At 40.2% G+C, this 93,939-nt stretch carries 60 protein-coding genes and 4 tRNA genes; 33 read left to right on the forward strand and 31 right to left on the reverse strand.

Features of this window, described 5'->3' with window-relative positions; genetic code table 11:
* Nucleotides 1-353 precede the first annotated feature (353 nt).
* The 5 genes from BIZ38_RS12000 to BIZ38_RS12020 all read left to right on the forward strand — a co-directional run bounded on the left by BIZ38_RS12000 (nucleotide 354) and on the right by BIZ38_RS12020 (nucleotide 6,841).
* Nucleotides 354-1,301, forward strand: coding sequence for an HlyD family secretion protein (locus BIZ38_RS12000; protein WP_187490352.1), 948 nt, complete (start codon nucleotides 354-356; stop codon nucleotides 1,299-1,301).
* Nucleotides 1,298-2,224 carry an ABC transporter ATP-binding protein gene (locus BIZ38_RS12005; RefSeq protein WP_062567026.1) on the forward strand — a complete coding sequence of 309 codons (927 nt, stop codon included), beginning with the start codon at nucleotides 1,298-1,300 and terminating at the stop codon, nucleotides 2,222-2,224. The genes BIZ38_RS12000 and BIZ38_RS12005 overlap by 4 nt, the downstream gene beginning before the upstream one ends.
* Nucleotides 2,225-2,226: 2 nt before the next feature.
* Nucleotides 2,227-3,375, forward strand: coding sequence for an ABC transporter permease (locus BIZ38_RS12010; protein WP_130166761.1), 1,149 nt, complete (start codon nucleotides 2,227-2,229; stop codon nucleotides 3,373-3,375).
* A gap of 101 nt (nucleotides 3,376-3,476) precedes the next feature.
* Nucleotides 3,477-4,607 (forward strand): extracellular solute-binding protein, encoded by a 1,131-nt coding sequence (locus tag BIZ38_RS12015; RefSeq protein ID WP_187490354.1) that lies wholly within the window; start codon nucleotides 3,477-3,479, stop codon nucleotides 4,605-4,607.
* Complete coding sequence (locus tag BIZ38_RS12020) at nucleotides 4,604-6,841, forward strand: ATP-binding protein (RefSeq protein WP_187490355.1); 2,238 nt, start codon at nucleotides 4,604-4,606, stop codon at nucleotides 6,839-6,841. Before BIZ38_RS12015 ends, BIZ38_RS12020 begins: the two co-directional genes overlap by 4 nt.
* 10 nt (nucleotides 6,842-6,851) lie before the next feature.
* On the opposite strand, the gene gloA is transcribed toward BIZ38_RS12020, so the two are convergent.
* Together gloA and BIZ38_RS12030 are read right to left on the reverse strand one after the other, a co-directional pair.
* Nucleotides 6,852-7,250, reverse strand: a complete 399-nt coding sequence (gene gloA, locus BIZ38_RS12025) for a lactoylglutathione lyase (protein WP_054553771.1) — start codon at nucleotides 7,248-7,250, stop codon at nucleotides 6,852-6,854.
* Between the two features lie 219 nt (nucleotides 7,251-7,469).
* Nucleotides 7,470-9,377, reverse strand: coding sequence for an aminotransferase class V-fold PLP-dependent enzyme (locus BIZ38_RS12030; protein WP_187490356.1), 1,908 nt, complete (start codon nucleotides 9,375-9,377; stop codon nucleotides 7,470-7,472).
* A gap of 253 nt (nucleotides 9,378-9,630) precedes the next feature.
* On the opposite strand from BIZ38_RS12030, the gene BIZ38_RS12035 reads away from it, so the two are divergent.
* The 3 genes from BIZ38_RS12035 to BIZ38_RS12045 all read left to right on the forward strand — a co-directional run bounded on the left by BIZ38_RS12035 (nucleotide 9,631) and on the right by BIZ38_RS12045 (nucleotide 11,880).
* On the forward strand, nucleotides 9,631-11,166 hold the full coding sequence (locus BIZ38_RS12035; RefSeq protein WP_187490357.1) for a S10 family peptidase: 1,536 nt from the start codon (nucleotides 9,631-9,633) through the stop codon (nucleotides 11,164-11,166).
* A gap of 187 nt (nucleotides 11,167-11,353) precedes the next feature.
* Nucleotides 11,354-11,578: a type II toxin-antitoxin system ParD family antitoxin gene (locus tag BIZ38_RS12040; RefSeq protein ID WP_054553697.1), complete on the forward strand. Its 225-nt coding sequence runs from the start codon at nucleotides 11,354-11,356 to the stop codon at nucleotides 11,576-11,578.
* 5 nt (nucleotides 11,579-11,583) lie between these two features.
* Nucleotides 11,584-11,880, forward strand: a complete 297-nt coding sequence (locus BIZ38_RS12045) for a type II toxin-antitoxin system RelE/ParE family toxin (protein ID WP_138602595.1) — start codon at nucleotides 11,584-11,586, stop codon at nucleotides 11,878-11,880.
* Between the two features lie 23 nt (nucleotides 11,881-11,903).
* Here BIZ38_RS12045 and nth read toward each other — a convergent pair whose 3' ends face one another.
* From nth to BIZ38_RS12105, 12 genes are all read right to left on the reverse strand, one after another.
* Nucleotides 11,904-12,536, reverse strand: a complete 633-nt coding sequence (nth, locus tag BIZ38_RS12050) for an endonuclease III (protein WP_054553695.1) — start codon at nucleotides 12,534-12,536, stop codon at nucleotides 11,904-11,906.
* A 38-nt stretch (nucleotides 12,537-12,574) separates the two neighbouring features.
* Entirely contained in the window at nucleotides 12,575-13,273 is a 699-nt protein-coding gene (locus BIZ38_RS12055) for an electron transport complex subunit E (RefSeq protein WP_187490358.1), read from the reverse strand.
* On the reverse strand, nucleotides 13,273-13,908 hold the full coding sequence (gene rsxG, locus BIZ38_RS12060; protein WP_187490359.1) for an electron transport complex subunit RsxG: 636 nt from the start codon (nucleotides 13,906-13,908) through the stop codon (nucleotides 13,273-13,275). Before rsxG ends, BIZ38_RS12055 begins: the two co-directional genes overlap by 1 nt.
* Complete coding sequence (gene rsxD, locus BIZ38_RS12065) at nucleotides 13,908-14,963, reverse strand: electron transport complex subunit RsxD (RefSeq protein ID WP_187490360.1); 1,056 nt, start codon at nucleotides 14,961-14,963, stop codon at nucleotides 13,908-13,910. Before rsxD ends, rsxG begins: the two co-directional genes overlap by 1 nt.
* On the reverse strand, nucleotides 14,960-17,584 hold the full coding sequence (gene rsxC, locus BIZ38_RS12070) for an electron transport complex subunit RsxC (protein WP_187490361.1): 2,625 nt from the start codon (nucleotides 17,582-17,584) through the stop codon (nucleotides 14,960-14,962). Before rsxC ends, rsxD begins: the two co-directional genes overlap by 4 nt.
* Before the next feature lie 8 nt (nucleotides 17,585-17,592).
* Nucleotides 17,593-18,147 carry an electron transport complex subunit RsxB gene (gene rsxB, locus BIZ38_RS12075; protein WP_054563643.1) on the reverse strand — a complete coding sequence of 185 codons (555 nt, stop codon included), beginning with the start codon at nucleotides 18,145-18,147 and terminating at the stop codon, nucleotides 17,593-17,595.
* Between the two features lies 1 nt (nucleotide 18,148).
* Nucleotides 18,149-18,730, reverse strand: coding sequence for an electron transport complex subunit RsxA (gene rsxA, locus BIZ38_RS12080; RefSeq protein WP_054553689.1), 582 nt, complete (start codon nucleotides 18,728-18,730; stop codon nucleotides 18,149-18,151).
* A 175-nt stretch (nucleotides 18,731-18,905) separates the two neighbouring features.
* On the reverse strand, nucleotides 18,906-20,849 hold the full coding sequence (locus tag BIZ38_RS12085; RefSeq protein WP_054553688.1) for an EAL domain-containing protein: 1,944 nt from the start codon (nucleotides 20,847-20,849) through the stop codon (nucleotides 18,906-18,908).
* A 185-nt stretch (nucleotides 20,850-21,034) separates the two neighbouring features.
* A tRNA-Asn gene (locus tag BIZ38_RS12090) sits at nucleotides 21,035-21,111 on the reverse strand.
* 29 nt (nucleotides 21,112-21,140) lie between these two features.
* Nucleotides 21,141-21,217, reverse strand: a tRNA-Asn gene (locus tag BIZ38_RS12095).
* A gap of 19 nt (nucleotides 21,218-21,236) precedes the next feature.
* Nucleotides 21,237-21,313 (reverse strand) — tRNA-Asn (locus BIZ38_RS12100).
* A 21-nt stretch (nucleotides 21,314-21,334) separates the two neighbouring features.
* Nucleotides 21,335-21,411, reverse strand: a tRNA-Asn gene (locus BIZ38_RS12105).
* Nucleotides 21,412-22,475: 1,064 nt separating this feature from the next.
* On the opposite strand from BIZ38_RS12105, the gene BIZ38_RS12110 reads away from it, so the two are divergent.
* Genes BIZ38_RS12110 through BIZ38_RS12125 form a run of 4 tightly spaced genes read left to right on the forward strand, consistent with a single transcriptional unit; the run spans nucleotide 22,476 to nucleotide 27,437 of the window.
* Nucleotides 22,476-23,855, forward strand: a complete 1,380-nt coding sequence (locus tag BIZ38_RS12110) for an MATE family efflux transporter (RefSeq protein WP_054553687.1) — start codon at nucleotides 22,476-22,478, stop codon at nucleotides 23,853-23,855.
* Nucleotides 23,852-25,846, forward strand: coding sequence for an excinuclease ABC subunit UvrB (gene uvrB / locus BIZ38_RS12115; protein ID WP_054553686.1), 1,995 nt, complete (start codon nucleotides 23,852-23,854; stop codon nucleotides 25,844-25,846). Before BIZ38_RS12110 ends, uvrB begins: the two co-directional genes overlap by 4 nt.
* Nucleotides 25,847-25,851: 5 nt before the next feature.
* Nucleotides 25,852-26,781, forward strand: a complete 930-nt coding sequence (locus BIZ38_RS12120; protein ID WP_138619522.1) for a class I SAM-dependent methyltransferase — start codon at nucleotides 25,852-25,854, stop codon at nucleotides 26,779-26,781.
* Nucleotides 26,781-27,437 carry a tRNA (adenine(22)-N(1))-methyltransferase gene (locus tag BIZ38_RS12125; RefSeq protein ID WP_138619516.1) on the forward strand — a complete coding sequence of 219 codons (657 nt, stop codon included), beginning with the start codon at nucleotides 26,781-26,783 and terminating at the stop codon, nucleotides 27,435-27,437. Before BIZ38_RS12120 ends, BIZ38_RS12125 begins: the two co-directional genes overlap by 1 nt.
* A gap of 15 nt (nucleotides 27,438-27,452) precedes the next feature.
* Here the strand turns inward: BIZ38_RS12125 and BIZ38_RS12130 are convergent, their stop codons facing one another.
* The 9 genes from BIZ38_RS12130 to BIZ38_RS12170 all read right to left on the reverse strand — a co-directional run bounded on the left by BIZ38_RS12130 (nucleotide 27,453) and on the right by BIZ38_RS12170 (nucleotide 35,351).
* Nucleotides 27,453-27,695, reverse strand: a complete 243-nt coding sequence (locus BIZ38_RS12130) for a hypothetical protein (protein ID WP_054553683.1) — start codon at nucleotides 27,693-27,695, stop codon at nucleotides 27,453-27,455.
* A 71-nt stretch (nucleotides 27,696-27,766) separates the two neighbouring features.
* Nucleotides 27,767-28,654 (reverse strand): DMT family transporter, encoded by an 888-nt coding sequence (locus BIZ38_RS12135; RefSeq protein ID WP_054553682.1) that lies wholly within the window; start codon nucleotides 28,652-28,654, stop codon nucleotides 27,767-27,769.
* Nucleotides 28,655-28,726: 72 nt separating this feature from the next.
* Nucleotides 28,727-28,885 carry a YbaM family protein gene (locus tag BIZ38_RS12140; RefSeq protein ID WP_082389283.1) on the reverse strand — a complete coding sequence of 53 codons (159 nt, stop codon included), beginning with the start codon at nucleotides 28,883-28,885 and terminating at the stop codon, nucleotides 28,727-28,729.
* Nucleotides 28,882-29,154 (reverse strand): late competence development ComFB family protein, encoded by a 273-nt coding sequence (locus BIZ38_RS12145; protein ID WP_138602087.1) that lies wholly within the window; start codon nucleotides 29,152-29,154, stop codon nucleotides 28,882-28,884. Before BIZ38_RS12145 ends, BIZ38_RS12140 begins: the two co-directional genes overlap by 4 nt.
* Before the next feature lie 46 nt (nucleotides 29,155-29,200).
* Complete coding sequence (locus BIZ38_RS12150) at nucleotides 29,201-30,094, reverse strand: histone deacetylase (RefSeq protein ID WP_171043860.1); 894 nt, start codon at nucleotides 30,092-30,094, stop codon at nucleotides 29,201-29,203.
* The gene (locus tag BIZ38_RS12155) at nucleotides 30,091-30,699 is read right to left on the reverse strand and encodes a primosomal replication protein (protein ID WP_054553679.1); all 609 of its coding nucleotides are present in this window, start codon (nucleotides 30,697-30,699) and stop codon (nucleotides 30,091-30,093) included. Before BIZ38_RS12155 ends, BIZ38_RS12150 begins: the two co-directional genes overlap by 4 nt.
* Entirely contained in the window at nucleotides 30,700-31,476 is a 777-nt protein-coding gene (locus BIZ38_RS12160; protein WP_054553678.1) for a TSUP family transporter, read from the reverse strand.
* Nucleotides 31,476-33,551: an ATP-dependent DNA helicase DinG gene (dinG, locus tag BIZ38_RS12165; protein ID WP_054553677.1), complete on the reverse strand. Its 2,076-nt coding sequence runs from the start codon at nucleotides 33,549-33,551 to the stop codon at nucleotides 31,476-31,478. Before dinG ends, BIZ38_RS12160 begins: the two co-directional genes overlap by 1 nt.
* An 84-nt stretch (nucleotides 33,552-33,635) precedes the next feature.
* Nucleotides 33,636-35,351 carry a sulfotransferase family protein gene (locus tag BIZ38_RS12170; RefSeq protein ID WP_187490362.1) on the reverse strand — a complete coding sequence of 572 codons (1,716 nt, stop codon included), beginning with the start codon at nucleotides 35,349-35,351 and terminating at the stop codon, nucleotides 33,636-33,638.
* A gap of 68 nt (nucleotides 35,352-35,419) precedes the next feature.
* Between BIZ38_RS12170 and BIZ38_RS12175 the strand changes: the two genes are divergently transcribed.
* The 3 genes from BIZ38_RS12175 to BIZ38_RS12185 all read left to right on the forward strand — a co-directional run bounded on the left by BIZ38_RS12175 (nucleotide 35,420) and on the right by BIZ38_RS12185 (nucleotide 42,605).
* The gene (locus tag BIZ38_RS12175; protein WP_187490363.1) at nucleotides 35,420-37,768 is read left to right on the forward strand and encodes a DNA polymerase II; all 2,349 of its coding nucleotides are present in this window, start codon (nucleotides 35,420-35,422) and stop codon (nucleotides 37,766-37,768) included.
* 255 nt (nucleotides 37,769-38,023) lie between these two features.
* Nucleotides 38,024-40,882, forward strand: a complete 2,859-nt coding sequence (locus BIZ38_RS12180; protein WP_166339706.1) for a TonB-dependent receptor domain-containing protein — start codon at nucleotides 38,024-38,026, stop codon at nucleotides 40,880-40,882.
* Nucleotides 40,883-40,958: 76 nt separating this feature from the next.
* A complete protein-coding gene (locus BIZ38_RS12185; RefSeq protein ID WP_187490364.1) occupies nucleotides 40,959-42,605 on the forward strand; it encodes a tetratricopeptide repeat-containing sulfotransferase family protein in 1,647 nt (548 codons plus the stop codon).
* A 40-nt stretch (nucleotides 42,606-42,645) separates the two neighbouring features.
* On the opposite strand, the gene BIZ38_RS12190 is transcribed toward BIZ38_RS12185, so the two are convergent.
* Entirely contained in the window at nucleotides 42,646-44,436 is a 1,791-nt protein-coding gene (locus tag BIZ38_RS12190) for a putative 2OG-Fe(II) oxygenase (RefSeq protein WP_187490365.1), read from the reverse strand.
* A gap of 249 nt (nucleotides 44,437-44,685) precedes the next feature.
* Complete coding sequence (locus tag BIZ38_RS12195) at nucleotides 44,686-45,861, reverse strand: DUF547 domain-containing protein (protein WP_166339712.1); 1,176 nt, start codon at nucleotides 45,859-45,861, stop codon at nucleotides 44,686-44,688.
* A 636-nt stretch (nucleotides 45,862-46,497) separates the two neighbouring features.
* On the opposite strand from BIZ38_RS12195, the gene BIZ38_RS12200 reads away from it, so the two are divergent.
* The 5 genes from BIZ38_RS12200 to BIZ38_RS12220 all read left to right on the forward strand — a co-directional run bounded on the left by BIZ38_RS12200 (nucleotide 46,498) and on the right by BIZ38_RS12220 (nucleotide 60,454).
* Complete coding sequence (locus BIZ38_RS12200) at nucleotides 46,498-49,134, forward strand: TonB-dependent receptor (RefSeq protein WP_166339714.1); 2,637 nt, start codon at nucleotides 46,498-46,500, stop codon at nucleotides 49,132-49,134.
* A gap of 1,788 nt (nucleotides 49,135-50,922) precedes the next feature.
* A complete protein-coding gene (locus BIZ38_RS12205) occupies nucleotides 50,923-53,745 on the forward strand; it encodes a TonB-dependent receptor domain-containing protein (RefSeq protein WP_054553672.1) in 2,823 nt (940 codons plus the stop codon).
* Between the two features lie 278 nt (nucleotides 53,746-54,023).
* Nucleotides 54,024-58,223, forward strand: coding sequence for an ATP-binding protein (locus BIZ38_RS12210; protein ID WP_187490366.1), 4,200 nt, complete (start codon nucleotides 54,024-54,026; stop codon nucleotides 58,221-58,223).
* 110 nt (nucleotides 58,224-58,333) lie between these two features.
* Complete coding sequence (locus BIZ38_RS12215; protein ID WP_054553670.1) at nucleotides 58,334-58,639, forward strand: H-NS family nucleoid-associated regulatory protein; 306 nt, start codon at nucleotides 58,334-58,336, stop codon at nucleotides 58,637-58,639.
* A gap of 69 nt (nucleotides 58,640-58,708) precedes the next feature.
* Entirely contained in the window at nucleotides 58,709-60,454 is a 1,746-nt protein-coding gene (locus BIZ38_RS12220) for a DEAD/DEAH box helicase (RefSeq protein ID WP_187490367.1), read from the forward strand.
* A 25-nt stretch (nucleotides 60,455-60,479) separates the two neighbouring features.
* Here the strand turns inward: BIZ38_RS12220 and BIZ38_RS12225 are convergent, their stop codons facing one another.
* Nucleotides 60,480-60,812 (reverse strand): ribonuclease E inhibitor RraB, encoded by a 333-nt coding sequence (locus BIZ38_RS12225; RefSeq protein WP_054553668.1) that lies wholly within the window; start codon nucleotides 60,810-60,812, stop codon nucleotides 60,480-60,482.
* A gap of 171 nt (nucleotides 60,813-60,983) precedes the next feature.
* Between BIZ38_RS12225 and BIZ38_RS12230 the strand changes: the two genes are divergently transcribed.
* The 6 genes from BIZ38_RS12230 to BIZ38_RS12255 all read left to right on the forward strand — a co-directional run bounded on the left by BIZ38_RS12230 (nucleotide 60,984) and on the right by BIZ38_RS12255 (nucleotide 72,118).
* Nucleotides 60,984-62,711, forward strand: coding sequence for an autotransporter assembly complex protein TamA (locus BIZ38_RS12230; RefSeq protein WP_187490368.1), 1,728 nt, complete (start codon nucleotides 60,984-60,986; stop codon nucleotides 62,709-62,711).
* Complete coding sequence (locus BIZ38_RS12235) at nucleotides 62,711-66,397, forward strand: translocation/assembly module TamB domain-containing protein (protein ID WP_187490369.1); 3,687 nt, start codon at nucleotides 62,711-62,713, stop codon at nucleotides 66,395-66,397. Before BIZ38_RS12230 ends, BIZ38_RS12235 begins: the two co-directional genes overlap by 1 nt.
* Nucleotides 66,398-66,488: 91 nt before the next feature.
* A complete protein-coding gene (locus tag BIZ38_RS12240; protein WP_138602109.1) occupies nucleotides 66,489-67,367 on the forward strand; it encodes a peptidylprolyl isomerase in 879 nt (292 codons plus the stop codon).
* Nucleotides 67,368-67,436: 69 nt separating this feature from the next.
* Nucleotides 67,437-71,327, forward strand: a complete 3,891-nt coding sequence (gene hrpA, locus BIZ38_RS12245) for an ATP-dependent RNA helicase HrpA (protein WP_187490370.1) — start codon at nucleotides 67,437-67,439, stop codon at nucleotides 71,325-71,327.
* Nucleotides 71,328-71,399: 72 nt separating this feature from the next.
* On the forward strand, nucleotides 71,400-71,813 hold the full coding sequence (locus BIZ38_RS12250; protein WP_316247579.1) for a PleD family two-component system response regulator: 414 nt from the start codon (nucleotides 71,400-71,402) through the stop codon (nucleotides 71,811-71,813).
* An 8-nt stretch (nucleotides 71,814-71,821) separates the two neighbouring features.
* Nucleotides 71,822-72,118 (forward strand): PilZ domain-containing protein, encoded by a 297-nt coding sequence (locus tag BIZ38_RS12255; protein WP_054553663.1) that lies wholly within the window; start codon nucleotides 71,822-71,824, stop codon nucleotides 72,116-72,118.
* Here the strand turns inward: BIZ38_RS12255 and BIZ38_RS12260 are convergent.
* A complete protein-coding gene (locus BIZ38_RS12260) occupies nucleotides 72,115-73,305 on the reverse strand; it encodes a class I SAM-dependent methyltransferase (protein WP_187490371.1) in 1,191 nt (396 codons plus the stop codon). The two genes, BIZ38_RS12255 and BIZ38_RS12260, sit on opposite strands and share 4 nt — an antisense overlap.
* A 135-nt stretch (nucleotides 73,306-73,440) precedes the next feature.
* Here BIZ38_RS12260 and BIZ38_RS12265 point away from each other — a divergent pair, with 135 nt between their 5' ends.
* From BIZ38_RS12265 to BIZ38_RS12275, 3 genes are all read left to right on the forward strand, one after another.
* Nucleotides 73,441-74,088: an HD domain-containing protein gene (locus BIZ38_RS12265; RefSeq protein ID WP_054553661.1), complete on the forward strand. Its 648-nt coding sequence runs from the start codon at nucleotides 73,441-73,443 to the stop codon at nucleotides 74,086-74,088.
* A 1-nt stretch (nucleotide 74,089) separates the two neighbouring features.
* Nucleotides 74,090-74,482 carry a VOC family protein gene (locus BIZ38_RS12270; RefSeq protein WP_222938043.1) on the forward strand — a complete coding sequence of 131 codons (393 nt, stop codon included), beginning with the start codon at nucleotides 74,090-74,092 and terminating at the stop codon, nucleotides 74,480-74,482.
* Between the two features lie 301 nt (nucleotides 74,483-74,783).
* The gene (locus tag BIZ38_RS12275; RefSeq protein ID WP_187490373.1) at nucleotides 74,784-76,778 is read left to right on the forward strand and encodes a DUF3472 domain-containing protein; all 1,995 of its coding nucleotides are present in this window, start codon (nucleotides 74,784-74,786) and stop codon (nucleotides 76,776-76,778) included.
* 49 nt (nucleotides 76,779-76,827) lie between these two features.
* On the opposite strand, the gene BIZ38_RS12280 is transcribed toward BIZ38_RS12275, so the two are convergent.
* Nucleotides 76,828-79,926 (reverse strand): glycoside hydrolase family 2 TIM barrel-domain containing protein, encoded by a 3,099-nt coding sequence (locus BIZ38_RS12280; RefSeq protein ID WP_187490374.1) that lies wholly within the window; start codon nucleotides 79,924-79,926, stop codon nucleotides 76,828-76,830.
* Between the two features lie 461 nt (nucleotides 79,927-80,387).
* Between BIZ38_RS12280 and BIZ38_RS12285 the strand changes: the two genes are divergently transcribed.
* From BIZ38_RS12285 to BIZ38_RS12295, 3 genes are all read left to right on the forward strand, one after another.
* Nucleotides 80,388-83,234 carry a TonB-dependent receptor gene (locus BIZ38_RS12285; protein ID WP_138602118.1) on the forward strand — a complete coding sequence of 949 codons (2,847 nt, stop codon included), beginning with the start codon at nucleotides 80,388-80,390 and terminating at the stop codon, nucleotides 83,232-83,234.
* Nucleotides 83,235-83,306: 72 nt separating this feature from the next.
* The gene (locus tag BIZ38_RS12290; RefSeq protein WP_187490375.1) at nucleotides 83,307-86,183 is read left to right on the forward strand and encodes a discoidin domain-containing protein; all 2,877 of its coding nucleotides are present in this window, start codon (nucleotides 83,307-83,309) and stop codon (nucleotides 86,181-86,183) included.
* A gap of 59 nt (nucleotides 86,184-86,242) precedes the next feature.
* Complete coding sequence (locus tag BIZ38_RS12295) at nucleotides 86,243-87,556, forward strand: DUF3472 domain-containing protein (RefSeq protein WP_187490376.1); 1,314 nt, start codon at nucleotides 86,243-86,245, stop codon at nucleotides 87,554-87,556.
* 32 nt (nucleotides 87,557-87,588) lie between these two features.
* Here the strand turns inward: BIZ38_RS12295 and BIZ38_RS12300 are convergent, their stop codons facing one another.
* The 3 genes from BIZ38_RS12300 to BIZ38_RS12310 form a co-directional block, all read right to left on the reverse strand.
* Complete coding sequence (locus BIZ38_RS12300) at nucleotides 87,589-88,578, reverse strand: two-component system response regulator (protein ID WP_054553654.1); 990 nt, start codon at nucleotides 88,576-88,578, stop codon at nucleotides 87,589-87,591.
* Nucleotides 88,575-91,901 (reverse strand): MHYT domain-containing protein, encoded by a 3,327-nt coding sequence (locus BIZ38_RS12305; RefSeq protein WP_187490377.1) that lies wholly within the window; start codon nucleotides 91,899-91,901, stop codon nucleotides 88,575-88,577. The genes BIZ38_RS12300 and BIZ38_RS12305 overlap by 4 nt, the downstream gene beginning before the upstream one ends.
* 161 nt (nucleotides 91,902-92,062) lie before the next feature.
* On the reverse strand, nucleotides 92,063-93,043 hold the full coding sequence (locus tag BIZ38_RS12310; protein ID WP_054553653.1) for an ion channel: 981 nt from the start codon (nucleotides 93,041-93,043) through the stop codon (nucleotides 92,063-92,065).
* 104 nt (nucleotides 93,044-93,147) lie between these two features.
* Between BIZ38_RS12310 and BIZ38_RS12315 the strand changes: the two genes are divergently transcribed.
* Complete coding sequence (locus tag BIZ38_RS12315; protein ID WP_054553652.1) at nucleotides 93,148-93,828, forward strand: M48 family metallopeptidase; 681 nt, start codon at nucleotides 93,148-93,150, stop codon at nucleotides 93,826-93,828.
* The last annotated feature ends 111 nt before the right edge of the window (nucleotides 93,829-93,939 follow it).

Genomic DNA, 93,939 nt, shown 5'->3' on the forward strand with positions numbered 1-93,939 from the left:
CTTTCACGGCGGTAACAGGGGTTCGAATCCCCTTGGGGACGCCACTTATTCAAGTAGGTTATGTGTAGTGGGGCGGTGAACACCGCGCAATCTATGCACAACGTTATCAAGAGTACGAATCTCTTGGGGACGCCACTTACTTTAAGTAAGTAATGTATTGGAAAGACTATCTTTTAAATATCATTTCAAATATAACTAAGATTTTTCAATTTAAGATTCCTTATTCCCCATATATCTTTACGATATAGACTCCATATATTTCTAAAACTTTAATTCCTATAGATCACTTTTACAGATCATTTTAATACTTTATAGTATCTAGCAACTCATCAGCTAACCATAAGGAAATTAAAATGTTAGCTAAACGTGTTGTACTCATACTAATTTCTTTAGTCATTACTGCTTGCTCAGACTCAAATGAGGGAGTAGCGCTAGGAACGCTTGAGCGTGAGCGTGTGATCCATCCTGCAACGACTAACGAAATACTGATCGATTTACCCGTTTCAGCAAGCCAGTTGGTCGAAAAAGGGCAGGTGATTGCAAAGTTTGATGCCGAACTACAACAAGCGATTGTTGCTAAAGCACAAGCTCAATTAGCTCAAGCCACTGCATTTCTTGAAAAAACCTTGAATGGTGCTCGCCCCGAAGAAGTTGCTGCCGCATCAGCCAAAGTAGCAGCAGCCAATGCTGCATATACGCAAAGCGAAGCTAATTTTCGCCGTGCAAAAACCTTAGTTAAAGATAAACTCGCAAGCCAAGAAACCTTAGACAGTGCAACCGCTGCACGCGATGAGACTTTCGCTAATTTAGAATCAGCAAAGCAGAACTTAAATGAATTAACAAATGGTTCTCGCGTTGAAGATATTAATAGTGCGAAAGCGCAAGTTCAGGCGGCAGAAGCAGAACTAAAAGTACAGCAAAAATACCTCTCAGATCTGACAATTAAAGCGATGCGTGCTGGCAGGGTCGATAATTTACCTTGGCACGTAGGTGAGCGAGTTACTAAAGGCAGCCCTGTCGTTATTATTCAAGCAAACAGCGCACCTTATGCGCGCGTATATATCCCTGAACCATATCGTGCCAAGCTCAATCAGGGGATGACACTTACGGTTCGTGTCGATGGCATAGATAAAGATATTCAGGGTAAACTGACCTGGATTGCCTCAGAGCCTGCGTTCACGCCTTTTTATGCCCTTAATCAGGAAGAACGTGCGCGATTAATGTATCTTGCTGAGGTAACACTACCCACAAGTGAAAATAATTTACCGACAGGCGTACCTGCTCAAGTGATTATGCCATGACTGAATCGGTGATCCATGCCAAAGGTTTGGTAAAACAATTTGGCGATTTAAAAGCGATTGATAACCTTGATCTAGACGTTGAGCAAGGGCAAATTTATGGCTTTTTGGGCCCTAATGGCTGTGGTAAAACGACTGCAATCCGTATGCTTACAGGGTTATTGAAGCCAACCTCTGGTGATATCAATGTGCTTGGCTTGAGTCTGCCAAAAGATGCTGAAAAGCTCAGAACGCAACTTGGTTATATGACGCAAAAGTTTTCACTTTATAGTGACTTGACCGTACTTGAAAACCTAAAGTTCATGGCGGCGCTTTACCCGTTTAAAAAGCAGCAAAAGCAACAAAGAATTGACGAATTGCTCCATACCTATGGTCTTGATCAAAGAGTCGATCAAATGGCCGGAAGTATGAGTGGGGGCCAACGGCAGCGCTTAGCATTAGCTGCTGCAGTGATTAATAAACCGAAAATTTTATTTCTTGATGAACCAACATCGGCAGTCGATCCACAAAATCGCCGTGATTTTTGGGAAACACTGTTTGATTTAAGTAATGCCGGTACCACGATATTAGTTACCACTCATTACATGGATGAAGCTGAGCGTTGTCATCGTTTAGCCATTTTAGAATCTGGTATTAAACGCGCGGATGGCTCTCCAAAGCAATTAATGACAGACATGCACGCTCATGTTGTAGAAATCGCAGGGGCGCAAACCAGAGAATTAAAAAAACAACTCGCAACAATCGACCATGTTATTTCAGCCACTCAGCTAGGTGCACAGTTGCGAGTATTAGTAAAAAAAGATGTTCAAGACCCTGTTGAGTTCATAAAACAGCAATCATTTTGTCAGGATACGTGGCAAGTAAATAGTGTGCGTCCAAGCCTTGAAGACGTGTTTGTTACCTGCACAGGGCAGGGCCGACAATGAATATTGTGACTTCATTAAGCCGCATAAAAGCAATTGTAAGCAAAGAATTATTACAATTACGTCGCGATAGAATGACCTTTGCGATGGTGGTGATGATCCCCCTTATCCAACTGATTCTATTTGGTTACGCTATTAACACCAACGTTAAAGATATCCCTGTTGCAGTGGTCGATCATAGTCAAACTGCGCTCAGTCGCATTTTAGTACAAACAGTATCGGCGACAAATGTGGTTAAAGTGACGGATTATTACGACAGTATTGAACAGGCACAAACAGCAATCGCGAGCGCGAAAGTGCGGGCTGTGCTGTTTATACCCCACGATGTGGCAAACCGACTTGCCCAGCACCCAACAGTGGGTTTTGGTTTGCCTGATGGCAGTAATGAGTCGTTAGTCAGGCCAATTGCGCATTGGTTAGTTGACGGCTCAGATACAATGGTCGCGTCGAGCATAAAATCGCTGCGCAATATGCCGCTTGCAGAGCTTCTCGATAAGCCTGCGAATCGAACGTATCCGACCTTTGAGACGACCTTATTTTATAACCCAGAGCAACGCTCTGCAGTGAATATTGTGCCAGGTTTAGCTGCTGTTATTTTAACCATGACGATGATTATGTTTACCTCTGCAGCCATTGTTAAAGAGCAAGAGCGAGGTAATATGGAGCTCTTAATCACTTTACCGTTAAGCTCACTTGAATTAATGATTGGTAAAGTGGTGCCTTATATCTTCATTGGTTTTATTCAGTTATTTATTATACTAGGTATGGGTAAGCTCTTGTTTCATATTCCTTTTGGAGGTGGTTTAGTCGCATTGGTTGTCGCAACCTTTGCGTTTATATGTGCCAGTTTAGTGCTTGGCTTAGTCCTTTCAACCATCGCTAAAAATCAGCTTCAAGCAATGCAAATGACAATTTTCATTCTGTTACCCTCGATATTATTATCAGGTTTTGTATTTCCTTATGAAGGCATGCCAAAGGCAGCGCAATGGCTTGCTGAGTGCCTACCCGCAACGCATTACCTGAGGTTAATACGTGGAATCGTGCTAAAAGATGTCAATCTAATAAGCATGAGCAGTGATTTACTTTGGCTGTTAGCCTTTACAATTTTGGGCTTGGCTGTGGCTGCATTTAGGTTTAAGAAAACCCTTGATTAGGCTAGGCAATTTAAGGCATATGTGCTTAACTAAAGAGTAATTTCAATTCTTTTTGAGTAGATGTAAGCGTGTGGCGAGTATTTTGGGTGGCGTTGCTACTAGTGACGTTTGATTGCTATGCAGCAACGATAAACCTAGCCCATACCATGAAGCATGAGCACTTTAATGAGCTGTTAAGTGCACTTGCTGAGCAAAGTGGCTTGACGGTTAATTCTGTATTGGTTGACCAAAAGGCGCTAAAAGTCAGGCTGGTGCAAAATACCAGTACCAGCACCTCTACAGACGTTGTTATTGTACCTGCTGATCATTTAGGGCTTGATAAATATGCCAACTACAGCGTTATCCCAGACTCACTCATAGCTGATACCACAGACAAGCGAACCTTAGAAACAGCAAAGCTAAACAACACGCTCTTAGGTATACCCATCATTCAAGGCAATCACCTGTTACTTTTTTATAATAAGCAGTTTGTTAAAGAGCCAATAGAAAATTGGCAGGATATATACCGAATTCAATCATCATTGCCTGAAAAAGTGAAACTCGTTACATGGAGTTTTATGGAAATGTATTGGTTTATCCCGTTCTTATCGGCTTTTAATGGCGACCTAATTGTAGATAACCATGTTCAGCTTAATACACCAGCAATGCAATCGGCTCTCAAATTTGTTTGGGATTTAAATAAACAAAATCTGGTTGATAGACAGTGCGATTACACTTGCTCAAATAATGCATTTAAAGCGCAGCAAGCTGCCTTCACCATCGATGGAGCTTGGGCATTAAAAACGTATGAGCAAGCGCTTGGTGATAATTTAGCTGTGCAGCAATTGCCGAAACTTAATGGTGAGTATATGCAGCCTTATTACTCTACCTTTGTGTTGGCATTTCCAAATGATGGCTTAAATGGCGTTAATAAAGACAATTTGATCAAATTTGCTAAATTGGTTCAAGCAGAAAAATTTCAAACAATGATTTGGCAAAAGCTTCAAGATATCCCCGTTAATACTGAGGTGTTAAATAGTTTAAAATCACAACAAGGCACAGAGTTAGCAACCTTAATTGAAGCGATGCAATTTACAAAACCTATGCCTTCAACCGCATCGATGATCATCGTATGGGAAGTATTAAATAAAGGATTTATTCGCTATGGCAGTGGTGCCTTAACTGCTGAGCAAGCGGGGCTTTTTATGCAAGGGTTGGCAGAGCGTTCGATTGCCAATGAAGGGGATGAATGAGTAGTCCACGCTTTAGCCGCGCCTTATTTATCAGTGTATTACTACTGGTTATTATTCCCCTACTGATCCTTGCAGGTTTGATGATTGGGCGTTTCTATTTAAGCTCAATTGACCAAGCAAATACGAGTTTGCAATGGCAAGCTAGAAATAATGCAGCCAGTCTTGAACAACTCTTATTTAAGCTTGAGAAAAATAGCCAATTACTAAGTAGCACTAAAGCGATAACTGAGCTGCCAAATAAAGTGGTGTACTCACAGTTCGCGCTTGTGCAGTTACAAGAGTTTGTTGCGCAAAACCCACAGATAGAAGCATCAATTGTTATTGATAATCAGGGGTTTATAGTTGAAGGGTATCCGATTACTTCTTTAAATTTGAACTATAAACTCACTAAAAGCATTCTCGACACTGCTCAAACATCAACAGAGCAAAACACAATTCAAATTATCGATAACCCACAAGTCACTGAGCTACTCGCACCTTTGCAGGCAAAACAAAGTGCTTTACTGGCAATTACATCTAAGCTTTTACATGAGCAAGATTCTCTCAGTGAGCCAATAATTAAAACGGGCGTGTTAGTGTCTTTTGTGCCTTTATCAGAGGCGTTAAAGTGGCTTGCAATACATAATGAGCAACCGGTTTATCAAGCCGGTAAGCAGGTACAAATTACTGCACAAGATAACATTTTATATAGCGTGGGCAATGCTGGCGATCACGGCAAATTAATGGGGCAGGCCTCAATAAGTAATGTTTATTTTGCAGGTAAACCAACCAGTTTACAGTTCCAAATTAATGAAGCAAAAACCACCTACACCAGCGCTGTAAAGCAAACGGCCATATTGGCAGGGTTGTTAATTGTCGGACTCTCTATTGTTTCATTTATCTTAGTGCGTTGGTTGACAGCGCGGCTCCATAACCCGCTAAATCGCATTACTGCTCTTAGCCGAGAATATGCATTGGGTAATTACAAACAAGATACCGACGATTTTCATTATCAAGAGTTTAAAGATATTGCAGATTCGCTCAGCAGCATGGCTGATACCATTGATATACAAATTACTTCATTGCAATTAGAAAAACTTCGCGCTGAGCGCTCTGAGCAAGTTAAAAGCCAATTCTTAGCCAATATGAGCCATGAGATACGCACTCCGATGAATGGTATTGTGGGCTTTTTGCAGCTACTCAATAAAAGCACGCTAACACGAGAGCAAGCAGAGTTTGTAAGGCAAATTAATAACTGTAGTGATGTGTTATTAACCGTGATTAACGATATTCTCGACTTTTCAAAAATAGAGGCCAATAAAATAGAGCTCGAGTCGCGACAATGTGATTTAGTCGCGCTTTGCCATGATCTTATCTTACTATTCAAACCGAGTTGTGATGCCAAAGGCGTTGGCTGCCGGCTTGACGTCTCCCCATTACAATCGCTGAATGTTGAATGTGATGAAATACGTGTTAAACAAGTGCTGATTAACTTGCTCTCAAACGCCGTTAAGTTCACCCATCAAGGAGAGATCGTTCTTTCGCTTATTCTGCAAAGCCGAGATGAACACCTGACAGCCGTCGTGGTATCGGTAAAAGATACAGGCATAGGTATCGCTGAAGATAAAATAACGGCCCTGTTTAATCCCTTTGTCCAAGCGCAAAGTAGCACCACTCGTGAATATGGAGGGACCGGTCTTGGGCTTGCCATCAGTAAGGGGATGATTGATTTGATGGGAGGTACTATTGCTATCGACAGTGAGCTTGGCAAAGGCACCGATTTTACCATTAATGTTAATTTTAAATCACTAAACCCACAGGACGCTAGTGCAAAAGAACACCAATCAGATGAAGATACTCAGTTCGATTTTAAATCAGTCGACAAGCCAATATTAATTGCCGAAGATAACCCGATTAACCAAATTGTTATCACTAAGTATTTAACTCAATTAGGTCTGAGTTATGAATTGGCAGAAAATGGACAAATTGCCTGTGAGAAAACCCTAACACAAGATTACGCACTGATTTTAATGGATATTCAAATGCCGGTGATGGATGGATTAACTGCCAGCGAAAACTTACTTGCAAGGCCAGATTTTGATACGCCTATTATTGCCGTCAGTGCTAATGCGATGAAAGACGACATCGAAACAAGCGCAAAAATTGGTATCAGTGACCATATCGCAAAGCCAATTAATTTTGCTGAACTTGAAAAAGCACTCGCAAAGTGGCTATCTCAGCAATCGCTGAAATAGCCGGTATGAATCAAAAAGTGTTGTTATCTTTTTTCTGAATTAACTCAATTGCATAACCATCTGGGTCTTTAACAAATGCAATTTCAGTTGTGCCACCTTTGACAGGACCTGGCTCACGACTCACATTACCGCCTGCAGCTTTAATGTCTTCGCAGGCTTTATAAATATCATCAAACTCGATAGCAATATGACCGTATGCATTACCTAAATCATAGCTGTCTGTATCCCAGTTATAAGTAAGCTCAAGCACCGTCGAATCTTTTTCGTCACCATAACCGACAAAAGCAAGGGTGTAGCGGTACTCTTCGTTGTCTGCACGGCGCAGCTCTTTCATACCTAATACCTGCGTATAAAATTCAATTGATTTATCTAAATCAGCAACGCGAAGCATTGTGTGTAATAAGCGCATTTTAAGCATCCTCTTTTTTGTCTTTAAATTCGCACAATTTCAATAACGAAGCATGGTACAACGCTGCGCATTAAAATTATTAAAAATGGATTATAAGTTATTTCGATTGCATGCACAGTAGCATTGAGACAAAGCGTTTGATATGAAAAGAGTGATGTTATGCAGCAATGAATAAGGACTGCTGCATAACAATGAGGTTTTTGCGGTATAAGCGAAAGCTTAGCTTTTCACTTTACCTTTAAGTACATAAATTTCGCCATCAAAGCTCCCTTGAATTGTCAGACCTTGTCCCGCCAACTCTTTAAGATATTCGATATGCTCATTAGTGATATGTTGCCCCGGCACTAACAGAGGGATACCAGGAGGATAAGGCGTCACTAATCCTGCACAAATTCGGTTGTTACTTTTGCTAATTGGCACAGATTCACGTTCGCCATAGAATGCCTCACTAGGAATACAGGCTAAGTCTATAGCAGGTAGATTCTCTGGTAGGCGTGTGCGCCTCATTGAAGTGGCAAGTTTTACTTTACCGCTATCAAGTTTCTTCAGCGCATTGTAAAGACGAATGATCTTTGAGCGTGTGCCACCAAGAGTTAGCAAAACCAAGATGGTGCTGTGTGTGTATTTTTCGATTTCAAGGCCAATTTCATCTAATAGAAATTTATGAATATCCTTTAATGAATACGGTAACTCACTAATATCGATAAGGATCTTCAGCGGGTCGTGACCCATGTTATCGCCACTAAAATGTGGGAATATATCCATGAAATCTTGTTTGTCGAGCACTTTAATATGTTTCAGTGATGCCATTTGCTGCTTAAACTCAGCAACGTGATTCAGCAGGGCATTTAGTAATTTATAACCTTCCATTTCTAATTGCTTTTGGCATACATCCAGCGAGGCAATGAGCTGATATTTTGGTGAGGTACTGGCGTAAATACTGTAGATCTCACGGAAGAAATCGGCATCGAAATCAGGGTCATTAACATGAATATAAGACGCCTGAGAGAACGCTGAAACCACTTTATGTGCCGAATGGGTAACATAGTCTGCGCCAGCATTAATAGCTGAGTAGTGGCGTAAACTTGGATGGAAAAGCGAGTAAGCAAACCACGCTTCGTCGATAAACACTTTAATACCGTGCTGGTGTGCAAATTCAACCACTTGTTTTAAATCGCTAAGCAGACCATCGTAAGTACAGCCGGTTAAAACCAGTAATTTAGCATCGCTATTTTGCTCAATCGCTTGCTTAATGTCAGCCAATGAAGGGGGCGCGAAGATACCATATTTAGGATTTAAAATACTCGATAAATAAATAGGTAAACTAGCCGATTGCAAAATGCCGTAATGTACTGATTTATGGCAGTTTCGGTCGATGATCACCTTATCGCCTTTACGTAGTAAAGTTTGCAAAATAATCTTATTTGAAGTGGATGACCCATTGGTAACAAAGTAGGTATGTTTTACTTCAAATGTCGCCGCCGCTGATTCTTGAGAGCGGCCTATGGTGTTGGTGCTGTCTGATAATGAACCAAGCGAGTCGACAGAAACCGACAGGTCGCCAACAAATACGTTACGGCCATAAAACTGATAAAAGTCTTTAATATACGGAGAATTTCTAAAGCTAGCACCGCCACTGTGACCAGGTGTGTGCCATGAATCGTTCGATTCACCCACATAACGACGGTAGGCGGTCCAAAATGGCGTTTCTGAACGATCATCAAAGTCATTGATCATATAGCCCAAGATTGCTTCGGGGTCTGAAATGACCTCATCTTTAAAAAAGAAAGATTCAATTTCTTCTGACTCGTTAACTATCTCCAAGCCTTTCGTATCGTCACCAATAACATAAACAGGCAGTTCTAGGCGTATGCCTTTTAATTGCTCGATAAAACGGCTATAGGTGCGCTCGCCATTGTTCAGTACATCCCAACTAAGTACTACAGCTTGAATATCGCCATCTTCCTCTACATATTTCAACGCCTGCTTGAGCTCTATGCACTCGATAATGTCGATATCAACATCACTTCGTTCAAAATTAGGGATTGTTTTTTCTAGGTTCGTTGAAAGCTCTTTTAAGGTGGCAGGATCTTGTTCAATTAACAAGATACGAAGTAAAGGTAACATAGCAACTCATATAAAAAATTTCACATTACTCAACAGCATAACGAAAGGATGGAAGCTTGTGAAATGATTACGCTGATATTTTTTGTTCCGATACTGATTATACTTTTTTCGTGTTAATCGCAGATAGTTGAAATTACATGTTCTTACTGTAAAAGTAATGCTTAAGTAAAAGGTTAATTGAGCACTCTGCGATAAAAGCTCTCAAGCCAGATACAGATAAAAATAAAGATAAACATGCTAGGGAGAATAAAACATGGCGTATGTTGCCAATTTCAAAACTGTAGTCATCTCTACATTGTTTGCGTTTTGTACGAGCGCAGTTAATGCAGATGAAGTCTCAGATTCAAACAATAAAAAGTCGATACCCGAAGCCTCTAAATTTGTGACCCAGCATAAAGGCACCTTTAATGGTACAAAGCTGAAATACGAAGCTGTAGCCGGTGAAACTTATTTGTTAAACAAAAACGAAGAGCCTAAAGCTGCTATCTTTTCGTTTGATTACCTAGCTGCAGATGACAACAAGAACAGACCCGTAACATTTATCTGGAATGGTGGCCCGGGCTCATCGTCTAATTGGTTACATATGGGCGCTTATGGTCCGAAACGAGTCGTGGTACCAAGCGATGCAACGGCTCCTGGATTGGCTCCTTACGAATTAAAAGATGCGCCTGAGACGATACTTGATGTGACTGATATGGTGTTTGTGGACCCTGTTGGTACAGGTTACTCGCGCGCCTTAGGTGACACTGACAGCAAAGCCTTTTGGGGCTTGAATCAGGATGCATCTGCTATTGCTGATTTTATTGCCCAGTGGCTAACAAAAGAAAACCGCTGGAATGCGCCAATATTTTTATTGGGAGAGAGCTATGGTACAACTCGAGCAGCAGCGGTTTCTAAAGTACTGATGGATAAACACCTGATTAATGTAAATGGCATTATTTTTGTGTCACAAGCTTTAGACTATCAAGGTTCAAGCCCTTATGTTGATGACAACATCATTTCTTATATCACTTACATACCCACACTTGCTGCAACCGCTTGGTATCATAAAAAAGTAGACACATCTGGAGATTTTGAAGCGTTTATTGATGCAAGCCGACAATTTGCAGTTGATAAATTACTACCAGCCTTATTTAAGGGGAATGCCCTTAGTAAAGCTGACCGAAAGCAAATTGTTGACGGCCTTCACCGTTATACTGGCCTTAGCAAACAATATATTGAGCAGGTTGATTTACGCATTAACGCCTTTAGATTCGCTAAAGAGTTATTGCGTGATGAGGGCGTCGCAGTAGGCTTTCTTGATGGACGTTATAAGCTTGATGAACGAGACGATTTAACAGCAGCTCCTAAGCAAGATGCGTCAAAAGTGATAGGGCCGGCTTATAAAGCGGCATTGATGAAATACATGCGTACAGATTTAAACGTACAGTGGAAAAGAAAATACTTAAACCCTGGCGATCCTGAGTTATCAGATAACTGGCGCTGGCGCACAGCTCCTGATGGACAAGGCTGGGAGCCAAGATACGTCAATACAGCGCCAGATTTATCTTATGTGCTTCGCAGCAATCCACAAATGAAAGTGATGGTCGCCTCTGGTTATTACGATATTGTCACGCCATTTTTTGATGCTGAATACACCTTAAATAGGCACGGTATATACGCTGATAAAATTGACTATCACTATTATCACGGCGGTCACATGATGTATGTTCACGAACCAGCAAGAGTGGCGCTATTAAGAGATACGCGAGAATTTATTAAAAAGCAGGTGAGCCAAAACCCACGATAATGACTAGGAACATTGTGCCAAACCCTGTGTTTGGCACAATGCGCAAAGAGTGTGATAGAAAAGGTTAAGAACGTTACACATATAGTGCCTATCAAGGATTAACCATTGGTGCATATCGACCATATTTGTTGCCAATGTTTGCCAATATCTGCCATAATCAAAGACTGTAAATATATAGGAATTAACTATGGCAACTTTAAATATCTCTATTCCAGATGAAATGCGCTCATGGATTGATGCCCAAGTTGAGTCAGGTCGATTCTCAAATGCAAGTGATTATATCCGCGATTTGATCCGCCATAATCAGAGTGAAAAAGATGCTATTAGAATGGCATTAGTAGAGGGTGAGCTAAGTGGTGAGAGTGAGTTAACGGTTTTAGATATTATATCCAAATCCAAAAACAAAACTTAAAGCGAATGGCTAAATATATTCTCTCTAATAAAGCTCAGTATGACTTGGAGCGAATTTTTCAGTACACCGAAATTGAATTCGGTGTTTCTCAAGCAGAAAACTATTTAATTGGAATTCATGAAACGCTAATGGCTTTGTCTACTGAGCCGAGCCTTGCTCAAGATGTTAGCGATATCAAGCCAGGATATTCTCGGTATATATTTAGAAAGCACTACATCTTTTTTAAAAAAAGAGCCAACGATATTTTCATTGTGAGAATTCTGCATCAACAAATGAAGGTTCAACTACATCTAACAAGCTAATGCAGGTCAGCAATAATACTTAATTACTCTGTCTTTTCTTTAAACTCACACAAATCTTCGATAATACAGCTGCCGCATTTAGGTTTACGAGCAGTACACACATAGCGGCCATGCAGGATTAACCAGTGGTGTACATCGACCTTAAATTCTTTAGGTACCACTTTTTCTAGTTTTTGTTCTACAGCCACCACATCTTTACCCATGGCAAACTTAGTGCGGTTTGAAACGCGAAAGATATGGGTGTCTACAGCGATAGTCGGCCAGCCAAAGGCACAGTTTAAAACAACATTCGCGGTCTTTCTGCCAACCCCCGGTAATGCTTCGAGCGCTTCACGATTCTCTGGTACTTCTGAGTTATGTTTATTGACCAGAATCTCACACATTTTATAGACATTATTGGCTTTAGAATTAAACAAACCAATGGTCTTGATGTAATCACGAAGGCCTTCAAGGCCTAAATCAAGAATCGCTTGAGGCGTGTTAGCAACAGGGAATAGCTTACGGGTTGCTTTATTAACACCCACATCTGTAGCTTGTGCTGATAAGGTAACCGCAACTAATAACTCAAACGGGCTTGAATATTCAAGCTCTGTTTCTGGGTGCGGGTTTTGCTCACGTAGACGAGATAAGATCTCATAGCGTTTTTCTTTATTCATGGTGGCGTAAAGCACGCAGTGACGGTGCGTGCTCTCCTTTAAGTTAAACTTGTTACTCGGGCTCTAGGGCCTTTTTCTGCTTCTGGAGTAACAACTTGCTTAGATTTTATTTGTGTATCAATGACATTTTTTGCAGCAATCAATAAACCAAGCCCTAAAAAGGCACCCGGTGGTAAAATTGCTAATAAAAATTGGTTATCAAAACTGAATACTTCAATTCGAAGTGCAGCAGCCCATGGGCCTAATAATAAATCGGCGCCATCAAATAGCGTACCTTGACCAATAAGCTCTCGCATTGCCCCTAGCACCACTAAAACTAACATAAAGCCAAGTCCCATCATCAGTCCGTCAAAGGCTGAAAGTGGCACTGTATTTTTAGAGGCGAATGCTTCTGCGCGACCGATAATGGCACAGTTGGTAACAATAAGCGGAATAAAAATCCCCAATGATTGATAAAGCCCAAATGTATAGGCATTCATCATCAGCTGCACGATGGTCACAAAGCCTGCGATGATCATCACAAAAACAGGAATACGAATATCTTTTGGTACCCAGTTACGCACAATCGATACGGTGACATTAGAACCAACCAGTACCAATAAAGTCGCTAAACCAAGGCCTAATGCATTGGTAACCGTTGAAGTAACAGCAAGTAGCGGGCACAAGCCTAATAACTGCACAAGGGCAGGGTTATTAGCCCACATACCATCTTTAAATAAGGTTTTAACTTGGCTCATTACTTGGCTCCTTGACAGATGTTTGGTGCAGCAAACAGATTATCAAATTCAGCTTGGGCAAACAGCACAGCTTGTTTTACTGAGCCGACAACGGCACGCGGTGTAATGGTTGCGCCAGTAAATTGATCAAATTGGCCACCATCTTTTTTAACAGCCCAGCGGCTATCATCTTCACTCAGTACATTTTGCCCTTTGAAAAGAGTGATCCAGTCTGATTTTTTGACCTCAACTTTATCGCCAAGGCCCGGTGTTTCTTCGTGCTTAGTTACACGAACACCCGCTATTTCACCATTGGCAAACACCGCCGTTAATAAGTTGATATCGCCACTATAACCACTTGGTGTTACATGGCGCATCACTAAAGCATACGGTTTAGTGTCTTTGTAGGCGCGGTAAATAACTTGCTCTGGACGTGGCCCTAAGCGCTCATCGGTGATCACGACACAATCTTTGTATAGTTGATTGTCATAATGATGGGCATCAAGTACTTGCTGTAGCTGCTCTGCAAGTTGTTGCTTTTCTTGCTCTTCAATACGCTCAGCAGTCAGGTTATGAGTCAGGGCTACAGTGCCTGTGGTAATAAGTGCAAATGCAGTAAGAATAGTGCCGTTTTTAGTCATTGAGGAAAGGATCATTATTTCACCCCATGGCCGTAAGTTCGTGGTTGCGTATAGTAATCAATTAAAGGCACCGCCATATTTAACAGCAATACACTAAATGCCACTGCATCAGGGTAACCACCGAAAGTACGAATTAAGTAAACAAGTAGACCAATTAACGCGCCGTAAATTAAACGACCTCTATTCGTTGTTGATGCAGAAACTGGATCGGTAGCAATAAAAAATGCCCCTAACATGGTCGCACCACTGAATAAGTGAAATACCACGCCCGGCTCTGTGCCCGGGGCTGCAATATAACCAATACCACTGCACACGGCTAATGAGGCTAAAAAGCTAACAGGGATATGCCAATTAATGATTTTAGCTTTTAATAAATAAAGACCACCTACTAAAAAGCCGAAGTTAACCCAGCCCCAACCAAGACCAAACCAGTCATTAAAAAGAGGCTTACTCATACTCTCAGCCACCGTTAGGTGATGGGCGACATCTGTTTTAACGGTATCAAGTGGTGTTGCCATGGTTGTGCCATCAATCGCTACACGTAACTGATCGACACTAAATCCAGCGCTGGTAAAACCATTGAAAATAACAGACAGCTGTTGTGAGAAGCTGATCGGAGATGCAAGTAAATCACTCACAGGTAACCAGCTGGTCATTTGCACCGGAAACGATACAAGTAGTAATACATAAGCTGCCATAGCAGGGTTAAATAAATTAAAGCCAAGGCCACCATAAAGCTGCTTTACAATAACAATGGCAAAGAGACAGCCAATTACGATAATCCACCAAGGTGCTAAAGGCGGAATACTCAACGCCAGTAATACGCCTGTTAACCACGCACTGCCATCACTGAGTGTTGGCCAAACTTTGCGTTTTCGAAGCAGTAATACAGCAGCTTCACAGGCACTAACAGTAATCAGCGCGAGAACAAGCTGAATTAACACAGCGCTACCAAAGAAGAAAACTTGCGCGATTAAGCCTGGAATACACGCAGCAATCACTGTCATCATTAATCGGCTTAATGATTTATGGCTATGATTATGCGGCGAACTCGCCATGGTTAGTTTCATGACTTATCGTTTCCTTCTTGTTGTAACTTTTTCGCTTTAGCTCTTGCAATGGCACGAGCGACCGCTGCTTTTTTCTTATCTTCGCTAGACTCAGGTTCATCAACCTGCGGCTTGGCATCTGCCTCAGCACTTGAATCATTAGTTTGCTGTGAAGAGTCGTCACTCTGCGCTTGCTCTTTAGCGACTTTTTTCGCTTTGGCGCGAGCGATAGCGGCAGCAACGGCGGCTTTTTTCTTATCTACGCTTGATTCAGGAGCATCAGACTGCGGCTTAGCATCTGCCTCATCATTTGAATCATTTATTTGCTCTGAAGAATCGTCACTCTGTGCTTGCTCTTTAGCGGCTTTTTTGGCTTTAGCACGGGCGATAGCGGCTGAAACAGCGGCTTTTTTGTCATCAACTGGTGCGCTATCTTCTTCAGCTTCAGTTTGATTCTCAGCAGCTTGTGCTGCTTTTTTCGCTTTAGCACGGGCGATAGCAGCGGCAACAGCTGCTTTTTTGTCATCAACTGGCGCGCTATCTTCTTCAGCTTCAGCTTGATTTTCAGCAGCTTGCGCGGCTTTTTTCGCTTTAGCACGAGCGATTGCAGCAGCAACAGCGGCTTTTTTGTCATCAACAGGTGCGCTATCAGCTTCAGCTTGATTTTCAGCAGCTTGCGCTGCTTTTTTCGCTTTAGCACGAGCGATAGCAGCTGCAACAGCAGCTTTTTTGTCATCTTTTGGCGCAGCGTCAGTTTCAGCAGAAGCGTTTTCTTCTGTAGCTTGTGCGGCTTTTTTCGCTTTAGCGCGGGCAATAGCGGCAGCAACAGCAGCTTTTTTGTCATCTTTTGGTGCTGAGTCTGCTTCTACGTTATCTTCTGCAGCTTGCGCCGCTTTTTTCGCTTTAGCACGGGCAATAGCGGCAGCAACAGCAGACTTTTTATCGTCTTTATCGACGCCTTCTTCACCTTGCTCTAGTGCTTTTTGCTCTTTGTATTTACGTGCTTGTTCTTTACGTGCTGCACGCTCTTTAGCCACTTCAGAGTTATCAGGCTCAATCTCTGCACCTTGCTTTTTCGCTTTCGCACGGGCAATAGCTGCAGCGACAGCTGACTTACTGTCTTTATCATCAGATTTAGCTTTAACTCGGGCGAGTGCATCAGCCACTTTTTGTTTTTCGCCATCTGACTTAGCAGCCGGCTTGCGTTTGTGGCGGTTTTGACGCTCTTCTTGTTCGCGCTCTAAGCGCTCTTTACGTGCTTCAAAACGCTCTTTTGCTCGCTCAGCTTTGATTTGCTCTGCTTGCTGCTCTTTGATTTCAGCTTTAGCAACACGATAGTACTGCACCAAGGGTATTTCGCTTGGGCAAACATAAGCACAGGCGCCACATTCAATACAATCAAATAAATTGTGCTCGTTGAGTTTGTCGTATTCTTTAGACTTGGCAAACCATTGCAATTGCTGAGGTAACAATGATGCAGGGCAGGCGTCAGCACAGGCACTACAACGAATACAGGCTTTTTCATCACCCGGCTCAGCAAGTTCTTGGTGATCTGGCGCTAAAATACAGTTTGTCGTTTTAACGACACCAATACGCACGGTTGGCAGGGTAAAGCCCATCATTGGACCGCCCATAACCACACGTTGCTGTGGAACCGGAGAAAAGCCTTGGCAGTCTAATAAATGTTTAATTTCAGTGCCTAGTAAAGCCCACACATTACCTTGTTTATGAATGGTGTTACCGGTTACCGTTACTACACGCTCTATAAGAGGCTTACCTTCATGTACGGCTTGATTTACCGCAAACAAAGTACCGACATTTTGCACCAACATACCAATATCGGCAGGAATACTACCACTTGGGACTTCTTTGCCCGTTAGCAGTTTAATTAGCTGTTTTTCACCGCCAGAAGGGTAAACCGTTGGCACTGTTTGCACTATGATGCTGTCGTTATGCTGTGCTGCGAGTTTCATGGCAGCAATAGCATCTGGCTTATTATCTTCAATACCAATAATTGTCAGCTGTGGACTTAACAGCTGCTGCATTAATTCAATACCGGCAATTATACCATCGGCATGTTCGCGCATTAGCATGTCATCAGCGGTGATATAAGGTTCACACTCAACGGCATTAACAATTAAAAACTCGATGGCTTTACGGGTATCTGCTTTTACATAGGTTGGGAAACCTGCGCCGCCCATACCTGCGATACCACTTTGATGAATAATATCAACAAGCTCATCATGGGAAAGAGTTTTGGCATCAGTTACAGGATTAAGCTCGCACCAGTTATCATCACCATCAGGTTCAATAATAACGCTAAGTTCAGGCAACGCCGACGGGTGAGCAGAGGGCATTGGGCAAATATCGCTGATCAACCCTGATGTTGGCGCGTGCACAGGCACAGACCAATTGCCGCTTGGTTTAGTTAATGCTTGGCCTTTTAAAACCTGCTGGCCTTTTTCAACAATAAGTTTGCCGTTAGCACCAATGTGTTGTTTTAGAGATACAACGAGCTTGTCTGGTAGTGGCAGCCTTGCAATGGCTTGTGTTGTTGATTGCAGCTTTTGACCCGGTGGGTGAATGCCCCCAGGTATAGACCACACTTTGCCTTGTTTAATTTGATCTATTAACTTTTCCATCTGTGCTCCTAATCTACCTGAGTCACAGGGATTGCGTTTAATTGCCATTTCCAGGTTTGTTTGGTTTCTTTTACAGGCAGCATATCAATACAGTCTACAGGGCATGGTTCAACACATAAGTCACAACCGGTACATTCATCGATTAATACAGTGTGCATTTGGCGAGTTGCGCCAACGATGGCATCAACAGGGCAGGCTTGAATACATTTGGTACAGCCAATACATTCATCTTCACGGATATAGGCAACTGTTTTAACAGGATCTGCTTGCTCACCGCCTGCCAGCGGTTTTGCTTCTACACCCATTAAATCAGCGAGTTTTTTTACCGTGGCTTCGCCGCCTGGCGGGCACTTATTGATTTCGTCACCATTGGCAATTGCTTCTGCATAGGGACGACAGCCAGGGTAGCCACATTGGCCACACTGTGTTTGCGGTAAAATGGTATCAATTTGGTCAACAATAGGGTTACTCTCAACGCGAAAACGCACGGCGGCAAAACCTAAAATTAAACCAAATATTAGCGCTAATGAACCTAACGCTATCAAAGCATAAAACAAGGTCATATTAAAACTTCACTAATCCTGTAAAACCCATAAAGGCCATCGACATAAGGCCTGCGGTGATCATCGCAATTGAAGCGCCCTTAAAAGGAGCAGGGACATCAGCCGCAGCTAAACGCTCACGTAATGCTGCAAACAGTATTAACACCATAGAGAAACCCACTGCGGCACCAAAGCCATACACGGCCGATTGTAAGAATGAGTGGTCTTCTTTGATATTAAGTAGGGCAACACCTAAAACAGCACAGTTAGTGGTAATAAGCGGTAAGAAAATCCCTAATAAGCGATAAAGTGTCGGGCTGGTTTTTCTCACCACCATTTCGGTAAATTGCACGACAACAGCGATAACCAAAATAAAGCTCATGGTACGCAAAAATTCGATATCCAGCGGGATCAAAATATAATGATTCACCAGATAGCTGGTCACGGAGGCAAGTGTAAGTACAAAGGTTGTGGCTAAAGACATACCAATCGCGGTATCTAACTTACCCGATACACCCATAAACGGGCATAAACCTAAGAATTGAACTAAAACGAAGTTGTTGACTAGCACAGTGCCAATCAATAACAAGACATACTCTGTCATGCGTGCCTCACGAGAATAAAAACGGCTCTATTATCCTTTTTTATGGGGGCCGACACAACACATGAGGGACGAATAGCTAAAATTAACAAAGCTGTTTACGATTAAAGTGTTAAAGCAAAGTTAATAGATGGAATAGGCCCAAAAATAGTAAGGTTTTTTGGGCCTTAAAGAGGGGTTAGATATCTTTTGGCTTTTCGATGTAATAGCCTTGCACACCATCTAAACACAGTGTTTCGATGATGTGTTTTTCTTCTTGGCTTTCGACGCCTTCAGCAAATACACTCACACCAATACGGTGAGCTAGATCCACCATTAAACGCATAAAGTATTGGTTGTTTTTATCTTCTTCAAGGCCGCGGGTGTAGCTTGCGTCCATTTTGATAAAGTCTGGTTTTAAGTCTCTAAAGAATTTAAATGACGTTAAACCCACACCAAAACGCTCTACGGTAATACGTGCACCCACGCGGTGTACCATATCGATAAAGCGTTTACTTGCTTTAATGTTTTGTTGTAATCCAAACTCGCTGACTTCAAATATAAGCTTAGAGGCGATATTGCTGTCTTTAAGTAATCGGCGCTCTAACCAGATCACAAATTGATCATTGTGAGCGCTTGATGCAGTAACATTAATACCAAAGAATTTTTCAGAGAAATTACGCGTTTTAACCTTCTCTAAAGTGGTATCGATAATTAAACGGTCAATTTCCATTGCCATTTCTAGCTTTTCTGCCATTGCAAGAAAAGAGGCCGTTGGCAGCATTTGGTTTTCTGCAGTTTTGAAACGAACTTGGATCTCAGCATAGGCTTTAACACTTTTACCTATTGGCATAATGTTCTGCATAACCAAGTGCACACGTTTCGATTCGATCACTTCGGTAATGACTTTACGCCAGTTTTGGTTACCAAAACCTGCGCTGGCGTTATTAACTAAATCAGTTTCACGCTGTACATGCCATGCATTTGCTTGTTTTGATTGCGCCATGCTCATTGCATTATCAACAATTGATAATAACTCACCAAGCGGCTTACCTTTTTCGTAGCCAACTATACCTGTGTTAGCAACTGAGCTTAATTCTTGGTTTTGCTGATACTGAGTAAAACGCGATTGTAAGTTATCGCCAAAGCGTTCAGCTTCTTTAAGTGGGGTATTAGGCAGTACCACAGCAAAATCAGAACTGTTTAAACGAAAAACCTGACTGCCTGTATAGGTGCCGCTAATATGTTTAATAATATCGGCCACACCTTTTACGTATTCATCACCTTTTTGGTAACCACGTGTTTGGTTTATTGTTTGTAGCTCACTACAACGCACCATAGCAAGTGAACCAAAGGTGCTTTTTTCTGCATTCTCAATATTTTTTTCGTAATACTCTACAAACATATTACGATTGCCAAGGTTAGTGACTACATCTTTATAGGCTTCTTTTTTAATACTTAGCGCATTATTTTGAATATCATCGTGTTTAGTTTGTAAAAAGTGTGACAGACGATTGAACGAAGGAATTAAATCTTTGCTTAGCTTCTTTAATCTTGAAGTGTCCATAGCTTGTTCAATATCGTCGCTTACTTGATTCTGATTTATGTATATATCGACAATATCAGCAACTGTTGTGCTTATTTTTCTGTTTAAGCGACGGAACATACTGTTCATATAAATAATTGGTAATAATGCAATCAATCCAGATATCAAAATGACAATAAACATCGCTTGTTGCAGCAGAGTTGCTAGGTTATGAGCATTGATCGTAAATTCAATTTTTATGTCAGATGTCTGGTTCACTGCAAATTGAGGCCGGATAGAGTTAAATGAATTATTAACTAATTCAGCAAACAAGGGGAGGGGCTGACTAGACTCTATCATTGTAACAACTTTGCCAGTTTGATCGCGGATTACAAATTTAGAAAAAGTACTGCCATCAGAAAGTGCTTGCCTAAGTTTCTCTGGTGCCAGCTGTTCAATAGTTTGTGAGTTTATATAGGCATTAACTACACGCTGTGCTTTTTGCTGGGCATCACTTACTGCACTGTCAAAACTAATTGCAATAAAATATCCGCCTAATAATGCGAATAGTAGCCAAGAAATAAGTTGTACGAATATGAGTTTTTTAAAACCAGCCATGTTTCTTATCTTTTAAAAGCCTAAAAGGAAGGAATCAATTCCTTGATTGATCGGTTTAATAATAGTGAATTCTATTTTATATCAAAGCATATAAATAACTTACACTAGAGTAGTGTATAAGCGCTGGAAAGTCTAATACAATCGGTGAGGCAAAAAAGAGATAAAATTTAATATATTCGTAGAGTTGGCTCCCCCTCCCCGACTCGAACGGGGGACCTGCGGATTAACAGTCCGTCGCTCTAACCAACTGAGCTAAGGGGGAACTAAATAGAGTAGTGCGGTGCTATGATTTGGCTCCCCCTCCCCGACTCGAACGGGGGACCTGCGGATTAACAGTCCGTCGCTCTAACCAACTGAGCTAAGGGGGAACAATCATATTCATAAACTTGGCTCCCCCTCCCCGACTCGAACGGGGGACCTGCGGATTAACAGTCCGTCGCTCTAACCAACTGAGCTAAGGGGGAATCGTTTATGATTGAAAAACTTGGCTCCCCCTCCCCGACTCGAACGGGGGACCTGCGGATTAACAGTCCGTCGCTCTAACCAACTGAGCTAAGGGGGAAGCGTCATGCCTTTCAACGGGGCGAAATATTAATGACAGCATTGCAAAGTGTCAACATAAAAACTTCATAAATTCAAAAAAGAAGCTTATTCGATGTTTTTATGTTCGATCTGAGCAAAATGTAGCTGAAAAGCGCAGCGTTTTTTGTTTTTTAGAAGACTAGCTATGTCGAAAAGATGACTTTTTTGCATTCTTTTTGAGCAGTAGTACCAAATTGAAAATATAAAAAACCATTCTTTGTTCAGATATTCTCTATTAAAGTGAGGAAATCATCACTTATGCAATAATTTCTTGTGATTGAGAAAATCAAACCTAAGAGTTTTTATTAGGCCATCCTTAGGTGTTATTTTTTTCTTGTATTTTTTTACTACAGATGGCGAATATTCCATCTTTTTTTATGAAGCACATCGACATCATTGTTTGTCGAGGATGACTAAATTTATTTTTAGGTATACATATCAGTTAGTTACTGAATAGTGTGTTGTCGTGTTTTATGTTTCATGCTGGCTTTCCATTAAGGGGAGAGCATTTTTTACACACTCTTTTCTAGAAGCTTACAAAAGGGTCAAAACGGGATACTTCACTATTATTCGTTTTATCAGTTTCAAGCTAGTCTTCAAAGCCTTTATATTTGCGGCTTCTAGAGAGTTATCCACGGTTTCTGTGGATAACTCTGTTTATTAAACTTTAAGAACAGCTATAGTACTAGGATTTTAGGGCGCTCCAGCAATTTCAAGTGTTTAATTAAGTTTTTTTAATTCATTTTAAATCAATGTGTTAGTGTTTTTATCTGAAGCGATGCTGAATTGATAAGTAAATTTATTCGTGACGATGAAATGATGCTATTTATTGTGTAAAAAAACAGCGAATAGTGCCATTTAATTGTAATAAAGCTATTAAATTTGTTTTTATATTGTTTTTTATAAGGGTTAGTGGTTATTTTTATGTCAAAGCGTCAAAAGTTATAGTTTTGTACATCGATTTTGATTCTGCGAATAAAGCATAGCTTGCAAGTGAAGGATGCTTTAAACTTATAGGCTCATATAAAGAGGCCAAGAATTCTTATGAGCGTGAAACCGCAGAGCAAAACTAAACCTGATCTTTTAAACTCCCCAATTCTGCCGACCTTAAAAAAAATGACCATTCCTATGATTTTCGGAATGATCACTCTTATGATGTTTAATTTAGTCGATACCTTCTTCATCAGTTTGTTAGGCACTGAGCCATTAGCCGCAGTAAGTTTTACTTTTCCAGTTACCTTTACTGTAATTAGTTTAGCAATCGGCTTAGGGATAGGTACCTCCGCAGTTATTGCTAAAGCACTCGGAAGTGATAATTTAGATGAAGCTCGTTTTGATGCCAGTATGTCATTATTGGTGTCGGTTGTAATGGTGTTTTGCCTTTCTGCCTTAGGTTATTTGTATATTGAGCCTATCTTTAAATTATTAGGCGCAGGTGAGCAAGTCTTGCCACTTATTCATGACTACATGAGCGTGTGGTTCATCGGCAGTGTATTTTTAATTACCCCTATGGTTGGCAATTCAGTGCTTAGAGCCAGCGGCGACACCAAAACGCCAAGTATTGTTATGGGTGGAGCGGGGCTGATAAATGCTATTTTAGATCCGGTACTAATTTTTGGTTTTGGGCCAATTCCAGCCTTAGGTATACAAGGGGCTGCTATTGCGAGTGTTATTGCTTGGGCGGTTGCAGTAATTATTATTTTATATATTCTGGCAATTAAGAACGGTTTGTTGAGCCTGCATGCTGGTCAGCAAACAGCAGTTAGTTCAGTTCGTAAAATTCTTAAAATAGGTTTACCGGCGGCAGGCGCAAATATGTTGACGCCAATAGCGATGGCGGTCATGACGGCATTAGTAGCTAAGCATGGCCCTGAGGCGGTTGCTGCGTTTGGTGTAGGCAGTCGCATTGAATCTATCGCAAGCCTTGTGGTGCTTGCTTTATCAATGACCTTACCACCATTTGTAAGTCAAAACTTTGGGGCAGGTAAGTTTGAACGTGTTAAAGAAGCTTACTCAAAAACCTTGAAATTCGTGATGATTTGGCAGTTCGCTATTTATATTTTACTGCTGTTAACCTCTGGCTTTATCGCGGATGTATTTGGTAAAGAGCAAGCGGTAATGGATGTGATTAAGTTATTCATTTATATCTTACCACTGAGTTATGGCCTGCAAGGGGTGATTATTTTATCTAACTCTTCATTTAATGCCTTGCATAAACCAATGAATGCCCTGATTTTAAGTGTGGTACGTCTGTTTGTTTTTTATGTACCTTTTGCTTATATAGGCAGCGAAATTGCAGGTTTAACTGGTTTATTTATTGGTGCCGCGATTGGTAACTTATTTACTGCAATGGTTGCCTATAAATGGTTTATCAAAGAAGTTGATGGGTTAAGTGAGTCATATATGAAGGAGTGTCATTCATGAGCGACCATTTCCAACTAGTTTCTAAGTTTCAGCCAAGTGGTGACCAACCAACGGCCATTGCACAGTTAAAAGATGGCCTAGAGGCTGGGCTTGCACATCAAACATTATTAGGGGCTACAGGAACGGGTAAAACCTTCACCATGGCCAATATCATTAATGATTTGAATCGGCCAACCATTATTATGGCACACAACAAAACACTCGCTGCACAGCTTTACGGTGAAATGAAAGAGTTTTTCCCTCATAATGCGGTTGAGTATTTTGTATCTTATTATGATTATTACCAGCCAGAAGCCTACGTTGTTGCCAGCGATACCTTTATTGAAAAAGACGCGTCTATTAATGAGCACATTGAACAAATGCGTTTAAGTGCCACCAAAGCGCTGCTTGAACGACGTGATACCATTATTGTGGCTTCGGTGTCTGCTATTTATGGTTTGGGCGACCCTGACTCATACATGAAGATGATGCTTTTACTAAAAGTAGGTGAAACCGTCGATCAGCGCGATATGCTGCGTCGGCTTGCTGAATTGCAATATACACGCAATGATATTGAATTTAGCCGCGGTACTTATCGCGTACGTGGCGAAGTGGTCGATATATTTCCTGCTGAATCGGATACTTACGCTGTGCGTGTGGAGATGTTTGACGATGAAATTGAGCGCTTAAGTATTTTTGACCCGCTTACAGGAGCAGTTGAAAAGCATATTGTACGTGCGACTATTTATCCAAAAACCCACTATGTAACACCCCGTGAAAAAATTCTTGATGCCATTGATAAAATTAAAGATGAGCTTAAAGACCGCCGAGCTCAGTTACTCAGTGCCAACAAACTTGTGGAAGAGCAACGTATTGCTCAGCGCACCCAGTACGATATTGAAATGATGACCGAGCTTGGTTATTGCTCAGGCATCGAAAACTACTCGCGATACTTATCTGGCAGAACACCGGGCGATCCACCGCCGACATTATTAGATTACTTACCTGATGATGCATTGATGATTATTGATGAATCACACGTTACTGTGTCGCAAATTGGTGCTATGTATAAAGGCGATAGAAGCCGTAAAGAAAATCTTGTTGAGTATGGCTTTCGCTTGCCATCGGCGTTAGATAACCGCCCATTACGCTTTGAAGAATTTGAAGCCATTGCGCCGCAAACTATTTATGTGTCGGCAACCCCTGGTGACTTTGAGCTTGAGCGCTCATCAGGGGAGGTTGCAGAGCAGGTCATTCGTCCGACCGGGCTTATTGATCCAGAAATTGAAGTACGCCCTGTGGGCACCCAGGTTGATGACTTACTCTCAGAAATCTATAAACGAGTAGAAGTGAATGAGCGGGTGCTTGTAACCACGTTAACTAAGCGTATGGCAGAAGATTTAACTGACTATCTCAACGACCATGACGTAAAAGTGCGCTATTTGCACTCAGACATCGACACTGTTGAACGGGTTGAAATTATCCGTGATTTACGTGCTGGCGTATTTGATGTGTTAGTGGGCATTAACTTATTGCGAGAAGGTCTCGACATGCCAGAAGTTTCACTGGTGGCGATACTTGATGCCGATAAAGAAGGTTTCTTACGTTCGACTCGTTCACTTATTCAAACCATAGGGCGTGCTGCGCGTCACTTAAATGGTAAAGCAATTCTGTATGGCGACCGCATCACTAATTCAATGCGACAAGCCATTGATGAAACAGACCGCCGCCGTGAAAAACAACAAGCTTATAACCTTGAACATGGTATTGAGCCACAAGCACTGGTTAAAAGTATTACCGACATTATGGATGTGGGCGAAGAAGCAAGCCCGAAAGACAACCTTAAGTTAGTGCGTAAAGAGTCTAAACAAGTGCTCAGCGCGAAAGATATTGCCAGCCAAATCAAAGCTCTTGAAGCGAAAATGCATGCTTATGCTAGCGATCTTGAGTTTGAAAAAGCGGCGTCTGTGCGTGATGAAATTCACGAATTACAACAACAGTTAATTAACTAAAGATGATGACAAACGATTTTTCTGCCATTTTAAATGCTTTAGCAGAGGCGCCACTTGCTGCTAATGAATTATGTCGTGTATTCCATGGCCGTGGTCACTCAGTCGCTGAGCTGAGCCACATAAACTTAGACTTTTATCCGCCAGCACTCTTTTTAGTTTCATATCAAGAAATAGATGAACAAGTACTTGCGCAATTAACTGATACCCTGTGGCAATGGGCGCAAGAGAATGCGCCAGCGCTTGTCAGTGCATTGGTTTACCAACAACGTAGCGGCATTAACACCCGCAACGCGCTTATGCATGGTGAATTACCCCAAGAGCACCATGTCAGTGAAAATGGTATTAAGTTTAAAGTCGATTTATTGAGTCGCCAAAATACTGGGATTTTCCCTGATATGCGCCGTGGCCGGGAGTTTGTTCAAGCTAATAGTAAAAATGCAAAAGTGCTCAACTTATTTTCATACACGTGTGGCTTCTCTGTTGCAGCAATGCAGGGGGGGGCAGACCAAGTTATTAATATGGACATGAATAAAGGGGTGCTGCGAACAGGTAAACAAAATCATCAGCTAAATGGTTTTGATCAAGGTGTTAGTTATTTTCCGCACGATATTCTAAAATCATTCGGTAAGCTTAAAAAATCAGCACCGTATGAATTGATCATCGTAGACCCGCCGAGTTTTCAAAAAGGCAGTTTTATATTGACCAAGGATTATCAAAAAATCCTACGTCGTTTACCTGAGCTGCTAAATGAAAACACCCAGTTGTTACTGTGTGCAAATAGCCCTGAGCTATCTGAGCAGGCGTTTAAAGATCTCATTAGCGATCATACACAAGGAGCAATTAGTTTTGTTGAGCGACTAGCTCCTACTGATGGCTTTATTGAGGTTGACAGTGATCGCAGCTTAAAAGCGTTAGTCTATAAAACAGCAAACTAATGGCACTGAGTAAACGACTTTCAGCCATTGTTGATGTAGTTGATTCTGGGTATGACGAAATCTGGGATTGTTGCTGCGATCACGGTTTGTTAGGGATTGAGCTATTACAGCAAAATAAAGCCCAGTTTATACATTTCGTTGATATTGTGCCTGAGCTGATGCAGGTACTAAGTGATAAACTCGAACGTTTTGCCACAAGTGAGCAACGCGGCCGTTGGCAGGTACATTGCCAAGATGTGGCAATGATTTCACCAGATCCTAAAAAGCGTCACCTTGTTATTATTGCGGGGGTGGGAGGTGAGTTATTAGTGCGATTTTTAGCGCAGATTGTTAGTCAACAGCCAAATACGCATATCGACTTTATTGTTTGCCCTGTACATCACAGTTATCAAGTTCGCAGCTATTTGCAGACACTGCCATTGGGGCTCGTATCTGAGCAGTTGGTGTGTGAAAACAAACGATTTTATGAAGTTATTGCCATGAGTGCGTCTTCTTCGCAGTCGATCACTCGAGTTGGCCAGCAAATGTGGCAGCTAACAAGTAAAGAGCACCAAGCTTATCTAAAGCAGTTATGTGCTCATTACCAACGTATGTTAAATCAAGACGCCGATTACTATCAGCCTGTGCTTGAACAATACAGTGCATTATTAACTTAATAAGAGCTAACTTAATTAGAGTTTATTAATTTCTTGTTTTACGCTGTAGCTTGAATCAGTAACGATGGCTTCGAGCGTTTGCACACGCTCTTTTAGCTCTACAAGCTCTTTTGTTACTGCAGCGACATGTTCGTTCGCTTCTTTGCTGTCTTTTAATGTTCGAGATTTAAACTCTAAATGTTTTTTATACATATCATAAATCACACCTGAACCCACAGAAATCAAGACAATCAATACCACCATGGTTGTCCCTGACATAGCACTCTCCTTATTATTTAAAAATTATGTATAGATTATAGCCTGATTTTTTAATTGCAAAGGTGATTCTGTTACAAGGTGTTTCGTTTTAAAAATGGCTTGATACGAATAAAGCCGGTGACCAGCATGGTACCCGCGATAACACACAATGCGCCAACCAAGGTATTAGGTCCAATTTGCTCATCTAAAATTAAATTGCCCCAAACAATGCCAAATAATGGAATTAAAAAAGTAACAGTCAGCGCTGAGGTTGGGCCAATGTCATCAATCAAACGGAAGAACAAGATATATGCCACCGCAGTACATAGCACACCGAGTGCCACCACACCAAGCATCACCTCATTACTTGGAATTTCTCTGGCAGGAATAACAAAAATAAGTGGTAGAACCATAATACTTGCCGCCCACATACTGCCATGGGCATTATCAAAAGCAGATAACTTAGGTGCATGTTTTGTGTAATGAGATGCAATGGCATAGCTGAGCGAGGCACACAATGCAGCTACAATTGCTGTGATTGCTTGCGTGTCGATAATCAGGCTATTTTGCCCTACTAAAATGGCTACGCCAGTTAAACCTAATAGCAAGCCAAGTAACATACTTTTGGTGGGTTTCGTTTTACTCCATACAATACCAACGATGGCACCCCAAATAGGGGTCGTTGAATTTAATATGGATAAGGTTGAGGCATTAATTGTTTGCGCTGCATAGGCAAACAATAAAAAGGGAAGGGCGGAATTAAGTGCGCCAATAATGAAAAAATGCTTTTTGTGGGTCGTGAAAGCGAGTTGCTTTCGTAAGTACATCGCAAAAATAAACAGTGTAATTGCAGCAAAGCCAACTCTTAACTCAATTAATACTGCAGGGCCTAAGCTATTCGCTGCCATGCGCATAAATAAGAAGGAAGCGCCCCAAATAGCAGCAAGGATGAATAAGCGTAATAAACTTGGCAATGACATGGTTTTACATTCTTGAATTATAAAACCTGAGCATAACAAATTTCTGCTCTAATACTCGCCATTTTCGGACTATTAATCGGTTGATTTTGGAAGTTTCTTTTCGAAATCAGACTTAACGATTTCTAAAGCTGCTAATACATCTTCGGCGGGGACATCGTTTTGCTCTAATAGCATAATAAGGTCAACAGCAATTTTAATATAGTTAGGCGCACCTTCTAACTCACTGCTCATTTTTGCAATTCCTTTTTCTTAGCGACTTGGCTGATCGCTACATCAATAGCTGTTTGCACTTGTTGCTCCATTCTAATACGTTCTTTTTGCGGTAAATAAAATTCCATATCGACATCGTAGCGAATGTAACGAGCAGGCAGTTGATTTAATACTGTGCAGCATAAATCTGCCATAACATCATCACTATAGGTCGCTTCTAAGTTTCGTTTTGAGATGTCTTCGACAACCAATTTTTCATAGTAATTATGAATGTCGTCATGCAATTTCATACAAAGTTAGCCTTATTTAAAAGTCACTTTTAGTGTATACCAAGCTTTAAAATAAATCGACAGCTGCCCTATAAAGCTGGCTATGAACTTCAACCAAACGGCTTACATTTCGTTGGTAGCCACCGCCCATGGCTGAAAACACTGGGATTTTTGCTTCCTTGGCTTGGTTTAATACAAAATGGTCACGCTGATACACGCCTTCTAAACTCACTTGAAAGTGTCCTAATTCGTCATCTGTTGCGATGTCTGCGCCGGCGTTATACAAAATGATATCTGGCTGGTGGAGTCTAATTGTTAAGGCTAAAGCTTGTTTTACTGTTTCAAGGTATTCAGTATCTGAAGTGCCATGCTCTAACGCAAAATCGTAGTTTGATTGCTGTTTAATACGCGGGAAGTTTTGCTGACAATGAATTGAGCAGCTAATGATTTGAGGATGTGCTTGTGTAACTTCGGCTGTGCCATCCCCTTGGTGGACGTCACAGTCAAAAATTAATACGGTGTCGGCTTGCTCGGTATTAATTAAGTGTGCTGCGGCTATCGCTAAGTCATTAAAAATACAAAAACCACTACCATAGCTCGTAAAAGCATGATGATAACCACCACTTAGGTTAAAAGCAGCACCCTGTTGCAAAGCAAACTCAGCGCCTTGAATACTTGCGCCAACAGAGTAAAGTGTTCGCTCAACCAACTCAGTGGACCAAGGAAAGCCCATTTTTTTAATTGCTTTGCTATCAAGGCTACCAGTTAAAAAAGCGTCGATATACTCGGGGTTATGGCACAGAGCAAGCTGCGCTCTAGTGGCTTGTTGTGGGGTAATAAAATGCTGCTCATCAATAAAGTTGCTAACAAGCTGTTTTAACATGCGGTATTTATCAATGGGAAAGCGGTGACGCTCGGGTAAAGTTAACGCTGAATAATTTGGATGATAGTAAAACATTATCTCAGCTGTTGCTTTTCGACTTGCTGAATTTTGTCTTCAGTGGCTGAAATAGCCTTTCGACAACGGCCAAGTCTTGCATGTAAAGCTAATATTTCTTTATTAATTTCGGTTGCTTGCTGTGCATTTGCAGCGTCGAGCTTAAGTTTTCGCTCTTCGATCATCAAAACTAAGCGGCGTTCAAACTCATGGGTTTGTTTTAGTTCGTCATACAGTTCATGGGATGACTGCATGATTTTTTTTACTGCTTGCTTATAAACTTGTGGCTTAGCTTTCGGCTTAAAGCTGTATTTATTTTCTTTAGCCCATACTGGGGTTGATTTGATTACATTGAATACCGCTTCGACTTGAATGGCAATACGCTCAAGCGCATATTGATAAGCATGGCGATGCTCAGCTGGCGGCAGGCTGTTAAGCTCATCTTCGATTTCGGTTACATAGTCAGCCAGCATCATACTTTTCGTACTAAACACGGCTTTATCAAACAAACTTGGCTGGGCTTGCATATAGCGATTTTTAGCAAATAAATTACCCTTATCAAATTGTGTGGCTAATTGTTTGAGCCTTTCAATTTGTGAACGTAGTTTATCAAAAGCAGTCGATTGCATTTATAAATAAGCCTCATAGATTAACTTTAATGCTAACACTATAACCACAGTGTTAAACACTGGGCGGATCATTTTACTACCAAACTTTATTGCAGAATGTGCTCCTAACCATGCTCCAAGCATCAAGAAAAAACCCATTGTGATACCAAGTAGAAAGTTTACATGGCCAAGTGCAACGAAAGTGATCAATGAAATAAAGTTTGAAACAAAATTCATTGAGCGGGCAAGACCACAGTTAAGCAATAAGCTCATTTTATATAAAAGGCTATTTGATGCGGTCCAAAATGTGCCAGTGCCGGGGCCTGCTAAACCATCAAAAAACCCAAGTCCAAGCCCTTGCAGCCACTGTTTAACTTTAGTTTTACTATCAAGCTCTGGTAACTCGTTATGCTCAGTTGTACTTAAACTGCCAAATAAGCTGTAACAAGCGACTAAAATAATCACCACCGGTAGTAATTTATTTAAAAATTCAATACTTAAGTAATCTACCACTAAAGTACCTACGAGCGCCCCAATGGCTGTTGCTAAAATGGACGCAGCCCAAAACCGTGGGTTGAACAACTTTTTACGAAAATACGTTACGCTGGCTGTCAATGAACCAAAACTTGCTGCAAGTTTATTGGTACCTAATGTGAGGTGAGGCGGCAAACCTGCGGTTAATAGTGCAGGTACCGTTAACATGCCACCGCCGCCTGCAATTGCGTCAATAAAGCCGGCTGCTAGTGCAACTGCACATAATAGTGCCCAGGTTGTTGGGTCTAAAGCTAATTCAAACATTAATAATCAATTTGTCTTTTAAAAGGTGGCAAGGTATCGAGCATGGCTTTGCCATATCGCTTGGTCACTAGTCGGCGATCAAGGATAGTAATGCGACCCTGATCATTTTCTTTGCGCAGCAGTCTACCACAGCTTTGTACTAATTTCTTTGCCGCATCAGGTACGGTTATCGAAAGAAACGGGTTGCCACCTTTACTTTGCACAAACTCGGCCTGCGCTTCTTCTATTGGTGAGGTAGGCACCGCAAATGGAATTTTTGTAATTACTAGGTTTTCTAAGTATTTACCTGGTAAATCAAGACCCTCAGATAAACTTTGAGTGCCAAATAAATAGCTAGCACGGCCTAAATCCACATTGGCTTTATGTTTTTTAAGCAGGGCTTCACGAGACATTTCTCCTTGCACTAAGACCTCAATTCCTTTGCTACGTAATGCTTTAACAACATGATCCATCTGCCAATAAGAGGCAAATAACACTAAATTTGCTTTTTTATCATCAAGGAATTTGGGCAATTGCTCAGCTAAGTGATCACTAAACGCTTTATCGGTTGGCTCAATATGACTTGCAGGAATATGCAGCGTCGCTTGTTTAGGGTAATCAAATGGAGAAGGGACTTTTATGTATTTTACGCCTTCTTCTTTGGCAAGACCGCATTCATAAGCAAAGTGATCAAATGAACCCAATGCAGTTAAGGTGGCTGAACAAAGCACGGCACCCGCACATTGATTCCATAATTTATCTTTAAGGTAATAGCCAACTTCAATAGGGCAATCACTAAGTAAATGGTCGTGATGGTTCTTATATTCTAAGCGTTTGATCCAGCGCGCATGGGGAATACCTTCGCCTTTTGTGGCGTAACTAAACCACAGCTTGTTTAATAACTCTAGACGATTAATGTACTGACCACTTTCAGCCAAGATTGGATCGGCCACATAAGGTTTTACATCGCCATCACTTACGTCTTGCACTAAGGTATCGTGCATCTTGTTGAGTGCTCTTAGGGCATCAAGGGTGGCATCGCTAATATCTTTTGCTTTGGCATGTAAAGATGCTGGGATTTCACCATGTTCAAAACGATAGGTGTCATCACTGTTATAATTAAAGTCTGCGTTATCAAGAATATCACGCACTACTTTTAAATTTTTACCGGCATCATTGATACTGTCACTGAGCTTAAAATTTTGCCCAATCGCTTTTTGACCTACGAGCACATTGGCCATTTTGCCGGCAAATTTAACCAGCTTGTCGAGCCAGTCTATGGTGCCTTTAATGGTTGCTGCGGCAGAAGAGAAGTCGCGGGTGATGTGCGCTAAATGGTGTGCTTCATCGATAACATAAATCGTATCGTCAGGTTCAGGTAGAATCTTACCGCCACCCAAATCAAGATCAGCCAGTAATAGAGAATGGTTGATCACTAGCACATCCATTTGCATCAGACGCTGACGTGCCATATGAAAAGGGCAGAGCTGATGAGCGCGCATTTGTCGTTGGCATGAATGCTTATCACAAGCAATTAAATTCCACACTTTATCAGGAATTGTATCAGCCCAGCTATCGCGGTCGCCTTGCCATTGCTTTTTTGAATAAGCATCATAAAGTTGCTTTAAGCATTTGGTTTCCATATCTGAAAGGGGCGATGATAGGGTCGGCATAAACTCCATTTGCGTTTGACTGTCGCCATTGACGGCGGCACTCAGTTTTTGTGCACAGATATAACGCTGTCGACCTTTCACTAAATCAAACTTGATGTCGAGGCCAGAGTGCTCTTTAAAAAAAGGCAGCTCCTTACTAATTAACTGTTCTTGTAGAGCAACGGTTGCCGTCGAAATCACTAATTTCTTTTTCTTGGCCATCGCTAAAGGCAATGCCCCTAGACAATACGCTAGCGACTTACCGGTCCCGGTGCCTGCTTCAATAACACAAATTCGTTGGCTCTTGTGATATTCGCCAGCCAATGTTTTTGCTATCTCGGCAACTAAATAGTTTTGACTGCTTCGAGGGCGGTAATCGGTGAGGTTATCAGCAACATGCTTATGAATTTGCCGAATTGTTTTTTTTAAAGAGTCAGAAAGCATGCCCAGAAAACCTAAAGTATGTATATAATTACAGTAATGAATTTTAGAGATTTAACTGGGCAACTACAAGCGACTTGTTGATTATTATTTTAATAGCTTTAACAGGGGCTCGAGGTGAACCTTGTAGTTTGACCACTGAGTCAGAGCATCTTTGTAAATCGGTTGCCTTACTTGTTCAGAACTTGGCGTCATTATTGGACGTTGGTGATTATAAAAATTAATACAGTTTTCATGCATCTCTAAATTGCAATGACGTAGTAATTCAGCCACCGTATTGGAAAAATCATTAACTAGGTTTTGATAATCGACTGTATAAATTTCGCCAGCATATAGCGTGTCCCAGTGTGACATTAAGTCTGTATAATCATTTATGTATTGTGCAAGGGATGTGAAATCGTAGCTATAGGCGTGGCCCTCTGAAAAAGAGTGTTTGTATAAACTCCATGCTGTTGCGGCTTTATCTCGCGTAACTTCGAGTATTTTAGCGTTCGGGAATAGGGTTTTTATCAATGCAATATGATGGAAGTTTGTGGGTTGTTTATCGATAAATATCTTATTTCCCCCACGTAATGGCGCAATAAAATTCAAATACCTTGCGGCATAATGAGCCTTATCTTGTTCTGAAAGATTATCAAGGCCATAAGGTACATCTGAGAGTTTTTTACTCTCAAGCTCTCGCGCAATTGCGTTAATTTCTGTTAATTCATAACTTGCATCAACATCAGGGTGACTTGCTAAAATTTGCTCAACCAAGGTAGAGCCACTGCGGGGTAAGCTGACGATAAAAATCAGCTGTAACGACTCATCCAATGCATTATGAGCCATTGGCTTTTGAGTTAAATGTTGCGTACAACGAGAAGTGAAATTACTCGGCTTGTAGGGAGTTAGTGACTTTTGAATATTGTTTGCTTTTTCTAACATCGCAAATGATAAGCTGAAGTTACCTTGTTGTTCATATGCCTTTGCGAGCGCAAAATAGAATTGGGCACTATTTAGGTGTGGTTTAGCAGTTTGTGTGAGCTGCTCGAGGTTATTGATATTTTCGCTGTCAAAAACGTATGTCTTTAAATTTGCCAAATTCCAATAGGCTTCGCCTAGTTTACTATCTAGTTGTAGTGCTTGTTTGTAATGATCAATAGCAAGCCCAGTATTACCTTTTATTTTTTCTATGTTGCCAAGGCGAAGGTGGCATTGGGCTGGGTAATAATTTGCATCGAGTAACTTGTTATAGAGGGCTGTTGCTTCATCAAATTGCATTAGTTTTACATGAGCGATCGCTAATAAGCTCTCTATGTATAATGTCGGTGAAGATATCGACGAGTGGTAAAAAGAGATTAACTCATCAAATTGCTTGGTATTGAGTAAGGCTTTACAGTAGCTTTCTTTAACAGTTTGTTTTTGTGCGTTGTTTTCAAGGTTAAGTTTTGATATTGCAAAGTAAGCTTTGCTATCACCCACTTTAAATGCGATCTCAGCCAGCGTATCAAGTGCTCTATATTCATTTGGTACTAATTTTAATAATTGCTGAATGGTTTGCTGTGCTTGCAGAGGGGTTTGATTGGTTAATTGTTGCTTCGCAGTGTCTAATTGTTTATTAAACCAATAAATCATTTCATATTGTTTGAGTGCACTATGCTGTTGTTCATGCTCTTGCAGTCGTTTGTGAGTATCAGCAAGTAAAGCCCAGCCATCGTGATATTCTGGATGTTCATTGAGTACTTCTAACAACATAACTTTAGCTTTATGTGGTTCAGTAGCAACGAGTGTCTTTGCGTTATTAATCGCATCAATTGGGCTCATAATTGGCTCTTATAATTTTATGTAGTTAGGGTGTACTATACCCCTTCCGTAATAGATTTTTGAAGTAAATGGTTACAGATACAGGTTTTATCCTTTCTAAAGAAGCGTTTGATAGTTCATCAGGGGTTAGTTTTGTGTTTTGGCTCTGGTGTGAAAATGGCCCATTAAAAGTACAGGTTGAGCACCAAGAGGTGTTATTTTTCATTCCTGAAAACCAAGTAACTGCTGCAAAGCGACTATTACAAAATCAAAACATTCATGCTCGTTTTGCTGATGCCAAACTAAAAAATTTCCAAAATCAGTCGGTGATATGCTGTTATTTTAAATCGTTAAAAGATTACTACAGCGCCATTAAGGTTTTAAAAAGTTCACAACTAATCACTTTTGAAGATGATGTTAGGCCAATTGACAGATTTTTGATGGAGCGTTTCATTAAAGGCTCTGTATGGGTAAAAGGTGAAATTCAAACACGAAGTGGTTTTCGACTGTTAAAGAACGCAAGATTAAAACCAAACAATGAATTTAGACCTTTCTTCAAACATGTTTCTATTGATATCGAGTGTAATGGCGAAGGCGTACTATTTTCTATTGGTTTAGTCGGAAACGGTATTGATAAAGTCTTAATGATAGGGCGCCCAGAGCCAACGACTCATCTAGATTATCAAATCAACTGGTGTGAAGATGAAATAGATCTTCTTACTCAGTTTGAAAATGAAATTCAGCGAATTGACCCTGATGTATTGATTGGTTGGAATGTTATTGAGTTTGACTTCAGTGTGCTTCACGCAAGAGCCGAGGCGTTAGGTATATCTCTAAAGCTTGGTCGCAACAAAGAAAAAATGCGCGTGCGCTCGGGAAATATTACTCGCATAACAATGCCTGGTCGTGTAGTTATTGATGGAATTGATACCTTAAAAAACGCTACTTATCATTACGATAGTTTTAGTCTTGCAAATGTAGCGAGTATTGAGCTTGGCGAAGAGAAGCTAATAAATACAGATAATCGTCTTGAAGAAATTATTCGCCAGTTTAATGAAGACAAACTGTCTCTTGCTAATTACAACAGGCAAGATTGCATTTTAGTGATGCGGATTTTTGAGAAACTTAAGTTACTTGATTTTGCAGTTGTAAGAAGCCAGCTTACAGGGCTTGAATTAGAACGAATGGGCGGCTCAGTTGCAGCCTTCAGTAATCTTTATCTGCCGTTACTGCATAGAAGTGGCTATGTAGCCCCTAACTTAGGCGATCATGGCTTAAGTTTTGATAGCCCTGGTGGTTATGTCATGTCATCGCAGCCAGGTTTATACAAAAATATCCTAGTGCTTGATTACAAAAGCCTCTATCCATCAATAATGCGTACATTTTGTATAGACCCTCTCGGCCTTATTGAGGGATTAAAAAAATCAAATGATACAATCGAAGGCTTTAACCAAGCACTGTTTTCACGCACTGAGCATCATCTGCCAGAACTTATTAGAGGACTGGCTGCGACAAGGCAAATAGCCAAAGATAAAAACCAAACCATGCTCTCTCAGGCAATTAAAATCATCATGAACAGTTTATATGGTGTACTTGGCTCGAAAGGCTGCCGCTTTTATGACCCTCGATTATCTAGTTCTATCACTTTGCGCGGTCATGAAATTATGCAAACAACCAAGCGTTGGATTGAAGAGTGGGGCTATGATGTCATTTATGGTGATACAGATTCGACCTTTGTTAAGCTTGATGATGATCTAAATCCACTAGACTGTAATGAAATCGGTACGAAACTGGCAGAAAAAATAAACAAATGCTGGCAGCGTGTATTGCAGGAAGATTATAAAATAGACAGCTTTTTAGAAATAGAGTACGAAACCCACTTCAGTCCATTTTTTATGCCAACAATTAGAGGTAAAACAATGGGCTCTAAAAAGCGTTATGTAGGAAAAGTCGAAAAAAAAGGCGTTTCAAAATTAGTCTTTAAAGGGATGGAAACAGTTAGAAGTGATTGGACAGAGCTCGCCCACAAGTTTCAAACAGAATTATTTGAGATTTTATTTTCTGAAAATTACACCCAAGAATTTATTTTTCAAGCGTTTGATAACTATGTTAAAAAACTATATGAAGGTGAATTTGATTCAAAGCTAATTTATCGTAAGCGACTGGGTCAGCATTTGACTGATTACCAAAAAAACATCCCTCCCCATGTAAAAGCAGCGAAACAGTATTTAGCTGACAATCCCAACTTAACGTTTCAACGTGGTCAAATAATTGAATATGTTTACACCGCTAACGGCGCTGAGTACTACACTGGTGACCATAATTATGATTATGGCACTTATGTAAATAAGCAATTGTTGCCAATAGCTGAAATGATAGTTGTTGATTTGGGTACTAAAGTTTCGTCACTAAGTGACCGTCAGATACGGCTTTTTTAAGATTTTTAACATTTTTTTGACTCTTTATTGCGATGAATGATCAATAAGCTCAGTTTAAATGCTTATTTGTTTATTTTTTGCTCTTAAAACTGGTAAAAGTAAACTTTTTGCTGTCTCATTAAAAATTTGTAAATAAAGAGCTGGATATTTTGTTTTATTTGTTTATTATTTGTTTGTCGCAGTCCTGATGCGATACAAATAATAAACAAGCTTATGCTAAATATAGCCACAATATAGTGGTCCAGGGAGAATCAAATGTTAAATAATAAAGTTTCAAAAGCAGTTCGCTTAGCGCTTGCTTTTGGTACAGCTTCTACAGCTGCGTTTTCTGTAAACTCTTATGCTGCTGAAGAAGAAGCAGCAGAAAAAGTTGAACGTATTGAAGTTACAGGTTCACGTATCAAACGTACTGATATTGAAACTGCAAGCCCAGTACAAGTTACAACAGCTGAAGAAATCGCTGTAGCTGGTTTTACACGTGTTGAAGACATGATGAACAGCTTGCCACAACTTGAAGCTTCAAACACAGCGTTCCAATCAAATGGTGCTTCTGGTACAGCTACTCTTGACTTACGTGGCATGGGTTCACAGCGTACATTAGTACTTATCAACGGTCGTCGTATGCAAGCGGGTGGTATCTACACTCAATCTGCTGATATTAACCAAATCCCGGCAGCACTTATTAAACGTGTTGACGTAATGACTGGTGGTGGTTCTTCAACTTACGGTGCTGATGCGGTAGCGGGTGTTGTAAACTTTGTAATGAATGATGAGTTCGAAGGCTTTGAAGTAAGCCTAGGTTCAACTGCATATCAACACGACAATGATAATGAATACATCCAAGGTTTAATGGATGAACGTGACTTTGACTACCCAGAAGGTAGCTCAGGTTTTGATGGTTCTTCTTTTGACTTCTCAGCTACATTAGGTGGCTCTTTCGATAGCGGTAAAGGCCACGCTGTTGGTTATTTCACTTACCAAAAGCAAAATGAACTTCGCCAAGGTGCTCGTGACTATTCTTCATGTGCTTTAAATGCTGCAGGTACAGCGTGTGGTGGTTCTGGTAACGCAGTTATTCCTAACTTCTATATCTCTGCGCCTACAGACAGCGGTGCATTCGATTGGGATGATTACGATTATTGGACACTTGGCTCTGATAGCAGCTTCATTCCTTCAAGTGGTAACGTATATAACTACGCTCCAATTAACCACTTCATGCGTCCTAATGAGCGTCACACGTTAGGTTTATTCTCTAAATACGAAATTAATGATCACTTCCAACCGTTCATGGAAGCGATGTACATGCGTGACCGTACTACAGCGCAAATCGCTGAGTCTGGTACGTTCTTCAACGAAAACTACGTTATTGATTATGATAGCCCGCTTCTTACAGATGCGCAGCGTCAAAACTTAACTGACCGTTTCGGTTTAACTTCAGGTGACCAATTTGCAACTTACATCGGTAAACGTAACGTTGAAGGTGGCCCACGTGCAGATAGCCTTGAACATAACTCATTCCGTTTAGTACTTGGTAGCCGAGGTGAGCTAAGCGACCTTTGGTCATACGAAGCATTCGTACAGTATGGTTCAACGTCTTCATCTTCTGCATACGAAAATGACTTCTTCGGTCCACGTATCAGCACTGCGCTTTCTGCAAATGGTGAAGACTGTTCAGCAACTTCTGGTTGTATCCCTTACGAAGTATTCACGTACCAAGGCGTTACTCCTGAGTCAGCTGGTGCATTAACTGGTACTGCGATTCTTAACGGTGTTACAGAGCAGTTTATCGTGAATGGTTTCGTTACTGGTGAATTTGAATGGGGTCTACCTTCTTCAGATTACCCAATTGCGGCAGTATTTGGTGCTGAATACCGTGAAGAAACGTTCAGCCGTACTGCGGATGAAGTTTACGCGCAAGGCTTATTACTAGGTCAAGGTGGTACAACTAAGAGTTTAAACGGTGAATATGACGTAACTGAAGTATTCGGTGAGTTAAGCTTACCTATCGTTGAAGGTATCACAGGTGTTGAAAGCTTATTAGTTGAATTAGGCTATCGTTGGTCTGATTACAGCACATCAGGTTCAGAGCCTACTTATAAAGTAGCAATGAACTGGGACGTAACTGAAAACTGGAAAATCCGTTCAAGCTATAACCGTGCAGTACGTGCAGCGAACAACGGTGAGCTATTCGCACAACAAAGCACAGGTTTATGGCCAGGTACCGATCCTTGTGCAGGTGCAACACCATCTCTTAGCCAAGCAGAGTGTGCTAATACAGGTGTTCCTGCATCTCAATATGGTAGCGTAGGTAAGAGCCCTGCTGACCAATACAATGGTTTCTTTGGTGGTAACCCTGAGCTTCGTCCTGAAATTGCTGATACAATCACTCTTGGTGTTGTTGGTAACCCATTTGAAGATTTTAACTTCTCAATCGATTATTGGGATATCGAACTTGAAGATGCAATTGGCGCAATTGATCCTGAACTAATTGTTGAGCAATGTGGTAAAACTGGCCAAGCAGTTTTCTGTGATAACGTACAACGTACACCGGGAAGTGCTAGTCTTTGGATTGGTTCAGGCCAAGTTGTAGCGACAAATACTAATTTAGGTAAAATTCACTATGAAGGTATCGACTTAAGTGCTAACTACGACATCGAAGTAGGCGGTGGTACACTTTCTACAAGCCTAATCGGTACTTACATGATGACTAAGGAATTTGATAATATTCCTGGTGTAAGTGAAGTATATGATTGTGTAGATACACTAAATAATGGCTGTTTCCCACAACCTGAATGGCGTCATGTTCTTAGCGCAAGCTATGACACAGGCAGCTGGTGGAGAGCGACAGCTAAATGGCGTTACTTCAGTGCAGTTAACGAGTACGATGGTGCTGATACACTTGTACAAGATGGTATTGGTTCACAAAGCTACCTTGACCTTAAAGGCACGTTTACGGTGAATGATTACACTTCAGTACTTATTGGTGTAAATAACATTCTTGATAAAGAGCCGCCAATGGTAGGTGGTTCACTTTCAACAAACGCAAATGCTATTGCTGGTTACTATGACACTTTAGGTCGTTACTTCCATGCAAGCGTGACGTTAAAATTCTAATTTGAATTAATTAATGTATGATAAAGCGAGCTTCGGCTCGCTTTTTTTATGGGGAAGCATTTATTATGGGGAAACAATGACATCAGAACAACACGCGTTTACCCAAGCTGTTGCTTTACTTCAACAAGGTAAAGTTAGCCAAGGGATAGAGTTATTAAAACCGTTATCAAATAACACTGAGTTTGCTGAAAAAGCGTTACAGATCCTTTTCAAAGTTGCTATGCAGCAACAAGACACTGAAACAGCCATTGCATATTGCCAACAACTGGTATCAACTGCTCCTACAAAGTTTGATTATGCACTGACCTTAGTACAATTAAGTTTAAGTTGTGGTGAGTTCGAAATTGCGAAAAATGCGCTGTTACCTTTATACACAGCAAATCCGCAGCAAGCTGATATTTGCTTTCAGCTAGGAAAAATAGAAAGAAAGCTTGATAACCATGATGCAGCGATGCGCTTCTTTGAACAAGCTCTAACATTATCTGAGCAGTTCAAAGCACCCGCTTTAATAGAAATTGCTTTTATGCATAATGAGCAATTACATCAACCCGATGATGCCGTACGTTACTTACAACAAGCGATTAGTCATGATGCAAATAATCTTCAAGCTCACTTTTCATTGGCAAATATTTACGAACAGCTTGGTGATAAAGAGAAAGCGAAAAAAGGCTTTCAACAGGTTTTAAAAATAGATGCATTTAATGCGATGGCTCAAGCAAGATTGGCCGATATTGAAACCTTCACTGAGCGTGATGCAATTGACTATGAACAAGCAAGCTTAGCCATTTTAAAGCGAGAGTCAGATGATATAGCGTATGCTGATGTTTATTATGCACTTGGTAAAGTATTTAATGATTGTAAAAACTATCAGAAAGCTTGGCATTATTATGTAAAGGCTAATCAATACAATAAAAAGTATTTACCAGCCTATGATCGCCAATCTGCTGAGAAGATTACTGACTACACCTTAGCGCGTAATATTGCTCTGCAAGAAGCGAATAGTTCAATAACACCCATTATAATTTGTGGTATGTTTCGTTCTGGCTCAACACTAATTGAACAAATCATCAGCTCTAACGAGCAAATAGCGGCAGGTGGTGAAATTGCCTATTTACATTCATCGTTATTCAATTTGATTGGCGATGAAAAGGCACTTGTTAATAAGGCTAAAGAGCCTGAATTTATTGATGGTTATAAAGAACAATTAACTTTAAGAGCTGAAGGTGCGCTTTATGTAACAGATAAACGCCCTGAAAATTACCTCTACTTAGACATTATCAAGCAGCTCTATCCAAAAGCTAAGATTATCTGGACAGAGCGAGATATTAAAGACAATAGCTTGTCAGCTTTTTTCCAGCATTTGGGTCCGAGCTTAAACTATGCTGTATCCCTAGGTGATACTCTACATCACTATGAGCAGCAGCAACGTATTAAGTCACATTGGCAGTCGTGTTTCAGTAATGATATTTTTACCCTGAATTACGATCAGCTCGTTTGCTCACCCGAGCAGATTTTAGAACAGCTGTTTAGCTTTCTAGGACTTGAATATACTGATGAAGCACAGCGATTTCATAATAAATCTGGCACTGTAAGTACAGCGAGTGTATGGCAGGTTAGAAAGCCACTTTATAAGTCATCCTCAGGACGATTCGCACATTACCTTGAACACATACAGGCCGATGAAAAATCCTACCAAGATGCCAAAGCGCTGTTAAATAAGTAATTGGTAATAAAAAAGACCATCATTTAGATGGTCTTGTTTATTATTTTAAGGGCATGATATCACATGGAATAGTTAGCCGAGGGCTAGTGCTTTTTAGTTGGTATGTACCATGCCAAATATAGCTTGGAAATATAATAATTTGACCTTCCTCAGGGCATATTTCACGAGCTATAGACTCACGTTCACCTAAGTTAAGACTGGTTTCTCCTAGCTTAAGCCAGCCATTTTTAGTTTCATCATCTTTACTCATCTCATTAGGAATAGAAATATAGCTCGGCGCTGATAACCAACCTTGAGGGTGAATATGATTAGCATGAAAACCGCCTTCTTCTAGTTTCACCGACCAACTACCTCTGGCAACAAAGCGTTTATGATTACGCGCTAATAGAGGGTGGTTAGCATCCTCTGGTAGCTGCATCAGGTATTGATTAATGCATTCATTCATAGATGACTTAAATAAATCAATAAGTTGGTTTGAACGGTGTAACAAGTGACCTTGTGTTTGGCTGCCACTGCGCACACTTTGATCTAATGGTTGTAGTTTATTTGTGTGAAGGCTGATCATTAGCTCCTGCAACTGCTTATTAAAATCAGCAAAGGTCTTAAAACCAGGCGGAGCAGGTAGCTCCATCACTTTAACGAATTTATCTAGGTCAGTTAACCAGTGATATTTATCATCATTTGATAAGCGCCAAGCAATACTTAAATATGCCCAAAGCTCTTGGTTATTAGGATTAAATTTTACAGCAGTTTCTAAGTGAAAGATCGCTGAGCTGTAATCGCCTTGTTGTATGTAAAAGTTTGCTAAATCAATACAGTAACGAGCATTTTGTGGAGCTGCTTTAACGAGCTGTTGAAGGAGTGAAAATGCTTTTTCTTCGTCACCTGTTCTATCAAGAATAATACTGTGGGCATGATGTAAATCTAAATTTTGTGGGTTGTTTTGTGTAGCATTACTACTTACTAATAATGCTTCTTCTAGTTTACCTAGTTGTAGTAGTTGACAAATTTGCGAGTGGATCAGAACAGGGTTTGCATCAAAGTGTTTAAAAGTGTCTGCATATGAACTCATTAACTGGCTCTGAGAGTGCTCCCAGTAGAGTTTATTAAGGCTTTCATGTGCAGGTACATAGTTAGGAGCAAGCTCTAGGCATGCCTTAAGATGAGCTTGTGCTTGTTCATATTGCTGTAAATCATAGTATGTACAACCAACTATGTAATGCAATTCGGCGCTTGGTTGCTGTTTTAAAAGCATTTGCAAAAGCGCTAATGCCTCGGGAAATTGACCTAAATTTCGATAATTACAGGCATGTTTATAAACGAAATGAAATTGCCCTTTTAATTGTTTTGGCAATTTTGTTTGAAAATAGTTTTCGATTTTTTGTAAGTCACCCAGTCGCTCGAAAAGTTCTAAAGTGAGCCAATGGTAACGGACTAATGCGTTCTGAGAGGGCGATGTTTTGCTTAATAAAAGTTCGGCTTTTAATAATTCATCTTGATTAATTAGACTTTCAATGTAATTGAGGCGTGGTTTTTCAAGAGACAAAGAAACTGTGTTGTATTCACAAAAATGAATACAGTCTGCATACTTTTTTTGTTTACATAGTAGATTAGTGTAGTTGTCTAAAAGGCCAACATGATTACTAAATTGGCTAAGGCCTTTTAAATAACACTGCTCTGCATCAGTTGTTTTGTTTACAGCTGATAAACATAAGCTATTCAATGTATACCAATCAGCGGTTTTATTTGTATGTAAAGAAAGGAGTTGTAATGCCTGCACATATTGTTGTTGATTGAATGCGTGCAAAGCTCTTTGTAATGAATTATTCACTCGTAAACCCTGTTTTTGCTTTATGTTAACAGGGTGTACAGTAAAGTAAAATATTACTCTTGATTTACATCAAGGTCTTTGATTTATTCAGTGTGTTTATGGTGAAGGGTAATAAACAGCCCTGAAAGTTAACTTAGTTTAGGTTTTTGCTGTAAGGCCTGACCTGGTTTTAAAAAGCTGACTTAGCAATAAAGTTTCTATTCGAAAAAGACCGCATGCCGCTGATTACTGACATGCGGTGTTTAGCGATTAATTATTTGAATCAATATCTTTGATCTCAACAGTACCGCTATTGTCTTGGCGTTTTAAGTTAAGCTTTTTAATTTTTTCTAACATTTCAGGTGAAAAGCGACCAAAATCCATTGTACGCATCATGATAGAGTCGTTAATAAAGTTAACATTAACGGCCCCCATACCTGAGCTACTGCCATCTTCAGATACTGGTACATCAGAATTACTCACCACAGCGTTTAACATTGCTGCTGGGTTAGTTGATGCAGTTGCACCAAAACTACGCTCTGTACCAAATAAGTCGGTTATATTCCAATCTTCAATGTCAATTTTAAAACGTTTTGCGTATTTAACATCGCTTTTCATTTGCCCTTCAGCGTAGTCTTCTAAATGCTCACGTAAGTCAGTTTCGAAGTCAGTAAATAATGATTCAGTTTGCTCATAATATTTAGATACATAAAGGCGGCTTTTACGCTTAATTTGCATGCCTCGATTAGAGTTTACAAATTCTTCACCATTTTCAACTAGTTGATGGTAAACCTTATTACCTTTATAAGCTTCATTGCGCAGGTTTGGGCTACCTATGTTACCTTGATAAAAGCCATACATGACGATTGGTTTCTTTTTACCGAATTTTTCAAAAACAATTTTATGTTGGATATCATTGAGTGAAAGCTTATAACCGGCAACGGTTAAAAACTCTTCATCTAAAATTGAATCATCATCAAAAAGAAGATCTTCTGTATCGCGAATAGGGTAGTGCTCGATTAACTTTTCAACTATCGCTGTATTGTAAAGGTTAAGCCAGTATGCCAATTGCTCATCGAGGCTTAGTTCGTTAAGAGAAATTTCGTCAGGTACTTTTTCTAGGCTTATACGAATTTTGTGAAAGCCATCTTTTATTTCTGATTTAGATACTGCCTCAAATAAAAAACGATTAGCCTCCAAAGCTGTATCATTATTTTTATGTGATTTCATGCGCGTGCCAATGGATGATTGGGATTTACGTGAGCTTCTATCAGACCTGCCCATATCTAGCACTGTTATTTCAAGTAGGTTATCAAGATCCTCGTATGAAATTCTTATATCTCTATTAAGGCTAAAATCTGAGAATTCTTCTGGTAGTTCATTGATTTTTGCGTACGAAGAAAGTGAGCAAAAAGTAAATGCAATTAGTAATAATTGTTTAATCATGGTTTTTCCTTGTTGTTTTAACAATCTAACTATTGCCGATTGTTACATTTTTTTCAAGTTGGAATGTACCGAATTTATTACTACTTAGCGTCTTGGGCTTAGTAAATAAGGAGGGTGAGCTTTTTTCTAGAGTCGACCAATGGGTTTAGTTAATAGAATGTTCATTCTATTAACTTTTGCATGGTTAATCTTAAAAAACACTTCTAACTGTCATCTTGTCTAAGTAATTTGTGGTTTCGTCTATATCTATTGGGTTTAAGTTTTCAAATTCTAAATTTAAGTGAAAAAAAAATCCAAAATACAAATCGCCTGTTTGTTGTGTTTACTGCAATAATTTAGCGCTATTCTGGTGTGTACCTTTATCGGTACTAAATAATGAAATTCTTCTTTCCCTTTGTAACTCATTGTTAATGATGCTGTACCCTTTGTGGTTTAAGGGTTTTTCGTGTGTTAAATTTGTTTTTAACTCTGTGGTGTTTTTATATTTATTGTTAAAAGTTGAACTTTTGCGTTAGTGAAGTGTTGACCTTTGAGAGTGGCGAGTATTATTATCAAAGCTCGAAATGACTGCGGAATATGCATTTATTTTGAATAACTATAAATATTCCATGAATAACATGGTCCAGGGAGAATCAAATGTTAAATAATAAAGTTTCAAAAGCTGTTCGCTTAGCGGTTGCTTTTGGTGCAGCTTCGACAGCTGCATTTTCTGCTAGTACATTTGCTGCAGATGAAGAAAACGCAGGGAAAGTTGAACGCATCGAAGTAACAGGTTCACGTATCAAGCAAGTTGATATGGAAACTGCCTCACCAGTGACAGTTATTACTGCAGCTGATATCCAGTTATCTGGTGAAGCGACAGTTGCAGATGTATTAAATAACTCGTCTGTAAACAGTTTCGGTTCTTGGCGTGGTATGTCAGGTTATGGTTCAGGTGCCGCCGCAACTTCAAATGTTAATATGCGTGGCCTTGGTGCAAACTATACACTTGTATTATTAGACGGCCGTCGTATGCCAGGTACTAGTTCTTCTTCTGGTGCTGCAGCTGATACGTCACGAATTCCAATGGCAATCGTTGAACGTATTGAAATTCTTCGTGAAGGTGCATCTGCGGTATATGGCTCTGATGCGGTTGCTGGTGTAATCAACATCATCACTAAAAAAGATTTTAATGGTTTAAACTTCACATATGACACAGAGTTACCTTCAGTTGAAGGTGGTGATACTAACCGTTTCTCAGTGACAGGTGGTTATGCATCTGATAAAGGTAATATCACATTAACTTACGAACACTACAAAGCAGATGCAGTTTATGACCGTGATATCTGGGAATTAGATTCTGAATTATACGGTGCATTTTCGTCTTACAGCTCTGTTCCAAATGGTCAAGGCAAAGACTCTAAAAACTGGTACTCAGCAGACTTATGTGATGTTGCAGATAATACAGTACCAAGTAGCGACGGCCGTTGTTTATATAGTTATGGCGCTGTGACTAAGCTTTTCGCTGACGCAGAACAAGACTCAATCCTTTCAAACTTTAAGTATGAGTTAACAGACGACTTATATTTCCGTGGCCGTGCAAGTGCTTCAATGTCTAAGACTGATGCTCGTTATGCTGGTACACCTGTATCAACTACAAAACCGACTATGTATGCTGATAACCCTATGAACCCATATGGTGAAGATATTTCACTAAGCATGCGTTCAGCTAACTTGGGTAACCGTGATACTCGCGTTGAAATTGCTAACATTGATTTTGTTGGTGGCTTAGTAGGTTATACTGATATTGGTAACGGATTTGACTGGGAAATCAATGCGCAGCGTAGCCGCTCTACGACTGAATCATTCAACCGTAATCTAATTAATGATCCACTTGTACAATCTCTAATCGATACAGGTGAATACGATATCTTCAATACTACAGGTATGGATTTTGCTTCATGGGATGCACAAATGGCAGAGCTTTATGCTGGTGCAGCTCACATGGGTACCTATAAAGCAGAGTTCGAAAGCACTCAATTTGACGGTTTAGTTTCTACAACGCTTGTTGATAATGAATCATTTACCTTAGCGGGTGTAGTAGGTGCTGAGTTTGAAACGATCGACTTCACTCAGTATTCAGACCCTCTATCTGCTTCAGGTAATGTGTCAGGTGGTTCAGGTGGTGATGATGTATTTGCAACACGTGACCGTACTTCTAGCTACTTAGAGCTACAAGCTGCTTTCCCATTCGGTTTAGATTTAAATGCTGCAGTTCGTTACGATAAATATGAGCAAGAAGGTGACGTAGGTGCATCTGTTGTTGCAGGTGAATTCGATAACGTAACTAGTCAACTTGGTGCTGCTTGGCGTATCACAGATGACTTATTAGTACGTGCAAGCTGGGGTGAGTCTTTCCGTGCTCCAAACATGGGTGAGATGTTCTCTAGTCAATCTTTAAGCTTCGAAACTAACTACGATACACTTTGGTGTGATAACCAAGGTAACGCTGCAAGCGATACTGTTTACTGTGCGCCAAGTGGTACACAACACAAAACGTGGTTTGGTGGTAACCCAGATTTAGAGCCAGAAGAAGGTGAGTCTCTAACTGTTGGTACAGTTTGGAATGTGACAGATACACTTTCAATGGAAGTTTCATACTACAAAGTAAAAATTGATAACCGTATTGCTGCAATCAGTACAGATCGCTTACTTTCAGATGAAATTGAAAATGGCTCTAACCCAGCTGTTGTGCGTGATGCAGAAGGTAAAATTGATGTAATGTACAGCTTCGATCAAAATATGGCTTCTTTAGAGACGTCTGGTTTTGACTTTAAAGCGAACTACACTCATGAAACTAATATCGGTGATTTCTCATTACGTGGTGAAGCAAGTTACGTTGAAGAGTTTGTAGAAATCACAGAAGCAGGTGCTGATCCTTTCGATTACTCTGGTCTTCAAGATTACCCAGAGTGGCGTGCAAATATGACGCTTGATTGGAAATATGATAACTTTGGGGCTGCTTGGTCTACTTACTACATTGGTAAACAAGAATCAGGGGCAGAAGAATTTAACAATCCTTCTTTAGCGCCAGTTGCGAGCTACTTCAAGCATAATGCACAAGTATCTTATACACATGATTGGAACGGTAAAGTAACATTTGGTGTGAATAACATCTTCGACCGTGAAGCACCTAAATGGTACGACGGTTTCTACGACTACCGTGATGCTTCTACAGCACTATATGATGTGCTTGGCAGAACAATTTTCTTAAAAGTAGAACAAACGTTCTAATTTTAAAGAATGCATAAGCTTCAAAAACCTCGCCTAATTGCGAGGTTTTTTTTAAATAACAATAAATCTATAGGGTTATTTATATTGAAATACTTACCTATGTAATGCTACTCAACTGGGTGTTTTCTTGGTATGTGATAGCAAGCCAGCAACACACTGATAACTATAACTTGAAGACTTCTAGAAATCGCCAAATTTCCAATTTATCACTGACTTTAAATTATTTTCTCCAATAAAAAAGCGTAAAATATAATAAATATTGAAACCGAAGGGTTATAAATTATAAAAGTAATTCTCCAGTTTGAAGAGCATGATATGAATACCGTATCGTGACCAAAGAGTAAGGAGGCTGTTTTTATATTAAATAACAATGCAAAAGAAAATTTTAGTATTTATAAAACTAAAACTGACTCTAAAGCGTGCGATTTGTTGGCGCTCATGAAGGCACATCAGGCATATGCTCAGCGTTTTCTATAGTACAAATGCTGACAACAAATCCCGAGCATATTTTCATTAGCTTTAACGGTTGAAACTTAAAGGTTCCGGAACTTTATAAACTACCACTAATAGCCGTAGGAATGAGCTAAAAAAGGCGTATTCGTAAAATAGATATGATGACAAAAAGTTTAGGTAATGTTAGAGCTTAGCCACTTGATCATGATGGTACAGTTCGTGGAACTGCAAAAATTGATAATTTTTAAGGGTTTTCTCTATAAAGGTAAAGCCGTACAAGACTTCAAGGTGCTTAAACTGCTTAATGTTGTAGTTAAGGATATAAATTTGTAGATGTTATAAGTATTCGATTTGTAATAAAAATTGTTTTTTATAAAGCGATACTTACCCTGAACACTACATTTATTCGACGAAGCAAAACAGAGCTAAAGTTTCCATCAGCACCTATGTGTTGGAAATATAGCTTGGTGCTATGCCTTTTCTGAAATCGATCAAACTTAAGAGCCGAAATAAGCTTATATTTTATGGTTATCAAAAAGTTCTTTAGGAAAAAATTCCCCACTAATTGTTAATCCCTATCGTCGTTCTTTTAGTATTCGAGGTTATAAGGGGTTAACTCTGCGCTTCAGTGTTATGCAACCTTAGATTATGTAACTGCAGCAGGCCGAGCTTATTTCAAAATTTGAGTAGTGTTATTGATTATAGATATCAGTGAGCCATTACCTAAACATTGGAAACCTCACCGTGAGCCTTTTAGAAAATCAGATTGGCGGTATAGTAAATAAATCTTTGATGATAAAAATGTCACCTTACGTTACACAGATAAAATTAAAGCGTCGGTTATGGTTGTTCAAGGAATTGAAGGCTTAAGTGTAGTTATGTAGCACAAGACCGATTTACATGAAGCACAGACAAAACAGTAGGAAATTTTGTCTGATGTTGAATGGATCATGAAATAAATTTAAGAACGAGCCTTTTAATAGCAAGAAAATAAAGTTGAGCTTTATACAAAAATGAAAAAGCTTTTAGAAAAAAATACGAAATAATAGGTTATCTAATAAATATAAAAATCCCGAATTTAAGCTGGTTATCTTGGTTTTAGTTTTTTATTATTTCGAATATATGAATTAATGTGAAATATATGTGACGTTACTTTTCTTCAAATACTTATATGTATGAAACTTAAAATTCACATTTAAAATCAATGGTTAAAAAGCTGTTGACCAAATGTTGTTCCTGATATTAGTATTTAATTCCCTTAAAGGGTACTAGTACCTTTTATGGGTTTAAATAAATTAATAGAGTCATAACATGGATATGACCAGGGAGATTCAAATGTTAAATAATAAAGTTTCAAAAGCAGTGCGTTTAGCAATTGCTTTTGGCGCAGCATCAACGTCAGCATTTTCAGTTTCTGCAGTGGCTGCAGATGAAGGTGCAGAAAAAGTAGAGCGTATCGAAGTAACGGGGTCACGTATTCGCTCTACTGACCTTGAAACAGCACAACCAATCCAAACAATAAGTCGTGAAGATATTGCTAATCAAGGTTTCACATCTGTTATTGATTTGATTGAAAATATGTCTGCAGCTGGTTCACCGCCAATCAGTCGTTCTGAGCCATTAGTGTCTGGTGAGAATGTGGGTGGTAACTACGTCAACCTTCGTAACTTAGGCGCCAGCCGTACTTTAGTTTTAATCAATGGTAAGCGTTTGGGTATTACTACCTCTGGTTATCAAGATATCTCGGCTATTCCAATGGGAATGGTTGAACGTATTGATGTGTTAAAAGATGGCGCGTCTGCAATGTACGGTTCAGATGCAATGGCTGGTGTTGTTAATATTATCACTCGTAAAAACTATGAAGGTCTTGAGTTCACAGTATACGGCGGTGGCTATGACGATGGTGATGGTGAGAAGAAAAACATTAGTATGGTCACTGGCTTTTCGGGAGAAAAGGGTTCAATTACTTTAGGTGCTGAGTGGCGTGATGAAAGTGATGTATGGGCGAGAGACCGTTCTTTCTCAGAAGTATCATATCCAGGTTATGATATTCCAAATAACCGTACTTTAGTGGGTCAATATGGTCGTTTTTATTATAATGATCAATGGTGGGTTGCTAAGCGCCCAGGCAATGCTTCATCTTTTGACGATTTTGAACCGCAAACTTATGAAAATGGTTCAAGTAATTCAATTGACCAAATGCATTTAGAAACGCCTTTAAGTGCACGCTCTCTTTATATCAGCTCTAACTACGATATTACTGATAGTGTTAGTTTTACAAGTGATATCGGATATAGTGAACGTGAAGCGTTACGTCAGGTAGCAGGTTATCCATATCAATCAGCGTCAGATGGCTTTGTGTTAAGTGGTGATAGCTATTTTAACCCAGTTGGCGAAGATGTTTCATTTACTCGTCGTGGTTGGGAAGTTCCACGTACAACTGAAAGTAATCAAGATACTTTGCGTTTTACTGCCGCATTAGAAGGCTCTTTCGAGTTAGCTAATCGTTATTTTGACTGGGATGTTGGTGGTGTTTACAGCAAGAGCACAACTGTTCAAGTAGACAACGGTAACTTCTATAAGCCTGCTATTGAAGCCGCTACTGGCCCTTCATTTTTAAACGCATCGGGAGAAGTTCAGTGTGGTACTGAAGATGATCCAATTTCATCAGCTGAGTGTGTTGCGTGGAATCCTTTAGCAGGCTTCGGTGCAGGGCCTGTTGAAAACTCGCTAGCAGATCCTGATGTACAAGACTTCTTGTATCCTACACTGCATTATCGTGGTGAAACTCAAACAACAATGTACTTTGCTAACATAAGTGGTTTACTTGCAGAGTTACCTGCAGGTTCATTAACTTTCGCTGTTGGTACTGAGTATCGTAAAGAGTCGGGTGAGTATAATCCTGATGCACTAGCGCAACTCGGTCAAAGTACTACTCTTGCATCTGGTGCAACGGGTGGCGGTTACGATGTTACTGAAGGTTACGCAGAGTTAAATGTTCCTATTTTATCTGATGTTGTTGGTGCTAAGTCTCTAAACGTTAGTCTTGCGACTCGTTACTCAGATTACAGTACTTTTGGTGATACAACGAACAGTAAAGTAGGCATTGAGTGGCGTCCAACTGATGATTTATTGGTTCGCGGTACTTGGGCTGAAGGCTTCCGAGCTCCAACAATTAGTAACTTGTATGGTGGTGGTTCTCAAACTTTTACAACAGGCTTTATCGATCCATGTGATTCAGTTTATGGTACAGCAGCTGGCTCTGCGCGCTGTTTACAAGATGTACCAGCTGATTACCGTCAGTTACAACAAGGCTTTGTGCCGACGACTGGCCCTGCAGCTCAAACACCAGTGCCATTCAATAGTGGTTCAAATCCACTGTTACAACCAGAAGAGTCTGTCAGTAAAACCGTTGGTTTTGTTTACAACCCAAGTTATGTTGAAAACCTTGATATCATCCTTGATTGGTGGAGTATTAAAATCACTGACACGGTAGTTTCTGACTCACCAAATGAGATCTTAAAAGATTGTTATATTGGCGGTGATGAATCACGATGTGCAATGTTTTCACGTGATCCGAACAACTCAATTGTTAACGATTTAACATATGGTACGCGCAATGCTGGTTTCACTGAAACATCAGGTATTGATCTATCATTAGCATATGCATTTGAAACTGGTTTTGGTGACTTCCGTGCAACTCTAGATAGCACATACTTACTAAAATATGATTCAAAATCGACAAATGATCCAACAACTAAAGTTGAATCAGATGTAGGTCATGGAGATACATTTAGAACACGTGCTAACTTTGGCTTGAATTGGACGTATGGAGATTTCAGTGCAAACTGGGCGATGCGTTATTTCTCTTCAATGCGTGAGGACTGTTATTTTGAAGACCGTTGTAGTGATCCAAACTTCCAACGTGATTGGACTAATGGTGTAGTTGTGCCTAAAAATAAAGTAGGCTCTACTACATTTAACGACCTACAGTTCACTTATAATACGCCATGGGAATCTAAGCTTTCTATTGGTGCTAACAATGTATTTGATAAACGTGGTCCTATTATGTACTCAGGCCCAAGTTCTACTTATTCATATTACGGTGGCTTTGATATTGGTCGTCAATTGTACTTCCGATACTCACAAAGCTTTTAATGTGTAAATAAAAATAAAAACCCACTGACTAAAGTGGGTTTTTTTTAGTTTAATTAACTGCTCTTGATTATTTCTTACTTCATACCCATTGGCTTTTGCAATAGTTTAGAGGTGGAAAATATGCGCATGCTATTTTTAAATAATTAACGCAATCTTTATTCGAATGGCGACTGTACGTCTGTATCGAATCATCTATTTGTTAATTTTTATAGTAGCTAGTTTTAAACAAAAATTGAGTATTTAAATTTCACTGCTAGAATGTAGCTAGTTATTTACTTTTGCTTGGTTTAGTTCTGAAACGACGATTTCTCTTTTACCTTTATGCTATTACGCTTTTATTCTCTTGTATTGCTTCTGCGACGCAACTCAAAGCGGGTATCGTAAGTTATAATTTTTTTCCTTATCACACCCAAGACGCAAATGGTCAATATACTGGTGTAATTGTTGGTTACAGTAACGAAATAGCGCGTTTAGCTGGTGCCGATTTAGAGTACCGAGTTTACGACAGTCTTGACGAGCTTCTGGACGGACTTAAAGCTGGTGAAATAGACTTTGCGGTTGGATTGAATAAAACTACGCAGCGCAAAAAACATTATTTATTTTCAACACCCTTTATGGAAGGTCCACGTGGAATAGTTGTAAATCAATCTATTGCAAATAGTGCCTTAAAGAACTTTGCTAGTTTACGATGGGTTTGTATCACTGGGAGTTCGCATTGCGAATATTTAGCTGAAAATGGGGCGCTTTATATAAATCGGTTTATAAAACCAGATGATGCGTTTAAAAAAGTGGCGGATGGCTCATTTGATGCTTTTTTAGGTGATTATTCAGTTTTGTCTCATCAGTTAAAAAATCGTGGTAAAGACGGTCTTAAAGTTGTAAGTCCTATCTGGCTTTCTAGTGAAACATTTCATGTCATGTTCAACCAACAGAAAGCGGCTTTACGTAATCAAGTTAATTCTTTTTTAGCATCTATCTCTCCAACCACGAAACAATTATGGGAAAGTTCGGCAAGTGAAGAATATTTGGCCGCAAAAGCCTATAGTCAATTCAAACGTGAATTCAATAAAGTAAGTGTGAAAGGCAACAATAATTATTTACTTACGTTCTCGTTTATTGATGGTTTGTTTCCAATTAATGACACAAATCAAATTGGCGAAGCTACAGGCTATTTAAATGATACCCTTGAGTTACTATCTGAACGAAGTGGGTTCCAGTTTAAATATATCCCTGCTGCAAATTCCAAAGAATTAGAAAGATTATTTTTAGCGAATAAGATCGATCTCATTCCGACGATGACACCAACAAGAATTAATGAAGGTGTTTTGATTGCTTTACCGCCGCACGTAAGCGTAGAAATGGTTTTAATTTCTAAACGTTCGAGTAAAACTCAGCGTATTGGTTATATAGATCTGTTTGCAGATCCAAAAAAGAAGCTGCCAAGTGCTGAGAATTTAGAAACGGTGTCATTTAGCTCAATTGTGACACTTTTTTATGCTTTGAGGAACGACACAATTGATAGTGTTATCTTACCGCAAAGCATTGCGGCATATCAATTGAATCAGTTTTACATAGGCGAATTTTATATCAACCCTAAATACCGATATAATCAGCCGATCTATTTCCTTGTGAATAAAAACTTTACTGAAGTAGTCAGTTTACTTGAAAGCCTTTTCAAAACACTAACGAGCAATGACTTCAATCATATTGTCAATCGCCATGGTATTTTTAATATCGAGCGTGGATATGACAAAACCACCGTTAATACAACTGCAATTTTAACCTTAATTCTTATCTGTATTTCGATTATTTATTTTGTTAGCTGGCGGATTACCATAAACCGTGAGATTTCAAAACGAAAAGAGGCTGAGCAAGTTGCGTTAAGTAAATTGAACTTCACTCAAAAGCTCATCGACGATTTACCTACAATGGTAGTGATACAAGATTCTGAGCAAAAAAGGATAATGTGGAACAAAGCCTATAAGGATAATTTTGCTCATTTATGGGACGAAAAAAAACGGTATTTACGTGACGAGTTAGCACAAGTTAGCCAGTTATTGACGCAGAATAAGCAAAGCTTGCACTCTGGAAAAGTTTTTAATCGTCAAATGAACTTTACCAATAAAGTAGGAAAGAAGCTTGAGCTTCTCTACACTAAAAAGCCATATCTTGGAGTTGATGGTCAGTTGGCAGGGATTATGACCGTCATCACTGATTTGACTGAACATCATAACCTTCAAAGGGAAAACCAAGCGGTTCAACAATTATTACAAACGATTACTGATACTATCCCTGGCGGGGTATTTCAGTATGAATATTATGATAATGGTGAAGGGTGTTATACCTATATTAGCAAAGGGGCGCAAAGTTTATTGGGAGTAACATCAAGACAACTCAATAGCCGCGGTATGACCGGATGTATTTCCCCTTGTATTGTTGATGAAGACCGGGTGCAAATAGCTAAAGCCTTTAAGCAAGCAAGTAAGCGCAAAGGCATGATTGATATTGAGTTTAGAATTAATAATCTTGGCCAAAAAGTTTGGTGTCGTTATATTGCCAATGCACAAACAAAAGGCAATGATATACAACAAGGGGTTAGGTGGAATGGTATCTTATTAGATATTAGCTTACTCAAACATCATCAAGTTGAATTAAATAAGGCCAACCAACAGGCGCTTCAAGCTGATTTAGTTAAAAGTCGTTTTATTGCGACGATGAGTCATGAATTAAGGACGCCTTTATCTGGGGTAAATGGTTTTATTGAGCTTTTAAAATCATCACAAGTAGACAGTGAGCAATCTACTTTAATCGAACACATTGAGGTTTCAGTAACTAAACTACAAGGTTTAGTTGATGATATTCTATATTTTGCAGACACTAGTACGGGTAACATCGAAGTAGTGGTTGAGAATGTTGATTTGGAAACTCATTTGTGTCGCATTCTACGAGCACATGAATATCAGGCTAAACAGAAGGGACTTCATTTCAATTTAAATTGGCTGGCTGCTGCTTACACATCGACATCGGTTGATATTAATCATTTAATGCATGTTTTATCACACCTACTAAGTAATGCAGTTAAATTCACAAGTCAGGGCTCAATAACTTGCGAGGTAAAGTTTGAGAAACAGTTGTTAAATATCACAATTACAGATACCGGTAAGGGGATGACAACTGAAGAGCTTGCTCAAATCTATAAACCATTTGAGCAAGCCGATAACTCTTTTCAACGCCAATTTGGCGGAACAGGTTTAGGCTTAGCGCTAGTAAAACAGCTGGTTGACGCGATGCAAGGCAGTATCACTTTGTCTAGCACATACGGCAAGGGTACGCATGTTTATTTATCTATCCCATTGCAACATACTAAAAAGCCTCAATTAAGCACATCATCTGGGTATTGGATTGTTTGTAGTAAAAGTGAAGAGCTGGTCAGGCTGCTTGGAACCATGGCAGTCAAACATACCATACTTGATTGGCCCTTGGAGTTATCTGAACTTAGTCAGACTGAAAATTTAATTATTGATGAGCAATACATGGTTGCGTTACTAGGAGAGCAGTGGCGTGCTAAAAAAGCAGGCATTGCTGCTAAGTATACTATTGTGCCATCAAGCCGAAATACTCAACAAGTAAATGATTGTAATTGTCATTTACTACCTATCGAACCACTTTATCCCGATTCATTACGAGAGCTACTTAATAATATTCATACCACCTTAGATATAATTAGCCCAGATAAAGCGCATTTATATGGCCAGATTTTAATTGCTGAAGATAATAAAACTAATCAATTATTACTTGAAAAACAATGTCAAAAATTAGGTATAAAAGCTGTAATGGTCGAGGATGGATTAGCTGCTTTAAGGGCGCTTGAAGAAGGGGACTTTGATCTACTCTTAACAGATTGCCATATGCCTCACTTAGATGGTTTTAAGTTAGCCGAACAGATCAGGACGATAGAAAAATTCCAGAACTTGCCAATTATCGGTTTTACTGCAGATGACTCTAAAACCTGCTTAAATAAAGCTCTCAGCTCAGGCATGAACAGTGTTTTGTTTAAGCCGTATAAACTTAATGAATTGTATAATCGGCTTGCCGAATTTATTGATCTTAATAAAGACGATGAAAACATTATTACAGATAGTAAGAATGTAAGTTTGCAAGGGATCAAAGATATACAGCATTGGCTTAATGTTTTTGGTAACGAAAGTGATGCAAAAATGTTGGCTGAGGTGTTTATAAATAGTTTGCAGGATGATTTGAGTACGTTAGAAGGTCACCTCAATAGTGATGAGTTGGATAAAGTGTCTGCTGCTATTCATAAACTGAAAGGAGCGCTTGTCATGCTTCAATATCCACCTATCTCAAAACTAATTGTAGATACGGAAAAGACGTTTATTGATAATCATGATACTGCCATTGTTATTGATTTAATTACTGAGTTAAAAGACGTCATTGTTCAGATCAGAGCATGGGTATAATAAAAAGTTAGGATAAAGAATTAGAGTCGAATAGATTATTTTATGAATAGGGCATATACTAACTCATGTTTATACATTTTACTTAACTTTAATATTAAAGAGAGCTCTCAATGAAAGAAATCCGATCTTTTGTAAAATCTGCGTCATTATCTGAATTAGAAAAAGCAAAACAGCTAATCGACACAGCTATCGAGAAATATACTCAACAGCAAGAAGCTAAAAAAGAGGTACTCGATTTACTAAAAGAAAAAGGACTTACATTAGAAGATCTACAGGATGTAGTAACAACAGACAAACGCACTAAGGTAAAACCGAAGTACCGCATCGAATTTAATGGCGAAATTGTAGAATGGACAGGCCGTGGTAAACGACCTAAAGCATTCCAAGGTGTCGATTTAACAAAACACCTTGCTTAATTTTTTGCTTTAAAGAATACCAGGGGAAGCGTATGCTTCCCTTTTTTATGTCGATTATAGTCCGATAACATGAAGTACGTACTCAGACCCTACCAACAAGAGGCCGTAGAGCGCACGGTTGCTCACTTTCGACAAACAGATGACGCAGCACTAATTGTGTTACCAACAGGGGCTGGAAAAAGCCTGGTTATTGCTGAACTTGCGCGTATTGCCAAACAAAAAATTATGGTGCTTGCGCATGTTAAAGAATTGGTAGAACAAAACGCCGAGAAGTATATTAGCTTTGGCTTTAAGGCAAGTATTTTTTCTGCGGGGTTAAAACAAAAGTCATTAACGGAGCAAGTGACCTTTGCGAGTGTGCAATCATTGGCACGTAATACCGATAAGCTTACCGATGCTTACTCTTTGTTGATCATTGATGAATGTCATCGTGTCAGTGGTGATGAACAAAGTCAGTACGGGCAGGTGATAACGAGTCTAAAAAAACAAAACCCCAATCTTAAAGTACTTGGTTTAACTGCAACACCTTTTCGTATGGGAATGGGCTGGGTTTATCATCATCACTATCATGGTTTTGTTAGAGGTGATAAAGACGCACCATTTAAAAAGTGTATTTTTGAGTTACCGCTGCGCTATATGATCAAAAACGGCTATTTAACGCCGCCTCATGAAGTCGATGCAGCTATTAGCCATTATGACTTTTCATCACTGCCGAGTGATTCATTTGGTCGTTACAGCATTGAGAATATGAATGCGTTATTAAAAGACAGCACGCGCGCGACAAAAGCCATTATCAAGCAAGTAATAGAGTACAGTGAACAGCGTCATGGTGTGATGATCTTCGCTGCAACCGTGATGCATGCCAAAGAAATTACTGGCTACTTACCTGAGGGTAGTACGGCACTTATCACCGGTGATACTGATAATAACGAGCGTGATCGAATTATTAATCAATTTAAAGCAAAAAAAATAAAGTATTTGGTTAATGTATCCGTACTCACGACGGGCTTTGATGCCCCTCACGTTGATTATATTGCGATTTTACGGCCCACCGAATCTGTCAGTTTATATCAACAAATAGTGGGTCGAGGCCTTCGTTTAAGTGAAGGAAAAAAAGACTGCTTAGTTATTGATTATGCTGGTAATGGCTTTGATTTGTTCTACCCAGAGGTAGGGAGTAAAAAAGCGCAAAGTGATAATGAGCCTGTTCAAGTACTATGCCCTGGCTGTGGATTTGCGAATATTTTTTGGGGTAAAACTGATGGCGAAGGCAAGGTGATTGAGCATTTTGGTAGGCGCTGCCAAGGCTTGCTGGACGATGGTGAAGAGCAAATACAGTGTGATTATCGTTTTCGTTTTAAAGAATGTGAGCAGTGTGGTGAGCAAAATGACATTGCAGCAAGGCAGTGTCAGTCTTGTGGTGCCATTATGGCAGACCCTGATGATAAACTGCGGGAAGCGCTTAATTTAAAAGATGCTTTGGTATTAAGGTGTAGTGGTTTGTCGGCACAGTTGCTCGCAAAAGGTTTACTTAAAATTAGCTACTATGATGAAGATGGAGCTAGTTGTGATGAGGTTTTTAACTTAGCAAATGACACCGGGCGATTTATTTTTAATAAGCAGTTTGGTAAACGAGCAGCACCCGGTTTTACCCCAATGGATTGGCAAAGCGCGGAGCAGGTTGTTAATTTACAACAGCAACTACTTGCACCCGATTTTGTGATTGCGCGTAAAAATAAAAAATACGGTTGGAAAGTGGCAGAAAAGCTTTTTGATTATCAGGGCAGTTTTCGTAAGGCGAATCAACTAAGTTGATCCCCTTACGAGATGTAGGAGTGGCTTATTCTTCTTCGGCCATTAAACCCCAGCCATCGCCATATCCATTATGGCCATTAGCGATGCTTTCTAAGTATTGTTCTGTTTGGCTAAGTAAGGTGTGTTCTGGCACCATCTTCACACGGGTAATTACTTCCCACACCCCTGTATCTGGGCACTTGGTTAGTTCTGTTGAAGGGGCAAGCTCATCACTTGTTATCGCTTTAGCAAATTTCTCTGCTTCAGGCTTTTGTTCAAAAAGAATATAGAAATCGATAGTTTGCATACTGGTTAAATCAACACCAGCGTCAGCAATTTCAGCTAATAATTGACCGTTTTCGTCATCAGGGAAGTGCATTTAGTCGCTCGTTCATTATAAATCTAGGTATTGTCCGCTATTGTAGCGAAAATAATTGTTTAACGCGTACTAATTTTAACATTTCAATTATGTCAGTGGCTATGGCACTGTGCTAGTATCTTTTTGTACTCATTTTAGATTATGACTCTTCCAAAAAAGTAAGGATATTTTTTGTATAATCGGCATTTCTTTTTTGTCTTTGTTTTTTTCTGCTTTTCATACAGCCAGCACGCGATTAGTGCCTCAACTGTTATTAAAGATTACAAAATTCAGGGGATCAGTGGTGAGCTCGAAAAAAACGTTGAGCTTTACATTAAGCAACTAATTGATGAAAAAACCTCAAAGGCATTAAAGCGTCATGCTAAAAGCCAAGTAGAAATGAGTTTAAAAGCGCTTGGTTATTATAAGCCGACTATCAAAATTAGTTTTGATAACGCACAACAGCTATTAATTGTCGATGTTGAGCGTGGTCCTGTTACTCGAATCGCAGATATCAATGTAACCATTACAGGTGCCGGTAAAGATGACGCCGAATTTATGTCTGCCGTCAACAGCATCAAAATCAAACAAGGTGACTTTTTAAATCACGGCAAATATGAGGCCGCGAGAAAGCGCATCGAAAGCCAACTATTAGACTTAGGTTATTTTGATGCAAAATGGCATGAGCATAAATTGGCGGTATCGCTAAAAAATAATAGCACAAAGATTATTTTTAATGTCGATACTGGGCCTCGTTATCAGTTTGGTGATATCACTATTGGTACTGAGACCCCGGCTGAAAAATACATTCGCTCGCTGGCTGAATTTAAACAAGGTCAGCCATATAAAGCGACTGACATTTCTGATTACAACTTAGCACTGTCGAGCACCCCTTATTTTGCCAGTGTCCGTGTGTATGCAGACATTGCAAAACGTAAAAACAATCAAGTGCCTGTTAATGTTGATGTATTACATAAACCAGCCAATAGCTATGAAGTGGGTGGCGGTTTTAATACAGATTTTGGCCCAAAAGTTCGCTTTAAATGGACTAAGCCATGGATAACGGAAGACGGTCATTATCTTGAAAGCAACTTAAATGTGTCAGAGAGGCAGCAAGATATTTCGCTAGGTTATACCGTCCCAGTAGACGACCCTAATGATGATATTTGGCGTTTTTCGTTAGGCTATAAACTCGAAGATGGTGTAACAAATGACCTTTACAGTAAAATTTTAACTGGCCAATTACAGCGCCAGTGGCTAACCGAAGATGATTGGGTGCGAACCGCATTTATCCGCCGTGATTATGAAACCTACCGAATTGGAGAAGAAGAACAAAGTGCAAAAATGTTGATGCCGGGTATCAGCTACGCGAAAAAAGACACTGAGGGCGGAACGACTCCTTACGAGGGGTACCAATGGCTGCTGTCAGCTGAATTTGGGTTAGAGGACATGATGTCTTCAACTAATATCCTACGTTTACAACTGCAAAACGCATGGTTGAATACCTTCGCCGATCGTCATTTACTGTACTTAAGAGCTAATTTAGGTGCCATGCTGGTTGAAGATATTAATGACGTACCGTTATCGCTTCGTTTCTATGCGGGGGGGGATCAAAGTGTCCGTGGTTTTGCTTATGAATCTATTTCACCTGAAGATGAACAAGGTCGTTTAATTGGTGGTAAATACTTAATAAGCGGTACAATTGAGTATAACTATCAATTTGCCGAGCATTGGCGAGCAGCTTTATTTGTCGATAGTGGTACCGCAACAAATGATTTTAGCGACCGCGTCGAAGTCGGTGCTGGCTTTGGTTTTCGGTATTTAACACCGGTTGGTCCTGTACGTATCGACCATGCTTGGGGTTTAACAAAAGAAAGTAAAAGTACCCGATTAAGTATTACCATAGGACCTGAAATCTAATGAAGATGTTAAAAAAGATAACCAAGGTTCTATTAATTACGCTGGCAAGTTTGCTAGTTATTGTGTTTTGTTTGTTATTCACCGCGCCTGGTAATCACTTTATTGCATTCACGGCGAATAAGTTAGTTGATGGCTTATCAATCAAGTTGCCATCTGGTCGTTTTTTATATAACGATGCGTTTAGTGTTCACTTTGAAAATCAAAGCATCAAGTTTGATGCAAAGCAGCTAAAAATTGATTTATTTTGGTGGCGTTGTGATGGGGTTTGTCTTGATAATTTAAGCGCCCAATCGATTGATTTAAATATTAAAAATCAGGCTGCATCAACTGAGCAGAGCACTGAAACAGAACCTAATGTTGAGCAAGTCACACAAATTAGTTTACCTATGAAGGTCGTTGTTAAGCGTGTTGCAATTAATCGCTTTAATCTAGCGCACCCAAGTGCCGATGTAACAGTCAACAAACTAAACTTAAGTGCTCGCGGCGAAGCAACGGATTTAACAGTGGATACACTGACTATTGCTGATGTTGCTGTAATGCTGCACGAAACAAAAGAGCAGCCTAAATCAGCCCCATTAACTGAGTTGCCAGCATTGCCCGCAATTGATATTAGGGTCCCGATTGATGTTGAGCTAAAGCAATTTCAAATAAGTAAAGTTGCCATTACCCCTTATGGCGCAGAACAGGCTCAGCTTATTGAAAATATTGAATTGGTTGCCTCAGCCAAAGAGAGCGATATTAATCTTAAAAAGCTTGCTGCAAGCTATCAGCAATGGCAATTGCATACTAATTTAACGGCTGAGCTTTCTGGTGAAAACACTATTGAGGGGGCCGTGTCTGTAAAAAGCACTGAACATCAAGCTAATCTGTCGCTTTCAGGCCCGCTTGCGGATTTAAAGTTAAGTTTAGTAACGCAAGGAACATACCCTGCACAGTTAAAAGGGGCTGTGAATCTAAAACAAACAAATTACCCATTTGATTTAACAGGCCAGATAGCAAAGTGGCAAATTGCCACAGACACACAGCAGCTGCAATTATCGGAATTTGATTTAAAAGCCAAAGGCCATGCCGATGCTTATGCTGTCGATTTGAGTTTAGTCACGCAACTAGACGCATTACCTGCGATGACTGTGAAATCAAAATTACAGGGTAGTTTAACAAATGCAAAACTTGAGCAATTAAGCCTCAATGCTAATGACAGTAAAGCAGATATTAACGCATCTGTTGATTGGTCGAATGGGGTAAAAAGCGAATTTAAAGGGGCTTTAAGCCACTTAAAAGCCCAATATTTAACGGATGCTCTTAGTAGTGATTTATCTGGTGAATTCAATGGTTCATTTAACTTACAGGCAGGTGAGTGGCAGCTTGCGTTAGATAACACGCAATTAAATGGCTCTGTGAATCAAATTCCAGTGACTTTGTTGTCGGATTTTGAGCTTGATAGTAGCTTGCATGCAAGTTTTAAAAAACTTGAAATAAAAAGCGGTAAAAATGAAATTGCGTTATCGGGACAGGTGGATAAAGTATGGCGTGTCGACGGTAAATTGCGTTTAGATGCAAGTGATCAAGATGTTTTGCCTATGCAAGGCAAGGGCTTTGCTGATCTGAGTTTGCGTGGAGAGCGTCTTGAGCCTACTGTTGATTTAAGTTTAGTCCTGAATACCTTGAGTTATCAAGATATTCAGGTTGACGGTTTAACATTAAAAGGGCAATTTGATTACGCCGCAAACTGGCAAACGGATGTATCACTGGTGCTTGATTCCGCATCGATCGCAGAGCACAAAATTAATCAAATTGAGTTAGATGCCAGTGGCGATAAAACAGATCACCATTTAACTTTTTTACTCGATGCAGATCAAGGCAAGGCATCATTCGATGTTGACGGTAAATTTAATAAAGAAACTTGGCAAGGTGCATTAAGTCAAATTCTTGTTACTGATAATCAGGTGCGTTTTGGCACTAATAAGCCAGTTAATATTCAAGTGAATACCAAAACCTTTGACTTTAATGTAGGCGCGCATTGCTGGCAAAGCGATAACTCAAAACTATGCTTTGAGACCTTGCAGCAAACTAAACAATTAGGTCAGTTAAATGCACAGCTTGCTGCGTTATCTATTGCTGAATTTAAACACTTCTTACCCGATAACTTGAAAGTAACTGGCGATGCAAACGGGGAGTTTGTTGCTAATTGGAATAATGGCGCATTAAAAACCATCCGTGCCAATATCAAAACTCAGCAGCTAGAAGCATCTTTAATTGATGGGGCAAATGTTTATAAATTACCAGTCGAGGTTTTAGAGGTCTCGGCAATGAGTGACGCGCAAGTTGGTAAACTTAATGCTACCCTTGACTCCTCTGTGTTAGGTAAAGTGACGTCCGAGCTCAACATTGATGATATTCAAAATCAGCAGAACTTAGCGGGCGACTTGGTTATTGAGAAAATTGAGTTAACAAACTTACGGCCTTTTATTGCGTCACTTGAGCAATTAACAGGCGACATTAAAGGCCGATTAGCTATTGCAGGCACCTTGAAAGAACCATTACTCAATGGTGACTTTGATGTCGAAAAAATCAATCTTGAAGGGGCAACCTTGCCTGTATCGCTGCAAAACTCTTATGTGAACATTGCATTTAATAATCAAAGTGCAACGCTCAAGGGGGAGCTCAAAGATGCTGAAGGAGGCGCGCTCGATTTGTCAGGTGGGATTGATTGGCAGCAAGAACTACCAGACGTTGATGTGAAGTTAAATGGTAAAGAGTTTTTTGTTCGTGCTCAGCAAGATGTTACCTTTAAAGTGTCTCCAGATTTAACTATGTCGTTGAAAGATAATGCGTTTAATCTTGATGGCCAAGTCGTCGTGCCATGGGGGCGTATCGCCATTGAAGAGCTGCCGGAAGGTGCTGTGCAAGTCAGCGATGATGAAGTCATTGTTGATATTGAGCAGCAACAGTCAGAAAAAGTCCCTTTTGATTATGCTATTAACTTAAAGGTGTTGGTTGAAAATGATGTGCGCGTTGACTCGTTTGGCTTACAGTCGAAAGTTGAAGGCGACATCAACATCAGCATGGACCAAGTTACACCGATGATAGCAACGGGTGAATTGAACCTTGTTCAAGGCACCTACCGCGCATTTGGCCAAGATTTGATAATCCGAACTGGACAAGTTGGTTTTAGCGGCTCAATTGAGAAGCCTTACCTAAATATTAAGGCAATTCGTAACCCTGATAACACCTCGAATGGTGTGATTGCAGGTATTACCTTAACAGGTAATGTTGAACAACCTTCGTTAAAAGTATTCTCAGAGCCTGCGATGGATCAAGCACAAGCATTGGCTTATTTATTAAATGGGCAACCTCTTGATGAAGGAGATAGCTCGACCGATGCGATGCTCACTCAATTATTGCTTGCCCAAGGTGTTAACCGTAGTGAAGGAATGGTTTCTAAGATTGGCGAAAGCTTTGGTTTGTCAGATGTCAGTTTAAGTTCAAGTGGTAGTGGCGATGACACTAAAGTTGAAATATCTGGCTATGTTACTCCAGGCATTCAAGTTAAATACAGTGTCGGTATTTTTGATTCATTAAGTGAAGTGGCGGTTCGCTATCAACTGCTGTCGCAACTGTATATTGAGGTGACCAGTGGCTTGAATCAAAATGTTGATATTCTTTATAAGTTTGATTGGGATTAATACCTACGCTTGTGATCAAACATCGCTTTTACTTGCTTATTTAGGTTTAAGTTAATAGGCTGAATTGTCAATTACTTAAAAGATAATAACAATGAAATTAAGTCTATTAACCTTATGCCTTGGTGCCTTCTTAGCTGCACCAATTGATGTTGATGCAAAAGAAACTAGTCAAAAACGTTCTGCTGGCGAAATCATTATGACCGCAAGTAGCAGTGAGTGGCGAGAAGTCAGTGCCGAAAACGTCATTAAATTAACCTTACCTACGGGTGCGGCTTATATCGAACTAAACGATGAATTAGCGCCCATTCACGCAAATAACATGCGACAGCTTGCCAAAGAAGGGTTTTATCAAGGCCTAAGTGTGTATCGATTTGTTGAAGGGTTTGTCGCGCAGGGCGGGGATGCTAGCGAAAGTAAACCCGTTAAAAATGCCAAAAAAGGGTTACCTGCTGAGTTTTATCTACGCACAAAGACGCCTTTAGCGATTACAGAGCTTAAAGGGCCTGATGGCTATGCCACTAAAACGGGCTTTTTAAATGGCTTTGCTGTGGCACAAAACCAAAGCCAAACAGAAACATGGCAAGTACATTGCCCAGGGGTCTTTGCCATGGCCCGCGATAATGATATCAATTCGGGTGGTACCGAATTTTATGTAACCATTGGCAATAGCCAGCGCTATTTAGACCGTAATATCACCGTGTTTGGTCGTGTTTTAGAAGGCATGGAACACTTTAATTTATTGCAGCGTACAGCCACTGAAGGTCAGGCATTTAACCCCATCACCGATATGCAAGTATTAGCAGATATTAAAGACACTGATAACAGTGAATTTCGGGTGATGAAAACAGACTCAAATGCATTTAAAGCCCTCATTGAAGCACGTAAAAACCGAGTAGAAGCGTGGTTTGTTGAAAGCCCCAATTTTATCGATGTGTGTGCAATGCCAATTCCAACCGAACGGATTAAATAAAGCCATGACCACCTGATAGATTATTTGATACAATATCAGTCTATTGGTTAAGAAATATAAGGGTATCGGGTGGTTAACCTAGGTCCGCTGTTTGGCGAATTAAAAACGTGTTTACGCAAAGATCAATTCATCTTCAAAAAACGCCTTCATGGCATCAAAAAAATCAACGATGAAACTAAGCAAGCGAGCATAGCGCAAAAAATAGCTGAAGATATTAGCCGTTCGCAGCAATTGCGCGAGCAACGTTTGACTGCCTTACCTAAAGTGACCTACCCAGAGCAACTTCCTGTTAGCCAAAAGAAAGATGATATTAAACAGGCGATTGCCAATAACCAAGTGGTGATCATTGCCGGTGAAACAGGTTCTGGTAAAACGACGCAGATCCCAAAAATGTGTTTAGAGCTTGGCCGCGGTGTTGATGGATACATTGGCCACACGCAGCCTCGTCGACTCGCGGCTCGAAGTGTCGCGAATCGTATTGCAGAAGAAATGCAATGCGAGCTAGGTCAACAAGTGGGCTTTAAAATTCGCTTTAGTGACCAAGTTTCTGACAATAGCTACATTAAATTGATGACAGACGGTATTCTGCTGGCTGAAATTCAACAAGACAGATACCTAAACCAGTACGATACCATCATCATCGATGAAGCCCACGAACGTAGTCTGAATATCGATTTCATCTTAGGCTATTTAAAAAATTTACTGCCAAAACGTCCTGACTTAAAAGTTATTATTACCTCAGCAACAATTGACCCTGAGCGCTTTTCTAAACATTTTGACGATGCACCCATCATTGAAGTATCAGGTCGTACTTTCCCAGTAGAGGTTCGTTACAGACCAACTACTGAAATCAATAAAGATGAGATGGAAGCGGATGGTGACCAATTACAGGGTATTTTTGATGCCGTTGATGAGCTGTGTGATGAAGGTCCCGGCGATATTCTAATTTTCATGAACGGTGAACGAGAAATTCGTGATACCGCCGATGCGTTATCAAAGCGAAACCTCAAAGGCACGGATGTTTTACCGCTTTATTCGCGTTTATCAAACGCTGAACAGAACCGAATTTTTGCGCCGCATAGCCGCCGTCATATTATTTTAGCCACCAACGTGGCTGAAACATCACTAACGGTGCCGGGTATTCGCTATGTTATCGACCCAGGTACCGCGCGTATCAGCCGTTATAGCTATCGTACCAAGGTACAACGATTACCGATTGAGCCAATTTCACAAGCTAGTGCCAATCAGCGAAAAGGCCGCTGTGGTCGTATTGAAGCGGGTATTTGTATTCGTTTATATAGCGAAGAAGACTTTAATTCGCGTCCAGAGTTTACTGATCCTGAAATTTTACGCACCAACTTAGCCTCTGTTATTTTGCAAATGCTTGGTTTAGGGCTTGGCGACATGCAACAGTTCCCGTTCGTGCAAGCGCCAGATAGCCGAAATATTAACGATGGTTTAACGCTACTTGAAGAACTCGAAGCCATTAAGCCAGCTAAACGTCATAAAAAGACTGAGCTTACTAAATCAGGCAGAAGTTTAAGCCGTTTACCGGTTGATCCACGTTTAGCGAAAATGGTGCTGACTGCCGATGGCTTAGGTGCACTGCGTGAAGTGATCATTATTGTTGCGGCATTGTCGATTCAAGATCCACGAGAGCGACCACAAGAAAAACGCGGTGCAGCGGATGAAAAGCACGGCCGTTTTGACGATCCAGATTCAGATTTTATCGCCTTTTTAAATTTATGGAATTACCTTGAAGAGCAGCAATCTGAATTGAGCAATAGCCAATTTAGAAAGTTATGCCAAAAAGACTTTTTAGCCTATATGCGTATTCGCGAATGGCAAGATATTGTTTATCAGCTATCAACGGTGTGTAATGAAATGGGCATGAAGGCCACTACCAATGTTGCTGATAGCGAACGAATCCATCAATCTTTATTGAGCGGTATGCTAAGTCATATTGGTTTTAAAGATGAAAAACAAATTTATAAAGGCGCACGCAACAGCCAGTTCCATATTTTTCCAGGCTCAGGATTATTTAAAAAGAGTCCAAAATGGATTATGTCGGCTGAGCTTGTTGAAACCAGCAAACTTTATGCGCGGATCAACGCACGCATAGACCTAAAATGGGTTGAAGGCTTTGCACAGCATTTAGTAAAGCGCAGCTACAGCGAACCGCATTGGGAGAAAAAGCCGGGTGCAGTTATCGCGTTTGAACAGCAAACCCTGTATGGCCTATTAATTGTTAATAAGCGCCGCTGTGTTTATAGCAATATTGATCCAAAAGTAAGTCGCGAGTTGTTTATTCGCTCGGCGTTGGTAGAGCAAGAGCTGGGTCAAAATGAAGGGTTTTTACACTATAACCAAGAGTTAATAGAAGATATTCAGGTTCTTGAAAATAAATCTCGCCGCCGTGATATCTTGGTTGATGAACAAACCTTATTTGAATTCTACGACAAGAAAATTCCGCAAGATGTAAATAATCGTGCCGCGTTTAATAAGTGGTGGAAGGGACAAAAACAAAAAGATAAGCGCTTTTTGCACATGTCTCGAGAAGAATTAATGCAGCATGGTGCCGATCATGTCACTGAGTTTGATTACCCAGATACTTGGCAGCAAGAGAACTTGTTGTTACCACTGGCTTATCACTTTGATCCAGGGCAAGCCGTTGATGGTGTTGCGGTACAAATTCCGGTAGCACTGTTAAACCAAGTGCAAGAAACTGGCTTTGATTGGCATATTCCTGCGTTTAGACATGAATTAATTTGTGCGCTTATCAAGTCGCTACCAAAAACGATCCGTCGCAACTTTGTGCCTGCGCCAAACTACGCCGACGCGGTACTCGCAGCAATCGAACCAATGCAAGGCAACTTAATTGATGCAATTAGCACGCGCTTATTACGTATGACAGGTGTGCGTGTTGAGCCAGATGCATGGGATTTATCAACCCTTGCTCCGCATTTACGCTTACAGTTTGAAGTACGTGATGAACACGATAAGTTACTCGCTCGCGGTTTAAATTTATCTAAACTAAAAGCCCAGCTACAAGGTAAGGTAACGGATACCTTATCGAAAGTAGCCGACAAGGGCATAGAGAAAGCTGATTTGACCGAGTGGAGTTTTGGTGAGTTACCAAGTTCTTACGTGAAAAAGCAAGGTCAATACGAAATCAAAGCGTTTCCAGCGCTGGTGGATAAAAAAGACTCAGCAGCGGTTGAGTTATTTGATAATGAACACAAAGCTCAGCTGGCGCACCAACAAGGTTTACGTCGCTTAGTGTTATTAAATGTGCCATCACCGATTAAGTATTTACAGCAAAATTTACCGAATAAATCTAAATTAGGTTTGTACTTTAATCCGTTTGGTAAGGTCAATGACTTAATTGATGACTGTATCGCTGCAGCCGTCGATAGCCTACTAACTAAATATGGCAACATCCGCACTGCAGATGCGTTTGAAAAAGCGAAAGAGCAAATTCGTGGTGAGCTTGGTGACACGGTGGTTGAGATTGCCACCCAAGTAGAGCAAGTGCTAAGTATTGCACATGGCTTAAATAAACGGATGAAAGGACGCGTTGATCTAACCATGATAACAGCGCACGGTGATATTAAATCACAGTTACAAAGCTTAGTGTTCAAAGGCTTTGTTAGCCAGCATGGGGCAGCAAAGATGACGGATTTAATTCGTTACTTAAAAGCCATTGAACGCCGCTTAGAAAAGCTACCTGTTGACCCTAACCGCGATAGGTTGTGTGTACTTGAGCTTGAAAAAGTAGCCGAGCAATATCAAAAACTAGCGAACAAAATCCCTAAGGGAATGCCAATTCCTGAAGAGATCAGTGCGATATTTTGGATGCAACAGGAGTTACGTGTTTCTTTATTTGCACAAACACTAGGGACACCTTATCCTGTATCTGCTAAACGTGTTTTAAACGCAATTAAAGAATCTGAGTTATAATACTAAGGAATGAGCAATGGAGGTGTCACCTCCTTGCTTGACGCTAAAACACAGATGCTAAAAGGAGGTTATGTGGGCATTGAAAAGGAAAGACCAATCTCAGTTCCTGAACGGGCGGTAAATCGACCGCGACCAACTATTTTGGTCGTCGATGATGAATATTTTAATTTTGAAATGCTCAAAGCAAGCCTTGGAAATGAGTTTTCGTTAAGTTATGCAAATTCAGGCGCATCGTGTTTAACGTCTGCCATTGCGGAGCCACCAGATGCTATACTGCTCGATGTTTGTATGCCAGGCTTAGATGGTTATGATACTTGCCGCTTACTAAAAAACACCCCAGAAACAGCGCAAATTCCTGTTGTCATGGTGTCTGGTCTTGAAACCGAGCTTGAACAAAAAGCGGGGTTTGATGCCGGTTGCGACGCCTATGTAGTGAAGCCTTTTTCTGTTAAAACATTAATAGAGAAAATAAAAACACTGGTATAGGAGGCCATATGTTTCATGAGGAGAAACGCGATTTTCGCCGCATGCAAATTCATACCCCTGCAAAACTGATCCCATTAGATGCAGTTAATGGCGAAGAAATTCAGGTTACGTGTACTGACTTAAGTGCAACAGGGCTGGCAATACACCTTGATGAAGTTTTAGAAATTGGTAGTCTTTATCGGGTGCTAATTGCTTCGACTAGCACGGCGATTACTTCATTTGATGCAACAGCCCGTGTAATTCGGGCAACCAAGGAGCAAGATGGCTCCTTGAGTGCCGGGTTAGAAATTGTAAGTTTTAATTAGTAAACCTTACAGATCAGGCCTTTCAGATAAAAGCCTTCTGGGTAGCTGCCAGCAATCGGGTGGTCGGCAGCTTGGTTTAGTCGTTCCATGATCAACAAGTCTTTACCTGCATCAAGGGCTGCATCCGCTACCACTTTTTGAAATAAATTTTGTTCCATTAATCCAGAGCACGAGAAGGTAAGTAAAGTGCCACCTGGTTTTAAGATTTGCATCGCAATCATATTAATATCTTTATAACCACGGCAAGCACCGGTTAATTGCGCTTTGTTGTCAGCAAATTTTGGTGGATCCATAACGATAGTATCAAATTGCACACCTTCATCACGGTATTGGCGCAATAACTTAAAGACATCTTGTTTTACGAAATCAACTTTCGATAAATCAAGGTTGTTATGCTCAACGTTACGCTTTGCTGTATCGAGCGCTGGCTGTGATACATCAACGTTAGTCACGTGCTTACAACCACCACGCAAAGCATATAGCGAGAATGTACCTGTGTAGCTAAAGCAGTTTAATACCGTTTTGTCTTTAACAAAGCGCTCAAGGGCTGCACGGCTATCACGTTGGTCTAAGTAAAAGCCAGTTTTGTGGCCTTCAAGAATGTCTACTTCGAGTTTTAAGCCATTTTCTTCAATGATGACTGGCTCAATTGGTTCCTTGCCCCAAAGTATTCCCTTGATTGGCTCAAGGCCTTCTTTAGTGCGTACATCAACGTCTGAACGTTCATGAATATCGCAGCCCGGAAAAATAGTCATCAGTGCAGCAACAATTTCACCTTTATGGCGCTCTGCACCTGCACTAAGTAGTTGGCACACCAATACATTATCAAATTTATCGATAGTGATGCCTGGCAAGTAGTCAGACTCAGCAGCGCTTAAACGAAAACCCGTTAAACCGCCTTCGCTGATCACCTGTTCACGCGCAGCATAGGCACGGCGTAAACGTTTTTCAAAAAATGCTTGGTCAATTACTTCGTTTTGATCGAAGCTCCATACGCGAGCGCGAATTTGCGATTGCGGGCTGTAAGCTGCAATGGCTAAAAACTTGCCGTCATTGTCATAGATAGTGACAGTATCACCTAGTCCTGGCTTACCTTTTACTTTTTTAATGGCTTTTGAGAACACCCATGGGTGTTTTCTTTTTAATGATTTTTCTCGTCCAGCTTGCAGGTAAATAGCAGATGACATAGGGATTCTCGCGTCAAACAAAAGGGGGCATAGTTTAATGAAGCACTGGCAAACATACAATGAATGTTTTGAACAAATCTAGCAACCACGCTAAAGTAAGCATAATTTCAATCAGTAAATGGTGATAGCCAGTATATGCAGCCAAAAATAGACTTTGCAGCGTTAGAAACTCAATGTCGAGACTTTATTTTGTCTTTACTCCATGCCGATGTCGCACACGATATTAGTCATATCGAACGAGTAGTGAGGGTTGCAAAACAATTGTGTATTGCCGAGCAGGCAGAAATGGCCGTGGTGTTACCCGCAGCTTGGTTACATGATTGTGTTGCGGTTGCAAAGAACCACCCAGATCGGGCAAAAGCATCGACCATGGCCGCAGACAAAGCGCTAAGTTTTTTAGCCTCAATTAATTATCCTGAGCAGTATTTTAGTGCTATTCATCATGCTATTGCCGCACATAGCTTTAGTGCCAATATCAAAGTACAAAGTGTCGAAGCGCAAATTGTGCAAGATGCAGACCGAATGGATGCATTAGGTGCAATCGGGGTGAGCCGCTGCATGAAAGTAGGGGGCTCAATTGGTCGCTATCTGTATCATAAAGACGATCCATTTTGTTTAAACCGCGAACCTGACGATACAAAATACACCCTCGATCACTTTTTTATTAAGCTGTTACACATTGGTGAGAGTATGAACACGCCATCAGCAAAAGATGAAGCCAAACGACGTACAGATTACATGCTCGATTTTTTAGAGCAGTTAAAAACAGAAATAGGTGAGTAACATGGCTATTCCAGCTTTGTGTGGTGTTGATCATTGCCACTTAAATGTTGATGACTTAGCGGCTGCTGTAAAATGGTATCAACAAGTACTTGGTTTTAATGTGATACCGGAACTTGCATTTTGGGATGAGGGAAAAGGCCCTTTAACCTTAGAAGATCAAGCAAAAACAATTCGTTTGGCACTGTTTGAAGCTGACGGTAGAAGCAAAGGTATTGCTTTTGGCGCAAATGCAACACAGTTTTTAGCATGGCTTGAGCATCTAGCTCAGCTTGATATTAAAACTGTTGTTGCCGATCATGGTGTTACTTACTCAATGTACTTTAAAGATTGTGCTGGTAACAGCCATGAAATAACCTCTCATGATTATGAAGCTATAAAATCAGCTCTTATCTAAAGGTTTTAATAAATGCACTTTTCATAGTGTATTTTAACCTTCATGCACTTCGCCTTATAAAAATCAAGCAATACATTTTTCACTATCCTTCATACGGATTTTTCACTCATTTTTACGTTGTTATTAACTTTCAGTTACTTTCATTTTAATTCGATTTTTTTCATTTCATGTTTTTTATTTGCGATTCTTTCGTTTTTGAACCTTAATTACTCGGTGGTTTATATTTTTTGGTTCTTTATTGCTACTAAAGGATAAGTCCACAGAATCTAGAAATTAACTTTTATTACTTACAGGAGCTAGCATGATAAAAATGACAATAAAATTGGCAGTAGTCGGTATGTTGAGTAGTTGGAGTGCCCAAGCTAATACGGTTGAAGACAGGGCCGCGTCGATTTGGTTTAACTTTAATGATGTAGGTCGCGGTAACACGATCATGCAGGATGTGTATGTGCCTAGCAATGGACTTACTAAGTACACCTACTATTCAGTGCTTAACTGGAATGCGGGCATGGAAGGTGGGGGCTATGCTGGCATACAAGATCACCCTGATGGGCGCAATTACATATTTTCCATATGGGATCCGCGCAGCTCTTCAAAGCCAATTGTAGCCCGCTATCTTGGTCATGGTACGGAATCTGAAAATTTTGGCGGTGAGGGTACAGGGCTAAAAACATGGAACTTTGATTTAGGGTGGCAAGCTAACCAATGGTATACCTTAGTGGCAAAGGCATGGCCGGTAGGTTCACATACTCATTTCGGCTATTGGGTGCATGATCAGGCTGCTGGAGAATGGTCGCACTTGGTGACCATGGATTACCCTGTAGCTGATGTACGTTTTGAAACGACAACAGGGTCATTTGTTGAAGATTGGTGGTATAGTGGCGAAAACGCGAGAACTGTGAGGCTCAAAAATGGCCATAAAAAGCTCGAAAATGGTAGCTGGATTGGCTTTGATTCTGCAAATTTTAGTGTTGTCCAACACCAACCAAAACGTAATTACGACAATAACTATGATGCAAGCGCAAACCCAAGTTATTTTACTATGACAACTGGCGGGACAACCTCACCTACGTTAAGTATTAGCAATCAAACCTGTACGGATGCATATGGTAACTTGACAGCGTTTTGCGGGAGAAATTCACTTTTTCCGTTAACAAGAAACAATGTAGCGGATACCCCCAATCAACCTAATATTGAGTTCACCATCACTGATGCCACTACGCGAAGCGTAAGTTGGCAAGTGCCGCAAACGAGCACCCCTCAATTTAGCTATTCTGTGATGATAAACAACGTACTCGTTGCATCAGCAAGCCAACCAGAAAAGCGCCAAGTAGATATTATTGCGAGTGAAAATGACAACGTTATCATTACCCTCGAAGATATTTTCGGTCGAACAGTTTCGCACTCAGCGACTGTCACGATTGATAATACGTCAGCACAACACTACCTGATCGACAGCGCCACATTGACGGTAAGTTCTAACTCGCAATCAGAGCCTTATCATGAATTGGCAAACGCATTTGATGGAGACAAAACCACGCTGTGGCACACCAGTTGGTCAACTCCACAAGTGCCTAGTTACCCTCACGATGTCATCATTGATCTTGGTAAACACTATGAGTTGTCAGAGCTTCATTATACGCCACGCGCTGTGGGCGAAAATGGATCAATTGCAGACTATGAAGTGTATGTAAGTCATGATGGTGTAACCTATGATGAATTAGTTGCTGCGGGTACTTGGGATGCCAGCAAACAAGGCAAAGTGGTTGCACTTAATAATACGCAAACGCGCTTTATAAAATTGGTTGGCTTGTCAGAAGTAAACGCGAATGTATGGGCTAGTGCGGCAGAGATTGAGCTATATCACACAGGAAAACTTGATAGTTCGAGCTTTGTTGTGAGTAGCGACTCGCAGGCAGAGCTTGGCGAAGAAATTATCTACGCCTTTGATAATAATCCAGCCACCATTTGGCACACGAATTGGTCTGGCAGCACAGTGCCTGAGTACCCTCACTCGGTTGATATAGACTTAGGTAACCCGCAAAGCTTTTCAAAAATCACATATCTACCAAGAACCATTGGCGTAAACGGCACTATTGCAGACTATGAGGTGTATGTGAGTGACGATGGTATCAACTTTGGCTCACCCATCGCTGTTGGTACATGGGCTGCGAATACGCAAATCAAGCAAACACAGTTTGCACCTGTTACTGCACGGTATATTCGTTTAGTCGCACAAAGTGAAATTAATGGTCGCATTTGGGCAAGTGCAGCAGAGATTGCTGTTTATAAGTAATTGATACCATATAAGAGATAAGGGCTCAAAAGAGCCCTTATCCAACATTTTAATTTATGTTAACTCCTTGCAGAGTAAAGCTATATTCATACTCTGAGGCTGTCAGCGTGTATCCTGGCAGTGCTGTTGTATGCCAACTGTTAACGCCGCCAACACCCATTTGCCCATAATCAATATTCAGTGAAACGAGTGGACGAGGCTGAAGTTCACCGGAATGTGTTTGGCTTCGTCGCATGCCGGGGTCTAGATCACTGATCCTGTAGTGTAAAGCACTCATACCAAAATGAGGTGCACCAGTAATTTTTAATCCTACACCTTGTTGATTGGTCAAGTGAAGCCAGCGTACTTGCGTTTTATAGCCACTTTCTTGCGGTCTGATGTAAGGGTGATATTGCTGTGACACTTTAGAGTGATATAAACCAACATGTGCTGCGGTATGCCGATCACGATAATTTTCCTGTGGTCCACGGCCAAAGTAGGTAATATTGTTAAGCTCGGCAAATAATTCCAAGTTCATACCGACGCGAGGGATCATAGGCATATCTTGCATAGATGAAGTGAACTTGTAGTCGACCTTTACTTTGCCATCAGCTGTGATGATATAAATAATATTTAATTTTCCAGAAACATCTGGCACATCAAACTCAGTGGTAACAACAACTTGGTTTTCAGCTTCTACTAAAGTGAATTTTGTACGCTGTTGACGATCTGAGGCGTATTTCCAAACCCTTAACTTATCTTGCCAATTTCCGCCGAAGTCATTATCAGTAGGAGCGCGCCAAAAGTTGGCTCTGGCAGGTGTTTTAATTAATTCAACCTCGTTAAAGCGATAGCCTGTTAACTCTGCTCGCGCGTGATTAAATCTTACTACAAAGTTATTACCAATAATCTCGCTATCGGTAACGGTTCGATAAACATTAAGTTTTCTTAAATCAGTTTGTTGTTCTTTCGCACGTACTGTTTGTACTAAAAATTGCTCTTTTGCGATTTCAAAACTTTTTCCTATTAGTGGCTCATCAAGCCGCGTCACTACACTTACATTCAAAAATACTTCATCATTGATTTCTTTTGGAATTGAATAGTTAAGCGTGAAGTTAGCGGATTGCTGTGGTGGTATTTCAAGTTTATTGATGCGGCCTTCTTTAAACACCTTACCATTGCTCATCAATTGCCAATTTAAACGGTAATGGTTGAGGTTTTTGAAAAAGTTTTCATTAAATACAGTTAACTCTTTGTCATTGAAAGAAAACAAAACAGATTGATGAACTTTTTTAATTTCATATAGAGCAGGTTCCGGTGTGCGATCAGGTAAAACAATACCATTTAAAAGAAAATTACCATCTGAAGGAGTGCCTGGAACACCAAAATCCCCACCGTAAGCATAGATAGTTTTGCCTTCAGAGGTGGTGGTTTGTATACCTTGATCAACCCAGTCCCAGATAAAGCCACCTTGTAACTTGTCGTACTTACGTATTTGATGCCAAAAGTCAGCAAAGTTACCCACACTATTGCCCATAGCATGCGCATACTCACTCATGATCATACTGCGCTCAGGATTTGATTCGGCATACTCTTTTAGATATTGCGGAGTAGGGTATTGGGGTACATAGAGATCGGTATTCCATTCAAAAACAGCGCGTTCGTACTGGATAGGACGAGATGGGTCGCGAGATCTTACCCAGTCATAACCATGATAAAAATTGTAGCCATTACCTGCTTCATTGCCAAGTGACCAAATAATTACTGAAGGATGGTTTTTTGAACGTTCGACCATAGCTGAAATTCGTGCAAGATGGGCTTTTTTCCAGTCGGGGTTATTTCCTAATGTGTGGCCCTTTGCCAAATTATAATACATGCCATGTGATTCAATATTGGCTTCATCAACCACATAAATGCCGTATTTATCGCATAATTCGTACCAGTAAGGATCGTTAGGATAGTGAGCGAGTCTCACGGCATTAATATTGAATTGCTTGAATAGTTTTATATCCAATTCCATGCTTTCTCGGGAAACGGCATGCCCTGTAATAGGGTCATGCTCATGCCGGTTGACCCCTTTGATCAAAATAGCTTGGCCGTTAATAAGCAGTTGGCCATTTTTAATTTCTGAGGTTCTAAAGCCAATCTTTTTCTTAACGTATTGACTTAACAGCTTCTTATTATCAAAAAGTGATATGCTTAATTCGTAAAGAGTGGGCGATTCAGCAGACCAGGCTTTTATATTTTTAAAGTGTTTGTTGAATTGAACTGTTTGGCTGAGCTCTTTTTTGGCTAAAGTTTGCTGGGTTTCGAAAATGATTTCATGGTTAGGATTTTTGAGCTGAATTTGCAGTGTCTGCTCTTTATTTGATGGGCTTAAATCAACAGCAAGGTTTAGATTTCCATCTTTGTAGTTATTAACTAAGCCGGCATTTACAAACACATCTTCAATATAATCTTTAGGTGTATAGTACAGGTATACATCACGCTGAATGCCGGAGATCCGCCAAAAATCTTGAGCCTCTAAATAACTACCATCGCTCCAGCGAAACACCTGAACTGCCAGTGTATTTGACCCTGACTTTACATTATCAGAAATATCAAATTCTGCAGCGGTTTTACTTCCTTGGCTATAGCCTATCTTATGTCCATTTACCCAAAGGTAGAACGCTGATTTAACGGCGCCAAAATGTAGAATTACTCGCTTATCAGTCCACAGTTCATCTAAATTAAATGTTCTACGGTAATGGCCAATTGGGTTGTCGTGTTGTTGAATAAAAGGCGGGTTTTTCGCAAAAGCGTAGGGGTGGTTAACGTATATAGCACGATCATAACCTTGCAACTCCCAATTTCCTGGCACTTTGATTGTTGACCAATCACTATCATTAAAAGTAGGGCTCTCAAAGTCTTTCAATCTTGATGCGGGGTTCTTAGATAAATGAAAACGCCAGATACCATTTAAATTCAAATAGTTTTGCGCTTGATCTGGCGCTTGTAAATTTGCAACGGTGTAGGGAAAAAAGCTTGCCCTAGCGGGTAATTTATTTATTCCGACAACTTTTGGATTTTCCCAATCATTGCTAAGTGCTGCAAAGGCAAAGTTAGACCAAAGACAGACGATTAACATTCGTTTGATTGAACTAACACGGTTATTTATTAAGTTAATCATAAATTGATTCACCTTAATTTGTTTCATAATATTTCAAATTAGATTATCAGTCTTTCAAAATATTTCAAATTCACTTTGTTGTTTTATTTGTAAAAATTAAAAAGAATCATGTTGAAGTTGAAAGTCCAACTCTTGTCAGTCAAAAATGGTTGCTTCAGCTGATAATAGATTCAATTTTGTTACTTTATGCTTATCCTGCTTCTAGTGAGGTACCTTACTTACGTAGTTCCTTTTTCGAAGACTTTCGATTTAAGTCCAAATATTTTCCCTTTAGTTCCATATTGATTGAGTGTTGATTTTTAACTAGTTTTTTATCTAGCGATAAGAATGTGACTATTGAATTAAAAGATAATGAAAGTTTTATTGTGTTTTCTATTGATTTTTTTCTTTCGAAAGGTGTAAATTAATTGTTATACATCTACAGATGTTCTTTCATGGAATAACTAATTCGGAGAAGTGCAATGGTAAATTACAATAAGAAGTACCTAAGCTTGCTCATAGGTTCGATACTTTCGACCTCCTCAGCAGTCGCATTAGCGGCAAATGAGCAAGACCCACAACTAAAAGAGACTGACGATGATGCTGTTGAGGTAATTGAAGTTCGCGGTATTCGTAACAGTTTGAAAGAATCTTTATTTATTAAGCAAAACTCAATACAGGTTGTTGATGCAATTGTTGCTGAAGATATCGGTAAGTTCCCTGACCAAAACGTAGCCGAAGCATTACAACGCATTTCGGGTATTACGATTACGCGTAATGCCGGAGAAGGGCAAAATGTCACAGTGCGTGGTTTAGGTGGGGACTATAACATTACAACCATAAATGGCCGACGTATGGCTTCAGAGCATAGCAGCCGTGACTTTAATTACGACTTGATTGCAGCTGAGCTGTTAGGTGGCGTTGAAGTATATAAGTCTCCCGTTGCACACACTCAAGAAGGTGGAATTGGATCTGTTATCAATATCAAAACACGTAGACCGATGGATTTTGATGGCTTCACGGCATCAGGTTCTATAAAAGGTATTTACGAAGATCGAACCGAAGATGTAACACCTCAAGCTTCATTTCTATTAAGCGACACGTTTTTCGACGACACATTTGGTGCCCTTTTCACTGCAGTTTATTCTGAGCGAACTTTAAGGATCGACAGTTATGAAGGTGAAGGCTTTTGGAATGAAACAACGGAGTCAGATATTACGGTTCGCCAAGATGTGAATGGTGATGGGGCATTTGATCCGTTAGTTGATAACGAGTGGGGCTCAATCATACCGGGCTATATGCGTTATGGTAACCAAGAAGATACTCGTGAGCGTATTGGCGGAAGTTTAGCATTACAATGGATCCCGAACTCTGACTTTGAAATGAATTTTGATAGCATTTATTCATCATATAAAACGGATGCAACAGAGTCGCAAATTTCGTTTGTTACATATGATGAAAGTTGGACCGAAGGCATACCTGGCGTTAAAGATGTTGGTTTTAATGATGAGGGTTTAGTTAATAAAATGACTTTATTTGGTACTGGAGCGATGGCTGAAATACTTAATGTATCGTCGCCTCGAGTTACCGAAACGTATCAAGTTGGCGTGAATGCAAAATGGTTTGTTGCTGATAACTTTAGTGTTGCATTCGATGTTGCGCACTCGAGTTCAGAAAATAAAAATGATGGTCACAATAGATACATTGTAGCACGTGGTTTTGTTGATGAAATTATGCTAGATAAATCAGGTAATAACCTTTTACCTGATGTATCAATTTCTCCTAACTTAACTGCGAACTCTCCTTTTGGCGCCCACTACAGTTATAACAGTGGAACAGGTGTTAAAGATGTCGTAAATGAACTTCGTATTGACGCACAGTGGATGCCAAATGTTGATTGGATCAAATCAATCGATTTTGGTTTAAATATTGGCGATCAAACGAAGACCACAAATGTTAATTCGTCAGAAAATGCCAGTGCATTTAGTAATGCTGGAGCGCAACTTGATTCTGAACGTTATGATCACTTCAGCGTAGATTACTCATCAGTTGAAAATATTAACGGCTTTGACCTATTTAGACTCCCTGAAAGTGTGTTAATTGATGGTGACTTTGAGAACTTCTTTAAAGGTGAACCCGGTCAGCACCCTAATCCATGGCCTCGTTTTGACTACGATGAGTTATTCGCATTTTATGAATCTATTAGTCCGGAAGCTGCTAATCAGTTAATTAAAGCGCTTCCGCGCCCTAAAGACTCATATGAAGTAAATGAGCAAACCAATGCAATTTACGCATCCGTGAATATAGAAGACAAAGTTTTTGGCTTTCCTTATGCTTTAAATTTAGGTGTTCGGGCTATTGAAACAACTGTAGGTAGCCAAGGTTATTCACTTAATTTAGACAAAGTTGTATTTGTTCCTGATAAACAAGGTAATCCAAGCTACGAAGGTAAAGTTGAAGATTATCAAGATATTGTGGAATTTGAGGATACGTATACGGATGTATTACCAAGTTTAAATCTAAAACTAAATTTAACAGATACTTTATTACTTAGAACAACAGCTTCAAAAGCAATTACTCGCCCAAGTATCCAATCACTCAAGGCTTGGAGTTACATCAACTTCAATAAAATGGAATATCACGCCTCAAATCCTGGACTCGAACCGCTTCGTGCTAATCAAGCAGATTTAGCTCTTGAGTGGTATTTTTCTGAGAATGGTGCACTCACTGCTGTTTATTTTTATAAAGATATCGAGTCATTTGTCATAAATGGTGAAAATGGATCAATAGATATCAATGGAGAAACCTTCAAAGTACAGTCATCTATCAATGGTGACGGTGGAGGTACCATTGAAGGTTATGAGATTGCCTATCAGCATGCCTTTACGGAATTACTACCAGCGCCATTTAATAATTTAGGGGTGCAACTTAACTACACCTATGTTGACTCAGGGTATGATCAGGTTCCTCAAGATCATCCTGAATACGACTTTAGAAGCCTTGGCCTTCCTTATCAAGGAATGTCCGAGCATTCTTATAACGCAGTCGTGTACTACGAGACGGATGACTTTCAATTACGTTTTGCCTATAACTGGCGCGATGAATATGTTGCAAATGCAGATGCATGGGGTGGCCCGCAGTGGGTTGCAGACTATGGCCAGTTAGACTTCAGTGCTAGTTACGATATTACTGAATCAATCAATTTAAATGTTTCAGGTAATAACTTAACCAATGAACGTGGCTGGCATTATATCTCTCGCTCTGATCAGGTTCATAAACTTGATAGTGCTGGGCGCCTATTTACCTTTGGGGTAAATGTCAGGTTTTAATAGCAGTAGATAAATTCACAGCAATAGTTGTATTGCCTAATTTAAAAAGAATAAATATAAGTGAGTAAATTTATGAGCTTAACAAATAAATTATCTGTGCTCAGTATTGCGGTAATAACAGCAACACTGTTCGGTTGCGGGACTGAAGAGCCTGAAGGCTCAGTAGGATCTACAGGAAAGCAAGTTGTTGCAACCCCGGGATCGATTGATCGAGCCCCTTCAGTATGGTTGCGCTTTAATGATAATGCGGCTGGGGACATCATCATGCAAGATGTGTATATTCCAGCAAAAGGTTTAACACCTTATACATACTATTCGGTTCTAAATTGGAACGCAGGTATGGAAGGGGGCGGTTATGCTGGCATACAAGATCATCCCGATGGCCGTAATTTTATATTTTCTTTGTGGGACCCTTCAAATGGTGAACTTATCACTGCACCATATCAAGGTGCAGGTACTAAAGTAGAAAACTTTGGTGGCGAAGGTACAGGGTTAAAATCATGGAATTTTGAACTTGGATGGCAGCCTGATCATTGGTATACGCTGGTGGCTAAAGTTTGGCAAAAAGATGGCCATACGCAATTTGGCTATTGGTCAATGGATAAAGAAACGGGTATTTGGACACATATAGTCACCATGGATTACCCAGTTGAAAATGTCTACTTTAATAGCAATACAGGCTCGTTTGTAGAGGATTGGCTGGGGACGGGCGATCAAACCCGCACTGCATTATTTACCGCTGGTCATAAACGTCAGTTGGATGGTTCTTGGGCAGGGTTTACTAAAGCAGATTTTAATGTCATTCAAGAGGAAGCAACTGCAGCATACAATGAAAGCTATGATGCGACATCAACAAGTGAATATTATCGGATGAGCTCTGGCGGCAGTATTTCTCCTGATGAAATTGAAGCAGCAGATGTATTATCTCGTCCTTATTCTTCTTTCTCACCGCAAAATAGCCCTTTGGCAGCAACGATTGACTCTATTGATACTCAAAGTATTCGTTGGACAATTCCGGCAACATCTACACCTATGTATAAATACACGGTTATCGTCAATGGTGAGGTGGTTAGTAGCGGGCAAGATTTATCAGTGCGTGAAGCAAGTTTCAGCGCGATTGCAACAGATGCTGTCGTTGAGTTACAACTTGAAAACATTCTTGGCAAAGTTACTAGTTATACAGGCACTGTAGCGGCTGGACTTACAAATAATGATGATACAGTACTTTTTGATACTGAATCAGAGCCTTTAATTAGTGGTGAAGCTATGACAATTGACGCAATGAGTAAAGGAGAAACGCGTCTGTATGAGGTCATGGCTATAGATTCTGCAAATAAACTAACCGTAGAACTAAGTGGTAATGCTGGTGATGCAGATATTTATGTCACTGCAAAAGAAGCTGCTAACCCTGATAATGCAGAATGTATCGGCTATGGTGGCACGAGCAATGAAACTTGCATCGTTGCTGTAAATGTACGTAAAGAGACGCCTTATACAATCCTTGTTGTTGCACGCTCTGATGTTGAGGGTTTGAGTTTAACTGCTACACATGATGGCGAAGAAAATGGCATGCTAAATAGTGCTAATTTTGTAGTCACGGGCAACACACCTGCACAACCGGGTAATGACTTAAAATATGCCTTTGATGGCGATGATTCAACCATGTGGCACACCTCTTGGGGTGATGATATGCAAGAGTATCCTCATGAAGTTGTTATCGATTTAGGCGAAACAGTTGATGTAAATCGCTTTGAATACACGCCACGCCAAGACGGCGGACGCAACGGAACGATTGTTAGCTTTGAAATTTATGTTTCAGAGTCGTCAGTTGATTATGGTGAAAAGGTTCATTCAGGTACCTGGGCTGATAACACTAACTTGAAATTAGAAGTCTTTGGCCCAGTAACAGGTCGATTTGTTAAATTTATCGCTTTAGAAGAGCGTGGTGGTGGTGCATGGGCTTCAGCTGCTGAGCTGCGAGTCGGCATTGATGATGGCAACGTATATGAACCTATTGATGGCTCAGGCACAGGTGATGAAGATGAACCTGTTGAAGAACCCGTTACTGAGGTTATTGAGGTTAACAGTACGCTTTTAGATAATACGACATTTAACTACTCATCAACATCTCCAGCACAACCAGGCAATGAGTTAGCGCTTGCTTTTGATGGCCAAGATGAAACGCATTGGCATACCAATTGGGATGATACATCCGTTGTTTATCCACATGAGGTGGTCATTGACTTAGGTGAGAATTATGCTGTCAATCGCTTTGATTATGCGCCACGAGATGGCGGCGGTAATGGTACAGTGGTGCAGTATGAGTTATATGTAAGCGAAGATGAGCAGGCTTTTGCTGACGAACCTGTATCAAGTGGCAGCTTTGCTGATAATGGCGATGTTAAAACGGTGACGTTTAATGATGTAACAGGGCGTTTTGTTAAGTTTGTTGCACTCGCAGAGCGCGGTGGTAACCCTTGGGCGGCAGCAAGAGAATTAAATGTGGGAGTTAATTTAACTCAAGCAATTGATATGAGCACAGTTTCTGCAACATCAAGTTCTGCTGCTGAGGTTGGAAATGAACTTGAGCTTGCGTTCGATGGTGATATTGACACGCACTGGCACACCTCATGGAGTGACAGTTCAGTTACTTACCCACACGACGTTGTTATTGATTTAGGGCAGTCTTATGAGGTTGCTCAATTTGACTACACGCCTCGCCCAGGTGGCGGTAATGGTACAGTAGTTAAATATGAAGTGTACGTAAGTGAAACCGCAACTGAATTTGGTGAGCCTGTTGCACAAGGTGAATGGGCTTCAAATGGTGATGTAAAATCAGCCATTCTTCCAGCGACAAATGGGCGTTACGTTAAATTTGTTGCTCTTGAGGAGCAAGGTGGTGGTGCTTGGGCATCTGCGGCAGAGTTCTCTGTTCGTATAAATCCATAAACTGTTTTATGAGGAGCACTATTCGTTATAACGAATAGTGCTTTTTTGTGGGAAAGAAAATGAACAATCACAGTATAAAAACGGCTGTTTTATCGCTTTTTTTGACCTCCTTGGTCGCATGTGGAAATCAGCAGTTACAGTTAGAAGATAAAAAGATAGAAACAACGATCAGTATTCCAGTGGCAGGAAACAGTTGGATTGATAATAATGTTGAGCTGTCAGATAAGCTGATAGACAAGAGTGGTGTGACCCATTGGTTTGCGGAACAAGGCAGTTTAAGCACTTATTTTTACACATCTAAAACAGGTGAGTTAGCCGTTTCTTTGCAAACCTTTGTGAAAGACAAACCTGCAACAATTGAAGTTTCGATAGCTGGGCAAAGCAAAATTGTAACAGTAAAAAATAATCAACCAATGAGCGTACCTGTTGGTACATTTAACCTTGATGAATTAGGTTATCAAAAGTTAACCATCACGGGATTAGAGCAAGCAGAAACGCTTTTACCAGCCATAAGTGAGATTAAAATCGGCGGCGAAGTGGCTTTAGGTAAAGTTAGTTATGTCAAAGATGACTTTTACTGGGGACGTCGAGGCCCTTCGGTTCACCTGCAATACTCGTTGCCTTCTCAAACGATGAATTACCCGTGGTTTTATAGTGAAATAGAAGTGCCAAAAGGAGCCGATGCAATAGGCTCGTATTACATGGCGAATGGTTTTGATGGGGGCTATTTTGGTATACAAGTAAACTCTGATAGTGAGCGCAGAGTGTTATTCTCTATTTGGAGTCCATTTTCAACAGATGATCCTTCATTAATTCCACCTGAGTACCGAATACAGACCTTAAAGCATGGTAAAAATGTGCATGTAGGTAAATTTGGCAATGAAGGCTCTGGCGGACAAAGCTATATGCGATACGATTGGAAAGCTGACACGCGATATGGTTTTCTAACTCACATTAGGCCAGTTGAAGGAACTGAAAGTACTGATTTTACAGCATACTTTTATGATCCTATGGTTGAAAAATGGCAGTTAATTGCAAGTTTCAGGCGCCCAAAGACGAGTATATATCATCAAGGCACCTATTCATTTTTAGAGAACTTCATACCTGGGGCAGGGCAATTTGAACGTCGTGCAATTTATACAAACCAATGGGCTAAACCTGAGCGAGGGGAATGGCAAGAAGTGACCCAAGCTAAATTTACTTACGATGCCACAGCCAAAAAAAATGCGCGTTTTGACTATCAAGGCGGTACGACAGAGAAAGGGTTTTACCTAAAAAATACAGGCTTTTTTTCCGCTCCCACTCCTTATGGCAGCGAGTTTGAAAGAAGCCCTACAGACATTCCTAAAATAGATCTTAAGTCTTTACCTTAGTAATAAAAGAGCCTCCAGATAGGAGGCTCTATTTATCGAGTGAATGTATTTTTTATTTCTATAATTGCATCCAGCTGACCTATAAATAAGTCGACTAACTGCGGATCAAAGTGCTTACCAGATTCAGATTTGAGAAGTTCGACAGCTTGGTCAACAGACCACGCTTTTTTATATGGCCTTGTTGAGGTTAGTGCGTCGAACACGTCGGCAATACTCACTATCCGGCCTTCAATACTAATCTCTTCACCTTTTAGTCCATAAGGGTAGCCGCTTCCATCCCATTTTTCATGGTGCTCAAGTGCCAGCTTGTGTGCTAGCTGTAATAAAGGCGAACTAGAGTTTTCTAAAATCTTCGCCCCGATTGTTGCATGTTGCTTCATATGCTCGAATTCATTTTCATCCAAGCGCCCAGGCTTCAGAAGCACGGCGTCAGGAATACCGATTTTACCAACATCATGCATCGGTGCTGCTTGTCTTAGTTGCTCAGCTTGAAATTCAGTCATTCCGTAGGCAAGTGCAAGTACTTTACTGTAACGGCTCATACGCGCAATGTGTTCACCAGTATCTGTGTCTTTGTATTCTGCTGCACGTCCTAAACGGTTTATCAAATCAATATGAGCGAGCTGTAATTGCTGTGCTTGCACTAATGATAAATGAGTTTTAACACGTGCTCGGACAATTGCAGGGCTGATGGGTTTTGTAATGTAGTCTACCGCACCTAGCGCAAAGCCTTCTGATTCATCTTGTTCATGTGATAAAGCCGTCACAAAAATAATCGGAATATGAGCGGTTTCTGGTGTAGATTTCAGTATTTCACAGACTTCAAAGCCATTCATATCTGGCATCATCACATCTAATAGAATTAATCTTGGCGGCTCATTCTTAATAAGTTGCAATGCAAGTTCACCTGATTTCGCAAATGATAAGCGGTAGTCATTGCCTAATACTTCACGCATTACTTTAAGGTTAGCGGGTTCATCATCTACGATAAGAATTCTTTCGCGCTCAATAAGTTCGCTCATGATTTCTCCTCACTTGCAGTTATTTCACGTTGCAATTTTTCAATCGCTTCCTGTGCAGCATTAAAATCAAAATTGTCAAAATGTTCACAAATTTCATTTATTTGCGATTTAAAAGCAGGCTGGGTGTTCGACGCCACTTGAGCCAAAAAGTCATCGTCAATTTCGGCATGTTTTGCGTGCTCTAGCAGTGTGTCTAAGGCTTTATTTAGCTCACTCGTAGGCATCATAGTAACTGATGTTTGTTCCTCTTGAGTTTTTGTTTCGGCTATTTTTGAGCGTAAAAAATGCCATTCATCTTCACATGCATGGATGAGTGAAATAAAACGAGTCCCTCTTAGTTCATTCTCTGCTTGAGAAAGTAAATGTAGCAGTTTTCCTAGCGCTAAATTCCCGGCAACGCCTTTTAAAGTGTGCAAAATTGTTTTCACCTCAGAACTATCAGTATTAAGCTCTTTTAAACGAATCATATTGGCATAATGATCAGATAAAAACGCTGCTATTTCTGAGTTTAGTTTTTCGCTACTTCCCCACATTTTCAGGCCTTTTGCATAGTTGATATGCTGCTTAGATTTATCTGGCTGTTGTTGAGATATTGTATTAACTTCTAACCCTAAAACCTTTGCTATTTCATGGTTAACTTGCTGAATATCAACGGGCTTATTAGCGAAGCCATTCATACCGGCTTGTTTTGCGGTTAATTTGTCTTGCTGTAAAACACTGGCAGTTAGGGCAATGATAGGGGTTTTTTTAAGTTGTTGTTGCTGCTCTTTTTCTCGAATCACTTTACACGCTGTAATCCCGTCGCACTCTGGCATGTGTATATCCATTAAAATTACATCAAAGCTATTTTTTTCGAAGGCGCTGATAGCCTCTAAGCCATTCTTCGCTTTTGTAACAACATGACCAGCTTGAGAAAGTAAAATATTCAGTAACTCGAGGTTTTGTTCTATATCGTCAACAACTAGAACTCTCAGAGGCGGCAGGTTTAAGATATTATTACTTAATTTATCAACTTTATTAATATCACCTTCTTTTAGAGGTAAAGAGAAAAAGAAACAACTTCCTTTGTTCTCAGTGCTCACAGCACTAATGCTGCCACCCATTAACTCTACCAGTTGCTTACTAATCGTTGTTCCTAACCCTGTGCCACCAAAACGGCGAGTCATAGTTCCATCAGCTTGCTCAAATGGCTGGAAAATTGCTTTTAGTCTATGTTTTGCGATACCAATGCCTGTATCTTGCACTTCAAAAAACAACTGGTTGTTTTGCGTTTTACTGATACTAATTGTCACAGAGCCTGTTTCAGTAAATTTAATCGCATTACCAATTAGGTTGTTTAATACTTGGCGAATACGCGAATCATCTCCAATGTATATTGGCGCAACATTTTCGGCTATTTTTAAATCGAGAAGTAAGTTTTTTCGTTTCGCTTCAAGCCAAAAGGTTGAAACGATATTATCTAGTAGAGCCTGCAAATTAAAGTGTTCAAGCGTGATATCTAATTTACCTTTTTCTAGCTTTGCGGAGTCGAGTACATCATTTAATAAATGTAATAATGACCTGGCCGAACTATTCACAGTAATTATATGCTTTTGTTGTTCTTTGCTAAGCGGGCTATCCATCAAAATATCACTAAAGCCAATTATAGCGTTCATTGGTGTGCGGATTTCATGACTCATATTCGCCATAAATGCTTGTTTGGCTTGTGCAGCGGCTTCAGCTTCTTGCTTGGCTGTCTTTAATGACTCCTCATATTCATGACGTGAGGTTATGTCGACTAGCACGCCATCTATCCATTTGTCGTTGGAATCTGGATTATGGTTAACTGTGCCTTGATCTAGTACCCAAACTGTTTGGCCATTACGGTGTTTAATTCTATATTCAACAGCGTATTGGTTAGAATTTGAGATGGCGTCGTCTAGGGCATCTGCTATGTGCTGCTCATCCTTGGAATTTATGATATCTGCAAATGCTACTTCGTTTGATGTGAACTCCTGTGCTGTGTAACCGGTTAATTCAAAGACTCGTGGGCTAATAAACAGCATCGTCCAGTTTTTATCAAGTAAACAACGAAATACAGCACCGGGTGTATTATTCATCAAGGTACGATATTGTAGTTCTTTTTCTTCTAGACTCTGTTGCAGGGCGCGTTGCTGAGTTAAATCAGTAATAAACCCTACAAATAGAGTCTCTTCACCTGGTTGTTTCACTTCTCCAAGGCCAAGACGAATAGGAAATAAATGGCCATCTTTATGTTTTGCGCAAACATCTCTGTTGATGCCAATTACTTTTTTAAGCTCATGATTGCCACTATTTAATAAGTAATCATCATGATGTGCAGCAATTTCGTCATTCATTAAAATTTTAACGTTTTGTCCGAGAACTTCCTGTTGCTGCCAGCCAAAAATAGCTTCTGCAGATTTATTAAAGCTTAAAATTTTTCCTTTAATGTTAATAGTCACAATGCCATCAATAGCTGTACTTAAAATAGCATCTAAACGAGATTCTTCGGCAGATTTCTCCACCAACAGCATACGATAGCGAACCATTCCATTGATAATGCCTACGAGTGCAGTTAATAAAACGGTGGCAAACGCGACGCAAATAGCAATAAGTTCAATATGTGATGTATCAACGTTATCGGATAAGAGGGGCGAAGTCGCAACAAAGCGAGTCGCAGCCATTCCCATGTAATGCATACCGGCAACGGCAAAACCGAGAATAATGCTGCAAATTATTCTACTTTGAAAGTTAGATAAACGCTTAAAATGGTCACTCAAATGAAAGCGAGTGTATAAGCCTATGAATGACAGGCCAACAGCGACAACAATAGATGCAGCGAACCACCAAGGGTCATAACGTAACAATGGACTCATTTGCATCGCAGCCATGCCTGTATAATGCATGGTGCCAATACCTGCACCTAATAATACAGAACTGACTAGAAGCTTTAACGTTTTTGGGATCTGGGTATTACCCTTGCGCCGAAGAAAAGAAAATGCTGTTAAACACGCGAAAAATGCCGGTACAAACGAAAAGAATGTTAAAGTCGGATCGTAGTTAATTGTTGTGCATAGTGAAAATGCCAGCATGCCAATGAAGTGCATACTCCAAATACCACCAGATAAAACCAGTGCGCCAGTACCATTGGCGAGTTGACGGTAAGAATTAAAGTTAGTTTTATTTGCAAGATCAATAAGGTGTAAAGAAAAATAAGCGGCAAAGACGGCCGTGGTAATCGACAAAAGGACTAGAGTCGGGTCGTAGGTACCGTTTATTAATAAATCTGAACTTTGATCAGTAAGAAAAAATTCTGCTAGCATAGAATAAGTTAAAGGCTGCATGTGCTTTCAGTCTAATACAATTTAAAATTTATTAAGAGTAAAAGATGTGAAATTAATGAATTTAATTATTTTATATTAGCTATAAATGCTTAGTTTTAAATTCATGTTTTTTATCCATCACTTTTTATCACTAGATACTGTTAACGCGTCATGCGTTTGACGAATACAACAACGAATAAAGCGAGTGAAAAGCTCCCACAAAATGCTTCAACTGCTGCAATAAATCGAGAGAAACCAATAGGTGTTATGTCACCGTAACCTAGAGTCGTAAAGGTAACAACACTAAAATAAATGCTATTTAGAAATGCAAATAAATTGTCTTCAATAGAGTTAGAAAAATCTAATCTTATTAGCGTATCTTGATAATTCACCCCAAATAAAAAATAACAGAGTGCACAACAAATAATAAGCGACAAACTAAAACGAATGACATTCTCAGGCTTTTCGCCATAGCCGCATAACATATCGATAAAGCTTGAAGTTATTTGTTTACTTGAACCTTTAGGGTATTGCGCATGACGCATGCGCAATTCTTTATAAGTAAAGTTACCGGCAAGCTCAAATAGTCCTTGATTTTCAGAAGCTTTTCTTAAATTACGGTATATTTCTTCAGATTGTTCGAATAAGTCTCGTGCTTCTGAGTTGTGCTTATTCTTGCGGGCTTTAATGGCCGCCGTTTCTTGCAGTAATTGGTCGCCTAGCTCGATATTATCAATTCTGCTGTCGTTGAGTTTGATACCTAATAAGTTGGTATTTCTTAAGTCACAGTAATGCAAACTAGCACTGTGAAGGTTAGCTTTCATTAGTGAGGCATTAGCAATCTTATTATTAAATAAATGAGCGCCCGTTAAATTTGCTCGATAGAAGTTGCAGTACGAAAGGTTATAGCCCTCTTCATCATCCTGTTTGATTAAGTTAAGCCCAGAAAGATTTGCTCGCTTTAATTGTAACCCTTCTAGTAAGCCTCCTTTTTTGGCATAGCGCTCTAATTTTTGGGTTAGATCTAGCCCTGATTTATCAAATTTACTATCATGCCAAAAGCAAAATCCAGAGCCCATATCTGTTTCTTGGCACTTGTTACCTGTTGGTGAGGTATAACTACAACATGGTTTGTCAGGCATAAGGATGAAAACTTATTTGTGAGTCATCTTTATAGATTAGCAGCTATTTAGCAGGGTAAAATGGAATCTCTCATTTTTTTATTAATTGAATTGGCTTACTTTTGTTGGATTACACCCTAAAGCGCAGTAAACGCAGAACAACCGTGGCAATTAAAGTTGCTGAGCAGAAACTCACTGTGTATGCGCCTTTTTATGTTCCACAAACTGAAATAGATGCCTGGCTAAACACTAAGCAAGATTGGGTCGCTGAACAAATAGCAAAGCAATCTATGCAAGCTGAGCGTCGCCAATTGCCATTAGTAAACGCCACTATTAAGTTGTTTGGGCAAAACGTCCCAATAGTATTCGGCAAAGGCCCGAAAAACACTTGGCAACAAGATGCGCGGCCTCAGCTTACCTTACTAATATCATCACGTGTCAAACATCAAGAGGCTAACTACCTCGCTTTGCTTGAGCAGTTTATGCATGAAAAGCTTGAGAGCTATATCGAAATGCGAGTGCATGATTACTGCTTGCAAATGTCTGAGACGTTGCCTACAAAGCTTAAAATTCAACATTATAAACGTCGCTGGGGCAGTTGTAACAAACGCCGTGAGCTGACTTTTAATTTGCATTTAGCAAGTGCGCCAACCTGGGTGATTGATTATGTAGTTGTCCATGAGCTTGCGCATCTTTTACATATGAATCATAGCGCTAAGTTTTGGCAACGTGTGAGCCAGTTTTATCCAGACTATAAAAAAGCAGAGCAATGGTTAAAAGCGAATGGGAGCAGTTTGAGTTGGTAGATTAAGTTAGCGAGAGTAAAGCTAGAAAGAGTAAAGCTAGAAAGAGTAAAGCTAGAAAGAGTAAAGCTAGAAAGAGTAAAGCTAGAAAGAGTAAAGCTAGAAAGAGTAAAG

It is taken from the genome of Pseudoalteromonas sp. BZK2, from assembly GCF_014349195.1.
In the GTDB taxonomy this organism is placed as follows: domain Bacteria; phylum Pseudomonadota; class Gammaproteobacteria; order Enterobacterales; family Alteromonadaceae; genus Pseudoalteromonas; species Pseudoalteromonas simplex.

Coding starts and splice junctions, on each gene's coding strand:
- BIZ38_RS12145 (WP_138602087.1), bottom strand. CDS start 29,154: ATGAAATTGCATGACGACATTCATAATTACTATGAAAAATTGGTTGTC.
- BIZ38_RS12205 (WP_054553672.1), top strand. CDS start 50,923: ATGTTAAATAATAAAGTTTCAAAAGCAGTGCGTTTAGCAATTGCTTTT.
- BIZ38_RS12200 (WP_166339714.1), top strand. CDS start 46,498: ATGTTAAATAATAAAGTTTCAAAAGCTGTTCGCTTAGCGGTTGCTTTT.
- BIZ38_RS12290 (WP_187490375.1), top strand. CDS start 83,307: ATGAGCTTAACAAATAAATTATCTGTGCTCAGTATTGCGGTAATAACA.
- BIZ38_RS12030 (WP_187490356.1), bottom strand. CDS start 9,377: ATGTTACCTTTACTTCGTATCTTGTTAATTGAACAAGATCCTGCCACC.
- BIZ38_RS12125 (WP_138619516.1), top strand. CDS start 26,781: ATGGCACTGAGTAAACGACTTTCAGCCATTGTTGATGTAGTTGATTCT.
- uvrB (WP_054553686.1), top strand. CDS start 23,852: ATGAGCGACCATTTCCAACTAGTTTCTAAGTTTCAGCCAAGTGGTGAC.
- BIZ38_RS12120 (WP_138619522.1), top strand. CDS start 25,852: ATGACAAACGATTTTTCTGCCATTTTAAATGCTTTAGCAGAGGCGCCA.
- BIZ38_RS12185 (WP_187490364.1), top strand. CDS start 40,959: ATGACATCAGAACAACACGCGTTTACCCAAGCTGTTGCTTTACTTCAA.
- BIZ38_RS12135 (WP_054553682.1), bottom strand. CDS start 28,654: ATGTCATTGCCAAGTTTATTACGCTTATTCATCCTTGCTGCTATTTGG.
- gloA (WP_054553771.1), bottom strand. CDS start 7,250: ATGCGCTTATTACACACAATGCTTCGCGTTGCTGATTTAGATAAATCA.
- BIZ38_RS12265 (WP_054553661.1), top strand. CDS start 73,441: ATGCAGCCAAAAATAGACTTTGCAGCGTTAGAAACTCAATGTCGAGAC.
- BIZ38_RS12235 (WP_187490369.1), top strand. CDS start 62,711: ATGAAGATGTTAAAAAAGATAACCAAGGTTCTATTAATTACGCTGGCA.
- BIZ38_RS12005 (WP_062567026.1), top strand. CDS start 1,298: ATGACTGAATCGGTGATCCATGCCAAAGGTTTGGTAAAACAATTTGGC.
- BIZ38_RS12020 (WP_187490355.1), top strand. CDS start 4,604: ATGAGTAGTCCACGCTTTAGCCGCGCCTTATTTATCAGTGTATTACTA.
- BIZ38_RS12275 (WP_187490373.1), top strand. CDS start 74,784: ATGATAAAAATGACAATAAAATTGGCAGTAGTCGGTATGTTGAGTAGT.
- BIZ38_RS12175 (WP_187490363.1), top strand. CDS start 35,420: ATGGTTACAGATACAGGTTTTATCCTTTCTAAAGAAGCGTTTGATAGT.
- BIZ38_RS12085 (WP_054553688.1), bottom strand. CDS start 20,849: ATGGCTGGTTTTAAAAAACTCATATTCGTACAACTTATTTCTTGGCTA.
- BIZ38_RS12000 (WP_187490352.1), top strand. CDS start 354: ATGTTAGCTAAACGTGTTGTACTCATACTAATTTCTTTAGTCATTACT.
- BIZ38_RS12255 (WP_054553663.1), top strand. CDS start 71,822: ATGTTTCATGAGGAGAAACGCGATTTTCGCCGCATGCAAATTCATACC.
- BIZ38_RS12170 (WP_187490362.1), bottom strand. CDS start 35,351: ATGAGCCCAATTGATGCGATTAATAACGCAAAGACACTCGTTGCTACT.
- BIZ38_RS12220 (WP_187490367.1), top strand. CDS start 58,709: ATGAAGTACGTACTCAGACCCTACCAACAAGAGGCCGTAGAGCGCACG.
- BIZ38_RS12130 (WP_054553683.1), bottom strand. CDS start 27,695: ATGTCAGGGACAACCATGGTGGTATTGATTGTCTTGATTTCTGTGGGT.
- BIZ38_RS12040 (WP_054553697.1), top strand. CDS start 11,354: ATGGCAACTTTAAATATCTCTATTCCAGATGAAATGCGCTCATGGATT.
- BIZ38_RS12280 (WP_187490374.1), bottom strand. CDS start 79,926: ATGATTAACTTAATAAATAACCGTGTTAGTTCAATCAAACGAATGTTA.
- BIZ38_RS12160 (WP_054553678.1), bottom strand. CDS start 31,476: ATGTTTGAATTAGCTTTAGACCCAACAACCTGGGCACTATTATGTGCA.
- BIZ38_RS12110 (WP_054553687.1), top strand. CDS start 22,476: ATGAGCGTGAAACCGCAGAGCAAAACTAAACCTGATCTTTTAAACTCC.
- BIZ38_RS12195 (WP_166339712.1), bottom strand. CDS start 45,861: ATGATTAAACAATTATTACTAATTGCATTTACTTTTTGCTCACTTTCT.
- BIZ38_RS12285 (WP_138602118.1), top strand. CDS start 80,388: ATGGTAAATTACAATAAGAAGTACCTAAGCTTGCTCATAGGTTCGATA.
- BIZ38_RS12035 (WP_187490357.1), top strand. CDS start 9,631: ATGGCGTATGTTGCCAATTTCAAAACTGTAGTCATCTCTACATTGTTT.
- rsxB (WP_054563643.1), bottom strand. CDS start 18,147: ATGACCTTGTTTTATGCTTTGATAGCGTTAGGTTCATTAGCGCTAATA.
- BIZ38_RS12300 (WP_054553654.1), bottom strand. CDS start 88,578: ATGAGCGAACTTATTGAGCGCGAAAGAATTCTTATCGTAGATGATGAA.
- BIZ38_RS12225 (WP_054553668.1), bottom strand. CDS start 60,812: ATGCACTTCCCTGATGACGAAAACGGTCAATTATTAGCTGAAATTGCT.
- BIZ38_RS12045 (WP_138602595.1), top strand. CDS start 11,584: ATGGCTAAATATATTCTCTCTAATAAAGCTCAGTATGACTTGGAGCGA.
- BIZ38_RS12215 (WP_054553670.1), top strand. CDS start 58,334: ATGAAAGAAATCCGATCTTTTGTAAAATCTGCGTCATTATCTGAATTA.
- rsxA (WP_054553689.1), bottom strand. CDS start 18,730: ATGACAGAGTATGTCTTGTTATTGATTGGCACTGTGCTAGTCAACAAC.
- nth (WP_054553695.1), bottom strand. CDS start 12,536: ATGAATAAAGAAAAACGCTATGAGATCTTATCTCGTCTACGTGAGCAA.
- BIZ38_RS12310 (WP_054553653.1), bottom strand. CDS start 93,043: ATGCCTGACAAACCATGTTGTAGTTATACCTCACCAACAGGTAACAAG.
- BIZ38_RS12270 (WP_222938043.1), top strand. CDS start 74,090: ATGGCTATTCCAGCTTTGTGTGGTGTTGATCATTGCCACTTAAATGTT.
- BIZ38_RS12140 (WP_082389283.1), bottom strand. CDS start 28,885: ATGAGCAGTGAGTTAGAAGGTGCGCCTAACTATATTAAAATTGCTGTT.
- BIZ38_RS12295 (WP_187490376.1), top strand. CDS start 86,243: ATGAACAATCACAGTATAAAAACGGCTGTTTTATCGCTTTTTTTGACC.
- BIZ38_RS12155 (WP_054553679.1), bottom strand. CDS start 30,699: ATGCAATCGACTGCTTTTGATAAACTACGTTCACAAATTGAAAGGCTC.
- rsxG (WP_187490359.1), bottom strand. CDS start 13,908: ATGATCCTTTCCTCAATGACTAAAAACGGCACTATTCTTACTGCATTT.
- BIZ38_RS12180 (WP_166339706.1), top strand. CDS start 38,024: ATGTTAAATAATAAAGTTTCAAAAGCAGTTCGCTTAGCGCTTGCTTTT.
- BIZ38_RS12240 (WP_138602109.1), top strand. CDS start 66,489: ATGAAATTAAGTCTATTAACCTTATGCCTTGGTGCCTTCTTAGCTGCA.
- BIZ38_RS12305 (WP_187490377.1), bottom strand. CDS start 91,901: ATGCTAGCAGAATTTTTTCTTACTGATCAAAGTTCAGATTTATTAATA.
- rsxD (WP_187490360.1), bottom strand. CDS start 14,963: ATGAAACTAACCATGGCGAGTTCGCCGCATAATCATAGCCATAAATCA.
- rsxC (WP_187490361.1), bottom strand. CDS start 17,584: ATGGAAAAGTTAATAGATCAAATTAAACAAGGCAAAGTGTGGTCTATA.
- BIZ38_RS12055 (WP_187490358.1), bottom strand. CDS start 13,273: ATGAGCCAAGTTAAAACCTTATTTAAAGATGGTATGTGGGCTAATAAC.
- BIZ38_RS12260 (WP_187490371.1), bottom strand. CDS start 73,305: ATGTCATCTGCTATTTACCTGCAAGCTGGACGAGAAAAATCATTAAAA.
- dinG (WP_054553677.1), bottom strand. CDS start 33,551: ATGCTTTCTGACTCTTTAAAAAAAACAATTCGGCAAATTCATAAGCAT.